Below are 115,343 nucleotides of genomic sequence, written 5' to 3'. Positions count from 1 at the left end.
AGTTTGCAGCAGCCAGCGGATCCTTGTAAAGCAATGCGGTAGCCACTCCAAAAAGTGCCGTCGTCACTTTAAAATCAGGGTACAGTCCTTCTTTATTGAGACGGAAATACTGTAGTGCTTTCTGGTGCCAGGCAAAAGCGCTATCGTACCGGCCTTTAAGCAGGTAGGTATTTCCTGTTTCTATGGCGGTTTCCACCCTCAGTTCCACATTGTCTGCAGCCGTATATTTTTCTATACGCTTCAGGCAGATCAATGCCTCATCGTGCTTTTTCAGCAGGTTGAGGATACGCGCACGTGCCAGCAGGGTGGTTTGCACAGCTGTTGTGGTGAGCGGCATTTTCTTACCCATCTGCAATGCATACTCATTCCAGATGCGGGCACTGTCGCGGTTGCCCGTCTCAATAAAAAACTCGGTATTCAGATTGTATAAGGGTAATGCTGCTGCATCTCCCGGAGCTGTGCTCCTGAGCCCCGCAGCGATGGTATTGCGGAAGGCGCTGTCGTTCCGCATGCGGAAATAAGTCGTGGCCAGGTTCAGATAAAGACCGGGTATCATTGTATTCCGGTCTGCCGCCAGTGCTTCGTCTATGGCCCGCTGCTGAATAAAAACGGCCCTGGAAAAATCGCCGAGCCGTGTGTAATTATTTCCCAGGGGCTTGGCAATAAATTCCTCAAAGTCCATTTCGCCGCTTAATTCCGGATCCCGCTTATGCTGTTCATAAAATTCATAGGCCTGCTCATACCAGTTAACAGAAGCCGGGATCTGGCGCTGTGTCAGCAAATGCCAGCCGGTATTAATGAGCAGGTTGAAACAGGCCAGCTTCTCAGCCGTTGTCCGGGGCGGGCGCCAGAGTGCTTTCTTCAGGAAGCTTTCGCGGCTGACAGCCAGTTCCGGATGGGCATCCAGCTGGTCAAAGATAAAATTGGCGCAGGCCTCCAGATCATCTTTGTGCTGCAGCTGACGGCAGGTCTGCTCCAAAGTGTCGGATACAGGCGCAGCGGCGAAAAATAACAGCAGCAGCAGACTGCCCGACAGACAGCGGAGCAAGGTGCCTCCCCGGGGTCTTCGTATACCTAGAACCGCCATCCTGCGTAAAGAAATCCGTAGCCGGTATTTTTGTTATTATAATAATACCTCAGACCCAGGTGGGGGCCGAGTTTTATCTTTCCCAGTTGTATATCTATAAATGGCTGTACCCGTATATCGGAAAAGCTCTTTATTTTTTCAGCCGCCTGTTTTTTATATTCCTCAACCGTTCCATTGGCAGAAATGCCATAATAGGTCAATTCATTTTCAGTATTACCTCCCATATCGACAGTAACACTGATACCCGCACCTGCTGAAAAATAATTTCCAAAATTATGACGCAGCTGCACCGGGATCAGTTTGAGCTGGGAAACCGAATTGGTAACCAGCGAATCCAGCCGATTATAACGGAGTTCTTTCCTGCCTTCAATAGCAATGACCCCATCCTGGTTAAAGGTATAATTACCGGTACGGGTCTTTATGCCCTGTTTGTAATACAGCTCCAGTTGCAGGAATGGCCGGAACGGCGTAAGCGGTGCAATTGCCAGACCGGTCACCAGGCCGTCACTCACCCTTCCCTCACCCCAGGCTTTTTCAAAACCTGCCATTACAATGGGAGACAGCCCCTTTCTAAACCGCCCCGTGGCGTAATTGGTGATGATCGGTTCATTTTTATCAAAATAGATCGCCGTACGCGCTTTGAACGGAACAGGATCCAGTTTCTTCTTTGTTACAATGGAAAACTCCATAAACCCCTTGGTGCTGTCCTTATCCTCCACACCCTTTTGATTGGTACCGGGAAGGTAGATGCCATGAAAGGTAAACCGTACGCCGGTTTCCTTTTTCTCCAGCTCCCAGCAGCCGCGTTTTTCGCCACCGGGGGAACAGGGACTGCAAAAAGGGGAGAGATCCTTTATTGCCACGGTCTGCGGATCCAGCGCCGCGGGAGTACTGATCTCCAGCGCCACCTTGCGGGCGGGGCCTTTCCCGGTATTCTGGAACCGGACCTTATAGGTAAGCTCTTTGTGCCTGCTTAAAAAGCGATAACTCAGCCGGCCCCCTTTCAGGTTCATCTTATTCGGGTCGTGCGAATTGACCACGGGGATGTTGAGACGGTGCATGACGGGATTCCCTTTTTTGGGAACATATACTCCGGTAACGGTCACCGTTGCATTGGTGTCTCTGATCATCTCGGGGGTTACCTTTAATTCAGCAAGGGTAAAATGAGCAGTGCCCGGCGCCGTAGGGCCGAGTTCCACCACATAACTGTTCTTATACAACAGCATCGTGCTCATCAGTGTGCTGTTCGCTTCTGCATAGTTTTGAATTTTAACCACCGATGAAGGCGGACTGCCGCTTTCTGTGATTTTTAATTGTTTCCCGGGTTCAAGGGCGGTCATAGGGTCCGGCATTACCGGGACGGAGCTGTCGCCACGGTTGAAAAAACGAAAGCCCTTATTCTCAAAACAGGTCTGTTCAAAGATCTTTTCATTTAAGAACAGATACAGTTTGCCCTGGTCTTCCTCTGTACCCGTATTCTTCCAGCCGGCCAGTAATACCATGGTATCATTGGGTTTGGCCATGCAATTGTATTTCAGCTCAAATACCCCGTTGGCCTTAAAAAAATCCTTTTCAGCAACCGAAACGGACGCAACGCTGTTATCCGCTTTTGCCGCAACTTTTATTTTTTTCCGTTCCGGTTTTTTACCGTCGTCATAATTATTCACTGCATATAAATACACATCGTAATCCCGCGCTTCCGCATAGCGGTGTTCCGGCGATGACTCGGTACTGAAATGCCCGTCACCAAAATCCCACAGATGAGTATAAAAAGGCTCCGGAGCACCCGGGATCTGTGTCAGGGCCGGCAACAAAACGGAAAATTTAAATGTGTCTGCAGCTGCGGCTACCCGGATGGAGCTATCTGCCACTGACGGGGAAGGGGGCACTTCCTGGCTGTAAAGCTTACTCCAGGCAAATACTGCAACTATCAAAAATAGTTTTGGCCTTAGTTTATATTGTCCCATATATGCAGATCAACCAATCGCGGGAATTGTTACCCTTATAAAAAACATTCTTCATGGTAAATATATTTAATATTTTTGAGATTCAGGGGCGGGGCGCCAACAGATGCAGCGCTCCTGTACCGGAACATACAACATTCATCTTATTAATTTTAGAAGATTGCACCAGGACCAACGATATATTGAAGCCCTACGGAACAATGATGCCGCACTGTTATCTGAGATCTACCAGAAGTATGCACCCTCCATCGCCGCCTACCTGAAATCAAAGGGTGCAAGCACAGAAGAAAGCGGTGATATTTTTCAGGAGGCGCTGATCGATATTTTTAAACTGGCATCAGATGGCAATTTTGTGCTTACCTGCCCCTTTGAAGCATTCCTCTTACTGGTCTGCAAACGAAAATGGATCAATGCTCTTAAGAAAAAATCACGCGCGGGGGTAACAAAAAGTCTGGATGAGGGATATCACTATCTGAAAGACGATGCAGATGCGGAGGCCACAGCGCATGCCGACCAGCTGGAAAAAGAGCACCTGGTGATGCGCCTGCTGGATCAGCTCAGCGAACGCTGCCGGGAGATCATACGGGCCTCCTATCTCAGCGACTCACAACAACAGCTGGCTGTGCAACTGGGGGTTAGCTATGCATACCTTCGCAAAAAGAAATCCATTTGTATGTCTGAATTAATTGAATTAGTCCAACACAACCGTGCACAATGAATCTGTATGAACAAATAGAGGCCTATATTTCCGGAACGCTTTCTTCAACAGAGCGTGCAGATTTTGAACAGCTGCTGGCCAACGATCCGGAAGTAAAAAAAGCGTATGATAACTGGCAGGAAACGGCAGCCATCGTAGAGAAACACGAAACAGCGGCCAAACAGGTACCGGAACTACGGTCATTACTGGAGCCGCTTACCCGGGAACATTTCTCCGGGAAACCAGCGGCAACGGTCCGGCAGGGCCGCGTCCGCAAACTGGTGCTGGCTGCAGTGGCCGCCGCAGCGGTACTGCTCCTGTTCCTTTTCAATCCTGCAGGTATTGACCGTTACCCGGTTACCCCCATGCCCAATGTAGTGGTAAGAGGTGCTGCCAGCCAGGATAAAGAAGGAGGGCGGCTCTTCAACGAAGCGCAATATGATAAGGCCTTACCCTATTTAAAACGCGATGCCACCGCCAACCCTGATGATGTGATGGCGGCCTTTTATTATGGGGTCTGCCTGTTGAAGACAGGGAAGCCTGCTGATGCATTGCCGGTGTTTGAACAGCTCCTGCAAAACAGCTCTGCCTTTCAGGAGGACAGCTATTTTTTTGCGGCGCTCTGCGCTTATAAAACGAGCAAAAAGGAACTGGCCAAACAATATGCTACAGCGGTTCCGCCGTCCAACCTCTATTATAAAAATGCGCAACGTCTTTTAAAGAAACTGAAATAACCCGCACCGGGAACAGCTGTTTTATTTTTGACGGGCTTTCCAGGACAACCGCTCCGGGTCTCCTGCTTTTTTGAGTTTTACTTTTATTCGTGCCACTTCATCAAAGCGTCCGGATGTATTCCCTGTGTAATAGATCCAGAATGTGTCATCACCGGCAGGAATGATACTTTGTGGTGTCCGGATATTGATAATGGATCCCGTTAGCGGAACCTCCAGGTACGACGATTTCCAGTGTAAACCGTCTGCAGACCAGGCATAGCCGATGCGGTTGCTGTTGCTTAACATAGTAAGATCGTCATACACACACAGGTATATTCCGCTTTTCAGGGAAATGACAATGGGATTTTCCGCATTTTTAAAAACAGGATCACCCGGTATTCTTGTCCATTTTCCTTCAAGGCTGTCCGCCTGCGCGAGACCCACATACCAATACGATGCGGCATCGGAGCTTCCGTAAAATGCCAGCCATTTTTTGCCGGCACGGAACGGATAAAAAGAATCCGTGCCCTGTATGCCTTCCCATTCGTTGCGGACCGTATCTGTTACTCCGATAACCGTTCCCCTCACATCCATAAAAGGGCCTGCCAGTCCTTTCCGTCCGTGCTGTACCGATACCGCCCGGAAAACCCTTCCGTGAATGGTGCCATTGGTTTCATAGCCTACATAAAAAAGATTCCAGCGCCGCTCGTTTTTATTATAAACAGGCATGGGCGACCAGATCGAATACCTCGGATCACTGGGTGCAGCGGCCGATGCCTGAACGGTACCCGAACGCTGCCAGTGCTTACCATCCCTGCTTTTCCAGTATCCGGTTCTTGTTTGCACCCATCCCGTCACTTCTTCGGTCACAAAAAGATGGAAGCGATTCCTGTTCCGCAGCACGGTACCCCCTTCAAACCCGTTCTTATTTCCTGCAGCACCAGGATGCTCCCGGGTGATCAGGGAAGCTTCCGCCGGTCCTTCCACCTGCAGCGTGTAGCTATCGGGTTGTGCAGGGAGTACACCCGTATTGCAGCAGCCCAGGAACAGGATCAATAATTTCCGGAAATAACTCATAGAAGATCGTCTATCCGTTTTTTAAAGAGGAGCGCTCAGATGAGCCGGTACATTAAAAGTGCTGCCGGTAACAGCGCTATTCTTTTCTTCAAATGCTGATCTTTTTACATTTTCCCTGAGCCCGGCTTTATGGATTTCCCCTCCGGGTCAATGGTCCGTTCAATACGCAGTTCCTTATTCTGAGTCGCTTCAATGGCAGGGCGCTGTGGTACATCAATAAAACTATCTTTTATAAGGATCCCTGAAGAACCCTTCAACCGGATACCTCCTGCGCCCGGCACCTGCCGGCTGGATATATTTACGTGTTCCACCACCACATTACTGCATCCGTCAAATACCTGGGCCCTGCCGCATCCGTTCCATAGGTTAACAGAATCGATCCTGATATCCGAACAGTTGGTAAACCCGAGCAATGCCGGGCGTTCGCCCTTTTGAGATTTCAGGTACCCGTTTTTTTCCAGCATCGCAAGCCCTGCCATTACCACCGGTCCGTTCCCTTCAATAACGCCCTTGCCGGAGATACCGATATTTTTTTGTCCGTCGGCACCAATGATGGCTTTTATGGTACCGGAGCTGTTGTAGTCATAAACAGAAGCGGCGCCCACGATCACGGCTCCTTCTTCCAGTTTGATGTGCACGCCGGACTTTAGCTGTACGCCTCCGGTAACATAACGCCCTACGTAGAATACCAGCCGGCCGCCACCATTCTCATGAATAAAATCAATGGCCTTTTGTATGGAACCCGTATTGTTGGTAACGCCATCCGACAGGATCCCAAACAGCGATGCGTTGTAATCTTTAGCGGCTGCGCCGGATGACAACAGTACAAAAAACAGCAATATTTTTATGACGCGCATGTTCAAATGATTTTACAAATCCTCTAAATTATTTTGACCGGGTGGTATTGTGCAGGAACACCTGTTTCTTTTTTCCCGCCCCGGGTTCTGTTACATTGATCTTATCCAGGGCTGCTCCTTTTACATCATCCAATACAATGGCAGGACGGTAATCGCCTTCCCTGGCTCTTAATGTGATATTGCTGAAGCGGATGCCGTCTGCATGACGGACATAAAATCCCCAGGCAGGCAGTTCTTTAAACTGCGAGAACTCCGGATAGGCTGCCGGCATCTCCGGGATGCTTTCGAGCTCGGCCTTGCTTAGTCCGCGCCGGGCATAATGCGGGTTTCCGCCGCCGGGGTAAACGATCTCTATATTCTCCAGTGTTACATCCTGTATCCTGTACTGCGGCAGTCCGACAATACTGGCTGGTGAGATATTCCGGGGCAGGTCTTCTATGGGTCCTTCATAACTATAGCCCGCATCCGGCTTGGTGGCCGGCACTTCGGCATAAACATTGGAGATACGGATGTTTTTCATATAGGGTTGCTTCCCGTTGCTCCACCGGTCGCCGATCCGCAGGTAGATCACGTTGCCGGTGTTGATCGACCGTACACCATCCACCACAATATTCTCCACCAGTCCGCCATCCACCGCGGCAAAGGTGATCGCCGAACGGTAGGTATCAATTATTTTCAGATTTGTTACTTTAAAGTTCCGGAAGCCGCCGCGGGAAACGGTTCCGAACTTGAGACCGTTGGCGCTGGACCTTCCGGTACAGTTATCCACGATCACATTCTGGCAGATCTTCGCTGGATCGTGCGATTTAAAACAGATCACATCATCCGCCGCATCAAAATAGGAATTCCGGATTACCACGCTGTCGCAGTCCACCACATCGATCCCGTCATTGTTCCAGTAGTTCTTACTGTCCACACGGATGCTGTCCACATACAGGTTCTTACACTGATCATAGGTCTGGTTCCAGCTGGCCGGATCTTTGAGCGTGGTCCCTGTGATGCGCACATTATTGCATTCACGGAAATAGATATTCTGCGGTCGGTTGGTCTCATTCGGGCGGTCGTATTTCAGCGGATCGGTCACTAATCCTTTTTGAATATTGGCCACCATATTGTTGGCCGTACGGAAGCCCCTGCCATCGATCATTCCCCCGCCGGTGATCCCGATATTGTCCTGTTTGATAGCAAAGATCAGGGAGGTCCACCCGATGTATTTATTCTTTTCGTAGTCGAACGGATTAACAGAACCCAGTAGGACCGCTCCTTTTTTCAAATGCAGGATGACATTGGATTTAAGAAAGAGCGTACCGGTAAGGTATTGTCCTTCCTCAAATACCAGCCGGCCGCCACCGTTCTCATGGATATAATCGATCGCCCCCTGTATGATGGCGCTGTTCAGGTGCATCCCATCTTTCTTTGCGCCAAAGCTGAGCACATCATAATCCCTGGCCTGTACGATGATCGAAAGGCTTAAAAGCACCGTGGTCAAAAAAACAGTTATTCCTCGCATAGTTAATTTTTTAAAATATCGTAACAGGACCTATCAATCCCATTGAGCGCATCGGCTGTGGCTTGCGCTTGCCATTGGTCCAGTATTGTGCCACCGGGTTATCTGTAAGCGATTTCATATAATTACCCATAGTGGTGGTTACGGCGATCTCAATTGTATTTTCGCCCTGCTGCATAAAGGGCTGTATATGGTACAGGTAGCGTCCAAACCAACGCGTACCCAGTTCTTTTCCATTCACTTTTAATTGCGCGATGCCCTGTACCCTTCCCAGGTCGATATAGGAAGGGCCTTCTTTTGTTTTTGAAAAGGTATTCCTGTAGGTAACAGTTCCTGCGAAGCTTTCGTATTCCGGCAGTTCCTTCAGGTCCTTCAGGGCAGTGAGTGTTGCCGTTTTTACCGAACCGTCGATATGGCGGAATACTGCATTCCAGGGCGTGGTGATCTCCGGATATTGTCCTTCAGATTCCGGCACTTCTGCATATACGGGCGCTTTCTTCCGTTGATTTTTTTCAAAGACAAAGATGCGCATGTCTGCGGGGTAAAGCGTAACTGTGATCTCCCTATCATTCTTCAGCTGGTACAGCTGCCCGGTAACTGCATCCCAGTAATGACCGAACCGCCCTTCATAGATGGCGGCATCCGGCTGCAGTGTGACTTTGAACGGATAATTAGCGCTGGAGTTAAAAACGAGCAGCATGTCCACCGTCTCGTTGGTGTAGCGTACCTGCTGAATAAACGGATTTCCATTCACTACCGTCACATAGGGTCGAATATTATATTTTTGCTGAAGCGCTTTATACCAGTCCGGGTAGCTCTCTTCCGGGTGTTCTGCAAAGATGAACCGGTCTTTGAATTTTTGCAGTTCCTCTATAATATTCCGCACCAGTTTTGTTTGTTCCGCTGCATTGAGCAGACCTACTGATTTATCGGGTGTGTTCTGCACACAGATCACTTTTCCGCCGGATTGCACAAATTGCAGCAGCTTATTGGCCGTTACAGGCTCCAGGCTTTGCACGTGCACCAGGAACAGGGTGTGATATTTTCTCGGACCATATTCCAGAAAGCCCTCTTTAACAACGGCCTTATTAATGATCGCATCCGAAATATAATCGCAGCCATTGCCGTGTTGTTGCATCGCTTCCCAGATCAGTGACAGATTGGCCGGGTAGGTAAGGGACGGAAAGGGCTCGTTGGGTGCCCCGAATTTTCCCCAGGAGTCATACAACGGCGGCAGTATGGCAATATCCGCAAACATATCGGCATGCTGCAACAATGCGGATATACGGGCTTTGTAATCATTGATCAGTTTAAAGAAGGGCCAGTAGGTATTGCGCTCATTCATAAAATTCCCGTAGCGGATCCACCCGGGAAAGGGTGCGTTCTTTGGAGAATAGTTGAACCCGTGGTACACAGAATGGGTAATACCCGTGATCAGGCTCTGGTCGGAGGCCAGCTTCAGGGTTTGCAGGGAGGCATTGAACACCATATCGGTATTGGTAGCTTCTTCACAGGAGACCAGCCGTTTTCCTGCAAGATGCGCACCGGAAGAAACAAATTTATTCACCATGGTATAGGCCCTTCCGATGCGGTAATCCGTTTCCGGCATTTCTTCTCCGATGCCGTACTTGATCCAGGTCTCTCCTTCGGGAATATCCATTCCCATACTGGCTTCCAGGGGATGATAGCCTCTTCCGTAAGCCTGTGCCCTGGACAGCATCCCGTTGCTCTTACTCCATTGCTGGAAGGGTGTTACAAAACGTTCTTTCAGCAGTTCGATCTTTGTCCGGTCAAAGTCGCAGCGCACCCGTTCGATGCTATCCTGGAACTCCGGTGTGAAGCGGGTCCCGTAATTATAATCGTATACATTGCCCATGGCACCGATCTTTGCCAGGATCAGCGGCAGATAAGGCATCAGGTCGTAACCTCTTCGTTTTTCAAACTCAGCCGCCATATCTGTTGTCCAGTTCGACCCTTCCAGTTCCATGCTGTCTACAAACAAGGCCCGCACCCGGTCTTTCAGCGGACCGATCCTTTTCTGGATCGTATCCGTCATGTGATTGAGGTATTTTTCCACCGCCGCCTTGTTGAAATGGTTCAGCACCTGTCCGTTCGCTCCCGGTGCACCGTTGATCACTTCCAGGAAGGCGCTTGTTTTTAAAAGCGCGTAGATCGTATAGTTGCCCCTGGGAACCTTCGCTTTGATAAACCCGGACGGGATCTGACCGGAAAGGTCCACCACTTCGTCCAGTGATTTCATCGGGTCCGGCACCATAAATACTTTTTGTATCTCCAGTTTCCGGTGGGCATAGGGACTTGTTGTTGCCGGGTCTGCTTCTTTTATAAAGTCCAGTAAAGGCGCTTCAAAGTCCATTAAGCCAATGACCTTCTTTACCCCGATGGTCATGATGTCGGCGCGCTCATCTCCTTCCAGGTATTCGGCACCAAACGGCCATCCGGAACCTACGATCAGGTCGCAGGTCAGTCCGAGTTTTTTTGCTTCGGTCAGTGTAAAGTCCAGCACATCCACCCATTCATCACTAAGCCAGGTCAGCGAAGGGATGCCCATATCATCTGTCCGCTGCGGGAATTTTATCGGATTGATCTCCACACCGCCGATACCGGCTTCTTTCAGCAGTTTCAGTTCCCGTACCAGTTCCTCTTTTTCCACTTTATCGCCGTTCCACCACCACCGCACAAAGGGCCGGTAGACCGTCTGCGGCGTCTTAAACAATTCATACAACTGGTCACGCGCCGCTACCCTTACGTGGTCGTTCTCAAATGCCCAGGCGATATTTTCATACATCAGGGCCCCAAATGTCAGGAGGGTTGTGCGCTCCAGAAAACTTCTACGCTTCATGTTCAGTTTTTATTATACCGTTCGTTCAAAAGATTTTTCATCCACAGGTTCAGTCCCCATTGTTCCTGCTGCAGGTCGATATCCCGGCTGGCCGGCACCAGGTAAGGCGGAGGGCCAAACTCCGGTGTAATGGTGCTTTCGGCAAATCCCTGCTGCTTCCGGAAGGCCACCCAACGGTCCCAGATCTTCAGGTGCTCATGTAAGGCCGCAGCATATTCCGGCAATGCGGGATTAAAGACCTGCGGGCCTTCGGTGTGCCCTACCCGCGCATGCACATGCGATGTTTGCTGTACCGCTGCCAGCACCGCCTCCTGCTGGTCTTCAAGATAGCTTTCCGAAACACAGAACCAATGCGATACATCGAGGGTGAGGCGAAGGTCCGGCTGCTGCTTCAGCACCGGGTATACCGTATGTGCACCATACGACCATTTATTGCGGTGGGTTTCCTGGTAGATGGCAGTTCCGGTAGCGGCGCTCACCGCTTCACAAATGGCAAGGCACTCCAGCACCTGTGCTGCTGTAAAATATTCGCGGCCGCATTGTACACTGATAAAAAGCGGTTGTTTGCCGGCCGTGCGGAGTGCCGCCAGTTTCAGCAGGTCATTTTTCAGCGCTGCGGTGTAGGTTTCAAAACCGGAATACACACCCGTCACCTGCATTACGATGGCAAAATCCAGTTCCATTTCCTCCAGCAGGGCAAGTACGTTCCGGGGGTCCCCCGGCTCGCCGAATGGGAACCATTCTATTCCTGCATAACCGGCCTTCTTTACTTCCGTCAGGAAAGAGACCCAGTCTACCTGTTCCGCGCCCCAGCGCGGGCAAAGAAATCGTATGTTCAAAGCCGTTTATTTATGATAGATCAGTGGGTTCTGTTCATTGCTGTTCAAAAGATCGCCGACCGCCAGCGTTTTAAGATAGGCTTCGGGTAAGATATTCGCCTGTCCGTTAAACACGTTGCCTTCCGGCATATAGGCACAGGTCATTGCCCGGCGGTATCCGCTGGTCATATTTGCGCCTGCGCCGTGAATCGTCAGCCCGTTGTGGAACGAGCAGCTGCCGGCCTTCATCTTTGCGGCAACGGAGTTCACTTTTTTAAACTGCGGGTATACTTCAAAAATGCCGTCCATATTTTTGCCGATCCCTTTATTCTCAAAGGTCGTTTCCTTAAAAGATCCCGGTATAAAATACAGACATCCGTTTTCAAGCGTGGCATCATCCAGGGCCACCCAGATCGAAAGCGCCTTACGGTCGGAGAAGGACCAGAAAGGTGTATCGAGGTGCCAGGAGGTAGGATTGGCCCAGGGTTTTTTGAACAGGGCCTGATCGTGCCAGATACGGATGCCATCCGCGCCGGCGAGTTCTGCGGCCATTTTGCCAATGCGTTCATCGGTCATGATCTTTCTGACCTGCTCATTTGTCTGCCAGAGATTCAGCAGCTGATCAAACACCTTGGAAAAGTATTCGGCGTCTTCATTGATGCCATCATCCATTCCGACTTTGATATCCTGACCCGGGATTTTTATCCCGTTCCTTTCCGTAACGGCCACCATAACGGCCTCGCGCCATTCTTCCAGTTCCGCAGGCGATAAAAAGTCATCGATCACCACAAATCCATTTTCCTGGTAATACCTGATCTGTTCCTGCGAGAGTTCATTTTTCATATTCGTTCATTTTATATTGAGGGATTTATTACTTGGTATATCCCGGATTCTGGACCAGGCTCTTGTTCAGATCCATTTCCCGCTGGGGAATGGGATACAGCAACCGGTCCTGGGTAACCGTATAGGACTGCGGTAACAGGTAAGGATATTTTTGTTTTGCCTTTACTCCATAGGCGGTCATCACCGTAATGGCTTCGCCGGTGCGGATCAGGTCCTGCCATCTCTTATTCTCAAAAGCCAGCTCCCTCCTGCGTTCTTTGGCAATGGCGGCACGAAGCAGCACAGGATCCGTGGTCGTAATATTATGACTCGCATCCCCGAATGCGCGGCCCCGTATCTGGTTCAGATAGGGAAGCGCTTCACCGGCCTTCCCGGTTTCATTCAGGCATTCCGCCAGCATCAGCAACACATCTCCGTAACGATAGAGGGGCCAGTTCTGATCTGAATACTGATTGATGTTCGGATAGGGAGGAAAATAAAATTTCTTACAGAACCATCTTACCACCACGCCGGCGGGAGGTGTATATCCCACAGCACTTACCACTTTTGAAGGAACAAAATCCTGAGAGCTGTTTAAAGACCCTTCAATAACGCCAATAGAAGCGTCAAAACGCTTGTCTCCGGCTTCAAACACGTTTTTAAGATCATCGGTAGGTACATCCCATCCGCCAAGACCGTTATTGAAATCAACACCCAGAATTACTTTGGTAGAGGGTGTAATCGGTGTAAAACGATAAATAAAACTGCTTTGCTGTCCTGGTGTTGCACTTTGATATTGCACATCAAAGATCAGTTCTTTGTTGACATTTGCATTTTTGTTAGCAGGGTTAAAAATACCTGAAAAATCAGTCATCAAAGCATACCCCATCTGGGTAACGGTCTTCAGCAAGGTTGCAGCCTCTTCAAAATTTTTCCGTTGCATATATACCGCAGCCAATTCTGTTGCCACCACGCCTTTGTTCACACGGCCGGTTTCCTCCGGTTTGAAGGCCGGTGCAGGCAGTAGTCCCAAAGCATCCTTCAGATCGCTGATCACCTGTGTATAAATCTGATCAGCGGTAGCTCTCGGCAAATAGGCATCCTCAGCTTTTAACACCTCATGCAGGTGCAGCGGAACACCGCCAAAGTTTCTTACCAGGTCAAAATAGTAATGACCCCTCAATGCCTTGGCCTCGCCGATGATCAGTTTCTTTAATGAATCTGCTATCGTGGTATTGGTTTCAATATGATCCAGTACGGCATTCACCCTTCCAATGCCTACATATGCTGCCTGGTAGCGAACAACGGTCACTCCGTTTTCTGCATCATCCATAAAATCTGCCAGGGATTCCCGTTGTGCATTACCACGGTCCTTTTCGTAATAATCATAGTGCGCGTTGTCGGAGCGCTCCTCATCCATCCAGAATGCATTGTTGGCAATATCCCGGAGGGGAATATATGCGCCTACTATAGCCTGCTGGAAATCGGCCGGAGTTTTATAAAAGATCTTTTCATTGAGGTTGCCTTCCGGGTAAAGGGTGAGAAAGTCTTTTTTGCAGGAAGAAAAAATGAAAGCAACAGCGACGCTTACGCCTAGGGTATATCTGTAATTTTTCATTGTAAATCTCTTTAAGGCTTAAAAATTAAAGTTGGCTCCGATCATGAATGTCCTTGGAATAGGGAAAGTGCTCAGATCCTGTCCATATGTGCCTACCGCATCATCCCTTGTGGCATTCGCTTCGGGATTCATTCCTGAATACTTTGTGAAGACAAACGCCTGTTGAACGCTGACATAAAGGCGGGCAGATCTTATATACTTGATCGCATTGGGGCGAAGCGTATAACCCAGTGTTATATTTTTAATGGTAAAGAAATCACCATCTTCCACCCAGGAGGAATTGGCCAGCCGGTACAGTTCGGTAGTGCCCGATCTTGTACGGGGCACCAGCCCATTGCCCGGATTGGATTCCGAGCGCCACCTGTTTTTCATATCAGAAGCAACATTCATAATGCCATCCAGGTTGGTCCAGTCCGCACGGTTGGCATTCAGTACCTGGTTGCCTCCCTGGCCATAGCCCACTATGGCAAAATCAAAATCCTTATACCGAAAGGTATTGGTAATGCCATAGATGTAAGTCGGGCTTGGATTGCCTATTAATGTACGGTCATCTGCCGTGATCACGCCATTTTCATCCACATCCTTCATCCGCGCCGAGCCAACCATAGAAGTGGAATGTTTGGGCTGCTGATCGGCTTCTGCCTGCGTTTTGTATACGCCATCAAAAACATAGCCGTAAAACTCTCCGATGTGGTGGCCGACAATGGATCTGTTATAACCAGAGTATGTAGCCCCCCCTCCCACAAAAGGCGTGTTGGGAGGCAGCTCCACAACCTTGTTGTTATTCAGCGAAAGATTCACATCAGTATTCCATTCCAGCGCACCGGTCAGGTTGCGGGAGCTTATCTGGAACTCATGTCCCCATATCCGGAATTTTCCTACGTTTGCCGTTATATTAGCGTACCCCGATTCGTAAGGAAGAGAAATCGGATAAAGCATTGCTGTGGTCAGCTTATTGTAATAATCATAAGAGAACACAATGCGGTTATCGAAAAAGTTGATATCGGTGCCTATGTCTGTTTGTGTAGATACTTCCCAGGTCAAATCCGGGTTACCAAGTATCGTAATGGAAAAGCCGGGTGTAAGCGTTCCCCCAAAAACATAGTTCGTAGCCGTTACATTAGAAACCTGTTGGTAGTTTGGAATATTAAAATTCCCTGTCCGTCCATAGCTCCCTCTCAGTTTTAAAAAGTTAATGGCACCGGTTTTAGGGAAAAAACCTTCCTCACTCACGATCCAGCCGGCAGACACGGAAGGGAATTGACCGTATTTTTTATTTTCCCCAAACCTGGAAGCACCATCATTCCGGAAGGTTCCGGTTAATAGATACTTACCTCTAAAATCATAGTTCAGGCGCCCGAAAAAAGAGGCCGTGCTCCACGCTTCTGTGTTTGTAGAACCGTTGGTAACAGCAGCCCCGGAGATCCATGGGATCACATCGCCTGCAAAATTAGATCCGTTGATGCTTCTGTAATTGCGTCTCCACTTCTGCCCGCTGTACCCAGCCATCGCATCAAAGCTGTGGTCTTTTATTTTTAAATTATAGGTAAGCGTATTTTCATTAAGCCACGAAGTATAGTTGTATGAGCTGTGAGAAGCCGCAGAACTGGATGGCGATCGGGGCAGCTTGGGTGCACTCAGTCCGATGCCATACATAGTGCCTTGATAAAGATCTCCTTCAAAGGCCGATATATCGGTATTGATGGTTGACTTAAAATGCAGATTCTTTAAAATGGCGATATCTGCATAGGCATTTCCTAATAACCGGAATGTTTTATAATCCGATTGCGCCAGTTCCAGCTGCTGTACCGGGTTATTTAAATTCAGCATTCCAAATGAGCTTACTCCCACATTGTAGGAGCCATCAGCAGCACGAACGGGAATCAGGGGAGAAGCGGCCGTTGCATTCGCCAGGATCTGCCGGTTGCCATCCGTATAGTTCCGGGTGTTGTGATCTGTTTGATAAGAGGGCGACAGGTTCAGTCCGATTTTTACACCATCCCAAGGCCGGTATTCATTGTTACTACGGAACGCATAGCGTTTCATATTCGTATTCAGCAATACCCCGTCCTGGTTAAAATAGGATAATGTAGAAGAAGAGGAGACCTTATCTGTACCGGAAGAAAGGTTTACCGAAATACTTTGCATAGGGGCTGTTCGCAACAATGCGTTATACCAGTTCGTGCCCTCCCCGTATTGATCCGGGTTTGCGTATTCTGCAGGTACACCGTCTGTGTAGCTTTCATATGTGGCCTTATCTTCATAATACTCTTTCATATAGGTGGCAAACTCCCGCGCGTTCATCATATCCGGTCTTCCTTTCTGGGGTACTTTTTGCCAGCCATAATAGGTATCCAACGATATGTTGGTACGTCCGGATTTTGCCTGTTTCGTGGTGATGATGATCACCCCGTTGGCAGCCCTGGAGCCATACAATGCAGCAGCAGCAGCATCTTTTAATACCGTAAAGGTTTCAATATCATCCGGGTTAACCACGTTCATGTCTCCGGAACGGGTATTGCTGCCGGATAGCGGCTGGCCGTCCACCACGATCAACGGCTGATAACCCGAACTTAATGATGCCGCACCCCGGATGCGCATGTCGATACCCTGGCCCGGGCGGCCATTCGCCATATTGATCTGCACCCCCGCCACGCGGCCCTGCAGCCGCTGGCCGAATTCTGCGGCAGGAACGTCTTTTGCCTTTGCGGCATTGAAAGTGGTCACGGCACTGGTGATGTCCTTCGCCAGCCGGGTACCATAGCTTACCACCACCACCTCGTTCATGTTATTGCTGCCTTCTGTAAGCAATACCGATACGGGTTCATTGGAGGCAACGGGTACCTCCAGGGTGCCATAACCCACCCGCGATACGATCAGCGTTACGGGAATACGGGCTTTCAGTGTAAAATTGCCTTTGGCATCGGTTGTGGTCGCCTCTATTTTTCCTTTTACATTCACAGAGGTACCAGTAAGGTCATCGCCGGAGCGGCTCAGGGTCACCGTTCCGCGGATGGAAGACTCGTTGCCCTGTGCCTTTACAAATCCATGAAAGAACAGCAGGAGCAGGAACGGCATGCTGTATGTTAACAGCTGCGTTTTTTTTAGCAGTTTGTGCATCGTCATAATTGGCCTGTTTAATTATTGAATAAAGCAAACCGGACTTTTCTGGCAGAACCAGCCCGGGTACTAAATTTACATTTTCTGACCTTATCAAAAAATAAATCCCCCTTCCGGCAGCAGTAGCTGCTGCTACGGAATACCTTATCCCTGTTCCGTTTTACGGTTTATTGAAACACTGTCTGATCGTTATTTATTGTTCGTAGAGCAACCGTTCCTGTCCGGACCCTGGCTGAAGGTCCTTACATTTTTCTATAATAACTATCCCAAATTTACGTTATCCTACTTCAGATACAGATACACAATTCCGCTTTTAATTTGCACTTTTTGATATTTAATGTAAATTTAATCTGTGAAGAATTTTCATAAATACCTCGCGAAAACTTCCATTGAGGATAACTGGGGACTTTATGTTACCACCGTTGGTTACACCAAGATCCGCGAACACCAGCCTTATCCTGTAAGCAGGGAGCATCCGACCACCCATCGCTTTACCTGGAATAAAGGACGGATCCTGAATGACTATTATATCGTATTTATATCGAAGGGCAGCGGCGTTTTTGAAACGGCCCATCAGCAGGCCAGCACCATCCAGGAAGGCAGCTGCTTCCTGCTGTTTCCCGGCACCTGGCACCGCTACAAACCGTCGGCGAAAATAGGATGGGAAGAGTACTGGATCGGGTTTAACGGCTATTATCCGCAGCGGCTGATGCGATCCGGCTTCTTCAGCAAAAAGAACCCGGTGATCCATGTAGGATTGAATGAAGAACTGCTGATGGCTTTTCACGGACTGATCGATACCATCAGGAATGCCGCACCGGGCTACCACCAGTTGATTGCCGGTATCGTGCTGCAGATCATCTCCCTGGTGTACAACGCATCGGTTTACAAGCAGGAAAATACCAGCGACGCCCTGCAATATATATCCAAAGCAAAATTCCTGTTGCAGGAAGCGCTGGAAAGCGATGTGCACATGACGGAAGTGGCGCAGCAGCTTACTGTAAGTTATTCCAAATTCCGGAAGGATTTTAAAGCGGCCACCGGCATCTCCCCCAATCAATACCACCTGGAACTGCGGCTGGGTAAGGCCTGCGAACTATTACGCGCCACCAGCCTGCCCGTCCGGGAAATCGCCTACCAGACGGGTTTTGAGACGCTCTTTTATTTTTCCAGGATCTTTAAGAAAAAGTTTGATCTTTCCCCCATGCATTACCGGCAGCTCCACCGGAAATAAAATTACTGGTTCTGCTTCCAGTAGCGCCCGAAAACACCGATATAGGTTTCCTTGCGCGCCGGAGCCACTACCCGGTTGTTTTCCCGGATGGGATTACTGATATCCACATAGGTCGCGGTAACCGCGGCGTATAAAAATTTGTCCTGGTACTCTATAACCGGAGGCTGTCCGTTGCCAGCAGTCTGCCGGACCGTTTCCATAAACCGGTCTTTCGAAGGCTTGGTAAAATAGGCAACAAGGATAACGCCGACGATGAATAATAATATGGATCTTCTGAATTTCATATTTTAATTATTTGCAGATGTGACCGATCGCAGGCAGAAAAAAAGGAAGTAAGGAGGATCGCATCCTGTTCTTTCCTGTTAACTGAACAAATATTCCACATCTTCCCTGGTAAGTGATTTTACAAATCCGGTCTCATCCGAGATCAGGTCTTTTGCCAGCGCTTTTTTCTTTTCCTGGAGTTTCAGGATCTTATCCTCAATAGTATCCTTACAGATCATGCGGTAAGCAAAAATACTCTTCGTCTGCCCGATACGGTGCGTACGGTCGATGGCCTGCTGCTCCACGGCAGGGTTCCACCAGGGATCCACGATATATACATAGTCTGCTGCCGTAAGGTTCAGCCCCACGCCACCGGCCTTTAAGGAGATCAGGAATACCCGTACTTCGTCGTTCCTCTGGAAACTCTGGATAGCTTTTTCACGATCGGGTGCCGAAGTGCTTCCGTCAAAATATTCATACTTGATGCCCAGGTCATCCAGCTTTTGCCGGATCAGTCCCAGCATGCCCAGGAACTGGGAGAAGATCAGCGCCTTGTGGTCGCTCATGTTTTCTGTGATCTCCCGCACCAGTTCTTCAATTTTTATCGAATGGTTTTCAAACGTTTCATCTTCGTTCAGTATGGCCGGGGAATCACAGATCTGCCGCAGCTTCATCAATCCCTGCAGGATGGTCATCTGCGAGCGCCCGATCCCCTGCGTTTCAATATTACCAAGGATCTTATCGCGGTAGTCATTCCGGTACGCATCATAGATCGAGCGCTGCTCGCTTTCCATTTCGCACCACAGGATCATCTCCTGCTTTTCCGGAAGATCCTTGGCCACCTGCTCTTTGGTCCTGCGCAGGATAAAGGGATACAATAGTTTTCTCAAATGCTCTTTACGATCAGCCTCTCCCAGCTTGTCGATCGGAATGGCAAATTCCTGGCGGAAGAACTCAATGCTTCCCAGCATCCCCGGATTGAGGAAGTTCATCTGCGCATAGATATCAAATGTATTGTTCTGCAATGGTGTACCACTCATACAAAGCCGGTATTTGGCATTGATGAGATAAGCCGCCTTGGTTACCTTGCTGGCGGGGTTCTTGATAGCCTGACTCTCATCCAGCACGGCATAGTCGAACGGAACGCTTACAAATAATTTAATATCGCTGCGCAAGGTGCCATAAGTGGTAATGGTAACATCCTGCCGCAGGATATCATCGGAATTACGCGTGCGCGACGGGCCGTGATGAATGCGGTAGGTAAGGGACGGCGTAAACTTCTTGATCTCATTTTCCCAGTTATAGATCAGCGTGGTAGGACAGATCACCAGGATACGTGCATCCGGATTTTCCGATTTGTAATGCTCTAAATACGACAGCGCCTGAACGGTTTTACCCAAACCCATGTCATCCGCCAGGATCCCGCCCCAGTTCACATTCCTCAGATAATTGATCCACTGGAACCCAGCCATCTGGTAGGGCCTGAGTATGGGCAGCAAATGTGTCGGCGGCTCAATTTCATGGATCTTTTCAAAATCCCGCAGCCGGTTGTATTTCTCTTCCAGTTCAAATACCAGCTCTTCCTCATTCTTCAGCTCAAAGAGCTCATCCACCACGCTTTTATGGTATTTGGAAAGTTTCAGGTTCTGGTTGGCACCTTCCCCTACCCGGAAAAGCAGGGCATATTTTTTCAGCCATTCTTCGGGTAATACCCCCAGGGTGCCATCGCCCAGCTGTACGTACATCTGCTTATTGGCAAGCGCTCTTTTTACATCGGCAATGGATACCTGCTGATCGCCGAAAACGATATCCACCTTTGCATCAAACCAGTCGGTATTGCTGGAGATAAAGATCTTTGTCTGTGGCTTGGCCGTATTGAAGCGGAAATTCCGCAATGCATCATACCCAAACACAGGAACCTGCATTTCCTTCATCGCATCCACGAATAAAAAGAACCAGTTGTCCTTTAGGATCTCCGAGCCTTTTAAGGCCAGTGTTCCGTTCTCCTCATTCATTACCAGGTTGGAGTGCAGATTCTTGAGGCGGTCTACAAACGCGGCCTCCTTTTCTTTGTTGCGGTGTATGGACAGGATCTTGTCGCCTTCGGGGATCAGGAAGATCTCTTTGCCCAGCAGGTCGGTTTCGTATCCTTTATAGGAGAACTGTGGTTTGAAAATAAGGTGATCGCCCTTTTCGATCAGCAGCAGCTTTGCCTCCGGCACGATGTTCTTCAGCACATGCAGCATGGAGGCATCAAAATCCACCTTGTATTCCCGTGCCAGGGGTAATATGAATTCGTGCAGGGTCTCGGGCCATTCCGACTGTGAAATGATCATCTTCCCGTTGGGCAAAAACCGTTCGATCAGCCCGATACTTTCCGCATTGTTAAAAAGGAACAGCTGATGGTTGTACAAAAACAACAGCGGGCAGGGACTTTCATTCTGCTCTACGCCATGCACCATACCACGCAGGCGGACCAGGCAGTCGCAGCTGAACTGCTCATCGTTCTCTTTGTCCACAAAGAATTCGATGGCAGCGGGCTCAGTGAAAATATCGATCTGTTCAATATTTTCCGTAACAAACGACTTTCCTTTGGGCAGCATAAAGGCCAGCGCCTCTTCGCCTGCATCGGCCAGCAGTTTTCTTAAACGGGGCAGCATGTACTCATTAACGAGCTGCCGGGTTTCATTATTTACGGTAGTGGCCGGCTCTTCCTGCCCCCACATGTCGTTGAACGGCGTGTTGCGGTTCACATATTTGCTGATCTCGACGTCCTGTAATTTCCGTACAGAGTTCAGCACGCTGATATCCTCCTCATTAAAATCGACCGTATCAATAAAATGGGTAATATCCAGCGCTTCCGCTTTTCCGACAAAACCGGAACCATTTTCATTCACTTCCCCCGATACAATGTGCACCTGGAAATAAGGGTAGGCGGCTTTATTAAAATCGAATACGATACCCAGCTTCCTGGCGGTTTGCTCTTCAACCGCAACGGTATCTTCTTTTTCGGTTGCCTGCTGCAGCTGCTTTACGGCGGATGCCGCGGGCCTTTCACCGGGCGTAAGTGTGTGGATCCGTTTGATCTTCGGATCCAGTACCCGCAGGAAAGGTTTGCCGTCCTTAAACACAAATTCAAATTTGCCCTTCAGGTCGTCATTCAGTGAATAGCCGTAGGCTTCCAGCAATTTATTTTTTTCCACGTCCCTGTTGCGGATCGTATCAAAATAAAAAGGGCCATGTTGTTTGATCAGCTGCAGAAATACGATCACTTTGGGCAAACAAAGCGGATGATCGGTATCCTCATAATCACAGCTGGTATCAAAGTTGCGTTCTTCATTTTTTTTAATGGCCACCTTGTATTCTTTTCCGTCCAGCGTTACCACGGCGCGTACCGTTTCATCCTGTGCATGAACGATCTTTGCTTTCTTCTTCTGCAAAAATTTTTCCGCTTCGTTAAATACTTCCGGTGCGCACAGGTGCCGGATGGAACGCACATCAAGGTTGCGGATCTTTACCACCGTATGGCGCTGGTCGTAATACATTTCCTCATCTTCCAGCTGCCCCTTGTCGATCAGCTCCTGCAGCTGGAAAAGCGCTGCCACTTCGTGTTTGCAGACCTCTCCCAGGTTATAGGGGCAGTTGCATTTCAGCGAGAGGTTCTTGGGATCGTTGAACTTTTGGATGTGCACCTTATAAAAGGTACTGTAGGTATCATCCTTTACCCGGAAGAAGATACTTCCCGTAAGCTTGTCATATTCGATCAGCTCTACAAATCCCAGTGCAAATGTTTTTTTACCCCTGCGGATCACTTCATCGGTTCCAAAGGTGTAAACGTGTTTTAATAAATGTGGTAATGCCAAACCGCTGTTATTATGCTTTGTTAATAATCCCTGTTGTCCCTTTATTGTCCTTAGAAAAGAGGAGCCGGCCCTGTTTATTCAACACGGGGCTACAAAAAGGACAATCGGCAAAAATAAAAGAATCTTATCCGCTTTTCCTACTATTTGTACAAGATTTTAGGAAAATTTATTATGCGCCTGTTCAACAAAAAAAACGTATCTTTATAGGTTGCCCTGCCGGATGAGCTTTCCGTCGTCATAAAGCGGCAAAACATCGGCGCTGTTTTCCTGTAAACAGAAGGCAATATCATCAATATAACCGAACCGGTCTACCAGCCGGTGGTAGTGGGTCAGGTTTCTGGAAAACCCCAGCAGGTCGTTCCGGTTTTGCTGATACATATATTCGGCCATCAGTGAACTGTCGCAGTGGATCGAAAAATGATGTTTCACCTGGCTGATCACTGCCCCTGCGAACAGCGTATCCTCCAGGTTGAACTTGTCCTTCCAGCCGGCGCAGGCCAGCACCACGTTCTTATTTTGTGCTGTTACATAGCGGCATACAGAGGAAAGATTGGGAAAGGAGCCCGTAATGATATTGCCGGCGCCCTGCTCCAGCGCCATATATAACAGGCGGGTACCGTTGGTGGTGGTCAGCACCAGTATTTTATCTTCAATAAATTCCCTTTTATATTCCATGGGCGAGTTGCCATGACGGAGCCCGTCGGCCAGTTTCCCGTCCCGTTCACCGGCCGCAATACCACCCAGCTCCTCACTGATCTCAATGGCTTTGGGTACGGAATCCACCGGAACCACATACCGGGCGCCGTTATAGAGGGCAGCGGCAATAGTAGAGGTAGCTCTGAAAACATCAATCACAACAACAACAGCATCACGCAGGTCGTAAAGATGAACCAGCGCAGGCGAAAGCGAAGTATACAGGGTAGGTTGATCACTCATCTGATAAAAGTAAAATAATAAAAAATCCTGGTACGCCGGCTGGTGAACCAGGATTTAACAAGATCAGGCAAAAGGCAGCTTCACCACTTTTGCTTTTAATAATTTATCGCGCACCTTAATGAATACAGGTGTTTCAAAGGCGGCAAAGGCAGATTTCACGTATCCCAGTCCGATGGCCTTTCCCAGCGACGGCGATTGGGTGCCCGAAGTAACGGTACCGATCACCGCTCCGTTTTCATCACAGATCTCGTATCCGTTGCGGGGTATGCCCTTGTCCAGCAGCTCAAATCCCACCAGCTTCTGTGTTACGCCGGCCTCTTTTTGCTGCTTCAGCAGATCGCCTGCCGTAAATTCTTTGGTGAATTTTGTGATCCAGCCCAGACCCGCTTCCAGCGGAGTGGTGATATCATTCAGATCATTCCCGTAAAGGCAATAGCCCATTTCCAGGCGTAAGGTATCGCGCGCGGCCAGGCCGATCGGTTTCAGCCCCTTCGGACCGCCCTGGGCAAAAATAGCATCCCATATCTGATCGGCAGCTCCGTCCTTATCTTCAAAATAGATCTCCACCCCTCCGGCACCGGTATAGCCCGTGGCACTGATCAGCACGTTGTCGACCCCTGCAAATGTTCCTTTCTGAAAGGTGTAATATTTTAAATTGAGAATATCGATATCCGTTAACGGCTGCAATAATGCGGTGGCATTGGGCCCCTGGATGGCCAGCAGGCAGGTCTTTTCTGAAATATTGTGCATTTCCACCCCGTCGGTATTGTGACGGCTCAGCCAGTTCCAGTCCTTTTCTATATTCGCCGCATTTACCACGATCATGTATACCTTTCCGGCCTCAATACAATAAATGATCAGGTCGTCAACAATGCCGCCCTGCTCATTGGTAAAACAGCTGTATTGCGCCTGGTTGTCTTTCAGTTTGGAGGCATCATTGGTGGTTACCCGCTGAATGAGTGCCAATGCCCCGGGGCCTTTTAACATGAATTCGCCCATATGGCTGACGTCAAAAACGCCGGCATTTTTCCGGACGGTCTGGTGCTCTTCATTGATGCCGGAGTAACTGATGGGCATATTATAGCCCGCAAACTCAGCCATTTTGGCTCCGAGCCCGATGTGTTTTTTCGTAAAAGGGGTTTGCTTCATATACAAACTTTTTATTTTTAATTTGGCTGCAAATTTACGGGATAGGAATGGAGAAACAGAGAGAATATACCCGAACATTCGGGATGGTATGACCGCTGCATTTCCGGAAGGCCTCCGCTAAAAAAGGAAGGCATTCTGTTCTGCGCCAAAAATCCTATCTTACCTCAATGAAACGGATCCTCACCTGCTTTTTATCTGCTATGACCCTTACTACTTCTGCACAGGTTAAAAATGATCCCTGGCTCCGGGAGCTGTTGCAAAAAAGTGCGTCGCCTTTATTGCAATCGATACTGGATCAGCCGGATGTATACCAGTACCAGCTGATCTATACCGAAGTAAAAAGAGACAAACAGCAACGGCCCACGTTCACAGATCATTACCTGAACGTGGACCGGAACCGGTATTTCAACCCGGCTTCCACGGTTAAAATGCCGGTGGCTTTTGCCGCGCTGGAAAAACTGCACCGTCTGAAAACCGTTACTGCAACAACCCCTATGCTAACCGACAGCTCCTTCAGCGGGCAAACCGCTGTATTAAGCGATAGCTCCGCAGAAAACGGGCTGCCCTCCATTGCACATTATGTAAAGAAGATCTTTATGGTAAGTGACAATGATGCCTATAACCGGCTGTATGAGTTTGTGGGGCAGAAAACGCTCAATGAAACACTCTGGAAAAAAGGATTCAGCGACATCCGCATTACCCGGCGCTTTGTTCCTATGACCGCTGAGGAGAACCGCCATACGAACCGGATACGGTTTTTGAACAATGGAAAAACAATATATACGCAGCCGGCTGCTTACAGCGATGTGTCATTCCGCTTTCCCGCATCAAAGATACTGGTGGGCAGGGGGCACTGGGATAAGAACGACAGTCTGATCAACACGCCCATGGATTTTACCGAACACAACAACCTGCCTCTGGAAGACGGGCACCGGTTGTTACGCAGCGTTTTGTTCCCGGAGTCTGTAGCGGCCAAACAGCGTTTCAACTTAACAAAGGAGGATTACCGGATGCTGTATACCTATATGTCAGAGCTGCCTTTTGAAAGCCGTTTTCCAAAATATGATACTTCTGAATTTTTTGACAGCTATACCAAATTCTTTTTCTTTCGCGCGGGTAAACAAAAGATCCCGGAGTATATCCGTGTATTCAACAAGGCAGGATGGAGCTATGGTTTTCTTACGGACTACTGCTACGTGGTCGATTTTAAAAACAACATAGAGTTTATGTTAAGCGCCACACTTTATGTGAACAGCGATGGCATCCTGAATGATAATAAATATGAATATGAAGAAACGGGTTATCCTTTTTTCAGAGAGACCGGCAATATTATCTATGAGCATGAACTGCATAAAAAACGGGAGGTAGTGCCCGACCTGAACCGCTGGAAACACACTTATCATTAATCCGAACAATTGTTTGTTTGCTCGCTTTCCGTCACCACTCCGTTGATCAAAAACAACATTTTAACGGTCTGATACAACAAATCAGCAGCGTTATTTGTCAATTGAATGTGACGGATAAGGTTTCAATTTTTTTTGGTGTAATTTTGTACCATGCAGTTTGATAAAATTCATAACAAGGGCCAGGCCAGGCTTTTTAAGAACGATTACCTGGAGATGCTTACAAAAACACATCCCCTGGTGATCTGGGGTATGTATATTCCTGTTATAGTGTACATGTTGTATTATAGTCATGTAACCTACCACTATACTGTAGGTTATGTACTGCTGATTTTTTTTATCGGGATCTTTTTCTGGAGCTTTTTTGAATACATCGCGCACCGCTTTGTGTTTCACTGGGTCGGCGATAATCCTGCGGCAAAAAAGATCGCCTATGTGATGCACGGCAATCACCATCATTATCCCAGGGACCGCCAGCGCCTGTTTATGCCACCGGTGCCCAGTATTATCATCGCCTCGGTTCTACTCGGTATTTTTTACCTGATCCTGGGCAAACTGGCATTGATGTTCTTTCCCGGTTTTATGCTGGGTTACCTGATGTACGGCACCATGCACTATGCGATCCATGCCTGGAACCCGCCGTTTAAATGGATGAAAGGATTGTGGCGGAACCATCACCTGCATCATTATAAAGATGAGCACAAGGGTTTTGGTGTAAGCAGTACGATCTGGGACCATGTATTCGGCACCATGTTCGATCTGAAAAGAGAAAAAGAAGATAAAGAAAAGGTAAAAGAGCTGATGTTTGCCAAAAAGAAATAATTTTCATTTTACTCTGTTTTGTTTAAAAAATCTGCGTCGTTACGGCGCAGATTTTTTTTAATGTCAACATAACAATTATTTATTTTTCGCTTTTTGCAATTATTTCATTCTTTTTTCGTTTTTTAGACATTGAGAAATGTAACCGTTGATGAGTCAGTAACGATTGGGAGCCCTTGTCCTTGCCATCAACCGTTTTTTATGTAAACTTTTTCTAAACCAGAAACGCTATGTACAGATTGCAGCAATTGCGCAGCCATGTCCGCTGCGCGGTGTTTTTTAGGCATGTCCTTCAAAAGCACCCGTTTTTATTTTTCCCGTTTGTTCTTTTTTTTCTGGCAGCCATCCTTCCCGGGGAAAGCAATGCAGGGAACATTGCCATGGTTGCACCGGAAAAAATCATTACCGGAAAGATCACCGATGAAACCGGTTTACCTATTGACGGCGCCTCCGTATTGCTGAAAGGATCCAACACCGGAGTGGTTACGGATGCGCAGGGTGTTTTTAAGATCAAAGTGCCCGATACCGGCGGTATCCTTGTGGTCTCCCATGTCGGCTACCAGGAGCAGGAGGTTACCATCGGCGATCAGACAACCATCAACCTCACGCTGAAAAGCAGTTCCACAGAACAGCTGACGGATGTGGTGGTGGTGGGTTATGGTACACAAAAGAAAGTGACCCTTACCGGGGCCGTGGCCGATGTAAAAGGTACCGAGCTCGCCAAAACACCCACCGTAAACCTCACCAACACGCTGGCCGGCCGGCTTCCGGGCATTACTGCCATTAACACCGGCGGCGAACCGGGATACGATGGGTCCACCATCCGCATCCGCGGTACCAACTCACTGGGTAACTCCAGCGCCCTCATCGTTATTGACGGGGTACCGGACCGGGAAGGCGGAATGGAGCGGCTGAACCCCAATGATATTGAAAGCATCTCCGTATTAAAAGATGCTTCTGCGGCCATCTACGGATCGCGCGCAGCCAACGGGGTAATCCTTGTTACCACCAAACGCGGCAAGAGCGGAAAACCGCTGCTGTCCTATACCTTTAACCAGGGCTGGGCCCAGCCCACCCGCATCCCCAAAATGTCGGATGCCGTGGAATACGGCACCCTGCGGAATGAACTGGCCGTTTATGAAAATGTGCCGGTAGACCAATGGAAGGCGGCCTGGGATGCCCTCAACACCACGGGTACCTATAAACGTACGGATAACGGTGCTACCGTAAGCTCACCCGTAGGCTTTTTCCCGGATGATATGCAGAAATACCGCGACGGGTCCGATCCCTGGGGGCACCCCAATACCGACTGGTTCGGAGCCACGTTTAAAAACTGGTCGCCACAGGTGCGGCATAATATCCAGCTGACCGGCGGATCCGAAAACATACGGTACCTGGGCTCCATCGGTTATCAGAACCAGGATGCGTATTATAAAAACTCCGCCACCGGGTACAAGCAGTACGACCTGCGGCTGAACCTTGATGCCAAACTGAACCAGTATATGAACCTGACCATGGGTATTGCTGCCCGGGAAGAATACCGCTTCTTTCCCACGGAAACAGCCGGGGAGATCTTCCGGATGCTGATGCGCGGCAAGCCCAATGAGCCGGCAGTATGGCCGAACGGATTACCGGGCAGGGATATCGAATACGGGCAAAATCCGGTGGTGATCGCCACCAATCAGACCGGGTACGACCGCGATAAACGGGATTATATACAAACCAACGGAAAACTGGAGATCCTGATCCCCGGTGTGGATGGACTGAAGATCACCGGTACCGCAGCCATTGATAAATACATAAAAAATCAGAAACGGTTTGAAACACCCTGGTACCTGTACTCCTGGGACCGCAGCTCGTATGAGGCCGACGGTGTTACGCCCAAGCTGACAAGAGAGCTGCGCTCTACCTTTACCGATCCCCGCCTGAACCAATGGACCGAAAATACGCTCAACATCAACCTTTCGGGGCTGTTGAATTACGATAAAAAATTCGGTGCGCACACGCTTAACTTTTTAGCAGGGGTGCAGCGCGAAACAGAGGACTATGAAGGGTTCCGCGCCTACCGCCGGTATTATCTTTCCAATGCGCTGGATGTGCTGGATGTGGGCGGCGACCTTGAAAAGAACAACGGCGGCGGCTCTTACCGGCGTGCCCGCCTCAGCTATTTCGGCCGGGTAGGCTATAACTACAGCGAAAAATACTTGTTTGAGTTTTTATGGCGCTATGATGGTTCCTATATCTTCCCGCCCGACAACCGCTTTGGCTTCTTCCCCGGTGTAACCGCAGGATGGCGGGTATCTGAAGAGCCCTTCTTCAAGAACAATGTTTCCTTTGTTAACAACCTCAAGCTCCGCGGGTCCTGGGGCCAGATGGGGGCAGAGCCTTACTTTCAGGATGTACTTGCCGAATATCAGTTCATTCCCGCTTATCCCTTCAGCAACTATGTGCTCAATGATGCCGTGGTGCAAACCCTTTACGAAAGCCGTGTGGCCAACCAGCACTTTACCTGGGAAGTGGGCAATAATATGAACATCGGTCTGGATGCCGCCTTCCTGAACAGCCGGCTTACGCTGGAACTGGATTATTTCCGCAATATGCGGGATAAGGCGCTGATACGGGAACAGGGCCTGGTACCACAGACCAGTGGTATTTCCGGGAAACTGCCTCCGGTGAACCGGGGGAAAATGCTGAACCGCGGTGGTGAATTCAAGATCGGATGGAGGGATGATATCGGCGCAGTGAGTTACTCCCTGGGCATTAACGGCGGATACGCCAAAAACAAAGTGCTTTACTCCAGCGAACCCGCCGGTGTACCGGAATGGCAGCGCACCACCGGTAAACCCTATGGTACCAACGGGTTTACTATTGTGGCCTACCAATACGACGGTGTATTTAAAGACCAGGCGGAGATCGATGCCAATAAAGTGGATTACAGCGCCATGACAAGCGCCCTCCGTCCGGGTGATATGCGGATAAAGGATTACAACGGCGATAATAAGATCACCGCCGATGATATGGTGGCCCTGGATAAAACCCGTGACCCTTATTTCACAGGAGGTTTTAACGGCAGCCTGAGCTACAAGAATCTCGACTTCAGCTTTATGTTCCAGGGCGCCGTTGGCGGATTGTTATTCTTTGGCACAGAATCCGGCGATATTGGCAACTACCTGAAATATTCCTTTGACAACCGCTGGACCATCGATAATCCCAGCAGTGTGGATCCCCGCATCGCCAGCAGGGGCAATACCTATTATACAGGGGGCGCTGCCCGCTTCAATACCTACTTCCTCAGAAGCAGCGATTACCTGCGGCTTAAGAATGTGGAGATCGGTTACAACCTCGGCATGCCGGAAAAAGTACGGAACATCATCAGCAGCGTCCGCATTTTTGCCAACGGGCAGAACCTGGTGACCTGGGATAAGATGAAGATCTGGGATCCGGAATCCACCAGCGGCAATGGACAGTATTATCCCCAAAGCCGTATCCTCAATATAGGGGCCACTGTTAGTTTTTAGTATTCAACTCAAATTCAGCAAATATGAAAACATATATTTTTAGGCCATTTTTGATCATTATGGTCATTTCATTTACAATTATTAGTTGCAGTAAGGATTTTCTCAATATTGACCCCACGGGACAGGTACCTGAAGAGACCGCCTGGCAGGACCCGGCACTGGCACAGGCTTTTGTTACGGGCATTTACAGCGGTGGTACCGGCGTGTACGGACTGGGCGTGGGTGGTTTTGATGAGCAGATGCTGGCATCGCTCACCGACGAAGCCACCTTTACACATACCGGGCGGGACATCAACACAGTAATGGAAGGCAGCTCCAGTCCCAGCAGCACGGGGTGGATCCCCGGCAGTTACAGCTGGAAGAATCTTTACGATAATATCCGTGCTGCCAATATTTCATTGGAGAAACTGGCGGAGCCAAAGATCGATACAGCACTGGCGAACCGGCTGAAGGGAGAGGCGCATTTTCTCCGGGCCTACTTTTACCATCAGCTGCTGCGCTACTATGGCGGCGTACCCCTTATTTCCAAGGCATATGATCTGAACCAGGATTATAGTGTAACACGGAACACCTTTGAAGAGTGTGTGAACTTTATCATTGCCGACTGTGATACCGCAATTTGGCTGATCAATAAAACACAAATGGACAAAGGAAGGGCCAGCGTGCTGGCAGCCCTGGCGTTAAAGTCGCGGATCCTTTTGTATGCCGCCAGCGACCTGGCCTATCTGCCCCTGGCAAAAACAAAAATCCCCGAGCTGGCCAGTCATCCCAAACCGGAGCTGTTCGGCTATGCCGGCGGCGACCGTGACGCGCGCTGGACTGCAGCAAAACTGGCGGCAAAACAGGTGATGGACATGGGCACAGGGTATAAACTCAACCTCAATGCCAAGGTTTCGGCCGCCGAGGGCAAAACCAATTATATGTCCATTGCCATGAGTGGTTACAGCAAGGCGCTGGGTATGGATGCCAATGCCGGTTCAGAGGTGATTTTTGGCCGTTACTATAACCTCAATGTAAATACGGGGGGAGGTGTCAGCATCGCCCAGTACAACGGTCCTAACGGCTATCACAACTGGGCCGGGAACACACCGATCGGGCTGCTGGCAGATGATTATGAAATGGCCGACGGTACCCCCTTCAGCTGGAGCAATCCGGCACAAAAGGCCAGCCCCTATACCGGCCGGGACCCGCGCTTCTATGCCACCATCCTGTATGATGGTGCCGACTGGAAGCCCCGTAACCTGATCTCGGGAAATGTGGACCCCGCCAACCAGATCCAGACCGGGCAATACGACCTTATGGTTAGCGGTGCCAAAACCACTTTTAACGGGCTCGATACCCGCAGCAGCTCCATCGAGGACTGGAACGGAAGCCGCACCGGTTATTATATGCGCAAGTTTATCGACCCCGACCCCAAGATCGTGGATGCCAATACCAAGCAGCTCATTCCCTGGCCCTTCTTCCGGTATACGGAAGCCGTGTTCAATTATATAGAAGCCTGTATTGAGCTGAAAGAAGACGGCGAGGCCCGCGAATGGCTGAACCGGATCCGCTACCGTTCCGGCATGCCGGCCGTTACCGATGCCGGTGATGCCCTTAAAAAGCGCTACCGTAATGAAAAAAGAGTGGAAATGGCCTATGAAGAGCAGCGGTATTTTGATGTGCGGCGCTGGCTGATCCCGCAGGAGACCGTAGGCCGTAAACTCACTTTTATCAATGTGGTGGGCAACTTTAAACCCGGGCAGCAACTGGCAAATACCTACCGGCATGATAATAATATCTACAATTATACCTATACCCCGGTGGTGAATGAGGCACATGAGAACCGGAAATGGCTTAATAAGATGTATTATGCCCCGCTCAGCCGGGATGAAATGAATAAGAATACCTCCCTGGTGCAGAACCCGGGATATTGATCAACCGTTGCATTTCTTCATAAAGCCGCTTCTTTTGAGGCGGCTTTTATATTGCTTTCCCCCGTTCTTTCCAAAATTTAATATTAAATAATCATTAATTTTTGTAACTTGGATAGATTCCGGAGTTATGAAAAACGTGTTCCTCATATGGTGCAGTTTACTGTTTTTTCCCGCGGTTTTACAGGCAGGCAATGCCGATAAAACGGTGCGCTTCCTGTTTTATGGAGACAGTATCCGGTTTGCCTATGATGAAGCACAGTTTGTGGATTTTGATGAGGGCCGGCTGTCCGATTCCAGTATCCGTACCTTTTATACCTCCATCCGGCAAAAGGATTATTCTGCTGTTATTGCCGCCTTAAAAAAATATGAGGCGGAGGAGGGGGCCGACGACTGGCTGTATTACCAGCTGGTACGCGCGGCAGCACAGCAGATCAGTCCGAAGGAACAAAATTACATCCGCTATACCCTGTACAAGTGGTATTTTATGCTGCAATCCGGGTTTGACCCCATGCTGGCGCTGCGTGGCCGGCAGTTACTGTTTTACATACAAAGTGATGAGAATATTTACAATATCCCTTACCGGATGAAGGGGGGCAGGCAATATGTTTGCCTCAATTACCATGACTATGGCAGCAATATCGATTTTGAAAAAAATCCGTTCCAGGAAGTGGCGCTGGCCGTTCCGCAGCAGCAGCGCTCTTTTTCCTATAAGGTAACCAAGCTGCCCCGGTTTGAAACAACGGATTATATAACCCGTGATCTCAGGGTCTCCATCTACAACCAGGATTATGATTATAAAGTGAAGGTGAATCCCCAGATAAAAACGCTTTTTGCCAATTATCCTACGGTCGACTACAGCGCTTATTTTTCCATTCCGCTCAGTAATGCCACGCAGGCCTCCCTGATCCCGTTGCTTAAAAAAGAACTCAAAGGGCTCTCCGTAAAAAACGGAGTGGATTACCTGATGCGGTTTACCCGGTATGCATTTCCCTTTGAGGAAGACACCCGCCAGTTCGGACAGGAAAAGCGGCTGACCCCCGAGCAGACCCTGCTGTATGATGGCAGCGACTGCGAGGACCGGGTACTGTTCTTTTTTTACCTGGTAAAAGAAATTTACAACCGCCCCATGATCGTGCTGGTATATCCGCAGCATGTTACCATTGCTGTTAAGCTGGATAAACCGGTTGGCACTTCCATCCTTTTTAACGGGGAGCAATATTCCGTTTGCGAACCCACGCCACAGAAAGAAGACATTCCCATGGGTGCCCTGCTGCCGCAATTAAAGAATGTGAATTATGAAGTGGCATATGCGTATCATCCGTAGCAAGTGATGGCATTTCTTTAAAGCACTGTATCATTTTTTAAAGTAGCTGTTCGTTTTGCGGGGCACCAGGTGGCCGAACGGACGAGAGCCCCCCAACCACAGATCTTCGGTATTTCCTATCAGTACGGGAAGGTCACACGGGCGCCGGTATGCATAGCCCAGTGCAAAATGGACACTGGCAGCTGGCAGGGCAAGAAGCACTGCAGTGTTCATTTATTTTATCTTAAAAACAAAAGAGAACCGTTGTCGGTTCTCTTTTGAAATCGTGTATCCAGAGAGCAGAGATTGGCTAATTAGATACAATTTAGTGTCACTAATTAAAAACAACCGTCTTTCGTATCCATTCTCCTGGTAGTTCGCCATTTATAATTCTTGTCTCAAGAAAGTATGTGCCGGGGTTGGGCATTGAAAATTCTATTTGTGCACCTGCTTGGTAAGGCCCGTACAGTATATTTCCGCTGGCATCAAGTTCCCGCCATTCATGTCCATAATTATCAGCGCCAGCACCCGACGTCATAATTAACGTTTGACTTACAGATCCGGAGGTTGGCCCATTAATTACTGTTTTAAATGTGTATCCGCTATTTCCCAATGGATATAAATACCTGGCAGCAACCTTGTCATAGGAAGAAAATCTTCCATCTGAAGGATAGGCCCCCCAGCCATAACTGGTGCCCAGTCTTCCCGAATTCATTACAGAACTTGCATCATCTGTTGAGGCGCCAGATGAGGGTGTTCCGGGAATCGGGTTGGCTCCTATAGTTCCTGCACCCTCTACAAACCAGTCAGTATGTCGCAAACCCAGGCAGTGCCCTATTTCATGTATAAGCATGTATACATCTTGATCCTGACTTCTGGGTGAGCCATCAGTATTTGCTGTATAAGGATTGACTTTAATTCTATTTCCTGGTGCACCAGCTTGTGTGGGCCATTCGCCTTGTCCAAAGTTGCCAGAACCAAGGTTTTCCGGAACAACCAGAATATCAACATTCAGCGAAGGGTAGGGTGCATACATGTTATTGTAAACATGTATGAGGTTTATCCTGCAACTGCTGATCGTATTCCAGGCGTCAACAGCCCTTCTAATCGTGTAAAACCATCGGCTATCGTCAGCACTGAATTGAGAAGGTGTTGCATCGTAAAACCCAATTGTGATATTTGTTAAACTTCCCTGCACTGTATTATTCGTAGATACCTGTCTGGGAGAGGTAGCTGCTATTTTCTTCAATCCTGATTTAGATATTAATATATCTCCGTCTACAATAAAATAATCATCATTTTCCTGGACATCTTTTGAACTAAGGCTATTACTCTTTAAAAAATTTTGCAGCACTGCCGAGAGCTCATTCTTATCATCTTTTTTGATTTCCGAAAAATCATTTTTCTTACATCCGATAAATGCAGTAAAAATGATAAGGACAGCAAGTTGTTTTAATTTTTTCATGGTTTTGTGTTTTTAGTTTGGGAGGTAATATTTATATGTAATATACATCAGCCATATTAACATATCATTAACATAAGATTAAACAAGTATTATCTTTTCATAAGGGCCTATTTAAGCAGGTGTCTTTTCTACCACTAATAATTTGTCTCGAACAGCCAATCTTTGCTCAGCCGTTGGTTCCGTTAAATGTACCCAGGTATGTACCCATTTCAAAGCAGATGCTTACTGCCATAGTAAGCTACTTTGTTTCGTCCTTTTTGCGTAGGTCTCCGTTCTGTGCAGAAGCTTAGTAAGTTCTACAGCAATGATTAGCAAATGGTCAGAAACCTGCAGAATTCAGTTACCGCCTCCTTACCCCGCCCTCCGGGGTACCCCTGCGTACCTAAAACCCAAACACGCCAGGCTTTTACCTTAGCTTGCAAAGCATTTTGTTAAACTGTTGAAGCTTTTGCCTAAACGCACCCGCCTGTGCAGGTGGGGGTACCCACCGCTCCTCTCTGGTCAGTTTAGGTTTTGTATACCCTTAACATAGAAAAAAGCTTCGCGCGCGAAGCTTTTAGGTGGGCCGGTTTAGCTTTTTGCTTCAACGGCTTAGGGTTTTGATAAATTAGTTTAGGTATTAGGCACCTCCCCGGTACTTTCAGGTGGGGGTACCTGGGTTTTACCCTGCCCGCTAAACCGCTGCTTTAGCTGCTCATGCAGGGTTTTGGTACCCTGTACCCCCGCTTCGCTGGCAGCGCCAAAAATTTTATAAATAGCCAGCGCGCTGGTATACGCCTCACTGCCCGCCAGCAGCTGTGTATCCGCCAGTTTTTCCGCCAGCTGCTGCACCACCAGCACCAGCTCGTCCAGGGTATGGTAAAGGGCCAGGTCCTTTTTCATATCTTCCACTTTTATAAACGATGGCAGCAGCACTGCATTATTTACCGCCGCCTGTATGGCATCCTCCGTAAATACTTTATTACCTACATTAATCTTCGGCAGCATCATGCGCTCCGCAGTGGTAAGCCCTACCAAAAAGGGCAACGCTTTTTCAATAGCTATAATGTGGTCTTTTACGGCCTTTACTACTTCCGGGGCAAGGGTGGCATTTACCCGGTTTACTGTTGCATTTGACATAAATGGTTATTTTTTTAAAATGATTAATACGTGTTGTTTCAGCTTCGGTGTTACAGTTTTTTACCGGTTGTAAAACATAGCATTAAAAATAAGGCAACCCCATTACAGGTTCTCTGCTAAATAATAGTAGATATTATTACATTCTTTGGCAAAATGCAATCTCCCCGCGCAGTGCCACCGCTGCGGGTGTTTTTTTGTATAAAAGGTGCAACGCAGCGTTGCTCATTGAAGTAAGGTAACAACAATGAAGGTGCAGCCCCCTCTGGCGCACCCGTCAAAGACCTGCGTAGGCTAGAGCTGCCATGCCGCCAAACCGCTGCTTTTATGAGCCGTGCCCATGGCACTCCTGCGCTCCGTAGCATGTTGGTCCCCCGGAATAAATTCCGGGAGTTAAAAGATCAATCAGGCCCTATGGCTTTTACAAAAATCCATTGCTGGGTCGCTGTGCTGACCACTGCAAAGCCTTTCCGATAGTTACGGTGCATGAGATGGAAAAATTGTTCCTCTCCCTGGCAAGCAAATGGCCTGTGTCGTGCAGGTCGCGCCCGGTTCCACATACCAGGGCAGGCCAATAAAAAAACCTGAGCCCACAGATAAATAACTTTCTGGCGCAGGCCTCCCGGCCGGTGCAGAAGCATTACTTGGCTCCTCATTGATTGCAGTAGCGTATAATTATAGCAGTAATAAATAATTCCGGTCCAAATAACGAGCACGCACAGGTCAGAGACCTGTATGAGTTAGAGTTAGATAAATCTTCCATTTTTTTAATCCACCGGCTTATAACATACCGCTTTGGGCAGCAGGGTTAAAAAAGGTAGTATCTTATCCAATTGCTCCAGCGTTTCATAATAATCACGGCCAATATTTAAGCCGTTGTAATAGCCCCGCCTGTTATCGTAGTAATACTTTTCAGTAGGCATGCCCCAAACGGATGTACCCAGGCATTCTGCTAAAAACCATTTTTCCAGCAACCGGGCAGCACGGCCGTTGCCATCTGCAAACGGGTGTATTTTGGCAAACATAAAATGTATATAGGCGGCATAGTAAAGGGTTTGTTTCAGGCTTAAACTTTCTTCCAGGAGTATTTCAATATCCGCAAACAGTTTATCCATTTCGGCAGGCACTTTTTCCGGCTCTATGGCCAAATAAACCAGCCCCTGCCAGCCTCTTATGCCCACCTGCGTTTTACGGTATTTACCTTTTTGCCCTTTGGTTAAGTTGCTAAATGTGCCGGCTAATAGTTCATGGCATTTCAGTACCCCCTTTGGGGTCAGGCGATATCGTTTGGCATATTGGTATGCTTTTAATAAATCTTCAATTTCTTTTACCTCTTTGCTGTTTTTATTATTGGCCTTGCTTACAAAAAAGCTATTCAGGTCCAGCGTGCTGCCCTCTATTTGGGAGGACGCCACCGCCCCGGCCAGCATATAATGTTTAAAATCCTGTACTGTAAAATCGCTTTCTTCCAAATCTTTAAAACATTTGCTAACAGATGCTTTCACCTGTTTTTCAAACAGCTTTATTAAGTTGGGCTGAAGTAGTTGTAATTTCATTTTTAATTCCAATTAGCTACCACTATTCAAATCAAATAGGTGATTGCCGGCCATTCAAAAATAGCGATAATGTCCTAAATGCTTATTTTCCCTTTTCCGTCCCAAGTCCCTCTTGCGCAGGCCTCCCGGCCTGTGCAGAAGCATTACTTGGCGTGAGTTAGAGCTGCCATGCTGCCAAACCGCTGCTTTTATGCACCGTGCCCATGGCACTCCTGTGCTCCATAGCATGTTGGTCCCCCGGAATAAATTCCGGGAGTTAAAAGATCAATCAGGCCCTATGGCCTTTACAAAAATCCATTGCTGGGTCGCTGTACTGACTACTGCAAAGCCGTTCCGATAGTTACGGGGCATGAGACGGAAAAATTGCTCCTCTCCCTGGCAAGCGAATGGCCCGTGTCATGCAGGTCGCGCCCGGTTCCACATAATAGCAGGGCAGTCCAATAAAAAAAACTGAGCCTTTGGATAAATAACTTTCTGGCGCAGGCCTCCCGGCCGGTGCAGCAGCATTGCTTGGCTCCTGATTGATTGCAGCAAGTGTATAATTGTATAGCAGTAATAATTAATTCCGGTTTAATAAACGGCCCAAGTAACGGGCACGCACAGGTCAGAGACCTGCGCGAGTAATAGAATTATTCTTGCTCAGAAATTTTAAACCCTAAAATAGTTTTGTCATCAAGTTTATAGGTTTTGGCAATTTCCAATAACGTGTTAAAGCGAATATTCACTTCCCCCTTTTCTATTTTTGCCAGCTTGCTATTATCTAGGCTTGAAGAGTAAGAGAAGCTTAATAAATTCTTTTCAGATAACACTTCTTCACGATGCTGCTTTAGATATGCCCCAAATGTTTGTAAGGACGTACGCTTTATTTTCTTTGCCATTATATAAAGTTGACGACACAATAAAAAAAATATTTGGTCGAATACGACCAAATTATTATTTTAGCTGTAGAAACATTTTAAAAGCTATTTCACAGGGTCTTACTAGCGAAACGTAGGAAATTTCAATTAGTACAAGACGGTAAGTGAAAGGCTCGTACTTTTACAGTGCGGGCCCTCTTATCTGTACTATAGGTCTCCTACGACCTCGCTAGTTGGTAAGTTGGGCTTCGCACTTTTTTATGCCACCTTGCCAAAGGCTCATTTAAAATAAAAATGAGTAATCTATGCACGCCGTTACTACACCTGTACAAAACACCCACCCCGCCTTTAACGAGGAGCAATGGCTGCCTGTGCTCTTTCTGCTGGCAGATACCCAAACCTGGCTGCAGCAGCTGCAGGAGGGCCTTATGCACCAGCTGCCCGTTAAAAACCGTAAAAAGCTGCTGCGCAAAAGCTGGTACCTGGGCGTAAAGGCGCTGGCCCATATACTGGAGCGCCACTACCACAAGGTGCCCCGCCACCCGCTGGCGGGCAAGTTTACCCTGCCCATACCTGCCCTGGTAGCCGCCATAAAAGACGCGGGGCAGCAGCCACCGCTGCCCCCGCCCGGCGGCGCGCCACCCGGCGCCAATGTGCACCGGGTGCATAATGTGGGCACTACCATTGGGTACGATAGCCGAGGCCAGCCGGTGAGTACGCTCACCGTAATTACGGATGCCGCGGGCATGATCATTACCGCCTACCCCGGTGTTACAGACCAATGAGGTCTGCCCGCCGCGGCATACAGACCTCATTGGTCTTGCCCCCGCGCCACCGCCAGGGCAACCCCGCAAGGGGTTCCACTCCGTTAACCGCGCGTGAAACGCGGGGCAATGATCAGCATACTGGTTGAACCCCGCAGGGGTTCAATTCCAACCCTTCACAAACGACCGGCGGTTACACCGCCGGTTATCAGGGCATAACCCCATCCGGGGTGTTCGCGGCCCGGTACGATATAAGACTGATTGTTCTGGTGACCCTTTCCCGATCGTTATCGGAAGCAATGTAAGGGAGCAGAAGAGTCTTACAGCTGTTGAACACTCCGGTAGTTACAGAGGTGCCCCCGCGCCGCTGCCAGGGCAAACCCCGCAAGGGGTTCCATTCCGTTAACTGCGCGTGAAACGCGGGGGCAATGATCAGCATACTGGTTGAACCCCGCAGGGGTTCAATTCCAACCGTTCGCAAACGACCGGTGGTGTAACCGCCGGCTATCAGGGGTATAACCCCCTCCGGGAGGTTCGCGGCTCTGCACAACGGGAGGAAAATTGCGCATAACCCATCAAAGCAGCAGCAGGGCCCGCATCGTGCCGGTCGCCTTCCCCATCTCACAAACACAAAAAACAAAACCATATGAACTACAACGATCCCTACAAAACCCGCTGCTGGCAGGGCCGGCCCATTCAAAATCCCTATAAGGTATTAGCAGCCTGCTTTAAGTACACCTCCATTGCCGCTTACCACAGCAGCATTAAAAACGTGCTGCTGTGCGTGGAAAAAGAAACCATTTATAAAAAGGAAGACCCCGCCGTTGTATACAATCGTTTTAAAGCCATCCGCTCCATAATGCTGGCTGCCTGTACATTAAAAAATGAAAGCAGCCCCGGGCCGCAGGAAGCGCTGATGCACCATAGCCTGTATTGCAATGATGCCGAAGCTGACGAAGAAGACCTTTGGAACAGCCTGCCACGCGTACTGACACTGGAAGAATATAAGGACCCCTACAGCGCCATTCGCCGATTCTTCCGCTACCAGTCGCCGCAAAAATGGAAGGATACGCTAAGGACCATACTGTACAGCGCCTATTCCTCCTCCATAGACCCCGGCGAGCTGGAAGTATTGGATCTTTACCTGCTGCTGGCAGGCCTGATGGAAGCCGTACACCTGATACATGTAAGGGAAAAAGACAACCTGCAAGAAGGCTAGTTGCCACCAGGACACTAAGAAATACGAAGACTTTTTATTTGTTCCATCAGGTGTCTGTAACAGCCAAAAGTATTGGCTCCACCGATAAAGTTACACAGTTGCTATTGGCCTTTGTGGCAAAACAGCACAGGGGATAAAAACACAACCTAAAACATACCCATGCAAAAAACACCTTACACAGACAGCTATTTAAGCGCACTGGTGCTGAAGTACCAGCAGCATCCTAAAGCCACAGATATACATACTGTATTGTACGACCTTTTTCACCTTTCTCCCCCACAGGAGCAGGGGCTTTATTTAGAGCAGTTTTGCACTGCCGCCCTTACCAATGCTTATGCCTGGAAACAGGGCGCCCCGGCCAATGCTATAGATTACGGCCACCAGCTGGAACTACTGACAGAGGTAGCGTGGCTGCTATATAAAAAAGGGAAGTACAATAAAAAAGAGCAACGCGCTACACGGGAGGCCATCGAACTGCCCATGCCGCTTACCACTGCGGAGTACCTGCAGCCACAGCTATACCTTCAGCAGTTTTTTGCCTACACTCCGCTGCACCAATGGAAGCAATACATCGCTGCTTTTACCGTTAATGCCGTAAGCAATGAATCTGTAACAGATGAGCTGCCCGGTGCTGTGGTACTGGCTTTTGCTTCTTACATGAATAAGCTAATCTATGCAGTTTATCGTATGGCTGTATTAAAAGGGGTGGGGCTGAGATAAAGATCAGTTTTGCCCAATCCAATAAAAAAGGCGCTTCGTTTGAAGCGCCTTTAACTATCGAAAGGTAATAACTATTTGTTCCAAACAGTCCAATCTTTTGTCCAATCATTTGTGCCATCAAATGCACCCAGGTAGGTAACCTTCTCAAAGAAGGTGTTTAAATCCGGCATATCGAATTTAGCTGCCATAGTAAGCGGCTTCGTTCCGCTTTTGGGCTGAAGATTTGGCGTCTTATTATTGAATGGATCAGTGAGGCCTGCATCAGCAGCCGCATCAAGAGAAACGCTTAAATAACTTCCTGTTGTTAATGTTTTTAACGCATCATTTGAAAAAGTAGGTGCATTTAAAACAAGGAACGGGTTTGTAACCGCATGCAGTAAGCTATTGTAGAAACGGCTTTTGGCTGCATCCTGGTAGTAAGTTGCAGTAGGTGCATCCTCGATGATTAATCCGCCTTTCTGTCCGCCGATGACAATAGAGTTAGCTAAAACAAACTGAGAACCTCTTCTCCATCTCATGCCATAACCATATACATCCTTTGTTCCCGTTGCATTGTTAGGGCCAATAGCGGTGAAATTAGAAAGTACCGGGCGTGTGTTAGGCTGCTTCATAAATGGTGGGGCATCTTTACCATTTGTATTATCTACCTCAAAATTGTTTGACAAATCTGAGTCTGGTTTTTGATCGGTAAACTGCGGATCTTTAATAGAAACCGCAAATTGTATTTTACCATGGTATCCATCATCAAGATCAAAATCATCATCTCCATTATTATAAGCGATCAGGTGCTTACAGTTTACAGCTCCACCGAAGAATTCAAAAGCGTCGTCAACTCCTCTTACAACCTGAACGTAATCAATTGTAGTACCAGAACCTACCGTATAAAGTGTAAGACCATTCAGCTCATTTCCAGGAGATACTGCTTTACCGGCATACTCAATGCGAACATATTTTAAAGTACCAGAGTTATCCGCATCATTATCGCCTCCAAATTTACCTCCATTTTTGTCTATTCCTCCTTCCATTACAGCGTGGTTTCCATTACCTGTAGCTTTACCAACAAGCACAAGACCTCCAAGATCACCCGGTTGAGGATTGCTTTCTCCTGAAGTAAATACAATAGGCTCCGTAGGAGTTCCTATCGCGTTTATTTTTCCTCCCATGTATACAACCAATACGCTTAATAAGTCTCTTTTTGCCACAATTTTAGTTCCGGGTTCTATATCAAGGGTGGCACCATTTTCAACATAAACATATCCTCTTAATAAATAAGTATTGTTCTTTGTCCATTTCACATTTCCGGTAAGGGTTCCGGAAACTTCTATGGTTTCGCCTGAGGGTGGTGGATTGGTACCAGGTCCGGGATCGGGATTATTATCGCTTTTACTACAACCAGTGGTGTAAATCGCCGCAGCTAATAATGCTGCGTAAAGCATGTTTTTTTTCATTTTTTTGATTTTAAACTCGTTTAAAAAAGATATTTTATTGTCAGAGATGCGGATGTTCCCAGCTTTGTTGACCGCATAATCTTCGAATCGGCTTCGTCATAACCGATATTGGATGTTGCCGGATCAAACTTGTAATACCAATTAAATGGCTGGGCCAAAATGTCAGATACAGTAGCTTTAACCTCGAGCTTCTTATTAAGAAATTTCCTGCTTATCTGTGCATCTATAACATCCCTGGGTTTTTCATAGATATTTAATGCACCGTCCTGCCCTCTGTATGACAGACGTGGGCCAATCCTGTTATACAACAGATTAAACATAAACTTATCTTCCCTATCTGAATATGTTATACCAGTGTTGATTAAATAAGGCGATTGACCCTGCATCGGGTTATTCGCAGAAAGCATATTTTCAAACTTGATAGACCCTTTCATGTAAGCAGCATTCACATACAGGGAAAGCCTCTCTAAGAAGTCGCTTTGAAAAAAATCCAATTTTTTTCTAATCTCCACCTCGGCACCATATACTTCAGAACTTTTGGCGTTCTGATACGACAGAAAATCATTTCCAAGATTGACACGCTCGATTGGATTGTCAAACTTCTTATAAAACAGACTTGCCGAAATAATCTGACCTGCCCCAGGAAACCATTCGTACCTTAAATCCAGATTAGAGTTTTTACTTCTCCGAAGCTCAGGATTACCAGCAACGAAAAGCGCCAGATCATAATCGTAGACGATATAATTTGTCAATTCCCTGAATTCAGGACGGTTAACTGATTGTGAGCCTGCAAGTCTTAGATTGGATTTTGGATTTAGAGAGTAAGTAAACAATACTGATGGCAGCACATCAAAATTCGATATCGGCTTATCAACACTGGTACTTCTGTTATCCAGAGCATTTAATTCCTGCCGGTAATTTTCAACACGTACCCCCCATGTAAGTTTTACAGAAGGTGCCAGCTTATTATCTAACATAACATAACCGGCATTTAATAAGGCATCGCCTTTATAAGATGCGGAATTATTCAGTATATTACCAACAGTAATTCCGTAATTGTCAATATTATCATTTGTAAAAACGGAAGAGAATGTTCCTGTTTCCGGTTCGGGAATATCAACACCGCCGGCACTCAATGAAGCGTATCCTATTGCATCCACCTCAACATTTCTCTTGCGATAGTAGTTTGCTGTTCCGAATTTAAATATCTGGGGCAGGTTCAGCCATTGAAATTCTTTGATTACATTAGCAGAAGCCCCGTAGATATTCTCATTCAGGAAAGAATATACTCTCCCAGCACGATCTATTGCTGGTGAGTTCTGATTGCCCAGTGGGAGAAAGAAATTATCCGTCTGGCCTGAACGTGTTCTGAAATTTAAAATCCTTTGATCTGGTTCATTTCTGTAAGTATAAGAAAAAGACCCCGTCCAGTCGGCTTTCCAACCATTATTCAAACTATGTGCCCCCTCTAAAACCGAGTTAACTATGCCATTTTGAACAATGTGATTCAGATTACTTTTTATTAAGAATTTATCATCTTCTCCATTAGAAACATCATATCCGTTTCTTAAGCCAAGAGAAGAAGTGAAATCGTTGTTAAACAGGTTTTTAAATGACAGCTTACTCTTACCGTAGGAGTAGGTCAGGTTCAGCAATGCATTGAGATTGCTTTTTTGATCATAATTTGTAGTAGTATATGAGTAACGCAAGCTTTTGTCGGCCAAATATTCATCGCGGGTACGCTCTGAAACCTGTCGCGATGTGCCATATCCTAAAGAAAAAATGTATCCAAGCTTATTATTGTTTGACATCAGTTTAGTATTGCCTCCGGTATATGACAAGGAAAGATTGGGTAAACTGTTATTCGCATTTTTGAATCCGAACGTATTGGGAAACATTTTTGTAACAGCAGTCTTAAAGTCATCGGTCTTATTAATAAACTGCGAAATATTACGGTAGTATGGACCAGGTATCAGACGACTGTCATCTAAAAAACCCAGGAAGTCCAGATTTCCCTTATCCGGATTTTTGTAAAAGGACTTAAATGTTGTCATTGTGTTATACCCGGCAGTGAACGAAAGCTCACTTAACTTCGAGGTAGGATAATCCTTTGTGGTGATTTTTATTGCCCCTCCAGCAAAATCTCCGGGAAGATCAGGTGTAGGTGTCTTATAAATCACCAAATTATCCACCGCAGAAGAAGGAATTATATCAAATGAAAACGCTCGCGTGTCAGCTTCGGTGCTTGGCAACACTGCATTGTTGAGCAATGCAGTATTATATCTTTCATTCAACCCACGAATGATCACAAATTTATTGTCCTGTATCGAAGCACCACTTACCCTTTTCAATACATCGCCGGTATTCCTGTCAGGGGATTTTTTGATAATATCCGCCGAAATACCATCAGAAATAGAAGAACTTAATTTTTGTACATTATATAAGGAAGCAACAGATTCCCTTCTGGCACTTGTTTTTACCACCACTTCCTGTAACTGCTGATTGGATTTTTCCAGCGTGATATTGACAACAGGCACATCGGTATCTGTAACCTGGATATCGCCAACTTCTTTTGTTTGATAACCAACATTTGAAACGGTAAGGCTGTATTTTACATTCCTTTGTACCGAAATATAGAATCCACCATCAACATCAGTGGTCACTCCCTTTTGTTCTCCTGTTATTGTTACTGATGCGCCTACAATTGCAGCGCCCGTTTCTCCATCAGTAATTTTTCCGGACAGCTTTGCCTGTGAAAAAACCAGATGGGAAACAAACATGAGAAAAGTAACGAACAGCAGCCTAATTTGCATATAGAATATTTGCTGCAAAAGTCAAACGGCAGTGTTACCTCACTGTTACCCGTATGTTACCAAATCATCACTCCAAGGTTGCCTTAATGTTAACAGCGCTTGTAGCAGCACAGTTTTTGTTGAAAAATCAGCAGAAATGTTTAAAAACGGGGGATCTTTTAGTCAAAAAACGGAACGAAACCCTATTTCCTATATTAAGGAATTATTAATTCCTGTAATTTTATAATGATACTTCAACGAAGGGGATAATTTTGCCACCAATTTTAAAAACTTATCATGGGACTAAACTCTTTTCTCAAAATTTTCACCCCCAGCAATACCGTTTTTTTTGAATTGTTTGAAAAGATAGCCGCCAACGTGGCTTCTATGGGGAAACTTTTAAAGCAGATGGTCAATGAAACCGATGTAGACAAACGGAACTCCCTTGCCCAGTCCATAATAGATATGGAACATGGCAATGATGAACTCACCCACAATGTTTTTACAGAACTGGGCAGAAACTTTATCACTCCCTTCGACCGGGAAGATATCCACTACCTCGCCACCTCCCTGGATGATATTGCCGATTATATATATGCCACCGCAAAAAAGATCACTACCTACCGTGTAAACCCGAATGAAACAGGGATACAAAAAATGGCGGAGCTGATCGTACAGGCGGCCGAGCAGGTACAGGCGGCTGTTATGGAGCTGCGTGATATGAAAAAAGTACGCAATATTACCGAGGCCCTTGTAAAAATAAACAGCATCGAAAACCAGGCCGATGATGTCTTTGATCTGAGTATCGAATATTTATTTGATACAGAAGCCGACGCAAAAGAGGTAATTAAGAAAAGAGAAGTATACCAGGCAATGGAAGTGGTTACCGATAAATGCGAAGATGTCGGTAATGTGATCGAATCCATTATTATTAAATATGCCTAAAGGCTGTTTACGGGTTTTGGCTACCGGTACCGTTTATTTATGGAAAGCGCCCGTTAGCCTATTATCAAATTAGCACATTTAATTATGTTTACATATCTAGTTGTTATCATCGGCCTGGCACTCATATTTGACTATATCAACGGATTTCATGATGCAGCCAACTCTATTGCTACTGTTGTTTCCACAAAAGTGCTGACCCCCTTTCAGGCGGTTATATGGGCCGCACTGTTCAACTTTGTAGCCTATTTTATCTTTAAGGACCACGGTGTGGCCAATACCATCGCTAAAACGGTAAAAGAAAACTTTATCGATCTTAATGTGATCTTCGCGGGGCTTATTGCTGCTATTATCTGGAACCTTTTTACCTGGTGGAGGGGTATTCCGTCCTCTTCTTCCCACACGCTTATCGGAGGCTTTGCGGGGGCCGGTATCTCCCACGCCATCGGAATGGGAACGGGCAACCCGTTTACCGCTGTAAACTCCAGCGTGATCCTTACCATTGCCGCGTTTATCTTCCTGGCGCCCATTATCGGTATGATCATGGCATTCCTTTTCTCCATCTGGTTCATCAACTCCTTTAAAAAAGGATGGAGGGTCAAGCTCTTTTCATTCTTTGTAATTGCTGCGGTGTTCGTATTCCTCAGCTTTGTGCTGGAAACCGATCCTGCCCAGCTCAAATCCCATTATGAATCGTATTTTCTGAAGCTGATCTTTTACTCCCATAACTTCAAATACATATTATTAGGACTGATCCTGATCATTATGGCCGTTTTTTCCCTGTTTTTGAGCGGCCTCAATGCACACCGTGCCAATATATGGTTTAAACGGCTGCAGCTGGTTTCATCCGCCATCTTCAGCATCGGACATGGTGGTAATGATGCTCAAAAGGTAATGGGCATCATCATGGCGGCACTGGTAGCTTATGACCCCAATTCGTATAACCTGAACCATATGGTCATCTGGGTGCCGCTGGCCTGCTATACTGCCATTGCCCTGGGTACCATGAGCGGGGGCTGGAAAATTGTAAAAACCATGGGTACCAAGATCACCAAAGTGACCCCCTTTGAGGGCGTGGCTGCGGAAACCGCCGGAGCACTTACCCTGTTTGCAACAGAGGCCATGAAGATACCGGTGAGCACTACCCATACCATCACCGGTTCCATTATGGGGGTGGGCGCCACCAAGCGCTTATCGGCCGTACGCTGGGGCGTAACCATCAACCTTGTCTGGGCCTGGATCCTTACCATCCCGGTAAGCGCGGTACTGGCCAGCGTTGTTTATTTTATCATGAAACTGATCGTACCGGGTATACAGTAATCGTCCGGTACCAGCAATATAAATAAAAAAGTGTCCGAGAACCGGATACTTTTTTATTTTAGCCCATTGCTTTTTTTGTAGGGAACTGAAAATTGAGAATCGAGATTTGAGATCACAGGGTCGCAGAACAATAACCTAACGAAAAAATCCGCACCTTTGTAACTCAATAAAAATTATATGAGTAAGATTCTGGTGACTGGTGGTAGCGGCTATATCGGATCGCATACCATTGTTGATTTAATTGAAAACGGGTACGAGGTGATCTCTGTGGATAACAACAGCCGATCCCAGCCTTTTATCCTGGAAAACGTTGAAAAAATTACCGGCAAAAGTGTAAAGAACTATAAGGTGGATCTTTGCAACTTTGATGACACCCATGCTATTTTTGAAGAAAATCCTGATATCACCGGTATCATCCATTTTGCCGCTTATAAGGCCGTGGGAGAATCCGTGGAACAGCCGCTGGTTTATTATGAGAACAACCTCAACTCTCTGATCAATATTTTAAAATGCGCCCGTGACTTTGACACGCCGTATTTTGTCTTTTCTTCTTCCTGTACGGTATACGGCAACCCGGACAGCATACCGGTGGTGGAAACCACGCCTACCAAACCGGCAGAATCGCCTTACGGAGCTACCAAACAAATGGGCGAACAGATCCTCACGGACTTTGCAAAAGTGTTTGATACCAATGTGATCGCCCTGCGGTATTTTAATCCGGTTGGCGCGCACCCTTCCATCCAGATCGGTGAACTGCCGGTTGGCCGCCCGCAGAACCTGGTACCGGCCATCACCCAGACAGCTATCGGCAAGCTATCAAAAATGACCGTATATGGTACGGATTACGATACGCGCGATGGCTCCTGTGTGCGTGATTTCATTCATGTAAGCGACATTGCGCATGCCCACACGCTGGCTATTAAATACCTGGAAGAGGTAAAAAATAAAAGCAATTACGAGATCTTCAACCTGGGAACGGGGAACGGGGTTACCGTGCTGGAAGCCATCCAATCCTTTGAAAAAGTAAGCGGCGTAAAGCTGAACTATGAGATCGGTCCCCGCCGGCCGGGTGATGTGATCGCCATTTATGCCAACAACGACCACGCCGTACAAAGCCTGGGCTGGGAGATTAAATACGGACTGGATGATATGATGCGTACCGCATGGGAATGGGAGCAAAAACTGGCGAAGGAAACCCAACCGCAATGATAAAATGAAGGCACACCAGGCCTGACAAAGGTGGACGGATGCCCCGGCAGGCGTTGGATGATAAGACAGCCTTCATCCGGCTGAAACGCCCGGCTGATCAGCAGTCCCCGTACAGTTTATCAAATACAGAGGCGCAGCGCGCTGCACCTTTATCCGCTTGTTATCGCCGTCACTTGTAATATCAGTGCTGCGCTGCAGCGTTCTAATGGATCCTGAAACAAGTTCAGGATAACCATAAGCGGGTTTGTCATCGCCTCATTGATTTTGTACGGTAAATTGTTTGTCGGGCATGACATTGCTTTTGAAACCGTTTCCTTATCTTAAAAAGAAAAAGCGTCAGTACTGTGCGATGTCATTGCCCCGGATCCGGATTTCCTTTGATTTTTTTATGTTTTCTTCGGTTTTGGTTGCTATATTGATCAGCTTTATGCTTTGCTGCTTTGCTGCCTTTAAATCCTGTACATTAATATTAAGTAAGAGCATTTCATCGATCAGATACCGGTCATAATCGCTGTTTATCAGGTTCCCGTTTACCGTAAAAACTGCGGGCACCCCGTTAAGATCCGTGTACTTTTTGGCCAGTTCTGCCAATGAAATAAGATGAAACGGGGCATCCGGTTTCATTTCTATATAAATGCCACCCTTGTATCTTTTACCGCCTGCCGTTATACTATCCTTTTCTACATGGATGCTTTTAATCATTTGCGGATCAATGGTACCCGGGAAGCCCTCGATATACCTGCCATTTACAAAATAAGCCGGCTGCGATTTGTCTTCGTTTGTTTTAAAAATATTGTAGATGACCGGTACTCCGTTTTTCATTATCCGATGTTGTGCGATCTGTCGATGATCCTGGGCCGCTGCCCATAAAACAGCAGTCAGCAGTACCGCAACCAGGAGTGCATAATTTTTCATGGCCCGTTTTCTTTTAAAGGTAGTTCATTTTTATAGTTGCCCCGATCCCCGGTATCTCCGGCACCTCAATAACACCTTTTTCCTTATAAAGTATGCCGCCCTCAACAGGGTCTTCGCTGAACATCAATGCCGTGTCAAAATCAAAATAAACAATATTCGGACTGCAGAGTGCCAGATGCGCAAAGGCCGTCATGGCCAGTCGCGACTCGAGGAAGGCGCCGATCTGTATTTCCATATTTGCCGCTTCCGCCAGCCGGATCATTTGCAGTGCGTTGTAAATACCTCCGCTTTTCCCCAGTTTTATATTGATCCGGTCGCAGGCACCCAGGGCTATCAGCCGTTTTACATCATGCTGGTCGCAGCAGCTTTCATCGGCCATCATGGTAACCGGACTTGCTTTTTTTATTTTTGGCAGCTCCATAAATTCCCAGCGGGGGACAGGCTCTTCACAATGCTGGATGTTAAAGGGTTCCAGGGCTTTCAGCGTTTCGATGGCCTCATCCACGGCCCAGCCCTGGTTGGCATCCACCCGCAATGGTATGGCATCCCCCACGGCCGCCCGTATCGCGCGGATGCGCTCCACATCAGCAGCACCGCCTTTCCCGATCTTTACTTTAATTACGGGGAATCCCTGTTCTTTTATCTTTAACGCGTCTGCCGCCATTTTTTCCGGTGTCCCCACGCTTACCGTATAGTCTGTGGTGATCTCCTTGTCTTTCTTCCCTCCCAGGAACCGGTACAGTGGCTGCTCCGCGTGCTTTGCCGCAATATCATACAGCGCCATATCAAACGCGCTTTTTATGCTCCGGTTACCGTAGATGATGCGGTCCATATCAGCAATCCGTTCCTCTATAGCCAATGGGTCTCTTCCCAGTAATGCTTTTTCAAAATAGTGTCCTATTACAAGACCCGTGTCAGCCGATTCTCCGTTGATGCTCATAAACGGACTGCACTCTCCCCAGCCGGTGATGCCGGCATTGGTTTCCATACAGACCACCACGCTTTCTGCGTTATACAGCGGTCCCAGGGAAATGATAAAGGGTTCCTTTAAGGGAATGAATAATTTATATAAATGAATTTTTGAAATTGTCAGTTCCTGCATTTCCTAAAAATACAATTGTTAGTGCTTATAAAAAAACAGTTCCCCCGAGATACCCGCTGGTGTTATATTCCAGGTTCTCCAACAATTAGTCCGCCAGGATCTTTGAAGTATAGTTAACAATAAAATCTCTCAGAAAACCGTCAATAAATTCATCGGTATATTTCTTTTCTTTTTTCATCTGTTCTTTCAGCTTTTTGTATTCTTCCGTTTGCCGGAATGCATTAAACTGCCGTTGCCGGAATTTTTCATACTCCTTATGATCAAAGTTCTTTTCTTTCTTCAGATCACCCTGGTTCATCTCCAAAAGGATGTATTTTTCATACGTGGAGCCATAGCCCATGTGAACATAATTCATCAGTTTGCCATGGGGTATCACCAGCAGACCTGTCAGCCACGTTATTTTTATTTTTGACTGGCCGGGAAAAACCTCATTCAAAACACTTTTCCATTTTGTAGCAAATCGTTGCTTATTTGTGGTATCGGATAACTCTATTTCTATATCCTTCAGGAAAAGCTGGTTGTCGACCACCTCAAATGTTGCAACATAGCCCCGCCAAAGAGCCGTTGATATGATCCCGCCTTGGGGCCTTTTATCCGGATGCTTGCTGAAATAGTCTTCCAGCGGGTTGCTGTGCAGCGCATATTCTTTTTCCTTATAGAGGATCTTATCGGGATATTGTGCTGTTGCAAACAGGTTCAGGGAAATGAACAATGCGGGCAGAAAGAGAATTATTGCTTTCATTTTTACAGTTATTGAGCCCTAAACCGGCTTTGGTATTCTTTAGCTTTTAATCAGTCTTGTTTTTTCAAACAGGTTGTACAGCTAATTTAAGATGTTCCGGGCAAATAATAAAGCAGATTTTGAAAGCGCGCCTTTAAAACAATGTGAAAGTTTCAAAAGGACAGGTACTTTCCAAGACAGGGTTCCGGTTGTATGTTTACTCCAAAAGAGATATGGCCCCGGTTGAACCGGGGCCATATTCAGACCAATAAGACTTTAAAACCTTATTCGTCTATTTAACCAGTTTCAGTTCATTGATGATATTAGTGGCACCGCCCAGTTTGTCGATACACCACAATACATAGCGGATATCCACATTTATGGTCCGGTTCAGGTCCTTATCAAAGGCCAGCTTGTGGCTCAGGGCCTCATAGTTGCCGTCAAATGCCAGTCCCAGCAGCTCTCCGTTACCATTGATCACCGGTGAGCCGGAGTTTCCGCCGGTTATATCATTGGAGGTGATAAAGCCGATCACCAGGTCCTTACGTACGGGGTCGGCATACTGGCCAAAATCCTTTTTCTTTAATAATTCGATTTGTTTAGCCGGCAGATCATACTCGTAATCGCCCGGTTTGTATTTTTCCAGGATCCCTTTTGATGTGGTTACATAATCATAGGATACCGCATCCCTGGGTTTATAGGCTTTTACCTGCCCGTAGCTCACGCGCATAGTAAAGGTAGCATCGGGATACATCATTTTTGCCTTTGCGGGATCCATGGCCATTACTCCTTTCAGGTATAACCGGCCATAATCATTGTTTTTTGCCGTAAACTCCTGGTATTTTGGTCCTACACCATTTTGATAACTGCGGATAAACGCACTGGCCTGTGCAAATGCCGGATCGGCCCCCAGCACCGTTGTATCCGGGTTTTCGATAAAGGACTTCCATTTGGCGTCATTGAACACCAGGGAATTGGCAAACACATCTGCCGCATATTTTTTATAGGTGGCCGCTTCCGACAGGCTGCCGTATTTCGATTGAAGCTCGTTGTAAAATGCCTCCGGCTGCTGGCTTTTGTCCACATTCTCATAGAACAACTGTGTAACGGTGGCCAGGATGTTCTGATCGGAGGGGGTGTCCTCCTCTTTCAGGAATTCGTCCCGCTCTTCCGAAATCCCGGCAGCAATTTTTGCCACTTCTTCTTTAGTGGCGCCGGTCACCAATGCATTCCGCAGGGGGGTAAGCGAAGCGGCAAAGCCGATAAGCGGGGAGCCCAGGATGCCTTCGTTCAGGTATACCCTGGCTTTGGCAAAGGGTTTCCAGTCCTCATAGGCCTTTGCCCAGTCTGAAAAGATGTTCTCATATTCCGGTTTGCCTTTTGCCCAGGCATTGAATTTATCTTCGGCGGTCTTCTTCTGGCCATACACATCATATTTCAGCAACTGTTTGGTCTCTCCGTCAAAGAATTTCCAGTAGTTGGCAATACCGGCATAACTGGAGGCGAGCTTTAATTTGATCGCCGGATCTTTTTTCATTTGCTCAAACATATATTTTAACCGTACATCCCTCAATGCCACCAGGGTGGGATTGTTCACCTCTGTTGCCAGTTTGATGCCATAGGAGGATTCATAGCGGTTGGTTCCACCGGGATAACCCCAGATCATGGCAAAATCACCTTCCTTCACACCTTTCAGGGAAACAGGCAGGAACCATTTTGGTTTCAGCGGCACATTGGCAGGGTCATAGGCGGCCGGCTTGTTTTGCTTATTGGCATAAACGCGGAAGATGGAGAAATCGCCGGTATGACGCGGCCACTCCCAGTTATCGGTATCACCCCCGAATTTTCCAACCGCTTCCGGAGGTGCGCCTACCAGGCGGATATCGCTGAAGCGCTCATACACAAAGGCCAGGAACTGATTGCCTTTGAACAAAGGGCTTACACGGGTTTCGATACTATTGGCCGGATCGCTCATCCGCCCGTTGATTGCAGCCAGCACTTCCGCCTGTTTCGCGGCCCGTTCTTTACCACTCAGTGTGCCCAGGGCTGCCGTTACTTCTTTGGTCACATCTTCGATCCTTAATAAAAACTGCACACTGAGGCTGGTTTTGATTTCTTCGCCTTTATTACGGGCATAAAAACCATCCCGCAGGAAGTTATGATCCACCGTACTGGCACCGGCGATCGCTTCGTAGCCACAATGGTGGTTGGTAAAGATCAATCCTTCCGGACTTACGATCTCTCCGGTACATCCGCCACCGAAAATAATAATGGCATCTTTCAGCGAGTTCTTATTAATGCTGTACAGCTGTTCCTTGCTCAGCTTCAGCCCTTTTTTCACCATATCGTTGTACACCTGCTGGCCCAGCAACTGCGGCAGCCACATCCCCTCATCTGCATAGGAACGGAATACTGCGGTCACCAATACCAGCAGCAACAGAAAACGTCTCTTCATTCGATCATTATTTTTTTAGTAAGAAAATAGAAATTGTTGTCTTCAAACAAGCGCCCAAACATACAACAAATGTTCGCAAGTTTTTATGTAGTGCTGCCACACAATGGCTTACAGGCTGCCTGCTTTAGATAGTTATTAAAAAAAAATGAATTTTATTAACAGAAATACCAGAAAACCACGGCGCATTTAAATAAACATGATGCGGGGCCTAATAAAAATTGGTTTTGGTAAAATGTATTCCGGAGGTTTGAACCATTCAGAAATTAAGGTTAGTAAGAATTGCCGAGCGCCACGGATTAACGACTCTTAACTCCTTAATGGTTTAAAAAGTGGTGCTGCCACACAACGGTTTATATCCTGTCTGCATTAGATGGTTATCAAAAAAAATGAATTTTATTAACAGAAATACCAGAAAACCACAGCGCATTTAAATAAACACGATGCGGGGCCTAATAAAAATTGGTTTTGGTAAAATGTATTCCGGGGGGCTGAACCATTCAGGAATTAAGGTTATTAAGACCTGCCGGGCGTCATGACTTAACGACTCTTAACTCTTAATGGTTTAAAAAGCGGTGCTACCACACAATGGTTTATACCCTGTCTGCTTTAGATGGTTATTAAAAAAAATGAATTTTATTAACGGAAATACCAGAAAACCACAGCGCATTTAAATAAACACGATGCGGGGCCTGATAAAAATTGGTTTTGGTAAAATGTATTCCGGAGGTTTAAACCATTCAGAAATTAAGGTTATTAAGAATTGCCGGGCGCCACGGCTTAACGGCTCTTAACTCTTAATGGTTTCAAAAGTGGTGCTGCCACACAATGGCTTACAGGCTGCCTGCTTTAGATAGTTATCAAAAAAAATGAATTTTATTAACAGAAATACCAGAAAACCACAGCGCATTTAAATAAACATGGTGCGGGGTCTAATAAAAATTGGTTTTGGTAAAATGTATTCCGGAGGTTTGAACCATTCAGGAATTAAGGTTATTAAGACCTGCCGGGCGTCATGGCTTAACGACTCTTAACTCCTTAATGGTTTAAAAAATGGTATCGCTCCTTAAAGCGGCTACTGATACACATCGGCATTTACTATCGTTGGCAGCCGCTCGCCTTCTAGTCCGGCGATCACATTCTTTGCCGCCATTATTGCCATAGCATCCCGTGTTTCTTTTGTGGCAGAGCCGATATGCGGCAGCACACAAACATTAGGCATCCGGAGCAGCGGGTTATCCGGTGCCATCGGCTCCGGGTTGGTCACATCCAGTCCGGCCCCCCATATGATCTTGTTCTCAAGGGCCTCCTTTAGTGCTGCTTCATTATGCAGTCCTCCCCTGGCTGTATTGATAAAGATCGACCCGGGTTTCATCTGGCTGAACGCCTCTTTATTGAACAGCTCTTTTGTTTCCGGGGAAAAATTGGCGTGTACCGAAAGCACATCGCTCTGGGCCAGTAATTCTTCCATAGAGACATAACGGGCCTTCAGCTCTGCCTCAGCCGTTTCGTTATGACTGCGGTTGTGATAGATGATATTCATGTCAAAAGCAGCCCGGCATTTTTTAGCCATCTCAAACCCGATCTTTCCCAGTCCGAAAACACCAAGCGTTTTTCCATATAATTCTGTTCCCAGGTCGGCCACCGGTTCAAACTCCTTCCATTTGCCGTCCAGTATTTTATGATAATTATAAAAAGCCTTCCGTGATACCGCCAGCATCAGCAGAAAAGCAGTGTCTGCCGTGGCGCGACTTAACACTCCGGGTGTATTTCCGACAGGAATACCCAAGCGGGTGGCCGCGGCAATATCAACAGTATCATATCCCACAGAAAACAGCGATACCACCTTTAAGTGGCGGCAGGCTTCCAGGAAAGCCGCATCTGCTTTTACAAAACCCGCACTCAGCAGAGCATCATATTGCTTTACCTGGGCGATCAGCTCCTGCTGCGACAGTGTTGTTGCAGCAATGGTATAAGAAATACCGGCCTCTTGTAAAAGGTCCAGACCGGCCTGTGGAATTTGTTTAGTGATGAATACCTTCATAGTCGATAGTGAAAAGTAAAAGATAAAAAAGAGAATGGCAACTAGTGAAAAACGAACTACCAATAAAGAAAAGCGGCTGTGCCATGCTTTTGATTACTGCAGTTTTCCCCGTATTACCATCAACAGCAACGAAACTAACGCTATTCACCGACATTTTATTTCCTTTTACCGGCAAAAATCCCCAAACAAGGTACTATGTATTGCCAAATACTAAATCTGACCAATATCTTTGTGAAACAATTGAGAAAAATGAATATTGATAATACACAGAGTCAGATGCGGAAGGGGATCCTGGAATTCTGCATTCTTTCTGTTATCAAAAGAGGCGAGGCTTACCCAAGCGATATTATTGAGGAGATGCGCGGTGCCGGTTTGCAGATACTGGAGGGAACCTTATATCCACTGCTTACCCGTTTAAAAAATGCTGAGATGCTTACTTACCGCTGGGAAGAAAGCAACAGCGGTCCGCCGCGCAAATACTTTTCCCTTACGCCAAAAGGGGAAGGCTTTTACAAGGAGCTGGAGCAGACCTGGAACGAATTATCAAATGCAGTAAATACCTTAAGTACAAGAACCCTATAACGACAAAACAACGATAATGAAACAGATCATCAACATACAATTAGGCGGCCGCAGTATTGCGATTGAGGATACCGCGGCTCAAAAGGTACAGCAGTACCTGGAAAGCCTGCGTCTTCATTTTTCAAAAGAACCGGGCAAGGAGGAGATCCTCTCAGATATTGAAGCCCGTTTCTCCGAGCTGATGTTTGAAAAGATCCGGAAGGGTGCCCCGCATATTACGGAAGCTGATGTAGATGAAATGATCGCCACAATGGGACGCCCGGAAGATTTTGCAGAAGAGGCCGGCGCACAGGAGCAGGACAGCGCCCAAAGCCGGTTTACAACAGGCAGCCGGAAGCTGTACAGGGATGCCAATAACAAGGTGCTGGGCGGGGTGTGCAGCGGGGTGGCCAACTGGATCAATATTGATCCTTCCATCGTCCGGGTGTTGTTTGCCATCATTGCTTTTGGAAGCTTCGGAACCGGCTTGCTGATCTATATCCTGTTGTGGATCTTCCTGCCCTCCAGGAACCTGGAAGGGTATAAAGGAAAACGGCTGTTCCGCAACCCCGATGATAAAAAGATCGGCGGAGTGGCCAGCGGCATTGCGGCTTATTTCGGAAAAGAGGCCAATACCATCCGGCTCATTTTTATATTGCCCTTCCTGCTGAGCATTATCAATGGTATTTTCAGTCATGATAATTTTGATCCGTTCCGCGGTGTATTCTTCGGGTCGCTGAGTGGTACCTTTCTCACAGCCTATATCATTTTATGGATCGTGCTGCCGGAAGCCATCAGCCCTTATGAAAAAATGGAAATGCATGGCCAGCCGGTGGACCTGAACTCCATTAAGAACAATGTTCAGAATTCGATGGGAGACGTTTCCAGCCGTTTAAAAAGCTGGGGCAAAGAAGTGCAGCAGTCTGCAGAACGCTTCGGCACCACCAGCAAAACTTATGGTCAGAATATGGGGCGGGAATTTGGTGCCGCCGCCGGCAGGGGAGCCCGTGGCCTGGGACATGGCATTGCTGTGGTGATCAAGGCCTTTTTCCTGATCGTTTTCGGCACCATCATCTTTTCCCTCTTTGTAGGGCTTATCGCCCTGCTGTTCAGCGGCTATGTGTTTGCTCCCTTCAATAATTTCCTGTGGACGAGCGACAACCAGCAGTTCCTGGCCTGGGCTACTGTACTGCTGTTTATCGGAGCCCCGATTGTGGGCGCAGTGATCTGGCTGTTCCGGATGATCCTGAATGTGACCACTCCCGGTAATTACCTGAGCTGGCTGTTTGGCGGCCTCTGGGCTTTTGGCTGGATCTTTCTCGTGTTGTTTGTAAGCAGCATTTCAAAGGATTTTAAAAGAAATCAAACCAGCGAAACGCCCGTTGCTATTACCCAGCCTAAAAACGATAAGCTGATCCTTACCGTTTCCCAGCCGGAACTGGAATTCAGCGGGGATTTCACCTGGATGCGCGATACGGACGGCGACCGTATTTCCGGTTTCAGTCTTACAAAAGATACCCTGAAATTGTCCGATATCTCCATCCAGTTTGATAAGAGCTCCGATTCACTTTATCATGTTGCCATCGAACGCCAGAGTTTTGGCAATACCGATGAGGACGCCCTGGCCCGTCTGAACAGGATTCACTATACGGTATACTCCACCGACAGCGTTCTGGACCTTGCAAGCGGTTTTTCTGTAGACAAGACCAGCAAATACCGGCTGCAGCGGGTGCAGGTGATCGTGCAGGTTCCGGTGGGTAAGAAGATACAGCTGGACCCTTCTGTGAATGAAAAGCTGAACACCATCGATATTGAAGTGGAATCGGGAAAAGGAGGCATACGCCGGGTACGGGAAAGAAGGAACTACCGCTTTTATTCGCCCAATACGGAATATACGATGACAACAGACGGTATCCTTAAAAGTGAAAACGGATCGTTGGAAAGTGTACCCGGACGGGCAGACACGGCTTACAGATGGCAGGAACCGGCAGGCAATGCCGATACGGCAGCAGCAACAGGTGCCTATCGTTATCCCTCATCCACCGGCGCTGCAACAGGAAAGGACTCGGACTCTTACCGCTACGAAGGCAGCGGCAATAAGCCGGTAAACCGTTCCAAAGAAGAATTGAACCGCCTGTTGCAGCAGAAAGAAAAAGAAATTGAAGAATTGAAGAAAAAAGTGAATCAATAAAGACAACCCGCCATTCATTTGAATAGCAAGAAGGCCTGGATAGCCTGAAAAGAGCGCTGCATCTCCATACCGGAGCAACAGCGCTCTTTATGTTTTTCCTCTTTCAGCCGGTGATGCGGAATCATGGTCTCCGTTTACTGGTTACTTTTCTTATCGCTGTTTTACAGTATGCTGCCCGGCGTTCCGGGAACTTTTTCGCACCAGCGTTCCATCAAAGTATTGAACCATAAAAAAACAGCAAAGAATAAATACCATTGCCCATTTCTGCTGCGCCAGAAAGCGGAGGACATCCCCGGCTGTGCTATTGTTAAAAACAACTGATGCAATATAAACTACAGCTATTGCCAGAAGTACTGCGGCCGGAAGCAAAAGATTCCATATAAACCGGACCCTGTAGTTTTTTTCCGTTCTTATTTTCCTGATCACATTAAAGGGAAAAGCATAGGAGGGGCCGGTAATGGGCGGCTCCGTTTCATTCAGCGCTTTAAACAGGGATTCATAAACAGGTACGTCCCTGTAGTACTCCGGACCTCCTCCTTCCGGGGGAGGTTCCGGTCTTCCTTTATCCAGCCAATCCTGTAATGTGTTTTCAAAATCGTTCTTTTTCATTCCAAGCATTTTTTAAGTTGCTCCTTTAAAATTTTACGTGCGCGGAAAAGGTAGTTTTTAACAGTACCCTCGGGCATCCCCGTTATTTTCCCGATTTCTTCGTACGACATTTCATGGAGGTGATATAATGTCAGTACTGTTTTATATGCAACCGGCATTTCTCCTATTAACTGATGAACATATCTGTTTATTTCCTTTTGTTCCGATAACCGGGCGGGGGTTTCCGTGGTAAAATACATTCCGTCCTGCATTCCGGCAGCACCTGATGTCGTATGCTTTTTGTGATCGCGTATATAATTCAGTGCCGTATGGTAGGTAATGCTGGCGACCCATGTGGACAATTTAGACTGGAAGGCGAATCTCTCCAGGCCGTTATAGATTTTGATAAAAACCTCCTGGGCAATATCTTCCGTATCATTTCCATGATCCACCAACCGGCTTATAATAGAAAAGACCAACCGTTCATATTGTTTTATCAGCAGTTCAAAGGCCCGCATATCGCCGTTACGTACCGACGAAACCGTTTCTCTTTCATCAAACATATCTGAAGCGCTGTAAGTAATGAACAAAAGTTGGAAGCATAAGATATGCCTTTTTATTCATAGCCATTTATTGTTTAAGGATGGGACACGAAACGTGTCGGAAATGTTGCAAAAAAAATCCTTGTCTTCCCGCAACCTTCTGATCTGTTTTGGTGACTACTGGTTATCTGATCGCATTTAAAGATAATAATATGGAAGGTATTCTCTCGTTCTTTATGATTGTGGCGGTTGTCGCCATTCTTGCCGGAGTGGGTATTGAGTTTATGAATTATTTACTAAAAAGGCGGCTGATCCGGTCGGGACAGCTGGACGAACCTTACCTGCGGCTCCTCACCAGAAAAAATAATCTTTTGTCCTCCCTGAAATGGGGCATCCTGCTGCTGTTTGGTGGTGCCGGGCTTATTGTGATCGGATCGCTTTCTCTCGATTGGGAAAGATCCGCTGTTCCCTGGGGAATAGAAACCGTTTTTATTGCAGCAGGGTTCCTGGTCTATTATCTTATTGCATCCCGCAACAAGACCGACTGATCTTCGTTCATCTCCTGTCTTTTGGTCCGGGACCTCAAACAGAAATGGAAGGGGTAACCGCAGCCAGACCGGAACGCTCCTTATCCCCTGATAAAAGTGATCGCCATCATGGTAGCAACTTCTTAAAAATTTTACCCCGCAATACAAGCCTTGACCTGTTAAAACCTGCCGTTCACCGCTTTCGGTTTCTTACTGCCGCTGCCGGCAAATAGGTTTGTTTAAAATACGTTCGTAATGACAACCAAAAAGTTTTTTACTCTTTTTTGGATGCTGGTTTTATGTCCATTGGTTCCGCGTGTGCTCTTCGCACAGTCGCCGGACACAGTACTGCTTAGAGGCCGCATCTCCGATTCACTACAGCAGCCGGTTGCCTGGGCTACCGTAAGCCTGGTAAAGGACACCCGGTTGCTCGTTGCAGCAGCATCCAACGCCCAGGGATCTTTTTTACTCAAAGCCCCCAAAGTTGCCGGCGCACAGCTGACCATAAGCTGTACAGCATGTCATCCATTTACAAAAGCCATTAACTGGGATACCGTTGCTGGTCAAACACTCGATTTGGGTGAGCTCAAATTACAGCAACAGGGAACAAGTTTGCAGAATATAACTGTAACAGCCGCCAAACCGCTGATCCGGCGCGAAGTGGACAAGCTCATTTACAACATAGAAGCGGATCCCGAAAGCAAATTCCGCAGCACACTGGAGATCATGAAAAAAGTCCCCTTTCTTTCTGTCGATGCCCAGGGAAATCTTCTGTTAAAAGGACAGCCGGGTTTCCGGATCCTTATAAACGGAAAACCCTCAGGTATGATGGATCATAATGCCATCGAGGTTTTAAAAGGATTGCCCGCTTCCACCATCCAAAGCATCGAAGTGTATACCACGCCTCCCTCTAAATATGATGCAGAAGGGCTCGCGGGCGTTATCAATATCATCACCACAAAAAAAGTAGGTGAGGGTTATAAAGGCACTGTTAACCTGAATGAGAGTTTCCCGACAGGAGGACCCGGTGCCGGTTTTTCTTTTACAGCCACACATAAAAAATTCGGGTTGGAGCTTTACGGTGGCGCCAATGCCACCCACAATCCTTCTGTGCAAACAGGCATCAGCCGCAATACCACCGGCAATCAGCCAACATCGCTGAACATTTCGGGCTCCAATAAAAACAATAACAACGGCAGGTATATCGGTTCACAGTTCAGTTACGAGATCGATTCGCTGCAGCTGTTTACCGCTCAACTCAACGCCAGCGGCTTTTATTCTAAAGGCCGTGTTGCAAGATTTTCGGTGTTGCAAAACGCGGGTACATTGTTGCAGCAGTTCCGCCAGCAAAATACTGCCCGGAACAAGAACAACGGCTTTGATGGTTCGCTGAACTATCAGCTGGGTTTTAAAAAAGACAAATCCAAACTGCTTACAGCATCTTACCGCTTCATGCAGTACCAGACAGAAAGCCGGTCTGAGAATGGATTTACCGATCTGATCGACTATGATATCCGCGATTTTAACCAGTTCAATAATACCTCCACACAGGAGCAGACTGGCCAGGCCGATTATATCCAGACCCTGAATAAGATAAAGCTTGAAGCGGGGGTGAAGGCGATTTTCAGACGGAATAAAAGCGATTTTCATACCCTGCAATACGATGGTTCACTGTTTATTGAAGACCCGGATCAGCAAAATGTGTTTGCCAATAACCAAACCGTTCTTTCCGCATATAATACCTATATGCTGGCATTGAAGCAATGGAGCTTTAAAGCAGGTGTGCGGCTGGAGCAAACCATTAACCAGATCGCATTTCAATCTACCCGAACCCAGGTGAACAATAGCTATTTCAACCTGGTGCCCGCAGTGGTCATCAATCACAGCAATGCCGATGGCAGTTATATCAACCTGGGATACAACCAGCGCCTCAAGCGGCCGGGTATCAACCGGCTGAATCCCTTTGTGAACCGCTCTAACCCGGACTTTGAAGAAAGCGGAAATCCGGATCTTAAAGCAACGCGGCTGCACAACTTTGACCTCGGCTATGGTTTCAATCGCAGGCAGTCCGTTAATGTGGGGCTTAGTTATGCTTTTGCGCATAATTTTGACCTGAAATCTTCCCGGTATGACCCCGATACCCGCATTACCTATATTACCTATTCCAACTCCGGTGATATAGCCGCGCTGCTATTCAACCTGAACCTCAACCTTGCTGTTACCAAAGCCCTGAAGACGGTCATCAACGGCAACCTCGCTCATTTCTGGATCGAATCGGATGCCGATGCGCAACCACAAAAGCTGAAACGTTTTATTTATTCCGCATCGCTGAATAATACCTACACTTTTAATAAAGGCTGGACGGCCACTGCCTCCGCGGATCTTGTCGGTAAAAACATCGCTCCGGCCCAGATCCAGGGTACGGTAAATGGTTTTATCGCCACCAGCTTTGGGCTGTCCAAAAATCTCTTGAACAATAAACTGGCCCTCTCCGCTTACATCAACAATCCGTTTACCCGCTTCCGTACCAGTCGCACCATAATAACAGGGTCCAACTTTATGCAGACCGACTTTTCCGATGAATATTTCCGCAAGGCAGGGCTCAGTCTCAACTACAAATTCGGGAAACTAAAACAGGACATCAAACGAAGCAAACGGGGCATCAATAACAATGATGTAGCCAATTAATCCGTATAAAATGAACCCGTTTTTTTTATTGTGCAGCACCCTGTAAGCCGCCGGAATCACAGCGTGACGGTCTGCTTTTCGACCAGGCGTTAGCATCGGATTCGATAACACTTATAACCCGGTTACATCTTTCAGTTTATCCCCGTCCAGCTGCTGCATGTAACTGATCCGGTCGGGATGGCTTTTGCCATTGATATCGATCACCACATAAGCAGGGAACCCGCCTCCGGCATTGAAGGCCGATTTCAGCTTGTTAACTACAATATCGTCCATATAAATATGGGTGCCGGGTATTTCAAGGCTCACCAGCCGGTCCTTCCACAATTTTTCGCTCGATGAGGCGCTGGTGCACAGGTACACATATTCAACCGGCAATTCCCTGTTGGCCGCGTGCAGTTTTTTGCTGTAGGGCATATCAGCGATACAGGGTCCGCACCAGGTAGCCCAGAAGTCAATGATGATCGCCTTATCTTTAAACCGGCTTTTCAGGTTGGCAATAAAATCTTCCGCATTACGGATGCTGTCCAGGCGATACAGGCTTGCCCCAAAGGGTAATGTGGCCAGCGGCCTGCCGATATACGCTTCACGGTCTTCCAGCCGGGAGGCTTTTGCCAGTACCGCATTTATATCTTGCTGTTTCTGTGTTGCTGCTGCCAGTTCTTCCCGGATAAGCGCCTTGCACCAGCCGGTTCTAACAGCATCCAGGATCTGAGGATAGGTGACGGCAAATTCATCTTTGCCCAATTCCAGCAAAAATATTTTTAAAATATCCGCCCTGACGGGGTCATTGTATTTTTCAATACGTGAAATGTAGTTATCAACGTTGATCCGGGTGATCTCGCTTCCAAACAGCTCCCGCATTCTTTTATTCAACGTCTTTACAACAACGGCATTCCTGCCGTCACCGGTATCCTGTTTTTTATAATACATCAACGAGTCCAGCAGCTGCTTTTTGACGGTATTGTAATTGGCCCGGTTCTTATACAACACTTCGATCATATCCGGCTCACCGGCGCTTTCTTTAAAAGCGTAATACCGGCTCAGCGACCGGTAAAAGAGCAGGCCGTCATTACTGGTAAAGTAGGGACGGTGGTGCCGGATCTTTTCAAGATACTTTTCCGGGATCGCTGTTCCCGAATACCCGGTGATGAGCCATTCATAAAATCCGGAAGCGGTTTCATTCCGCACGGCCCAACCGAATCGCGGATGCTTTTCTAAAAAAGAATTGTTCATTGCATCCAGCTTCCGGTATATGGAGTCCGCTGTTGTTTCATAGTGTGCGTTTAAACTGTCCAGGTGTTGCGTATTCCGGTTGGCATTTGCCTTTTTGATGGACAGATCTACTAATAAACTGTGCAGCTGATTACGTTCTTCCTGTTTAAAGATCACTTTTTCATTCATGACCCTGTTCAATTCCCCGTCTGTGCCGGTATAGGTGATGCCGTCAGCGATCATATACGCCTCTTTTCCCTTTAAGCGGGCGGCATCAATGGTAACAGTAAGATCCGTGTTTACATAAATGCCGGCATATAAATAATTTTTTACCGCCAGCCATATCTGCTGGAAGGGCAGGGGGTGTTCCAGCACAATAACCGCTTCCCCGTTACGGTTCAGTCTGGTATTTTGCGGTTTTTGAAAACCCGGATCAAACGTCACCAGCGTGTACGTTACATCCGCCTCCTTTTCCGGCGCGTTCAGGAGTTGTAGGTGCAAAACCGGTGGTTTCCGCTTACTGATATAGGTGGTGGTGGTCCGGTCCTCAAAGGATACCGGTCTGATCTCCTGGGTGATGGCCGGTACGGCAATCAACACATTCAATAACAGTAACAGTTGTTTCATTTATCTATTTTTTTGGTGATCCGTTGGGTGCAACATTCCTGTTCCGGTTGCTTCACCGGCAGCTATTTTTTTATTGTGATCAATACCGCCGCAACATGTTCTTTCTTACTTCTTGAAACGGGTATCCGGCTCTCATCTTCCAGTACCAGGAAACCTCCGTCTTCCTTTACCCAGCTTCGGATGTATGCCTTGTTAACCAGGTGCGACTGGTGACAGCGCACAAAACCATAATCCTTCAGCAGTTCCTCATATTCAAAAATGGGGTGTGATACGGTGATCTTTGTTGCATCATTTAAAAAGAAGAAGGTATAGGCATTGGATGATTCGCAGCGGATGATCTCTTTCGGATGTACAAACCGTGTTTCCTTTACAGTGGGCAGTGCCAGTTTATGTGCAGATCGTTCTTCCCGGTTCCGGATCAGTTGTAAAAGATTTTCCAGTTCGCGGTTCTGCATTTTTTCGGTGATGCGCCGCTCCGCTTTTTGTACAGCAGTTTTCAGTTCGCCGATATTCAGCGGCTTCAATAAATAGTCCACCGCAGAAAATTTAATGGCCTGGATGCCGTACTGATCAAAGGCCGTGATCAGGATGATCTCAAAAGAATGGACAGAAAGCTCCTGTAACATCTGGAACCCGTTCTTGCCCGGCATCTGGATGTCCAGGAAAACAAGGTCCGGTTTCAATCCTCTTATAAGAGCCGCCCCATCATCTGCATTTATCGCTAATCCGGCAACATACACCTGCGGACAATACCGGTGCAGCAGGCCTTCCAGGTTATCAATATTATTTTGTTCGTCGTCGATGATTACGGCCTGTATCATAATAGCCAGTTTTTAAAATATATTATTGCACTGGTTTCTTTTCCGTTTTTATCAAAAGCAAGCCCGATCCGCTGCCGGTGCAGGGTTTCATTCAGCAATGCGATCCGGTCTTTTGTGAGCTTCAGACCAAAACCCTGTGCCGCTTCTGTAGGATCAAATCCCTTTCCGTTATCCGTCACGGTTACAATCAGATCCTCTTCTTCTTTTCTGAATTCAATTTTCAGCAGCCCCCTTTCATGCAGGACCGCAATCCCGTGTTTGACCGCATTCTCTGCCAGGGGTTGCAGCAAAAGCGCCGGAACCTCCACCGCATTGAGATCAATTGCATCATCTGTATTGATTTCATAGGCAAACCCGAAACGCAGTTGTTCCAGGTTCAGGTACTTCCGCAGTATTGCTGTTTCGCGGGCAATACTGATCATTTCGCGGTCGCTTCCCTTTAATGACTCCCGCATAAGGGCACTGAACTCCGACAGGTACTGATGGGCTCCGGCCGGATCATTTTTTGTGATCAGCCCCTGTATCGAATTCAGTGCGTTGAATACGAAGTGGGGATTAAACTGTGACCGGATCGATTTTAACTCTGTAGAGATCTGCTGCTTTTGCAAAGCCGCCGTTCTGAGTTTTTTATGCTGAAGGCGGTTTATGTAAAGGATCATCAGAAACGCCAGCAGGAGCATGGCTGCAATACCGGTGAGTATTTTGAACCAAAGGGTCTGGTACCAGGCCGGAAGGATTATAAACGGGTAACGGGAAACGCTCTGCCGCTGTACGCTGTAGCGTGTTAAAAGATGGTATTGCCCCGGCGCCAGTTCCTTTAACCAGATAAAATTCAGATCAAAGTCATTTGCTTTCCATCCAGTGCTGTCCGTTCCTTTTATGAGGTTATATTCGACGATCTCCTTTGATCTTACCTTATCTGCCAGATAGAAAATAAGGCTGTTCTCATTATTCTGGAACGTATCTTTCCTGATCAGGAGCCGGTCCCTTTTCTCTTCCGCACCATCCTCAACATTGGTGCCCGGATCCATCTGCCATTGAATTTTAAACGCGGTCAAAAACGCATTCATGTTTTGCTGGGTAAAAACACCCACCACTTCGGGTGCACGTTTCAGCCAGTAAGCCCCCAGGGTTACCAATACCTTTGTATCATTCTTTTTTCTTACCTGGAATAATAAAAAGGTGCCCATACTTTCTTTAAACTGACCCAGGTACGCTACCTCTTTTACATGCGGCTCATCCGGGACCATCCAAACAAGGTCCGCCGCACAGAAGGTCGTGCATTGAGACCAGGGCACCAGCTCGGTCGTTTTGTCTTTTAAGATCCGGTATTCAAACTGGTGCGCATTTCCCTTGTTGATACCGCTTATCGTAACAATGACCCCTACCGAATCAAAGACCGGAATGGGATAGGCACCTGAATAACCCATAAAGGTCTCATAATGATCCGTGCTGTCCAGCCTGTTGGCTTTTAATTGCGGGACACGGGTCTGGGCAAACAAACCCTGCAATAAGATAGTTGTAGAATAATACCCGATGATCCGCAGATCCCTTCTCCCATCCTTTCTCGCACCGGCATCCCGGCTCCATGCATTCCGGAACTCGGTCCTTGCCTGCTGCCAGTTAAACGTATCCCTGAAATAAGGATGTCGCCGGTCTGTATCCTGCGCAGCCGCCGTTTTCAGCAACGTCAATAATAGAATAAAAAAATATCCTTTCATACCCTTAAAAATCGCTCTAACAAAACAACAGCATTTTTCATTGTTTTTCGAATCTCGTTTTGAAAACGGCAGCAGCAGATTTGAATAGAGCAGTTTACAGGACCTGGCTGATGGGGAAGGCACAATATGTAATCGATTTCATTTTTATGTATATTTGAGCGGTATAAACAATTTGCCATGCATTCAAGACGAAAATTTATTGCCCACTCCTCCCTGTTAGCGCTGGGCGGATTTGCCCTTCAGTCGTTTAATACACAGAACTTTTCCCGTATCCGCCGCAGCACGGCCGATCAGATCCGTATCGGCGCCATCGGGATCAACGGAATGGGATGGGCCGATACCCTTTCCATGCTTAAGAACCCGGGTGTAACACTTGCCGCGCTTTGTGATGTGGACAAAAACGTGCTGGACAAGCGGATGGCCGAGCTTTCGAAAATGAATATCGACACATCGAAAATAAGGACCTATAACGATTACCGCTCGTTGCTGGACCGCAAGGATATTGATGCCGTGATCATCGGTACCCCGGATCACTGGCATGCCCTGATCATGATCCACGCCGTTCAGGCCGGCAAGGATGTATATGTGGAAAAGCCGGTAGGCAACTCCATTGCCGAATGCCGGGCCATGGTGGCCGCCCAGGAAAAATACAATAAAGTGGTGCAGGCGGGTCAATGGCAGCGCAGTCAGCAGCATTTCCGTGATGCGGTCGATTTTATCCGTTCCGGTCAGCTGGGTAATATCCGCACGGTAAAAGTATGGTGCTACCAGGGCTGGATGAAACCCGGTCCGAAAGTGGCAGACAGCGCACCGCCTCCGGGTGTGGACTATAAACTGTGGCTGGGACCGGCAATAACCCGGCCCTTCAACTCCAGCAGGTTCCACTTTAACTTCCGCTGGTTCTGGGATTATGCCGGCGGACTGATGACCGACTGGGGAGTGCACCTGATGGACTATGCCATCTTTGGCATGAATGCCCAGGTACCCAAAACGGTTTCCGCACTGGGCGGCGACTTTGCCTATCCGGATCTTTACCAGGAAACACCGGACACCCTGGCAGCCCTCTATGAGTTTGACAATTTTAATCTTATCTGGGATCATGCCATGGGCATCGATAACGGGCTGTTTGGCAAAGACCATGGCATTGCCTTTATTGGCAATAATGCCACCCTTGAACTGGATCGCGGCGGCTGGGAAGTGCTGGAAGAAAAACGCAGCGGTCAAAAAGTAAGTGTTGCCCGGAAAAGCCCTTCTGAAAACGGGCTCGACCGGCATACACAGAATTTTATAGAGGTGGTACGTTCCCGGAAAACAGCAGACCTTAACTGCCCCATTCAAACCGGTGCCCATATTGCCACCGTTTGCCAGATGGGAAATATCGCTTTCCGCAGCCAGTCGAAAGTTACCTGGGATAAGGCTGCCAGCCGGTTTACTGATAATAAACTGAACACGGATTATCTTATGGCGGCTTATCACAATGGGTATCAGCTTCCAAAGATTTAACCTTCCTCTTACACATTTTCCCTTTGCCGGGAGGAAGTTGCGCCTGCATAAAAATTTTGGAGGCTTCGGTTCTTTTCTCTTTCTTTGAGAAGACTAAACTACACCCATGTTACCGTTTAAACATCTTACAGCGCTTTGCCTGACCGGTATTTTTATTTTGAACAGCACCAAAGCCGAAGCCCGCTTAAAAATCCCCCTGGGAAACAGGGAAGTGATACAATTGGCTGCTGACCTGCCGGACACAGAAACCTATCTTTTAGAAAACAAACACTACCTTGATCTTGGTGTATTACACGAAGAATTCAACATTGCTTACATCCTTCCGCTTTGGGTTACCAAAGAACCCCGCCTGGTGGGTTTCGACAAACAGGCGGATGTTTATTATGACCTTACCAGCGAACAGCTTGGAACCATTTTAAAAGAGAACAAACTGGAGGAGAAAAAGCTGCTCCGCCTGGGGCTTTATACCCGTTACGGGGGGAAACTGGTGGGCCTGCTGATCATTTTCCTGATCATCTATGGGCTGATCCCTTCAAAACCCAAAAACGTTTCACCTCAGCGTGTCTGATCCTATTCACAAATAAAACAGATAAAACTATGTCAACAATCATCTACGTGGTCATCTTCTTCGTGGTCTTTTATGCGGTGGCCATTTTCTGGTGGAGATCGCAACGCAACAAATCAAAAAATGCGTTCTCCAACCTGGACCTGGGCCAGGAAGCCCGCAATGCGCCTCTATACCAGCAGGAACTGCTGAACGCCGATTATGCCTTCCTTAAAAAACAAATGAACAGCGCACCCATTGATGCTTTTACAACAGCGGCCAGCGAGTACACGGCAACAGACCGGGCGAAAGACCTTGGTAAGGATGCACTGAAAAGCATTGCCACCCTGGGCACTGTCAAATTCACTACAGTAACCACCCCCAAATACCTGGCGTTAAGCGGCAATGAGCTGCACCTGTTTGATACCGATAAGGATGGCAATATCGACAAGCACCTCGTATTCGACAGCAGCCGGCTGCAGCAATCGACCTTTTCAGAGATCCCGCTCACCGGTTCCTCCTGGAAACATATAAAATACGGGGACTACGCGTTAAAATCCTATAAACTTGAGCTGAGCACGGACGGAAAACCTGTGACCCTGATCCTTTACAGCGGACTGGTGAATGTTAGCGCCAACAATGCCGCCTTCCTCTCCATGAATGCCGGTAAACAGGTACAGGAATTTGTGGTAGGCAATTATTTTTTAAACAAACTGGGTGAACGCTATCCAAATCTGAAGACCAGTTCTTATTTACCCACGGCCTGATGCCAAGGGATGACAATAATTAAGGCATGGCCCCGGCCATGCTTTTTTTTTGCCGGATCGACGGATACAGATGGCTTGCCGTTAAAACAGAATAGACAGAAACAGTAATAGGGAGTATCTTAGCAGCATTTAATTCGTGGTTATGGCAATGACATGGGACAACTGTTTTTCTTCAAAACGATTCGGGATCGACAACGCCAGCAGGGATACCCGCAGTGACTTTGAACGGGACTGGGACCGGCTTATCTTCTCCAGTCCGTTCCGGCGGCTGCAAAACAAAACCCAGGTATTCCCGCTGCCCGAGGAAATTTTCGTTCACAACCGGCTCACCCATTCGCTGGAAGTAGCAAGCGTGGGAAGATCGCTGGGCGGACTGGTGGGTGAGAAGATCGCCGGGCTGCCGGAAGTGAAAGCGAATGCCCATGCTGCCACTTTTTATGCCAGCGACCTGAAGTATGTGATTGCGGCGGCCTGCCTGGCCCACGATATGGGAAACCCGGCCTTCGGGCATTCCGGCGAAGAGGCCATTTCCAAATACTTCAAAAAGCGGGATACCACAAAAGAAGAGGATCTAACATTCAAACAGCTTTTCAGCCCGGAAGAATGGAAGGACCTGATCACATTCGAAGGCAATGCAAATGCGCTCCGGATCCTGACCATGAAACAGCAAGGACGCATGAAGGGCGGATTCCGGTTAACTTACAGCACTCTCGGTTCTATCATCAAATACCCCTGTGCAGCGCTTGCATCTTTAAAAAAAGGACCCATACACCGGAAAAAATACGGTTATTTTAAGATTGACGAGGAAGTATTCCTTGAAATAGCCACTGAACTGAATATGATCCGGGAGGATGGTCAGGCCGAAACGATCGTTTACAAGCGCCATCCCTTTGTGTTTCTTGTGGAAGCAGCCGATGATATCTGTTACAGCATTATCGATTTTGAAGATGCCCACCGCCTGGGCATCCTGAGTTATGATGAGGTCCGCGACAGCTTCCTATCCATCATCTCCTCCGACCCGGCGACCAATATGGATTCGGTAAAAAGAGTGGCCGATGACCTGCAGGGTGACGCCAACGAATCCATTGCCTATCTGAGGGCAAAATCCATCGGAACCCTGATCCAAAAGGCCACTGCGGCTTTTTGGAATAACCGGGAAGCCATCCTTGCCGGAACCTTTGAAAAAAGCCTGGCAGATGCCATCCCCGAACTGGAAGCCCCACTGGAAAAGGTGGCCAGCATTTCCCGGCAAAAGATCTACAACGCCCGAAAGGTAGTGGAACTGGAAATTGCCGGGTTCCGTATCATGTCCGGCCTTGTGGAGGACTTTGTTACTGCAGCCTTAACGCCCGGTGACCAGCGGGAAAAAGAACACCAGAAAATACTGGAACTGCTCCCCTCCCAGTACGAGTTTGATGAATCCGGCAGTCCCTACCGGAAAGTAATGCACATCCTGGATTTTATCTCCGGTATGACCGATGTGTATGCCCTGAAACTGTACCGCAAACTGCGGGGTATTGAAATGTGATCCCCCGGAAAAAACAGGCGGATTTTTAAAAATATACCGATCGGTATATTTATTCCTACCTTTACACCCGTCATGACCCTGTCAGTATCAAAATCGGAACGGACCCGCCGGTTCATTATTGAAAGAACAGCTCCTGTTTTTAACACAAAAGGATATGCAGGTACCTCTTTAACGGATCTCACCCATGTTACGGGTTTAACAAAAGGAGGGCTTTACGGCAACTTTGAAAACAAAGATGCCATTGCGGTAGCAGCGTTCGATTATAACTTTGGAAAGGTTACTGCCTACCTGAAAGACAAAATCAATGCAAAGGACAATGCCGTTGAACGGCTGCTCACTTACCCGGAGGTCTACAGGAATTTTTTAAGAATCCCTTTTTTAAAGTCCGGCTGCCCGATACTCAATACCGCGTCAGAAGCAGATGATACACACCCGCAGCTGAAAGAAAAAGCAGCTGCCGCCCTGGCCTTCTGGAAACAGGCGGTGAAAAACCAGGTGAAAAGAGGGATTGGCAGAAAAGAGATCCGGCCGGATGTGCATCCTGTACAGACGGCCGTAGTATTGATGGCGCTTGTTGAAGGGGCCGTGTTACAGGCCAAGACCACCGGCAGAACAGCCGAACTCCATATGGCCATGGATTTTCTTGAAAAATTTATTAAGGGACTGGCCGTCTAAAATTTTTATTATAAAATATACCGGTTGGTATATTTAAAACACTTTTTATGGATGCAAAAATCACAGAAAGCAGGGTCAAGATCCGTTTTAACGACTGCGATCCGTTCAGTCACCTGAACAATTCACGCTATATCGATTACATTATGGATGCAAGGGAAGACCAGGTATGGGAACACTACCGGTTCGATCTTTATAAACTGGCCCGGGAAGAGCAGCGTGGCTGGGTATCGGCTCAAACCCAGGTCTCTTATATGTTTCCGGCCTTTGCCGGAGAAATGGTAACCATACAGACCCGCTTGCTGGCATACACGGAAAAAAGCCTGCTGCTGGAAGGGCTGATGTGGGACAATGATAAAACCCGGCTGAAGGCATTATTATGGACCAAGCTGGTCCACTTCGATCTTAAGACCCAGCAAAGTCTCCGTCATTCAGATACCCTGCTGGATTTTTTCCGGGGCCTGGCATATCCCCTGGACCAGGCAGTTTCTTTTGAAGAGCGGGTACATACTTTCAGACAACAACCCAAACTAAATAACCATGAACCCAAATTACCTTGAAAGTGTCATCCGGCAGTTTGAGTATTATAAATTGCTGGGAGAAAAAACGATCGCGCAACTCCCGGATGACGCACTCTTCCGGCAATTCAATGAAGCAAGCAACAGCATTGCCATCATAGTAAATCATCTGCACGGCAATATGCTGAGCCGCTGGACCGGGTTTCTGACAACGGATGGAGAAAAGGAATGGCGCAACCGCGACAGCGAGTTTGAAGATCACATCTCTTCCAGGGATGAACTGCTGGGCAGGTGGGAAGAAGGATGGGGGATATTGTTACACACTTTACGGTCATTAAAAGAAGAAGACCTTCTTAAAACGGTGTACATCCGTAATCAGGGTCACACGGTGCTGGAAGCCATTAACCGGCAACTGGCGCATTATCCTTATCATATCGGGCAGATCGTATACCTGGGTAAAATGTATGCTGAAAAATGGACATCGCTTTCCATACCGAAAGGACAATCGGCACAATACAATAATAATAAATTCGCGCAGCTGCCGCACCAGGAACACTTTACTTCCGAGTTCCTTGATAACACAGCCGGCAGCAAAAACGAAAAAGAATAAACGGCAGATCTCCGGTACCTTTTCGCCCGTTGCTAAAAAAAACAACATAATGATCCGGAAGCATCCCGGAGGAAGCAATAACCTGTTTGAACATCTTATTACTTGATCATTCTTCTGAAATGACCTGCAGTAAAGGGTTTCATCGACTTAACAATTACACGCATTCCTGTTTTTCTATTGACATCCCTACGTTTCATCCGGAAAAATCCTTCTTTTTCAGAATGATTATCCGGTAATTGATGGTATTGAACGAACAAATAAAGCATCTCATCGAATTCTTTCCTATCCGATGTATAAGAAGCTCTATTTTCGCGATCGATTACATCAAACAGAAAAGTCATTCAGCTGATAACTGTTTATGAAATCCTGTGATTGCCGGAGTAATGCGATCATTCATGCATGTAACCGAAACGGGATCCCATCCCGGCAGTAGCGGATTTTGTCAAGGCCTGTGGTTAAGACTGGACCACACTTCAGGACGCTGAAGAGCCGCTTCTTTTTTCTGCACAGCAGTTTTATGTGTGATTTATACAACCCCCACGGGCTGTACAGGGCACTATGCGTATACCCGCTTAAACCAAATTAGGATCCGATGCGGATCCTGAAAGGCGAACTATGACCCGGATGCTTATCCGGACCCAACACCTGAAACCGGTACCCCCTGGCTATTTGTTCATGGCGTAGCCTCTTTTGAAAACTTATATATGCCATAACAACATCAGGTTGCTGTATTGCAGATTGACCTGCTTTAAAAAGCGTGATCAATGATCAGATAAAGCAACAGCGGTTTTCGGACAGCGTTCCTGAAACCGTACACAAACTATGGATTGGCTTGTGCAGGATTGCCGTTGCCGCACCCGTGCTGCCACCCATCACCCGGTTCAACTATTTCTTTTAATAAAACTGAATTTGAAAATGACACGAAGAACAATTACATCCGCCGTACTGACTGCAATCTTTTGCGTATTGCTTTCCGGTTTTTCCCGCACTGCGCAGGCTCAATGCGTAAACTGCGGCAACTCCTTTTTAAACGTAACAGACCCCAATACCATCGATTATGATAATATGGTCAGCCTGTTTCACAGTACCTTCAGCCGTCAGGCGAACGGGAAAGTGCTGATCTGGGGAGAGCTTACAAAAAGCAACGGGATCAGTAACAACCTGACTCCTGTTGAACTGAACAGTACCAACTATCCCGGCCTTACCGGGCAGATCTTAAAATTTGCCGGGGGCAGCAATAGTAAGAACAACGCTCAATTTGTAGTACTGACCACCGACGGACTTTTTGCCTGGGGAAAGCAGGGTTACCTGCTGAGCACCAACCTTACCTACAGCGCTTCCTTTCAGCAGATCACCAACGGACTTCCTTCGGGTGTAAGTCCTGCTGACGTAAAGATGCTGTTTGGTACCTATGAAACACTGGCGCTGCTTACCTGCAACGGTAACGTATATGTATTGTCGCAGAACGCGAGAATGCGCGGCGTGGGCGCTTCAAGCGGCGGCAGCAGCAGCTCCTGGTACCAGGTAACGCAAGGCACTACCGGGAATCCGGCACTTGGTAACGTAGTCGCTTTACGGGGAGCACCCGGCGCACTGATGGCATTAAAGAGCGACGGTACGGTATGGACCTGGGGCCGCGAAGCCTATGCCGGTGACGGGAACGGATCTACCTCGTCCTATACACGTGCCACACAAATGACCACTCCTTCCGGTGTTACCCCCAAGATGATCGGGGCTACCGGTACTACCAGCAGAACAAGCTATTATATCCTTGGCACCAATGGGTTTGTTTACAGCCTGGGAGCCAACAGCTACCGCCAGCTGGGTGACCGCAGCACCACTGAAAGAACAAGCTGGGTGCGTGTGAAAAGCGGCAGTGGCAGCAACGATTACTTATCGGATGTGGCCTGGATCAGTCCCAATGAGCACGATGCTTATGGCGGAAGCGGCGTGAATGCGCTTACTAACAGTGGCACCATCTGGGCCTGGGGATCCAACGACGGGCGCATGCTGGGTTTTTCTGTGGACGGCGGGAACTATAATCCCACCAGCAATCCCGGCGGTCTGACATCTTCGGATAAAATTGTGGCAGTTGAAACCGGCGGACACACTTCCATGACGGTGAAAAAATGCAGCGGGCGGTTCGGCTATGTAGGTCACCGGGTCAACGGCAGTATGGCAGACGGTTCTACCTCCGATGTATACGAACCGAACTATAACTTTCTGCAGACGGCCTTCCTGGACATTTGCGGTGCCAGCTCCGGCGCGGCCACCTTGTTCCCGGTACAGGGCACTGTACACGTAGGTGATCAGATACAACTCGATTATACCCCTGTAGGTGGAACCTTTACCCTGGTTTCAGGCCCCGCAACCTTAACACCCCAGGGCCTGCTGAGTGTACAGGGAAGGAATGCCGATATTAAAGTAAAATACGAGGTTTCCGGAGAATGCGGAACCACTTCTTCCGAGATCACGATCAATGCAGCCGATATTTCGCTGCCGGTATCCCTTGATAAAATGAGCGCAGTGATCAGGGGGAATCAGCTCCAGGTAAACTTTACCACGCTCACCGAACAGAACAACAGCCACTTTGAAATTGAAGCTTCCCGGGATGGTAAAACATTTGTAAAAGTCGGAGCTGTCGATTCAAAAGCAACAAACGGAAACTCTGCAGTGCCGATCAGCTATGAGTTTGGCATCAGCCAAAGCGCCGCCACCGGTCTGCTGGGCTTATCCATCGCTGCATTTGCTTTGGGCGCCCTGCTGATCAACCGCAGGAATAAATGGGCCTTTATGCTGGTGTTGGTGCTGGGCACCGGAATCGTTGGCAGCTCTTCCTGTACAAAACGCGAAGATGCTACTATCGACACCAACGGGAAACTGTTCATACGTATTAAACAGGTTGACAAGGACGGCACAGCTACTTACAGCAAAGTGATACAGGCCGTTCAGGAATAATAACAATCCCTGCTGCACGGCAAGCAGCGTCAAAAGGGATCCAAGATAGGTTTACATGCAAGTCAGGCCCCCGGTAATTCTTTACATGGGGGCCTTTCTATTTTTGCAGCGCTTCAATGGCCCGCACAATCAGGATTTTAATTATGCAACAATGTTGCATAATTAAAAAATATCCGGTAGCTTTGCTTTTGGGAACCGGTAATAACAACCACTGCTGTGGTACCGGTTCTGTTCAATTATTTAAACTGATTCATATGGAAGAGAACAGATCCTTTGATGTGATCATCATCGGGGGCAGCTATGCCGGGCTTTCCGCAGCGATGGCCCTGGGCCGGTCCTTAAAAAAGGTATTGATACTGGATAGCGGAACCCCCTGCAATGCCACTACACCGCATTCGCATAATTTTCTTACCCAGGATGGCAAACCTCCTGCGGAAATAGCCACCCGCGCACGGCAACAGGTAGAACAATACCCTACCGTGCTTTTCCAGACGGATCCGGCCACGGCGGCGGACTCATCCGGCTCCCGGTTCCGGATCACAACGGCATCGGGCAGGCATTATGAAGGAAGGAAATTGATCTTTGCTGCCGGTATCAGGGACCTGCTGCCGGCGATCAAGGGTGTTGCCGATTGCTGGGGCAGATCTGTGATCCATTGTCCTTACTGTCATGGTTATGAATACCGCGATCATAAAACGGGGATCCTTGCAAACGGTGCGGCAGCGCTGCATTTGGCAGCACTGGTCCGCAATCTTACCGGTGATCTTATATTGCTCACCAACGGTACTCCGGAATTTACAGAAGAAGAACTGCAGCGCCTGCAGCAACATGGCATTCCTGTAAGGCAAACGGAAATTGCTGAGCTGGAGCATGCGGAAGGTCAACTGCAGCAGGTTGTATTTAAAGACGGTTCTAAAATACCGTTGCAGGCATTGTATGCACGGGTCCCATTTGAGCAACAGACCCCGTTGGCTGCAGCATTGGGCTGTGCCTTTACGGAACAGGGATATATTATGGTGGATGCCACTCAAAAGACCACGGTCCCGGGTATTTTTGCCTGCGGCGATACGGCTTCTCCCATGCGTTCCGTAGCTAATGCTGTTGCAGGCGGCAATCTTGCAGGCGCGATGGCGAATAACGATCTTTCGCAGGAAGCCTGGAACATTGTATAACGGCAGCGTGCGGAGGGGCGCATCAACTAATAAAAACAGCTGTCTAAAAGATACGTTGTTCCGACAGATGTTGAATCTGGTCCGGCATAACAACAAATACTTTTGGACAGCTGTTTTCGATACTCCTGTTTCCCGGCCCCGGTTTATTCGTTCACCCACAAGGTCCAGTGCTGGTCAAATTTATACCATTTGCCGTCTGACCCCTGCCATTTCCATTCAGGTACTTCTTCCCATTTTGTTCCGTCTGCAGACCATACCAGTTTGCCCTCATGGATCTTCAGCCATTTGCCCTCTTTATCCATCCATGCCCCGTCTTCAACAGCGGCCCATTTTTTACCATCGGTACTCCACCAGAGTTTTGCCGTCTTATCAATTTTGTACCAATAAGTGGTGCCCTCCTTTACACCCGGCCAGGCCTGGTTCTTTACTTTTTTCCATCCGGCTTTTTTTGAATGGTATGCCGACAGGGTTCCGTCTGCTGCATTAAGGTTATTCATCACCGTGCTGCTTATCATAAAGCATACCGCGATCAGGATTGCTTTTTTCATTTTTATGTTTTTAAAATTGAACGGTTTTATTATTTGATAAATGGCTGCACGATGGCGATCACCTGGTCGTAGGTCAGCGGCTCATCAAAACTTTCCGACGCGGCGTTACTGCTTACAAAGCCTGTAAGATCAATGCCGGCCTGGGTTGTGAGTTCTTCTCCGTTGTAACTTTTCTGCACCGCATCATCATTAATGCCTCCCGGGTTTTTCCCGGTGATCCAGGGTTTGATGGTGGCATCATTGTTACGTGCCCGCCGCATCTGGCGTATGTGCGAGGCATGCCGGGCCTCTACCGAATGGATGTTCAATGCCGCCGTAAGCACGGTATTATTGCTCATCAATACCCCGGCCTGTCCTTTGTAAGCGCGCACCCCGGTATCTTCAAAAGTCTGGGCCACTGCCAGCAATACATCATAGTTGGTGAACACATTTGCAAAATGCCCTCCGGCGGTAAAATCAAATGTGGGTTTGGTTACAGGTGTTGCACCCAATTGCTTGATCACTGCTGTTAAAAATGCCACATGCTGATTCTCATGGTCGCGGATGGTCGTCAATGCGCCGGTGGCGGGGCCCGCAGGTATGATCCCTGAGGCTACGGCCTTGGTGTAGAATTCCGCTTCCAGGTATTCCAGGGTAAGGGCATACTGTAAAACACCTGTAATATCTTTTGGTGCTGACTGGCCGTATGCTTTATTTAAAAGACCGCCCAGTGCCAGCGGTACAGCTGCCAGTGCAAGTTTGCCTCCGATGCCGGCGAAGTTACGGATGGCCTTCCTCCGGGAACCAAGACGGTCATAAATATCCGGGTCGGCTTTTTCTATGCTGTTAAATAGTTGATGCAGGTTCATAACGTTTCGTTTTTAAAATGAATGATCAGGATTGGGGCAAATTACCGCCCCACAGTTTGGATGTCAGAAAGGATTGTGCGATCATTAATACATCTGCCGGACTTTGGGCTTTATCCATGCCATTGGCGTCTATAACAGTACTGTCTGCAAAAGAACCGTTGCTGATAAGATCGCGGATATAAGCCGCATGCCGGGCTTCTACCGAAACAATTTTTCCCGCAAGTGCTAAATAGTTTTTATCAGCGATCAGCGCCCCCGCGCCGTTATATGCTGACACGCCCAGATCCTCAAAGGCTTTTGCAGTGGCCAGCACTGAATCTCTTTTTCCAAAGTCGATCGCAGAAAAATTTACGTTTAATGCGGGGATGGCGGCGGCACCAAGCGCTTTCTTAAAAAACTCCCGGTGCGCCACTTCATGATCGCGGATATCCGTAAGCAACGCGGTTTCTGCCGCAGTGATACCGGAGTAAGGTGATGCTGCAACCTTTGTATAAAAAGCAGCTTCCAGCTGCTCCAGTGCATAGGCGTAATTCAGAATCCCGGTGTCGCCTTTTCCAAGATCGATGCTGCCGGGGGGTACGGTATTATCCATACCATCATCATCCCTGCTGCAGGAAGCAACCGCAGCAAGACCCAGACCGCCGATACCCAGCACGGAAAGAAATTTTTTCCGGCTGACGTTCTTTGTGTAAACCGCTTCTTTCCCCGGAAGCTCCGGTTGTAAATGATCATTTTTCATATCTTCTGTTTTTAGATGTTTTGTGAGGGATGTTACATACAGATAGATACGTATGCTTTTATCAATCGGATTGCCGGCACGTAATTATTTTTTGTGATGCGGTTGTGGGTTCGGTGAATCGGGGCCACAAAAAAAGGAGCCGTATTGCTACAGCCCCTTTTCTGAATGTATGTTACTTGAATATAACATTAACAGATACGTATCCGGAACGGGAACGGTTTTATAAGCCGGCGATCTTATCCGGGGACTTTTCCCATTGCTTGCAGCTGATCCAGGGAAGGAGCAGGACTTCCTCCTGCTTTTTCCAGCGTAATGGCAAATGCCTGGGCGTTTTCAACATTCTTCAGCACACATACCGTTGCACAATCTCCGATCACACCGGCATCCACCGGCGTTCCGTTCACAAGGGCCCAGAGCTGGTACTGCCTGTCCGGGGGGGGCGCCGGAAGTCCCTGCAACGATAACCGGACCTCCTTATTTTTTTTGTTCCATACAACAACCGCTTTTGTAATGTTGGTTTCTTTGATCCCTGTCAGTGCGATCTTCAGGGAGGAAGGATCAGAGAAGAACTGCAGGCTGGAATTCAATGTTTCCGTGCGCGTTTGCAGTGTTTTATTTTTTGCATACAGCTCGGTGCGCTGCAGGGCGAGATCCCGGTTTTCCCGCTCCAGTATTTTCATTTTCTGATAGGCATAGATATTATATCCCACGCTGGCGATCAGCAGTACCGCAGCAGCGGCCACCAGCGATTTTGAAAATACAAGCAGGTGCTTCCTCTTTGGACGGGGAAGTATTTGTTGCGGAAGATTTAAATTTTCAAATATCCGTTGCCGGACGGCCCCTTCAACAGGAACAGCATTTTTCTGTGCAAGCAGTTCCAGCTCCTGTTCAAATTCCAGGATGGCGGCATTCACTTCGGGATGCAGGGCACGCAACTGCTCCAGTTCCGCAGCCTCTTCAGTGTCTGCCGTTCCAAGCACATAGCTTTCAATAATGCCGCTTTTTATGTATTCCTGAATGTCCACCTTTTATTTAATAAATTTTCGTAATTCGATCAATGCTGCCCGCAGCCTTGTTTTCACCGTGCCCACCGGCAAACCGGTCTCGGCGGCTATTGCACTGTGGCTCATGCCTTCAAAATACGCCAGTTCAATTACCTGCCGCTGCTCTTCCCTGAGATTTTTTACTGCTCCCCTTAGCCCGATCGTATCGATATTCCATCCGGTAACCGCCGGCATAACATATTCCTCGTCTGAAAGGGCCCTGTTCTGTAATGTATTTTTCCAGTTCCGGCTGCGCAGCATATCAATCGCCGTATTTCTTGCCACAGCAGCCAGCCAGGTAAACAGGCGCGCACGGGATGCATCATATGTCTGAACCTGGCTCCATATTTTCACAAAACATTCCTGTAACACGTCCAGGGCCTGTTGTTCATCTGCAACAAAGCTACGGATGATCCCATTCAATGAGGCGGCATAATGATCATACAGGTAACCGAATGCTTCGGCATCCCGCTGTTTTAAAAGCATAACCAGCTCATCCTCACGGTATGTGTATTGTTTATTCAAGTATTACAGTCATCAGCAATACAATATACGGAATAAACAGCCGTCTGGATTTCCTGTTCTAAAAAGTTTTTTAAACCGCCTGTCCTGTTTTGTCAGACAGGGCTTCTGTATTAATTTTGCAGTTTCGCCGGAATGCCATCCTAGCTCAGTTGGTAGAGCAGCTGTTTCGTAAATAGCAGGTCGTGGGTTCGAGTCCCATGGTTGGCTCAAAGAAATACCGGTTGTGCGCACAACCGGTATTTCTTTATTTAAAATTTCTTGAAGGGAACAGTTCGCCCTGTACTGCTTTCTGCACCACATCCTTTTTATTTCCCGATGGATCAGTTGCGCCCATATAGGAAGTTACAGACAGCCGGAGGTCTTCCGTTCCCGGGGCGGTCATATCCTGTAACAGCGCATTCATATTGTAACAACGGCGTACCACAACATGGATCACCGATCCTTCCTTTTGTAACTTTCCCGACACCATCAGCAGCTTTGACTGTAAAATTTCGCGCCGGTATTTTTCAAATACTTTATGAAACACTACCAGGTTGGCAATACCCGTTTCGTCCTCGATCGTAATAAAGCAAACCCCTGTTGCTGTCTGCGGCCGCTGACGTACCAGCACCAGTCCGGCGACCCGCACGAAAGCACCATCCGGCCATTGTTCCAGCATGTTGGCAGGCGCTATATTCCGTTTCACCAGCTGTGGCCGTGCAAAACTTACCGGGTGGGCTTTTAGCGACAGGGACGTACTGTTATAATCCTGCAACACGTGTGCTGCCGCACTCAGCTCCGGCAACTGTACTTCGGGCTCCGCAATGCTTTCCGAAGGCTGCCCCTCAAATACGCCGGAGGGTTTATCTGCAAGAGCCGCCACTTCCCAAAGTGCCTGCCGGCGGTCCAGCCCCAGCGACCGGAATGCATCGGCATCCGCGAGGTATTCCAGCGCCGTTTGAGCGATCCCTGCATCCGATAACTGAACAATGCTGCGATAGGGCTGTTTTCTTTTTTCGATCAATACCTGCATTTCCTCCTCCTTCAGCCCCTTCACCTGGCGGAAACCCAGCCGCACGGGGCAATACGGCCCGCTTTTTTCCTCAAGGATATTATCCCAGCAGGAGTGGTTCACGTCAGCAGGAAGCACTTCCACACCGTGCTTCCGGGCATCGATCACGATCTGCGCCGGACGGTAAAATCCCATGGGCTGGCTGTTGAGCAGGGCACAGCAAAAGACATCCGGATAATGATACTTGATCCAGGAAGAAATGTACACCAGCAGAGCAAAACTGGCAGCATGACTTTCGGGAAAGCCATAACTGCCAAAACCCTCCAGCTGTTTGAATACCCGCTCGGCAAATTCCTTTTCATACCCTTTTTTGACCATACCATCTACCAGTTTGGTACGCCACTTTGTAACCTGGCCGGGGGCTTTAAAAGTAGCCATGCTGCGGCGCAGGCCATCCGCTTCCGCGGGTGTAAAGCCGGCTGCCACAATAGCGATCTCCATCGCTTGTTCCTGGAACAGGGGAACACCTTTAGTCCGTTTCAGGATCTCTCTTAATTCATCAGAAGGATATATTTCTTTTTCCTCACCATTGCGCCGGCGCAGATAGGGATGCACCATATCGCCCTGTATAGGTCCGGGGCGTACGATGGCCACTTCGATCACCAGGTCGTAGAATTCCCTGGGGCGCAGCCGCGGCAGCATCGACATCTGCGCCCTGCTTTCGATCTGGAACACGCCGATGGTATCTGCCCGGCTGATCATTTTATACACCGCTTCTTCTTCCGGAGGCACGGTAGCCAATGTCAGTGCGCGCCCGTGATGATTTTTGATCAGGTCAAATCCTTTGCGGAGGCAGGTGAGCATGCCCAGGGCCAGTACATCCACTTTTAAAAAACCCAGGGCTTCAATATCTTCTTTATTCCATTCAATACAGGTACGGTCTTCCATACGTGCGTTGAGGATGGGGCAGAGGTCCGACAATTTGTTTTGTGTGATCACAAAGCCGCCGGTATGCTGGCCCAGCTGCCGGGGAAAACCGATATACTGCCGGGTTAGTTCCAGTGTTTTTAAGAGATGCGGGTCTTGTGCAGTAAAGCCTCCGCTCGTCTTCGCTTTTCCTTCCGCCCAGTCCTGCGTAAATTCATACTCCGATTTTGCCAGGTGGTCCACCGCATCGGCCGACAATCCCATTACCTTGGCCACATCCCTTACCGCACCCTTCCAGTGTACCTGTGTTACGGTAGCTACAATGCCTGCCCGGTCGCGCCCGTATTTTTCATAGATGTACTGCATTACTTCCTCGCGCCGCTCGTGTTCAAAGTCCACATCAATATCCGGCGGTTCATCCCGCGCATCCGACATGAACCGGGCAAAAAGCAGCTTGATCTCCACCGGGTTCACCGAGGTAATACCCAGGCAATAACAAACCACAGAGTTGGCGGCGGAGCCCCGGCCCTGGCAAAGGATCTCCCGGCTGCGTGCAAAACGCACCAGGTCATAAACGGTAAGAAAATAGGAGGCATAGTTCTTACGTTTCATAAATTCCAGTTCTTCTCTAATGGCCCTGTTGATCTCCTCCCGCTTCCTCTGACCGACTACTGTTTTATTAAATTTTTCCTCTGCACCCTTCCATACCAGGTATTCCAGCTCCTGTTGCGGCGTACGTCCTTCCGTAGTAAGCTCCTCAGGATATACATAGTTCAGCATTCCCAGAGAGAACTGGCAGGCATCCGTAATCTCCTGCGTACGGGCAATGGCATCTGGGTACAGGCGAAACAAACGCTGCATTTCCTTTTCATCCTTCAAATGCCGCTCTGCATTCTGGCAAAGCCGGTAGCCTGCGGTATGTATGGTGCATTTCTCCCGGATACAGGTCAGCACATCCTGCAGTTCCCTTCTTCCCGCTTCATGATAATGTACGTCATTGGTGGCTACCAGGGGCACCCGGTACAGATCCGCCAGTTGCGACAGGCGGAACAACAGCTTCGCATCATTACCCTGATAGGCACATACGGCTCCAAGGTATAATGCCTGTCCCAGTTCTTCTTTATATTCTTTTACGGCTTCTTTAAATGCCCCGTCAATATCAAATGCCGTATTTAACGCTGCCGGCGGCACCATAATAAACTTCATGCCTTTTGCATAACGGTACACATCGGCCTTATACAACGCACACTTTCCTTTTTCCGTACGCAGGTTTCCTTCTGTCAGTAAGGCCGATAACCGGCTGTAGGCCTGCTGGTCAGTAGGATAGGCCAGTAAACCGGGACCGTCTATCAGGTCCAGCCGGCAGGCAGGTATGATGCGCAGGGGCGTGCCTTTTGCCGCAGCATAAGCGCGTACGACCCCGGCAAGGGTATTGCGGTCGGTGATGGCAAGTGCCGTATAACCCAGCCGGATGGCCTGTTGTACCAACTCCTCCGGGTGCGACCCGCCCCGCAAGAATGTAAAATTGGTGGTGACCTGTAATTCTGTGTAGCGCATCGGTATCGCTTTATGCAAAGAATCCATGAAGGAACCATTGCGGTTTTTCTTCTCCGTAATGACCGGACCGGAACAGCCAGTAACGGGCGCCCTCCTCATCTTCCACCACATAATAATCGCGTACCCGGGATTGCTCCAGCCACCATTCTTCTTCAATACGTTCCGGACCGTCTGCCTTTTTTATATGATGAACCTTGCCGCGGTAGCGGAACAGCATGGGCGGATAATCCGGCACCGGGGCTGCAACGATCACCGGCTCGGGGCTGGGCAGCAGGTATACCGGCCGCGGCCGGTCGCTGCGCCAGGTGGTTGCCGTCTTTTCAAAAAGTCCGCCCGGAACAACGGAGCGTTCCGGCCAGTAGTGCTCGGCCGGCAGATAGCGTTTTATCGCCTGCCCCCCGATCCTTCCTGCGATCCGGTCCAGCAGACCGGCCAGTTCGGTGCCGGTATCCGCAGTTCCCAGCGTATTCCAAAAAGCCTCCTGCCGGACCGAAAGCGCCTCTACCACCGGCGCTTCCAGTATAAACACTTCAATTCCCATACCCGGTGCCAGGCTGGCGATCTTCGGTTCAAACAATTTAAGGAGATGTGCTGCATTGCGTACCGGCCGGTTGGTACCAATGACAATCTCCTGTGATCCGCCATCCACCTTATAGATCCTAAACAGAGCGGAACGCAATCCGCAGCCGGCTTTCTGGAGGCTGTTGCAGAGCTGCTCCAATAATGTTTCCAATGCAATGTCAATGGCGCTCCGGGTATGCACCGGCTCTGTGCAGGGCAACTGCTGCCGGAACACCGGTGCCGGCTGTACGGGCACCGGCACTTCGGGCAAACGGCCCAGTGCCTGTGCAATGCGTGTCAGCAGTTCCGGTCCGAAGCGCCGGCGCAATACGGTTGCAGGCATGGTGATAAAGCTTCCGATAGTGCCAAAGCCCAGTTTTTGCAACCGGTCCAGTAATGCAGTTTCCAGGCGCAGGGCAGCCGGCGGTAACGGTTCCAGTGCCGGCTCCAGCAATCCGGGCGTCACGATCGGATTTGTTTTTCCAAAGCGGGCCATCGCCCATGCAGCCCCGATGGTATCAGCAATAGCAGCTCGCGCGCGGTATCCGTAAGCGCTCAGTTTTCCGGTAATGGCATCCAGGTACGGTTGTTCGCCTCCCCACAAATGAGGGCAGCCACTGATGTCCAGCAGAATGCCATCCGGCAGATCTATTGCCGCAACCGGGGTGAAGCGCAGGCACCATACCGTTAAATCAGTCAGCAATCTTTCTTCTGCACCCGGTCGGTAATGGAACAGTTTTAATTCCGGGATCAGGGCTTTTGCATCGGCCACCACCATTCCCCGCATAATGCCTTTTTCTATCGCCAGTGGCCCGGCGGCCTTTACCATCAGGCGGCCCCGCTCCCGCATGGCAATAATAAATGGCCGGTCTTTCAGTTCCGGCCGGAGGCGCAGCGCCCTGTCGGCAAGAAGACCGGGGAACCATATGGATAAATACCGGCCCATGCTATCCTGCTTTTTTTATAACAACGGCCTGCTCTACACTTTTTTCGGGTACCACATAAAAACCCCGGTCCGTCCATTGCACCCGCCACGCACCCGGCTGACCATTACGTATTTTGCACAATTCCACCTGCCAGCCTGGGAAACCCACACCAGGTAAGCCTTCCGGGGCCACGCTGGCAAACGGCCTTATCCGCCAGCGGGATACACAGGCAAGATTTTCTGTAGCACGGCTGGTGTGATGATGGATAAAACCGGTTACGCGGCTTTTTTCCACCGCCAGCTGTAAACGGCGTGATGCGGTGAAATCCAGCTCCTGTACTTCTCCGACCACGGCGGCAAGACTTTCACATTTCAGCCCTTCCTCTATGGTCCAGAGCGCACTTTTATCATCCGGCACCTCTGCAAAAATGACCTGGTCCGGTATTATTCCGAAAGCATTGAGTGCCGGGGGGAAGATCTTCCTGTGCCGGCTTACCCAGAGACAGGCGCCTCTTTGCATTAAGGTACCAAGTAATCCTGCCATAAAGCCGGTAGTAGCCGCTGCCTCCTGCAGAGTACTGCTCACAAGTTCATGCACTGCGCTTAACGGAAAGGACCGGTGCGGAAAGGATCGATTGATGATGCCCAGCCCCATATCCTGCTGCTCTGTATCCACAGGAGCCCGCAGTCCCTGCAACTGCAGCAGCTGCTCCTGCAGTTGCTGAAAAAGGATCCTATTAAATGAGGCCTGTACCATATAAACGGGCGGCTGACAGCCACTGCTAAGGTACAATCAATTACTAATATATTTAGTAAAATAACGCTAATTTTTTTATCCGGGGCACAGGAAGAATCCGGGTAACAAAACAGCTCCTTTGCTGATATACCGGCAATATGGTTGTAATGAAAAAAATGACATTTCTGTTTTGCCAGAGCGGGGCAGGGACCTCAACCGGGTGGGTACAGGATCATTTCCTGTCCTTTTCCGGAACTCCGGTGCAGGTCTCCGGGGATCTGTCTGTTCCCGGGCAACAATGGCCATTGATACAGGACGACGCTGCTACGCATAATCCCATATATGAGCCCGGCGGCCCCTCAGAGCAGCACTCTTTGTCTGAATCCGCCGGTACGGCAAAACCGGCAGCACCCAAAAGCGTACTGCTAAAAAACGGCAAAAGCGCCGTTAAGGAGCCGGCAGAAAAACCGCCCCGTAATTAAACGCTATTTTGAAAACCGGGATTATTCAGCGTACTGCCGGAGAAAACCGGCGGATCATTTCTTTTACTTTTGCTGCAAAATGGTTTTCCGGTGCTGCCGCCCCCAGCGGATCATTTCCTGTATGATCTTCCCGAAAGTGCGGCAATAGGTGGTAGGTTCATATTCCACCAGCACAGGCGTGTCCGCATAAACAGTCCGTTTCACCAAGTTGTTCAGTTCCATTTCCTTGAGTTCCTTCGACAGCATCCGGGTGGTGATCCCCGGGATGCTGCGCTCGATCTCCCGGAAACGCCGGTGGCCGTTACAGATCGCATTGATGACCGGGATCCGCCATTTTCCGCCGATAAAATAAAGCGTGTCCTGTAATGCCCTTAATTCTTCTGTCTGGTTACGCATAATTATACAGTGTTACCTGATATACTCTGTGATACTGGTTACAAAAGTATATCATTTTCGAGATAGCTTTGCTGAAAATTAAAAAAAGATGTTACAGAAGAAAACAGCCCTTATAACAGGAGGTAACAGCGGTATCGGCTATGCCGCCGCAAAAGAACTGATAGCCCGCGGTGCAAGCGTAATGATCACGGGCCGGCGGAAAGAAGCCATTGAAAAAGCAGCCGCTGAAACAGGGGCACTTCCGTTTGTTGCGGACCAGGCCAGCCTGCAGGATACGGACCGGTTGTACCAGGCCGTACAGCAGCAATTCGGAAAACTGGATATCCTGTTCATCAATGCGGGAATCACCGGTGAGCGGGCACCGATCGAAACAGCAACAGAAGAAAATTTCGACAACGTGATGAACATCAATTTCAAAGGCGCTTATTTTACGCTGAGTAAATGTATTCCCCTGCTGAACGACGGGGCTTCCGTGGTTATTTTATCCTCTATCGTTGCCACCATGCACCAGCCATTGAGCTCGGTTTACCAGGCCAGTAAGGCTGCGCTGAACTCCATTGCCCGCACTGCCGCCGCAGAGCTGGCATCCCGGAAGATCCGGGTAAATATGATCAGTCCCGGACCCACAAGAACGGAGGTCCTGAGCAAATCCGGCGCAGATCCCCAGGCGGTTCAGGCCCTTTTTAACCAGCTGGCCGACTCCATTCCGCTAAAAAGAACAGGCACCCCGGAAGAGGTGGCGAAGCTGGTGGCTTACCTGTGTGATACGCCCGCAGCATTTATTACCGGCGCTGAATTTGTAATGGACGGCGGACTGACCCTATAAGCCGCCTGCTTCCGGAATAGCAGCCACTACCCGCCGCAGTGCGATCCATCATTTCACCCCCGGGAAGGAATGCTCCCATTGAAAGCCCGCATGCGGATGCGCTCCGTATGCGGGCTCGTATCTTTTCCTGTTTACCGCGGTCCTTTTATCCCCTTGCTTAAGCAGGAACCCCTGCCGCCTGTTTTACCAGTTCCAGCTCACTCTGGATCTTAACATCCTCGCCCAATGCGATACCACCGGTTTCCAATACAGAATTAAAACTGATCCCCCACTGGCTGCGTTCTATTTTGCCCGTTACTGAAAAACCGGCCCGTTCATTGCCCCAGGGATCCTTTGTGGTGCCATTGTGTTCTACTTTCAGCTGTACCGGCCGGGTCACTCCCTTCAGGGTAAGGTCGCCCCGCAGGTCGAACGATTCTTCATCTCTCCGGATAATGCCGGTTGAAACAAACTCCAGTTCCGGGTATTTCTCCACTTCAAAAAAATCGGCGTTCCGGAGGTGCTCATCCCGCTGCTCGTTATTGGTAGATATGGAATCCATCTTAGCGGTAAGCCGGATCTGTGCATTGCTGAAATCCTCACCAGGCGTTTCCACCTCAATATGAAAATCCCGGATAGCACCTGTTACATTACTGATCATTAAATGCCGGATCTTAAAACCAAGTTCACTGTGTGTGAGATCCGACAGCCATTTTGTTTTTGCCATAATCTGTTTTTATTTAGAACACAAAATTACCACCACACACTTTCAAAAGGTAAGCACTTAACAAAAGGTAAGTACTATACACTATGTAAGTGGTCGTTGTATCTTTGCAGTGTAAACAACGGGATCATGGCTAAATTTAATAACTGTAATACACACCTGTCTGCTGAAGCGTGCAATGCTAACCTGATGGCCGTTGGTGATGCACTGTATGCCATTGGCGGAAAATGGAAACTGCGGATCATTGTGGCGTTAAAATCGGGCAGCAGGCGTTTTAATGAGCTGCAGCGGTCTATAGACGGCATCTCTGCAAAGGCACTGGCCACTGAACTGAAAGACCTTGAACTGAATGGTTTCGTACACCGCAATGTGTTTACCGGCACACCGGTAGTGATCAGCTATGAATTAACGGAATACGCCGGAACCCTGGGGGACGTGCTGGATGCCCTTTCCGCCTGGGGAACCATGCACCGGGAAACCATAAAGAAAAGCATGCGGAAAAATAAAAGCGCCGTCCTGTAATTTTCTTAACAGGATTCTTCTTTGTTCTAATCCCTTCTTTCTGAACAACGGTGCTGCTGCTGCCGTTGGGTGTTAAACAGATCTCTCCCCGGAGGTTATCGAATACAATATTAAAATGATTCAGCAGTTGATTGCCCAGCAGGCTGGGGTGCCCTGCCGGCCCTGAAGGATCCGCTGCATTGGTGACCACATCCTTTAAAATAGTGTCGCTGATTTCTGCATCCAGCCGCATTATTTTCTTCCTCTTAATCATTTCCTGTTTTCATCTCCTGCCAGCGAAGGATCTGTGGTTCAAACAATCCGTTCACCGATCTATTCAGACCCTTCCTTAAATACAGATGATCCTGTATATCGCCTGATATAGCGATGCAGGCAGGATCCGGCGGCACCTGCCTGCATCCATTTTTACTGCTGCAATTAAACCATCGGCAGTATCCGTTAAATCAAACACCTTGTTGATCAGTTGCCGGAGCTGATCGCCTGAACGGCGCGCTACTTTTGATTTGTAAACATTCAGCAACTCTTAACACAAAAACAAAATGAAAACAAAAAAAGCAACAATAGCATTAAAACAAATGCTTGGTGCGGCCCTCAGCCTGACAATAGCAGCAGGCATGACCTCCTGTCACAAGACCGACCTTCCCATTGAAATACCTGGCAAGGTCTTTAAAACAGCCCTTTTCAAAAAGAACCTTGAAGAAAAACTGAAAGATGCCCGCGGCTACCAGTTCCTGATCATGCAAAACAAACAGGTGGCAGAAAAAGCAGCGTTCGGTGTCGGCAGCACACCCGGAGCAGGTAACCTGTCTGCAAACGTGGACGCATACGTAAACATCGCCAGCATAACCAAGACGCTTACAGCGATCACTACCATTAAACTCCTTGAAAAGCGTAAACTGGGCATCAACACAAAGATCGGAATGTGGCTGCCCAAATCATGGGCGCAGCACGACGACATCAGGAATCTTACCTTTAAACAACTGCTCACCCATACTTCCGGGATACGAGGCAGCAATACCAGCTGGGATTCATTAAAACAAGTGGTGGGCAGTCCGATAAATGCGCCTCAAACACCTGCATCCTATTCCAATATAAATTTTGCCCTGTTCCGCGCCATGCTGCCCAAAATAAACAACCCGGTAGCGTTCGGGAACTGGGAGCTGGCACTTTCTCCAAAAGACTTCGACTCCTGGATGAGCAAACAATACATCGCTCTCGTACAGGAATATGTTTTTGATAAAGCGGGATTAGGCACCCGCAACTGTAAACCGGTGGAAGGGAAAACCCTCCAGATGCTGAACCAGGCCCCTGCAAGACTGGAAGGCCGCTCTCATGGCGACTGGACCGAACTTTGCGGCGGTGGCGGGTTTGTACTTACCACAACCGATCTCGCCCGTATCATCGTATTCCTGACCCATACGGAGCAGCTCCTCTCCAAACAGCAAAAGCAGATGATGGATACCGAACGCCTCGGATGGAACGGAGTGTTTGCGGTAACAGGCGGCACCGCTTACGGACACGGCGGCGCTTTATACTCGGACCGCAATGGCGTAAAAGGTCCGCAGATCGGCGACCTGGGCCTGGAGACCATCATTGTAAAACTTCCCGCACAGGTGGAACTGGCCCTGACCATCAACTCTGTGGGCGACGGATGGCGCAATATGTACGGCCTGGTAAAAGAAGCTTACAACGCCTCCTGGGTGGAAGAATGATCTGATAGCGGTTTGAGACAATCGTTCCTGTTAAACCTGGTTTGCGTTTGCAAGCCAGGTTTTTTGCTGGCATTTCATTTCCGACTTAATCCGGACACATGGTTCTTAACCGATGTTCCTGAATAAATAAATCAGCAGTAAAATACTGCACAGGAATATTAATACTGTACTTGCCTTCAGCAACCAGTCGGAGTGACTGAAATCTCCGGCCTCAAGCTGTTTCCTGATCTTTTGATACCGGTAATAGGCAAAAAGAATGGTCAGGCCTCCGAGGGCGACCAATATGATACCGATAAGCTGGGAAAACCCCGTGCGGGGCGGCACGGCGGCCGGCGCTTCCAGGGCCAGGGCCAGCTGCCGGATAAAAAGAGAGAATTTCACCACAACAAATCCAAAGCCCATGATACCGATACTGGTCCGTACCCAGGCCAGGAATGTCCGTTCATTGGCCAGGTGATCATTCACGCCTGCTTTTCCTTTTGTGGCTGTATTTGAATCCATTTTTATCCCTTTTATACGGCCGGCAGCGGCCAATACCTGCTTCTTCAAATATAACAAACATTTCAGGGTCTTCCCGGGAAGAAGGCTTTTCTTCCCGGTTTCTTATTTTCCTTTAAAGCGGATCGTCCGCGAAGTCATCCTGCCATAGCCGCTCAGCACCAGCTTATCCGCATACAATTCTATCAGTCCATATGAGTTCTGATCAGCAGTTTCAATCATGCCCTCGGCAACGATGCACGGTATGTTGTTGATCTCACAAAAGGTGCCGGCGTGGTGATGACCCGCAATAAGTGCTTTTACACAGGAGAATTTTGAAACCAGTGTGATCACTTCTTTGTCGTTCAATGCTGTCAGCCCATCGGCACAACCAAAGGGATGATGCGAGAAGATTAGTACCTGCTCTCCCTTTTTCCCGGCCTGCTGCAGCTGTTGCTGCAACCATTTTAACTGTTTGCTGCTGATGCCCCCGTTGTATTCTTCCGCGTTGTGTCCATTCGCGGCTTTTATCTTTCTGATCATCGCATCCAGCTCCTTTTCCTTCCAGGTACCCGTTACATTGGAATAAGCCGCCACTTCATTCGTGTTTAACATTATGAACCGCCAGTTCCCTTTTTTAAACGCATAATATTCAGCGGGCATATCCAGTTTCCGGTATAACACGTTGTTATTACGGATGCCCTTGTAATCATGATTGCCGGGTGTGGTATAAATCTTCGTTTCCGACTTTTTCAGTACTTCCAGTACGGGGTCCAGGTCTTCCGGATTGCGGTCGGTGATGTCACCAAGGTTCAGTGAAAACTGCACCTGCTGCCGGTTCAGATCCCGGATACAATCGTCCAGCTTCTTCAGGGAATTACGATAAAAACGGGTTCCTCTTGTGTCGGCATTGGCATACTGGATATCGGCGATAAGCCCAAAACGTATCACAGGAATGGTCTGTTGTGCAGGCGCAGCCATTGAAATGACGATCAGCAGGAAAAAAAATACAACCCGGTTTACCTTTTTCATTTTATCTGTTTTATATGACAAGCGGATACCATGGCCCAGGCCAATTCAAAAAGCGGCTGTTATACTCATGACTGACGGGCCTTTTGAAGCTGCTTTCAGAATTTCCCTGCTCATACGGCAATCCTGCTGCCTGCTAAATTATAAGAATAATCGGCGTTTCCTGATGCAAACGGTTGCACATTCCATCAGCCCGTAATACGGATTCCGGGTCATTTCTCCTCCGGGTAGAGCTGCTTTCGCTGCCGGCGGATGATTTCCGATTCTTTTATCTTTTTGTTCGCTTCGAAATAGGCAATGATAAAATCCAGCTTCTGGCAGGAGGGTAAGAATGCATGACCGGTTCTTTCAGTTAATTTTTTATACGCGTCAATAATGGCTTCAGGCCGGTCGGAAACCTCTTTAAAGTCGACCTCATAACCATCAAAGATGAATTTCAGTCCTTCATAAAGCGCCGGCAGCAGGATCGTGCCGTGATCTTCCTGCTCAAACCACTTATACTGATAGATCAGCGAAGCGCTCTTATGTTTTGACAGTACCTGGTGAAACCGCTCCGCCGTATCATCACCCGAATCAAGGCTACCGGATTTTGCCTTATTGTTGGCCCGCGCCATATATACCATTTTTACAGCATCTTCCTTCAAAGGCACCAGACGGGTGGCTTCCCGGGCTATATAACCCTCGTCCCACCAGATACTCGGGTCGATCAATATATAGGCATTGAAGAGACTGGTATGGTGTAACAGGATATTGGAAGCAGCAAGGCCTCCAAAGGAATGACCACTCAGGATATTAAATCCATCCGTCCGGTAGTGTTCATTGATATAGGCGAACAGTTCCTCTTTTATAAACTGCGTAAAGCGATCGTTGCCGCCACTGTTCTCAAAGAGTTGCCGGGTATTGTCATCCGGCGATTTGATAGAAGAGCGGGTAGGGGTCAGGTCTTTGGTACGGTCTTTATTTTTAATACCAACCAGTATCACCTCAGGCATATGGGCATACACGCCCTTGCTTAAAAACTGGGTGACGGCCTTATAAAGCCCGGTGCTGGTTTCACCGTCAAAAAAATAAAGTACCGGGTACCGTTCATGAAGGTACCTGGGATGCTGATAATTCGGGGGTAATGATATATAAACTTCCCGGTCCTCATTCAATATTCCGGAATGCAGTTTTGTTGCAGCAAAACTATTGTTCAGGTCCTGTGCCTGCGCCACTATGCTAAACCAGAGCAGCAGTAACAATATTCCTTTTTTTCTCATTGTTGTTTTTTCAGGCGGTTACGGCAGCGGCCATTTTTCTGACCGGCTTCTTTTTCTTGTTCCGGCGTCCCCACCAGATCAGAAATCCTGTTATGGGCAGGGAGGTGGCAATGATCCCTGCCAGGAACGTGGACAGTTTGCCCAGCTGTCCCCACCATTGACCCATATGCAGCTGCCACACGATGTTCTCTGTTTTTCTATGCCGGAGGGAGCCGGCAGGGATGTCAATTTTTTGTCCGCTATACCGGTCATAAACGGCGATATCCGCGTCGGAGATGCTTTTCAGTCCTACGTTACCCGAGGTAAAAATAAATGCCCCCAGTTTTTTCTGGTCGTAGTTCCAGATACTTACTGACTCCTTATCCGGGTGATCTGTTTCCAGCACTTTATATGCGAACGGAACCATATCCAGCGATACTTTTGTGCTGTCCTGCCGGGGCACGACCTCTGTGAGGTCGCGGAGGTTTCCTCCGGAAAGCCGGATGGTGGTGTTCATCAGGCTTTCAAAAAAAATGATCAGTCCGCTCCCACTCAACACCAGGCAAATGATCAGCGAATAAAATCCGTAAACATTGTGCAGGTCGTAATTCAGCCGTTTAAACCGCGCTTTCCAGCGGATGGTAAAGCTGGCCTGTCTTGTAGCCCTGTTCCATCGTTTGGGCCACCAGAGTATCAGTCCGGTCAGGCAACTTATGGTAAATATGATCGTAGCAATGGCTACTACCCAATGCCCCGCCTCCCCCGCCAGGAAGGATGCGTGAAGATGGGCGGTTACGAAAAAAAAGTAGATGGAGGTATCTTTCTTCAGTACTTTTCCCGAATAGGGATCCATATAGATCATGACCAGCGACGGGCCTTTCGGATTGAATGCCCGGATACGGATGCTTCTGGCGGGGTCCTTAAAAAAGACATACTCGGAAACCATATAGCCCGGGTACTGTTTTTTAAGATTCTCATTGATCTGTTCCGAAGAGATCCTCGGGTCGCCCGAAGGGGTCACATACTTTGCATCACCCGCAGTAAGGTCCATGATCTCATCACCATACACAATAACCGTTCCTGTAAGGCATACAAACACCAGGATAATTCCCGATACGATACTCGGCCAAAGATGTATCCAGGCTACCATTCGCCTGAACAGCGATTTCTTTTTTGTTTTTCTGCTTTTGTTCATGCTGTATGGATTAAGCGGCATAATCGCAACCTGCGGTTTTGCTTATGCTGTGGAATACCGATTCTATTTTAGAAACGATACGTAACATTAAAGGAGAGCATCCTGGGTTGCCCGGGGAACAGCCAGGAATTATAAGTAAAGTATTTTTTATTGGCGATGTTATCAATTTTAGCCCCTATCCTGAATTTAAGCGCATTGTAGAACAGGCTGGCTCCGTAAACAAAGAACCCGTCTAATACTATTGTGTTATCATCATTCGTAAAAGACCGGCTTTGCCCATTTCCGCCGGCACCCAATCCAACGCCTTTCAATCTTCCGGAAGTAAACTGATAGGTTCCCCATATATTTCCTGCATGGTATGGAGAACCTTCTACCGTATTTCCCTCAACGCGTTCTCTACGTTTAGGATCGCTGAACTTCGTATAACGGATATCATTGTAACCATAGCCCATTGCAATATTGAGGCCAGCCACGGGATTCGCCAGAATATCTACATCTACACCACGGCTTCGCTGTGTGTTGTCCTGCACATAGTAATCTGCTACTGCCCGGACCTTATTTTTAACTTTGATGTCATATACACTTATGGTACCGGTAAGCCGATGTTGCAATACATCGAATTTCAGACCTCCTTCCAGCTGGTTGGCATATTCCGGCTTCAGCAGGTTGCCCAGGGAATCGGTCTGGTTAACATTATTATAGCCGTTATTGTAATTGGCATATACGGAAAGGGCATTCCGGATGATCTGATAAGAGATGCCGAGCTTGGGTGAATAAGAGGTCTGCATATAATCAGCACTTTTTGAAACAAACCTGTTAACGCGAAGACTCGCCATTATCAACAGCCGGTCTGTGATGTTCAGTGCATCAGAAATATATGCGCCGTAATTATTGGCAATATCCCTTTTATTGGCTATGGAATAAGGGGCTCTTACAGCAAGACTGTCCACTTTAGATTTTTTAATCATCATTTGTGCGGCTGTAGCTGTAGTTAGAATGGTATCATATGTTAATGACGCCCTTGCGGAACCTACATTTGTTTTAAAATAATCCAACCCGATCAGCAATTTATTGTTCAGGCTGCCGATCTTAAAGTCGCCGATAAAGTTCTGCTGGAGTTGTTGTGTGTACAGCTGGCTGTAAGGCATCTCAAGGATGCTTCTGTAAATTCTTGTAGTGTCTTCAGTTGTTTTTTTGTCTGCTCGCAGCGATATATAGTGTGTTTCATTATTACTTCTGGCAATGGAGAAATTAGTTTGGGAAAGCCATTTGTCCGACAATTTATATTCGGCCTGACCGCTAACAGCGAGTGTTTGCTGTTTGCTGTTAAAGTCCGGGTTGAAGTAAGGATTTTTGGGGTCCAGGCCGAGATCCTTGACATTGCCTTCATAGGAACTGGTGCCCGTGGCGCCCGGAGGCGCATTGAACCCGAATAACACAATAGGTCGGGCACTATGATAATAATAGCCGTCAAAATGCAGCGTAAGCCGGTCTGTAGCTTTGATCAGCAGTGATGGAGCGATGCCGATATTGTTCTGCAAAAGTTCCTGGAAGGTGTTCCGGTTGTCGTAAACAGCGTTTAACCTCAGCAGGGCCGTTTTGTCTTCGTTCAATGGTGTGTTATAGTCCACTGTTCCCCGCGCCATTTCATAGCTACCTGTGGTAAAGGAGACTTCTCCCCGCTTTACTTCCAGCGGCTTCCGGGTGATCATGTTGTACACACCGCCATAGGAAGCGCCCTGGTTGCCGCCGAACAGTGTGGAGGAGGGGCCCTTTATAGCTTCGATCCGTTCGATGTTGAACAGGTCTGTCAATGCAACATACCCGGTGGATACACCGTTCCGGTACATAACGGAGCCATTCGCAAAACCGCGTGACTTGAAAGTGAGCGTAGACCCGCCGCTTCCACCGGCAACGGACATATTGCTTACACCCGGAATATTAAGCAGGGCCTGCTCTGTAGTAGTCACCAACTGCGTTTGAAGCAGCTCTTTAGGAACCACAGCATAGTTTTGCGGGTTCTCAATATAGGTAAGCGGCATCCTTGCTACCTGGGTACTGTTTTTGTTGACATGGCGGTAAGAGGAAGACACCACCACCCGGTCCAACACACTGGCATTCTCCTCCAGCAGGATGTCGGCTGCTGCTGCCTTACCGGCATTCAGCTCCACCGATACAGGTGATGCCGTTACTCCAAGCGACTTAACGGAAACCGTATACTGGCCGTAGGGTATATTTCTGAATTCAAAATGACCATTGTCATCCGACATGGTTTGCCGTTCTGAAGGCATCAGCACCACAATAACATTTTCCTGCGGCTGATTATCAGCACTCAATATCCGGCCTTCTATCACACCCGTCTGTTTTGCCTGGGCAACTACACGATTTGCCAATGCTGAAACCAGCACGGCACAAAATAATACAACAGATAATTTTATGACTTTTTGTTTAAACATAGCACCTTTCTTTTGGTAAACCCTTACCGTCTGGTAAGGCGGTGCAAAACTAAAAGTATGTTTCTCTTTATCTGTTACGAAATCGGGAAATACTGGAAAGAAAATAATTGCTGCACAGACCGGCCAGTAAATAACAGCGCAATCAGCCACTGCAGCGGGTTTCACTGTTTAAACATCAGATGTTGTTACAATGCATACATTGCTATCCTGAACAGTTTTTTATATTTTCTGATGAAACGAAAAATAATAATAGTATCCAATTCTTTTTTTAAAGACAATCATTCCTTGCAACTGTATGACTCAAAAACAGGGCCGGGTCATGGAAGAAATGCACCCTTCCATATTTCTAATAATTCACGGTCCAGGTCGCCGCTCCGGATGGTACATCCTTAACAAACCAGAAATCGCCATCGGATGCAGCACTGATCTTTTTCCCGTTTTGGAACACCTGGTCCGAGTCTGACCGTTTAGGCAAATAAATCACACCCCGGGTATTGGCAGGCAGGAGGGTTTCCATATGGAAGGATGCTGTAATATTGTCAAAAGAAACGTGTACCCTTCCGCGCAGCGTAGGCAGCTGCAACTGAGCCCGGCGAAGCGGTCCCGGCTGTGGTTTTATTTGTATAAGACCAAAGGCCGGAGACAGGGGCGTAATGCCCATCAGCCGGCTTACAATAATATTAGCCGGGGCACTGCCCCAGGCATGATTCCAGTCCTGGTTATTTTTATATTCCGTATCCCATGCTTCGGTTGTCATTGTAGCACCCGTACGCAACATATTGTACCAGCTGCGTTTGCCGGTTGCTGTCAGCAACTCCAGTCCATAAGCGGCTTCCCCGGCATCATACAGTGCGCTCAGCAAAAACTGGGCGCCATATACACTGCAGGCCATTCCTTTTTTGCGGATATAGGAACGTACCGCAGCCTTATGCTGTTCCGGCACAAGGCCAAAAGCCAGCGCCATCATATTGGCATGCAGCGAGCTGTGTCCGGTGTTCTCCCCGTCCTTTACAATTCCCGAATCCGGATCAATAAAGCTGCGCCCGAATGATTGTTTTACGCCGGCTGCACGCGCTTCATAAAAACGGGCATCCGTTTGTTCGCCCAAAGCCAGCGCCAGCTTTTTCATACAGACCAATGCCTCATAATGAAAGGCATTCACCACCGAATTATAATCCGTGAATACAAAACTGTCCGATTCTCCCGGGGCCGAGGGCGGCAACCCAAACCCACCTTTTTGCGGCCAGTCCACAATATCCTTCAGCACCACGTTGCCATCAAAGCTGCTCAGGTGTATCGACCTTGCGAAAGCACTGTCCTGTTTACCGGTACGGGTGCTGATCAGTCCGTCCGGCCGGGCCAATGCCAGTAATAATTTGGGCTTCAGTTCCTGGTAGAGCATTTTAACGGTGCGGATGTCTCCCGAATACAGATAATCATTCCAGGCGATCAGCAGGTTCTGCAGGGACCATTCCGTAGGCCAGGTGGCATTATAGACCAGATAGGTCAGCGAGCGCCGGGCCATATTGAATTCCGCGTCCACTGCATAATGCGAGAGCTGGTTAATAAGCGCATCCGCCTCGTACGGGATCCGCTCGCGGTCTCCATCCACATATAACCCGGTAAAGCTGGTGGCCTTGATCGTGTACCTGCACAACTCCCAGATCCGGTTGATCAGGGTATCGGAACTTTCAAATACAGCCGCATCATCATCAAACGGATAATTCACCGCCTGTCGCTGCAGTGATTTTATAGTTACCGAAGGCGCTGTTCGTTCCACTTCCACATAACGGAAGGGATATACCTCACCGATATATCCCGGCATAGGTATGGCCTTGCTGCCCGTATTGCGCGCATCGGCGGGAAAAACCGGATCATAGCGGTGCAATCCTTTTTTTAATGGCAGGGTCAGCAAGCGGTACCGGATCGTTCCTTTCGGCTTTCTTTCAACGGCGCCGCTTCCGTCAACAGCTTCTCCCACATGGATCCGCAGTGTATCCTGGTCTCCGGCTGCATCCACCATCAGACCAAGCTGCCCGAATGCCGCCTTTCCAAAATCATAAAATAAATTCCCTTTATCCAGCGTCCTGCTTTCCTGCGGTTGCTGCACCGTTTTTACAAGCGGCACACGGGGTACCTCAAAGGGCTTTAATAGGCTGTCGGTAAGAAAAGCAGCCGGCGCGGAAAACGCTGTGGGCATACCCTTTTCGTCCCACAACCGTACCATCCAGTAATACACCGTATTGGGGTGCAGCTCTTTTCCTGCGTAAGCAACTCCCAGTTGACGGGAGGTGCTTACCTTGCCCGAGTTCCAGATATTGCCCGTGCCCGACCGGAGCTGCTGAACCGAAGATGCCACCAGCACCTGGTAGGCCGTTTGACGGGCCCCCGATTTTCTGCTGTTCATGATCCAGGAAAATGAAGGCTTTTTACTGGCAATACGCGCTGTCTGAAAAACGGCCGGCTCCAGTCTTGCCTGTTCCAGGTTGCGATCTGTAACAAAACCATTCTGCCCTACTTTGTCTGCATGGCAAACCAGGTCTACCCGCAATTCCGACGGAGCCGCATTTTTCTGTGCCCTTGTACTCGTTGCCAGAAACAGTCCGGCCAGTAACCATAAATTGTAACGTACCATATATTGATTATATACGCCTGGCCCGCTCCTGATCCCGGAACAGCAAGTACAACCCAGGCAGATCTACCCGGAAAGATATTAATTGTCCCGTTAAAAATGAAGCACCTGTCCTTTTGCTTTCAGCCGGGTGGCCAGCTGTGTTGTATCCACTTTTTGTACGGTGACCCGGTTCTCAACAGCTACGGCTGCGGCAATGCCGGCACTTTCTCCCATTACCATCCAGGCCGGCTCTACCCGCAAAGAACTGAAGGCCACATGTGAAGACGAGGCGCAAACCGGAACCAGCAGATTGGTACATTCCTCCGCTTTCGGCAGCATACAGCGATAGGGGATCTGGTAGGCGATCCCCCGCGCCCCGACCCGCGTCTCTGCCGGGAAAATGGTTCCTTCATTTATGAACCCGCCGCCGGGAGTTGCAATACGCTGACAATCGTGCGAGTCGATGGGGAAGGAGCCCACGCCGATCGGATCCGGCTTTTCTTTATTTTCCAGGATGTCTTTTTGTGTCAGGAAATACGCACCCTCCATCCGCCGGGCTTCGCGTACATACAGCACCGGTGGAAAATGATCGTACAGGGCAAACTCATCTTTGGCGTATCCCATTTTTTTCATCCGCATTCTTACTGCCTCCGGAACTGCCGGGTCCGTCATCAGAAAATACAGGAGACCCTGTGTATAAGTAACATGCTGCTTCCATATTTCCTTTCTGCGCTGCGGACCGGCATCCGGATAATCCCAGTTCTCCCCCACAAGACCACTGGACAATTGCCGGCCGATGCCATTGTTCCCGTCCAGTTTGTTGCCCGGAATGGGATAGAGATCAAGCGGGATGCCGCTTTCAGGGGCGATCCTGTAATACCGGCGGAACAGTTCATACCGGTCGGCATCATATCCCTCCGGCGCAGTAAAGGGAACGCTGTTGGCAGGATCTTCCGACAAACAGAGACGGAAACTGTAGGTCATGATGCGATGATCGCCGGCACCTGCTGCGGGCAGGGTGGTGCCGCTGATCAGGGGCAGCGGTTTTTGCTGCGCATTCAATGCCATCGCTGCCACGGCCTGCTTTGGATACGCCGCCCCCGCAAGTGATTCTCCAAACTCTTCCCGGCTTTCACGCCCCACCCGGTAGCTTACTTTTGCGGCAGCCATCAGATCGCCTTCATAGCTGGCGTCGATAAAGACTGTTCCTTTATACGATTTTCCGGATGTTGTTTTAAGCTGTTCAATGGCTTTCCGTCTGGTGGTTACGGTTGTCAGTGTTTCATTAAGGAACACCTGCACGCCGGCCTCTTTTAAAAGGCCGTTAAAAACAAGTTCCGCCACATGAGGCTCATAGGTCCAGTGCCTGGTATCTTTTTCCTGCACACGGTAGTTCAGCACAATGCCGCGGTCTGCATATACTTTTTCCACCCGCTGATGAAATTCTTCAAAAAGGCCGCCAAGCATGGAACGGAACATCTGGTTGGAATCGCTGAATGCCAGTCCTCCGCTCATCATTCCGCCGGCAATCGCCAATGGTTCGATCAGGGCAACAGACCGCCCTTCGCGAGCCGCCGCAACGGCCGCTGTAATACCCGCGGGCGTGGCCCCGTAAACAACAATGTCAAAGGCCGCCTGCCACCCGGTCAGCTCCAGGAAAAATGCGGTGGCGCCTGCTCCGGGCACAGCACACAAACCAGGAACAACGGTGGCTGCCACAGCGGCGGTACGGATAAAATGACGACGGCTTTTTTTATTTTGATCTTTCATGTTTCAGTTTTATACGTTGAAAATTTGTTTATCGTTCAACCGGTGCTGATGCGCATGCATCGCCCGATCGGTTTCAGACCGGCTTCGGATCCGGTATCCTCCGGCAACGGTACTGCCCGGTAATGCAGACTGCAGATATGGATTCGTTAATCGCTTTAATATCCGGTGTTCTGATCTTTAACAGGATCGAGCGCGGTATTGTAGTTCATCTCTGACAAAGGGATCGGCCAGAGATAATTTTTTTCTGCGATCGTAATATTTTTTACCGCCTTAATGATTTCGGCTGCCTTGCCGGTCCGTTTCAGTTCCAGCCAGCGCTTTCCTTCAAACTGGAATTCATATCCCCGCTCTTTCATGATCAGCGCCAGAAAACCCGTCTTGTCGTAATCCGTTATTTTAAAATCGACCGGGGAGGCCGCTTTGGGGTCATATCCGTAGGCCCTGCGGTGTACCTGGTTCAGGGCGTCAACAGCAGCAGCTGTAGGCCCGTTGCTGGCTTCATTAGCGGCTTCTGCGTAGAGCAGCAACAATTCCGAATACCGGTATACCGGCAGGTCGGTACCCGCACCGTCCTTGCTTACAGCGTCTTTGTCCTGGTACTTGGAGCTGACCAGGGTGTTAGCCCCCAGACCGAAAGTAATATTATCCCATAACCCCTTGCGGTTATCAGCAGCATCCCAGCCCGCATATACGGGGTTGGTTTTATCACTATAGATCGCATAAGCGCCGCCGGCCGGAAACAGGCCGGAGCTGGGATGATTTGTGATCCAGAGCATGTTATTGCCCTGCCCGGCAAGCCGCATGTATTTCAGCGATAGTATATCTTCTGCAGAGGTGATCACCTCCGGTCCGAATAATTTGGTGATGTATTCGGCAGCGCTGGTTACGGGTACCAGTGCGTACTTACCGGACTGGATCACTTCATCTGATTTTTGTGCTGCTTCCGCATATTTTTTCTGTTGCAGGTATACATCCGCCAGGAGTGTTTTCGCAGTCCATCTGGAGGGATGCCCTGCAGCTGCCGGCATATCCGGCAGGTTGGTCTCCGCGTCGGCCAGATCACTCAGGATAAGATCATATACTTCGGCCTCGGTACTCCTGGGCACTGGCGGAACATCCAGGTTCTTTTCCGTCCGCAGTACCACACCGCCCCAGTTCCTTACCAGCTGGAAGTAGATAAACGCTCTTAAAAATTTTGCTTCGCCAATATACCGGCCCTTGTCGGAATCACTAAGTATCGTACCGTTGGGAACATTACCGATCACCAGGTTGGCATTCCGGATACCGAGATAAAAACTTACCCAGAAGCTTCCGACCCGTGTAGTATTTGCATCATTAAAGCCCTGGAACTCGTTCATCTGTGCCCAGCTTCCCCGGCCGTAACTGTAATCGGACTGACACTCGAGTGTTGCAAAATAATTGGGAAACGCATCGATCCGGAGTGGGCGATAAATAGCCGCTATGGCAGCCTCTACTTCGGCCTGGGTATTGTAGAAATTTTCGACCGCCGGTGTTTTGGCATGCTCTTCGAGCAATTTACTGCAGGACGACAATGCGAATAAGACAATAAAAAAAATGAACAGGTGATTGTATTTAAAATTACGATTCATTGCAAGACGTTTTTAATGTTTAAAATCCGGCACGTATGCCAAAAGTGATGGAACGGGCTACGGGATAGGTATGGAAATCATACCCAATGGATCCCTGGGAATTCACTTCCGGATCCCACCAGGAATATTTGGTAAACGTAAGCAGGTTTTGTCCGCTTACATAGGCCTGCAGCCGTTGCAGCCAGCTAAGGTGCCATTGCTGCACAGGCAGACTATAACCCAATTCAATATTTTTAAGCCGCATATACGATCCGTCTTCCACGAACCGGTCCGAAACCCTCACCCCGGTGTTGTAGCTGATCCTGGGATATTTTGCATTGGGGTTATCAGGCGTCCAGTGATTATAATATACTTCTTTGGGCATGTTCACCCCATATCCATAATCCATGGTATTGCCAATAGCGCTGGTATTAAAAATATCGTTCCCTTTTGATCCCTGCAGAAAAAGAGTTAATGAAAGGTTTTTATAGGAGAAGGCGGAATTCAGACCATAAGTAAAATCGGGATTGGGGTCACCGATATAGGTTTTATCGTCAGCAGTAATGGCTCCGTCTCCGTTCAGATCTTTAAATCTGATCTGCCCCTGGTCGGTATACCCTTCTTCCACATATCCCCAGAACTGGCCCACCGGGCGACCTTCCCTCAGAATATTACTATAGTCATTCACGATCAGCAGGCCAATGTTATGGCCCAGGATATCTTCCCCGCCGTAGAGTTTAACTACTTTGTTCCGGTTGAAGGAAATATTGGGCGCCAGGTTCCATTTGAATGCACCTGTAAGCACCTGCGCATCGATACCCAGTTCAAATCCGTTGTTCCTTATTTTCCCTACATTTTGTATGGTACTGGTAAATCCCATCGATGACGGCAGCTTCACGGAATTGAGCAGGTCCCGGGTATTTTTTATGTAATAATCTGCCGTAATGATCAGCCGGTTCTCAAACAGGCCGATATCAAAGCCGATATCTTTTTGCTCCGTGGTCTCCCATTTGAGATCGCCGGGCAGCGTGACATCCGGAGCATAGGTAGTGGCCAGTCCGTCGCCAAAAACCGTCTTGCCCGAATACAGCAGGCTCAGCGTAGCATACGGGCTGATCGCCTGGCTTCCAGTATAACCCCAGCTGGCCCGCAGTTTCAGATCAGAAATAAACCCGACCGTTTTCATAAAGGGCTCCTGTGATATCCGCCAGGCGAGGGCCGCGGAAGGAAAACTCCCCCATTTATTGCCCGTGCTGTAACGGGACGACCCGTCTCTGCGGAAGCTTACTGTTGCCAGGTATTTGCTGCCATAGTTGTAATTAACCCGTGCCAACGCAGATAGTAATACGGATTTTGCATAATTCGATTGCGGGACACCGGGCGCGCCGGCAGAACCCAGGTCATTGGTCCCGGAAATATCACTGAGAAAACCCGTACCCCTGGCACTTAACGATGTGGTTAAAAAATCCTGGTAGGTAAGACCCGCCAACGCGGTGATATGATGGTCATTGATCCTTTTATCATACGTGATCGTATTTTCATTCAGTAGGCTGGTAAACTGGCTGGTGCTCACATCGGCCACACCCAGGGAGTTGACAAAATTGGTGCTGGTATACGTATCCGTGCGGTCGTCGCGGTTTTCTATACCGCCCAGTACTTTTATGGTCAGGTCTTTTACCGGGTGATAATTAATGGCCGCATTGGCAAGCACTACATTGGCCTTTGTGATCTTTGACTGTTCATTAATGAAATTAAGTGGGTTCACCATATCCGGTGCAACAAAAGGGTAGGCGCCCGCCAACACCGTGTAAGTGCCCTCCTCTTTGTAAGGAGTGAGGGTGGGTGGTGCCGAAATTGAAGAGGCGATCATAGAGGCCCCCCGGACCCCGGCCTCACTATCCTTGCGACCGGTCTTTAACCGGGAGAAGGTTCCGGAAAAAGTAACATTGAATTTTTCACTGATCGTATGCTGAAGGTTGGTATGAAGCGAATACCGTTTATAATCGCTGCCTTTAATAATGCCATCCTGAGAAAAAACACTTCCGGAAAGCGAGAACTGCGTCTTATCATTCCCTCCGCTTACCGTAAGACTGTTCTGCGTCATCGGTGCTTTTGTAAATACCAGTCCCTGCCAGTCGTACCCCTCGCCAAAACCGTCTATTTGTTCCTGTGTAAAATAAGGATCCAGTTTATCATTAGCTGCCTGTTCGTTGTAAAACAGCGCGTATTCCTTCGCATTCATCAGGTCGAGTTTCTTGCGCAGCGATTGAATGCTGTAGCTGCTTTCAAAATCGATCCTCGTCCGGCCGGCCTTTCCCCGTTTGGTGGTAATGAGTACTACGCCGTTGGCGCCGCGGGAACCATAAATAGCCGTAGCAGAAGCATCCTTAAGGATATCGATGCTTTCTATATCTGTATTGTTGATAACAGTAGGATTGTTTCCGGAAACCGGGAACCCGTCTACCACATACAGGGGTTCATTGCTTCCCTGAATAGAGTTGGCGCCCCGGATACGGACACTAACGCCTCCTCCCGGAGATCCGTTGTTCTGCAACACCTGTACACCGGAAGCACGCCCGGACAGTGCCTGTAATACGTTGGCTGCAGGGATCGCATTGATTTCCTCGGAGCGCACCCGGGCCGAAGCCCCTGTAAGATCCCTTTTTGTAGCGGTCCCGTACCCGATCACAACGATCTCATCGAGCTCATTTTTCTGCGGCCTCAATGTCATATTGATCTCCCCGCCTTTGTTTACCTGAGCGTCAACCGTTATATAACCCACATAAGAAAATGTCAGCAGGTCGTTCTTATCCGCCACCTGCACCCTGTATGCACCCCGGGCATCCGTGACCACCGAGCTGCCCGAACTGCGCACGGTAACCGTTACCCCCTGGAGCGGCTGACCGCTTTCGTCGGTAACCTTCCCCGAAATAACTATTGGGGCTGCGGCAACAGGAATAACACCTGCGTCCTGCAAGGGCCGGGGCCGGATCACAATGGTCCTGTCTTCGATTGTGTAAGTCAGCCCCATCTCTCCGGTAATTTTATTCAGTACTTCCCGCAGGGGTGCATTCCTGAAATTCAGGTTTAGCTTCTGGTCTGTTTTAAATCTTGTTGTTGAAATAAGCACTCCGTAACCCGTTTGTGTCCTTATTTCACTGATTACCCGGCTCAGGCTGATATTCCTGTTGGAAATGGTAAGGTGCTGGCCATGTGATGCAGCACTTACCTCCATAAATGTGATGATTAATAAGACAGTTGTCAGCTTCATGATCCGTAGCATTTTTTTAATGCAGCTTGGCGGCACGCAAAGTTGTTGTGTATTTTTTTTATACATTTGATGGTCTGTTAATGGCGCTCCGTACCTGTATTTTTAGCGGAATGCGGTACGGGCGCTTGTTTTGAAATAATGGTTTCAGCAAACAGATTTTAAAAGGGCTTCGATGGCTGTCGGAGTCCTTTTACTTTGATATTCTCCCCTCATCAGGGAAATGGCATTCATCGTTCCTTTTCATTTTTAGTTGGTTTAAAATCATTCTGTATGGCGCAAATAGCCGGTCTTCTTTATCGCAAACCGGCATCTGTTATTTCTTTTTAACAGTAACGGTATTCCCTTCCACCTGAAAAGTAACTACTCCTGTACGCTCCAGGGCATTCAACACCGTGGAGATATTTTCAAAGCGGCTTACACTTCCGTAAAAGGTCTCCTGCCTCAATGACGGCGCATCAAACTGCACCCGGACCTTATACCACCTTGCTATCTTCATCATTACGGCTTCCAGATCCTCATTATCAAAGCTGAAAAAGCCGTTCTTCCAGGCGATAACATCCGCTGTTTGTACGGTCCTCACTTTAATACGCCCGGCAACCAGCTCGGCCTGCTCGCCCGGCTTAATGATCTTTTCCATTCCGTTACCCGCCACCTTTACACGCCCCTCCAGCAGGGTTGTTTTTACGTTCCCTTCCTCTCTGTAAGCATTAATATTAAAATGGGTGCCCAGTACTTCCGCCTGTTGTCCCCCGGTTTCCACGATAAAAGGATGGGCGGCGTCCTTGGCTACTTCAAAATAAGCCTCTCCCTCCAGCCGCACCTTCCGCACCCCTTTCTCAAAAAGCCCTGTCTTGTAGGTTAAACCGGAAGCCGCGTTCATCCATATTTTTGAGCGATCGGGTAAGACAATGCAATAGGTCTCACCTGCCGTCGTGCTCAGGGTATTGATGTGTTCTGTATCCGCGGTATTGGATCCCATTTCATAGACCAGCTGTCCGTCGTCTGTTTTAAGGATCCGGATCCCGTTCTCCTCAGCAATTTCTCCGTTGGCCACTGCTCCCAGCCGGATCGTTTTACCGTTTGACAATGTAAGCGTGGCGCCCACTTTACCCGGTGCAACGTCTGTAACCCGAACGGCAGGATGGCTTTTATCCGGAACGCCCGTGTCCGATGTTTTGAACAGGTAAACGCTTACCCATACAATGGCAAACACAGCAGCGATACCGGCAGCAAAACGCGGCCACTGATATACCCATCGCTTCCGAAACTTCCGGCTATCCTCCTTTTCAAAAATACGGTTCAGCACATTCCTTCGCTGGCTGTCAGTAAGAGGATGGTCATCCGTTTGATGCTCAAATGCCTGGCCCAGCAATGCTTTCAGCTCCCATGCATACAGCGGGTCATCTATAAAGCCCCATAATTCAGCCACTTCAATTTCGGTTAACCCGCTTCCGGACAGGTAGCGGTTCAACAACTCCCGGAGCCTGGATCTGCTTTTATTCATCTTCGTTTATTGAACGTATAATGATCAATCCCGCCTTATAATATAATTGACACCTTTTACATCAGGCCGGGGTAATCAAAATGATTTTTTTTTTTAAGGCGTCAGTTTATCTCCCGCAACAGCAAAAAAATAAGCGCAGGATATCCTATTGAATTCCTTTTCAGGTGCTCGCGGATCCGGGCAAGGGCGTATTTCATATGTACATGGACCGTTTTTGGAGAAATTTGCATTTTTTCCGCGGCTTCCTCATATTTGAGTCCCTGCTGGTGACAAAGCTGATAGGCCAGCCGCTGCTGCGGAGGGAGTGTGTCTACCACTTCCGCAACCACTTTTACTATTTCCTGATAGTCGATCTGTTTTAACGTGGTATCCTCCGGAATTTCCGCAAGGCCCAGATCCTGCTCCGGCTGAATCTGCCGGGACAATGTGCGCAGTACATTCAATGAGTGATTCCGGACCAGCCGGTTCAGATAAGCGCCAAAGACCTCAATTCCGGCCAGGGTCTTCCGGGACTGCCATAACTTTAAAAATACCTCCTGTACAATATCAAGGGCCAGCTCGTCCGAGCGGGTCAGCCGCTTTCCAAAACCGAATACGAATCCCTGGTAGTGATTAAACAATGTTGTAAACGCTTGTTTATCTCCCTCCGCAATTTTTACCAGCAACTCCTTTTCACCAGAGAGTGATGTTAGACCCATTTTGACGTAATTAATTGATCCGTTTCGGCGATATCGGAGGCAATAATACTTATATTTTTATAAACTTCAAATCACCGGCAGCCGGTGCTGCAGCAAGGGTTTTTGACCGCCGGGAGAAATTTCCGGAGCAGGCGGAGAAATAAGCATTGACAGTGCAAAACAGCTGCTGGCCGAATACTATGATGCCGAAGGGAATTATGTTCCTTATCGTTTCCTTAGCACCGCTCCTTCCTGCAAAATCAAATGCAGTTTTTATCAGAAGAAATTGTAATGCCTACACTGTTTTTTCTGTAACAAAAAGCGGGCAGAAATGCCCGCTTTTCTTCTTATGTTCCATTACCAGATGTGAACCCGGAGCGGCTCCGGCCGATACATTCCTTGTCCGGGCTGTACCTTGAACGTTTTATAAAAAGGTGTAAAATCGGACAACGGGTTGTTGACCCTGTATTTTTCAGGCGCATGTTTATCCGTGCTCAGCCGCAGGCGGGCAGTTCCGGGCGTATTCTTTATCCGCCAGATCCGCGCATAGGACAGGAAGAAACGCTCATCGGGAGTTAGTCCGTCTATCCGCTGATCACCTTTGCCCTGCTCTGTTTTTTTAAACGCCTCATAGGCGATCGCGAGACCACCGATATCCGCAATGTTTTCTCCCAATGTCAGCACCCCGTTCACAGGCAGGCTGTCCAATATTTTGGAATGATTGTACTGGTCGATTACCATTTGTGCTTTCTGCACAAACCGGGCCGCATCCCCCGAAGACCACCAGTTGCGCAGGTTTCCCTCCGCATCGTACTGCCGTCCTTCGTCGTCAAATCCATGTGTCATTTCATGACCAATGGCCGTACCGATCGCTCCGTAATTTACCGCATCATCCGCGTTCATAAAAAAGAAAGGCGGCTGCAGGATGCCTGCCGGAAAAACAATCTCATTGTGCTGGGCATTATAGTAAGCATCAATGGTAGGGGGCGTCATGTGCCATTCGGTCCTGTCCGTGGGTTTGCCTATTTTAGCGCAGTTCTTTCTGAATTCAAAGGCCCTGCAGGCCGCTATATTTGCCAGATAGGCATGCCGGTCAATTTTCAGGAATCCGTAATCGGTCCACACATCGGGATACCCGATCTTTTTTATAAAGGCATTCAGCTTGGCAATTGCCTTTTGCCGGGTGCTGTCGCTCATCCAGTCCAGCGTCTGAAGCCGTTCCTGATACGTTTTCTGCAGATTGTTTACCAGAGCGGTCATGCGCATTTTTGCCTCAGGAGGAAAATAATTGCTGACATACAATCGGCCCAACGCCTCTCCAAAATTTACATCAATCGCATTCAATACGGTCTTCCACCGTTCCTTCAGGGATTCCTGGCCTGTGAGTTCCTTCCCATAAAAAAGGAAATGTGCCTGAACAAAGGCAGCACTCAGGAAATCTGCATTACAATGGATCTCGTAAAACCGCAACAGTATTTTCCAATGCTGTAACGGCGCTGTTGCTACCATTGCGTTAAGGGCCCGGTAAAATTCAGGCTGACCAAGTACCAAGGAATCCTGCCGGATACCTAACGCATTCAATAAAAGGTTCCACTGCAGGGCAGGGTATTGCTGATCCAGCGTTGTAACGGCATATTTATAATAATTGGAATCCGGTATCCGCAATTCGGCGGGATACCGGGACGCGTTGGCCAGCCTGGTTTCCATCGCCAGCACAATACCCGCGTTTTGCTTTGCCGTGGCCGGGTCGTCTCCTGTGAGTGAAAACAACGCTGCAATATAATCCGCATAGTGCCGGCGGATCTGCTTTGTGGCCGCATCAGTTTTTACGTAATAGTCCTTGCTCGGCAAACCCAAAACAGCCTGATCAAAATGTGCGGTAATAACAGCACTGTTCTTTTCGTCCGGATCCGCTCTGAAACGGATCACTGCAGATTGTCCCATCTTTAAAGCGGTAGCAATTTCCCCGATCAGTGCCTTCTTATTGCTGACAGAAGCGATCCGCAGCAGGTGCCGGCGGATCGGCTCAAATCCCAGCTTTTCGAGCCGCAGGGTATCCATTCCACTCCGGTACAGGTCATTCACCTTTTGTTCAATACCTTCCTCCTGTAGCTGATCAGCGGGTTTCTCTATAACCGCACGAAGCCGGTCCAGCGTCAGATCTCTCAATTCATAAAAAGAGCCCCACTTGGTTTCGGTAGCCGGAATCGGTGTATGGGTTAACCAGTGGCCATTGGCATATCGAAAAAAATCCTCGCCGGGAGGAATAGTGGTATCCCGCGCCGCAAAATCGATAAACAGTTCTTTTTCTTTTATTTTGGTCTGCCCAGGAAGCACCTGCGGCAGGAGCAGTAACAGGACAAAAAACCGCTTCTTGTTTTTCATTGTTTTATTGCCGTTGATTCCAGTGGTACAAGATCCCAATTAATTTGTTTTGCCAAAATTAGCAAAATAAGATTTGCCCCAGCCATAACTCATCTTATTACCCTACGTCAGCAGGGCCGGAATAAACAACCCGCAGAAAATAGCTTTGATCCGGATTTTCCGCGTAGCTTTATTCATTTCAAAAGGAACTCAATCATGAGAAAGGGATCAGCAAAAAAAATACTGCTGCAAATCATAAACTTCGCTTTGATTTCATTTTTTATCACTGCTGGTTGCAAAGAACCGGATAGCAGGGAGAGCGCCCATACCAATAGCCCGGGGATGAATAATTCCCGTAATTTACTTTCAGTCCAAGGCATGCGGGAAGACCTGTCTGTTCTCTGGAGCAGTATTCAGGAAATACATCCTGCCTTTGGTTTGTACACCCCGAAGGACCGTATGCTTCAACTATATAAGCGCACGGCAGCGTTGCTTGACAAACCAATGTCGGAGAATGATTTTATCGCCACCATTTACCCGTTTATAAGTGCGCTTAAATGCGGACACACGCAGCTAAAACATTCCCAAAACTACACGCCGTCCCCGGCAGACAGAACACCTCATTTGCCTTTTAAGGTCCTCGTCAGAGAGGGCAGGGTGTGGGTAACGACCCATCAGACCAGGGAGCTGATTACAGGCGATGAGTTATTGACCATGAATCGTGTGCCGGTATCTGAAATTATACAACATGGCAGCGATCTGTATGCTGCCGACGGCAATAATATGACCTTTAAAGAACTGTTTTTAAGTGAATACGATGGCTTTGAAGACGCCTGTAATAAGTATTACCACTGGATCCCGCCCTATGCTATCACCGTTCGGACAACCGGTGGTAAAATAAAAACACGATCAGTAGATACCTTGTCTTCGGCAACTCCTCCGGCGGAACCTGTAAATGAAATAAAAAATTATGCCGGATGGACCGCTTCCTCAAATACGGATTACCTGCCGTTACGTTTTTTTAAAAACAAGGCTATTGCCTGTTTTGAGGTACACAGTTATCAATATACGGATACTACTATTTTCAAAAAAGCATTTGAAGAAATACACGCCAGGGGGATCAAAAACCTCATAATTGATCTGAGACACAATACAGGAGGCGATATCAGGATAGCGGCAAATCTTATGACATATCTGGCAGACACACCGTTTCAAACGGTAGGTGCTATCTGGACCCGTGTGCCGGATCCGGCCAGAAACCGGTTTGCCCGCTATTTTGATTTAACACGGACCGAAAGCTTTTACCAGAGCTTTCAACCAACCGGGGTTATAGAAGGGGGGCATTACAAATACGATTTTAGACCTGCATTTGGTCGGTTGCTGGGTGAAACATCCTTAAACAAAACCAATCACTATAATGGCAACCTGTTTGTATTGATTGATGGAGCCACATTCTCCTCCGGCGCACATTCGGCTGCTATTATAAAAAAGTATTGTAAAAAGGTCCTCTTTATCGGTCGCGAAACGGCCGGTGGTTCTGAAGGTTGCAGCGGAGGCACATTGCAACACCTGACCCTGCCCAACACTGGTATTATTGTTGAGTTTCCATGGCTGCGTTTAAAATCTGTACTGAACGATCCGGTATATGGTCATGGCATAATACCGGACTATACGGTTGCATATACACCGCAGGATGTTACTACCAAAAAAGATGTCGATCTGGAAAAAGCATTATACCTTATCCAATGATCCGGTTTCATAAATATCAACTACCCGTCATCGATCACATTATACACAGAGTAATGACATCAAGCTCCGGCCTTTTGCGGGGATCCGGCTGGTGAGCAGGTTCCTGCAAATTAAAAAGATCTATTTTCCCAGTGATGCGGCAATATCATTCAACAGCTCTTTCGCGGCATTCAGATCATTGTTCCAGCCATCATGACGCTTGTTGTTATTCAGTTTTTCAATAGCTGCATTCAGGGCATTCAGCCGGGTATTATCCTGGTTTTGTTCCAGCAGCTTCTTTACGATCCGCACTTTCTCATAATCCTGGATACCTTCCAGCAGCCGCTCGTAACGGATGGAGCTGCGGGCCTGCGGGTATACGATATAGGTATCCCCCGCCGGCCATGTTCTGAAACGTGAATCTACCAGCGGCTGCTCCACCCAGGAATTGAACGCCCAGCGCAGCACACCGTTATAGCCGGCTGCCATCGCGTACCAGCCCATATATGCAGACTCTGCCGGATCTGAAAAGGTGAACTGATTGGGGAAATTATTACCGCAATACACGTAGAACGTTGTATTCAACCCCCTGGCAGTGCGGTCTTTCAGATCTTTTGTATCAATAGGGTGCTGAACGGCCGTGCTCACATCGCGGCTGTTCGGATAACGTTGATAGGTTTTCTGGTTATCGGCATAGGAAACGCTCAGCGCAGGCGATGCTTTTTCGATCAGTGCAAAAGCCAGTCCCATTTCTTCCTTGTTTCGCTCATCAAGCGCAATGTTCGTGATCTCCAGCCAGCCCTTTTCACGAAGATGGCGCACAAAATCTTTTAGAAAAGGTTCCCACATTTCGGTGAATGCGGGCGTTCCGGGTTTGGCTACCACATCTACAAATTTGCCGGTGGCCGCATCCTTATAATGGATCTCATTGTTCCAGGGTACGATGGAGTAACAGTTGATCATCTTTTTGATGCCAAGGCCCATCATGAAAGAAACCCATTTATCGAATATTCCGTAATCGTACGACCAGCGGCCATTCTTTTCCTTTGTCCAGATGATCATGTCCTCGTAAGGGTCCTGCGTTTGCACGTGCCAGGGATCCTTATTGAGCGTTGCGGTGATCACTTTCTGACCCAGATCAGCCAGCATACGCATTTGCGGCTCCATAACCCGGAAGTGTGCGTCGCTCCAGACAGCTACCTTGTTGACACGGGCGATGGCCGAGGGGTGCTGCCACTGATCGAGATGAAATGTCCAGGCCCCCGCTTCCGGAAGCAGGAGATCAATTACGTCGAGGGTCAGGTTCAATTCCTGTCTTTTACCGGCCGGCGAGGTCACCTCCACTTTTGCCGTATACCTGCCTTTTTCGGCGGTACGGGGTATCTCGATCGTGATCCATACAGGACGTACTTTTTTCTTTTCAAGGTTGAAGGAGGAAAGGTCATCGAGCAGG

The 115,343-nt window shown here is 48.3% G+C and carries 87 protein-coding genes and 1 tRNA gene (2 of these 88 only partly in view); 34 read left to right on the top strand and 54 right to left on the bottom strand.

Annotated features, from left to right (window positions below):
• Together K7B07_RS11480 and K7B07_RS11475 are read right to left on the bottom strand one after the other, a co-directional pair.
• Positions 1–1,087 carry the 5' portion of a CHAT domain-containing protein gene (locus K7B07_RS11480; RefSeq protein WP_223709737.1) on the bottom strand. It extends 1,538 nt beyond the left edge of the window, so the window shows 1,087 of its 2,625 coding nt (coding positions 1–1,087); the start codon lies at positions 1,085–1,087; its stop codon lies beyond the left edge, outside the window.
• Positions 1,075–3,054 (bottom strand): PKD domain-containing protein, encoded by a 1,980-nt coding sequence (locus tag K7B07_RS11475; protein WP_476739337.1) that lies wholly within the window; start codon positions 3,052–3,054, stop codon positions 1,075–1,077. Before K7B07_RS11475 ends, K7B07_RS11480 begins: the two co-directional genes overlap by 13 nt.
• A gap of 157 nt (positions 3,055–3,211) precedes the next feature.
• Between K7B07_RS11475 and K7B07_RS11470 the strand changes: the two genes are divergently transcribed.
• Positions 3,212–3,769, top strand: coding sequence for an RNA polymerase sigma factor (locus K7B07_RS11470; protein WP_223709735.1), 558 nt, complete (start codon positions 3,212–3,214; stop codon positions 3,767–3,769).
• Positions 3,766–4,482: a tetratricopeptide repeat protein gene (locus tag K7B07_RS11465; protein WP_223709734.1), complete on the top strand. Its 717-nt coding sequence runs from the start codon at positions 3,766–3,768 to the stop codon at positions 4,480–4,482. The genes K7B07_RS11470 and K7B07_RS11465 overlap by 4 nt, the downstream gene beginning before the upstream one ends.
• Positions 4,483–4,503: 21 nt before the next feature.
• Here the strand turns inward: K7B07_RS11465 and K7B07_RS11460 are convergent, their stop codons facing one another.
• The 8 genes from K7B07_RS11460 to K7B07_RS11425 form a co-directional block, all read right to left on the bottom strand.
• Positions 4,504–5,538 (bottom strand): glycoside hydrolase family protein, encoded by a 1,035-nt coding sequence (locus K7B07_RS11460; RefSeq protein WP_223709733.1) that lies wholly within the window; start codon positions 5,536–5,538, stop codon positions 4,504–4,506.
• 104 nt (positions 5,539–5,642) lie between these two features.
• Complete coding sequence (locus K7B07_RS11455) at positions 5,643–6,395, bottom strand: glycosyl hydrolase family 28 protein (protein ID WP_223709730.1); 753 nt, start codon at positions 6,393–6,395, stop codon at positions 5,643–5,645.
• Between the two features lie 28 nt (positions 6,396–6,423).
• On the bottom strand, positions 6,424–7,905 hold the full coding sequence (locus tag K7B07_RS11450; protein ID WP_223709729.1) for a glycoside hydrolase family 28 protein: 1,482 nt from the start codon (positions 7,903–7,905) through the stop codon (positions 6,424–6,426).
• Positions 7,906–7,915: 10 nt separating this feature from the next.
• Complete coding sequence (locus tag K7B07_RS11445; RefSeq protein WP_223709727.1) at positions 7,916–10,762, bottom strand: glycosyl hydrolase; 2,847 nt, start codon at positions 10,760–10,762, stop codon at positions 7,916–7,918.
• A gap of 2 nt (positions 10,763–10,764) precedes the next feature.
• Positions 10,765–11,601, bottom strand: coding sequence for a sugar phosphate isomerase/epimerase (locus K7B07_RS11440; RefSeq protein WP_223709725.1), 837 nt, complete (start codon positions 11,599–11,601; stop codon positions 10,765–10,767).
• Between the two features lie 6 nt (positions 11,602–11,607).
• Positions 11,608–12,423 (bottom strand): phytanoyl-CoA dioxygenase family protein, encoded by an 816-nt coding sequence (locus tag K7B07_RS11435; protein WP_223709724.1) that lies wholly within the window; start codon positions 12,421–12,423, stop codon positions 11,608–11,610.
• Between the two features lie 28 nt (positions 12,424–12,451).
• Complete coding sequence (locus tag K7B07_RS11430) at positions 12,452–14,020, bottom strand: RagB/SusD family nutrient uptake outer membrane protein (protein ID WP_223709723.1); 1,569 nt, start codon at positions 14,018–14,020, stop codon at positions 12,452–12,454.
• A gap of 18 nt (positions 14,021–14,038) precedes the next feature.
• Positions 14,039–17,146 carry a SusC/RagA family TonB-linked outer membrane protein gene (locus tag K7B07_RS11425; protein ID WP_223709722.1) on the bottom strand — a complete coding sequence of 1,036 codons (3,108 nt, stop codon included), beginning with the start codon at positions 17,144–17,146 and terminating at the stop codon, positions 14,039–14,041.
• A 346-nt stretch (positions 17,147–17,492) separates the two neighbouring features.
• Between K7B07_RS11425 and K7B07_RS27795 the strand changes: the two genes are divergently transcribed.
• Positions 17,493–18,374: an AraC family transcriptional regulator gene (locus tag K7B07_RS27795; protein WP_223709721.1), complete on the top strand. Its 882-nt coding sequence runs from the start codon at positions 17,493–17,495 to the stop codon at positions 18,372–18,374.
• 2 nt (positions 18,375–18,376) lie between these two features.
• Here K7B07_RS27795 and K7B07_RS11415 read toward each other — a convergent pair whose 3' ends face one another.
• The 4 genes from K7B07_RS11415 to gcvT all read right to left on the bottom strand — a co-directional run bounded on the left by K7B07_RS11415 (position 18,377) and on the right by gcvT (position 24,586).
• A complete protein-coding gene (locus K7B07_RS11415; protein ID WP_223709720.1) occupies positions 18,377–18,658 on the bottom strand; it encodes a hypothetical protein in 282 nt (93 codons plus the stop codon).
• A 78-nt stretch (positions 18,659–18,736) separates the two neighbouring features.
• Complete coding sequence (locus K7B07_RS11410; protein ID WP_223709719.1) at positions 18,737–22,501, bottom strand: DEAD/DEAH box helicase; 3,765 nt, start codon at positions 22,499–22,501, stop codon at positions 18,737–18,739.
• 201 nt (positions 22,502–22,702) lie between these two features.
• Positions 22,703–23,437 carry a 2-phosphosulfolactate phosphatase gene (locus tag K7B07_RS11405; RefSeq protein WP_223709717.1) on the bottom strand — a complete coding sequence of 245 codons (735 nt, stop codon included), beginning with the start codon at positions 23,435–23,437 and terminating at the stop codon, positions 22,703–22,705.
• A gap of 63 nt (positions 23,438–23,500) precedes the next feature.
• On the bottom strand, positions 23,501–24,586 hold the full coding sequence (gene gcvT, locus K7B07_RS11400; protein ID WP_223709715.1) for a glycine cleavage system aminomethyltransferase GcvT: 1,086 nt from the start codon (positions 24,584–24,586) through the stop codon (positions 23,501–23,503).
• 167 nt (positions 24,587–24,753) lie between these two features.
• Between gcvT and K7B07_RS11395 the strand changes: the two genes are divergently transcribed.
• The 5 genes from K7B07_RS11395 (at position 24,754) to K7B07_RS11375 (ending at position 33,566) form a co-directional block, all read left to right on the top strand.
• The gene (locus tag K7B07_RS11395; RefSeq protein WP_223709714.1) at positions 24,754–25,992 is read left to right on the top strand and encodes a serine hydrolase; all 1,239 of its coding nucleotides are present in this window, start codon (positions 24,754–24,756) and stop codon (positions 25,990–25,992) included.
• 150 nt (positions 25,993–26,142) lie between these two features.
• Positions 26,143–26,811, top strand: a complete 669-nt coding sequence (locus K7B07_RS11390) for a sterol desaturase family protein (protein ID WP_223709712.1) — start codon at positions 26,143–26,145, stop codon at positions 26,809–26,811.
• A 227-nt stretch (positions 26,812–27,038) separates the two neighbouring features.
• Positions 27,039–30,326, top strand: coding sequence for a SusC/RagA family TonB-linked outer membrane protein (locus K7B07_RS11385; protein WP_223709710.1), 3,288 nt, complete (start codon positions 27,039–27,041; stop codon positions 30,324–30,326).
• 23 nt (positions 30,327–30,349) lie between these two features.
• Positions 30,350–32,242 carry a RagB/SusD family nutrient uptake outer membrane protein gene (locus K7B07_RS11380; RefSeq protein ID WP_223709709.1) on the top strand — a complete coding sequence of 631 codons (1,893 nt, stop codon included), beginning with the start codon at positions 30,350–30,352 and terminating at the stop codon, positions 32,240–32,242.
• A 127-nt stretch (positions 32,243–32,369) separates the two neighbouring features.
• Positions 32,370–33,566, top strand: a complete 1,197-nt coding sequence (locus K7B07_RS11375) for a hypothetical protein (protein ID WP_223709708.1) — start codon at positions 32,370–32,372, stop codon at positions 33,564–33,566.
• Between the two features lie 313 nt (positions 33,567–33,879).
• On the opposite strand, the gene K7B07_RS11370 is transcribed toward K7B07_RS11375, so the two are convergent.
• The 4 genes from K7B07_RS11370 to K7B07_RS11355 all read right to left on the bottom strand — a co-directional run bounded on the left by K7B07_RS11370 (position 33,880) and on the right by K7B07_RS11355 (position 38,560).
• On the bottom strand, positions 33,880–35,010 hold the full coding sequence (locus tag K7B07_RS11370) for a M57 family metalloprotease (RefSeq protein WP_223709707.1): 1,131 nt from the start codon (positions 35,008–35,010) through the stop codon (positions 33,880–33,882).
• A gap of 612 nt (positions 35,011–35,622) precedes the next feature.
• Positions 35,623–36,129 carry a hypothetical protein gene (locus K7B07_RS11365; RefSeq protein ID WP_223709706.1) on the bottom strand — a complete coding sequence of 169 codons (507 nt, stop codon included), beginning with the start codon at positions 36,127–36,129 and terminating at the stop codon, positions 35,623–35,625.
• Between the two features lie 764 nt (positions 36,130–36,893).
• A complete protein-coding gene (locus K7B07_RS11360; RefSeq protein ID WP_223709705.1) occupies positions 36,894–37,682 on the bottom strand; it encodes a Fic family protein in 789 nt (262 codons plus the stop codon).
• A gap of 629 nt (positions 37,683–38,311) precedes the next feature.
• Positions 38,312–38,560 (bottom strand): hypothetical protein, encoded by a 249-nt coding sequence (locus K7B07_RS11355; RefSeq protein WP_223709704.1) that lies wholly within the window; start codon positions 38,558–38,560, stop codon positions 38,312–38,314.
• 284 nt (positions 38,561–38,844) lie between these two features.
• Between K7B07_RS11355 and K7B07_RS11350 the strand changes: the two genes are divergently transcribed.
• The 3 genes from K7B07_RS11350 to K7B07_RS11340 all read left to right on the top strand — a co-directional run bounded on the left by K7B07_RS11350 (position 38,845) and on the right by K7B07_RS11340 (position 41,242).
• Positions 38,845–39,324, top strand: coding sequence for a hypothetical protein (locus K7B07_RS11350; RefSeq protein WP_223709703.1), 480 nt, complete (start codon positions 38,845–38,847; stop codon positions 39,322–39,324).
• 625 nt (positions 39,325–39,949) lie between these two features.
• On the top strand, positions 39,950–40,522 hold the full coding sequence (locus tag K7B07_RS11345) for a hypothetical protein (RefSeq protein WP_223709701.1): 573 nt from the start codon (positions 39,950–39,952) through the stop codon (positions 40,520–40,522).
• Positions 40,523–40,681: 159 nt separating this feature from the next.
• A complete protein-coding gene (locus K7B07_RS11340) occupies positions 40,682–41,242 on the top strand; it encodes a hypothetical protein (protein ID WP_223709700.1) in 561 nt (186 codons plus the stop codon).
• Between the two features lie 71 nt (positions 41,243–41,313).
• On the opposite strand, the gene K7B07_RS11335 is transcribed toward K7B07_RS11340, so the two are convergent.
• Positions 41,314–42,690, bottom strand: a complete 1,377-nt coding sequence (locus K7B07_RS11335; RefSeq protein ID WP_223709698.1) for a hypothetical protein — start codon at positions 42,688–42,690, stop codon at positions 41,314–41,316.
• Between the two features lie 20 nt (positions 42,691–42,710).
• Entirely contained in the window at positions 42,711–45,503 is a 2,793-nt protein-coding gene (locus tag K7B07_RS11330) for a TonB-dependent receptor (RefSeq protein WP_223709697.1), read from the bottom strand.
• A 276-nt stretch (positions 45,504–45,779) separates the two neighbouring features.
• On the opposite strand from K7B07_RS11330, the gene K7B07_RS11325 reads away from it, so the two are divergent.
• From K7B07_RS11325 to galE, 3 genes are all read left to right on the top strand, one after another.
• Positions 45,780–46,427: a DUF47 domain-containing protein gene (locus K7B07_RS11325; protein ID WP_223709695.1), complete on the top strand. Its 648-nt coding sequence runs from the start codon at positions 45,780–45,782 to the stop codon at positions 46,425–46,427.
• Between the two features lie 84 nt (positions 46,428–46,511).
• Positions 46,512–47,744, top strand: a complete 1,233-nt coding sequence (locus K7B07_RS11320) for an inorganic phosphate transporter (protein ID WP_223709693.1) — start codon at positions 46,512–46,514, stop codon at positions 47,742–47,744.
• 177 nt (positions 47,745–47,921) lie between these two features.
• On the top strand, positions 47,922–48,953 hold the full coding sequence (gene galE, locus K7B07_RS11315; protein WP_223709691.1) for a UDP-glucose 4-epimerase GalE: 1,032 nt from the start codon (positions 47,922–47,924) through the stop codon (positions 48,951–48,953).
• Between the two features lie 336 nt (positions 48,954–49,289).
• On the opposite strand, the gene K7B07_RS11310 is transcribed toward galE, so the two are convergent.
• The 5 genes from K7B07_RS11310 to K7B07_RS11290 all read right to left on the bottom strand — a co-directional run bounded on the left by K7B07_RS11310 (position 49,290) and on the right by K7B07_RS11290 (position 56,187).
• Positions 49,290–49,868: a hypothetical protein gene (locus K7B07_RS11310; RefSeq protein ID WP_223709690.1), complete on the bottom strand. Its 579-nt coding sequence runs from the start codon at positions 49,866–49,868 to the stop codon at positions 49,290–49,292.
• A 13-nt stretch (positions 49,869–49,881) separates the two neighbouring features.
• On the bottom strand, positions 49,882–50,970 hold the full coding sequence (locus tag K7B07_RS11305) for a mandelate racemase/muconate lactonizing enzyme family protein (protein ID WP_223709688.1): 1,089 nt from the start codon (positions 50,968–50,970) through the stop codon (positions 49,882–49,884).
• 85 nt (positions 50,971–51,055) lie between these two features.
• Positions 51,056–51,712: a hypothetical protein gene (locus K7B07_RS11300; RefSeq protein WP_223709687.1), complete on the bottom strand. Its 657-nt coding sequence runs from the start codon at positions 51,710–51,712 to the stop codon at positions 51,056–51,058.
• 271 nt (positions 51,713–51,983) lie between these two features.
• The gene (locus tag K7B07_RS11295) at positions 51,984–54,146 is read right to left on the bottom strand and encodes a S46 family peptidase (RefSeq protein WP_223709685.1); all 2,163 of its coding nucleotides are present in this window, start codon (positions 54,144–54,146) and stop codon (positions 51,984–51,986) included.
• Positions 54,147–55,218: 1,072 nt separating this feature from the next.
• Positions 55,219–56,187 carry a 2-hydroxyacid dehydrogenase gene (locus tag K7B07_RS11290; RefSeq protein WP_223709683.1) on the bottom strand — a complete coding sequence of 323 codons (969 nt, stop codon included), beginning with the start codon at positions 56,185–56,187 and terminating at the stop codon, positions 55,219–55,221.
• A gap of 44 nt (positions 56,188–56,231) precedes the next feature.
• Here K7B07_RS11290 and K7B07_RS11285 point away from each other — a divergent pair, with 44 nt between their 5' ends.
• Genes K7B07_RS11285 through K7B07_RS11275 form a run of 3 tightly spaced genes read left to right on the top strand, consistent with a single transcriptional unit; the run spans position 56,232 to position 58,939 of the window.
• On the top strand, positions 56,232–56,447 hold the full coding sequence (locus K7B07_RS11285; RefSeq protein WP_223709681.1) for a hypothetical protein: 216 nt from the start codon (positions 56,232–56,234) through the stop codon (positions 56,445–56,447).
• Entirely contained in the window at positions 56,437–56,769 is a 333-nt protein-coding gene (locus K7B07_RS11280) for a PadR family transcriptional regulator (RefSeq protein WP_223709679.1), read from the top strand. The genes K7B07_RS11285 and K7B07_RS11280 overlap by 11 nt, the downstream gene beginning before the upstream one ends.
• Before the next feature lie 16 nt (positions 56,770–56,785).
• Positions 56,786–58,939 carry a PspC domain-containing protein gene (locus K7B07_RS11275; RefSeq protein ID WP_223709678.1) on the top strand — a complete coding sequence of 718 codons (2,154 nt, stop codon included), beginning with the start codon at positions 56,786–56,788 and terminating at the stop codon, positions 58,937–58,939.
• 150 nt (positions 58,940–59,089) lie between these two features.
• Here the strand turns inward: K7B07_RS11275 and K7B07_RS11270 are convergent, their stop codons facing one another.
• Complete coding sequence (locus tag K7B07_RS11270; protein ID WP_223709676.1) at positions 59,090–59,548, bottom strand: hypothetical protein; 459 nt, start codon at positions 59,546–59,548, stop codon at positions 59,090–59,092.
• On the bottom strand, positions 59,545–60,090 hold the full coding sequence (locus tag K7B07_RS11265) for an RNA polymerase sigma factor (protein WP_223709674.1): 546 nt from the start codon (positions 60,088–60,090) through the stop codon (positions 59,545–59,547). Before K7B07_RS11265 ends, K7B07_RS11270 begins: the two co-directional genes overlap by 4 nt.
• Before the next feature lie 191 nt (positions 60,091–60,281).
• On the opposite strand from K7B07_RS11265, the gene K7B07_RS11260 reads away from it, so the two are divergent.
• Together K7B07_RS11260 and K7B07_RS11255 are read left to right on the top strand one after the other, a co-directional pair.
• A complete protein-coding gene (locus K7B07_RS11260; protein WP_223709673.1) occupies positions 60,282–60,617 on the top strand; it encodes a hypothetical protein in 336 nt (111 codons plus the stop codon).
• A 234-nt stretch (positions 60,618–60,851) separates the two neighbouring features.
• The gene (locus tag K7B07_RS11255; RefSeq protein WP_223709671.1) at positions 60,852–63,284 is read left to right on the top strand and encodes an outer membrane beta-barrel protein; all 2,433 of its coding nucleotides are present in this window, start codon (positions 60,852–60,854) and stop codon (positions 63,282–63,284) included.
• A 111-nt stretch (positions 63,285–63,395) separates the two neighbouring features.
• On the opposite strand, the gene K7B07_RS11250 is transcribed toward K7B07_RS11255, so the two are convergent.
• The 3 genes from K7B07_RS11250 to K7B07_RS11240 all read right to left on the bottom strand — a co-directional run bounded on the left by K7B07_RS11250 (position 63,396) and on the right by K7B07_RS11240 (position 67,665).
• Entirely contained in the window at positions 63,396–65,123 is a 1,728-nt protein-coding gene (locus K7B07_RS11250; RefSeq protein ID WP_223709669.1) for a TlpA family protein disulfide reductase, read from the bottom strand.
• A gap of 62 nt (positions 65,124–65,185) precedes the next feature.
• Positions 65,186–65,944 (bottom strand): LytR/AlgR family response regulator transcription factor, encoded by a 759-nt coding sequence (locus K7B07_RS11245; protein WP_223709667.1) that lies wholly within the window; start codon positions 65,942–65,944, stop codon positions 65,186–65,188.
• Positions 65,941–67,665 (bottom strand): sensor histidine kinase, encoded by a 1,725-nt coding sequence (locus tag K7B07_RS11240; RefSeq protein ID WP_223709665.1) that lies wholly within the window; start codon positions 67,663–67,665, stop codon positions 65,941–65,943. The genes K7B07_RS11245 and K7B07_RS11240 overlap by 4 nt, the downstream gene beginning before the upstream one ends.
• 177 nt (positions 67,666–67,842) lie before the next feature.
• Between K7B07_RS11240 and K7B07_RS11235 the strand changes: the two genes are divergently transcribed.
• From K7B07_RS11235 to K7B07_RS11205, 7 genes are all read left to right on the top strand, one after another.
• Entirely contained in the window at positions 67,843–69,168 is a 1,326-nt protein-coding gene (locus tag K7B07_RS11235; RefSeq protein WP_223709664.1) for a Gfo/Idh/MocA family protein, read from the top strand.
• Between the two features lie 106 nt (positions 69,169–69,274).
• Positions 69,275–69,736: a hypothetical protein gene (locus K7B07_RS11230; protein ID WP_223709662.1), complete on the top strand. Its 462-nt coding sequence runs from the start codon at positions 69,275–69,277 to the stop codon at positions 69,734–69,736.
• A gap of 29 nt (positions 69,737–69,765) precedes the next feature.
• The gene (locus K7B07_RS11225; protein WP_223709661.1) at positions 69,766–70,479 is read left to right on the top strand and encodes a hypothetical protein; all 714 of its coding nucleotides are present in this window, start codon (positions 69,766–69,768) and stop codon (positions 70,477–70,479) included.
• A 142-nt stretch (positions 70,480–70,621) separates the two neighbouring features.
• The gene (locus K7B07_RS11220) at positions 70,622–72,007 is read left to right on the top strand and encodes a deoxyguanosinetriphosphate triphosphohydrolase (RefSeq protein WP_223709660.1); all 1,386 of its coding nucleotides are present in this window, start codon (positions 70,622–70,624) and stop codon (positions 72,005–72,007) included.
• 72 nt (positions 72,008–72,079) lie between these two features.
• Entirely contained in the window at positions 72,080–72,682 is a 603-nt protein-coding gene (locus K7B07_RS11215) for a TetR/AcrR family transcriptional regulator (RefSeq protein WP_223709659.1), read from the top strand.
• A 47-nt stretch (positions 72,683–72,729) separates the two neighbouring features.
• A complete protein-coding gene (locus K7B07_RS11210; protein ID WP_223709658.1) occupies positions 72,730–73,239 on the top strand; it encodes an acyl-CoA thioesterase in 510 nt (169 codons plus the stop codon).
• Complete coding sequence (locus K7B07_RS11205) at positions 73,220–73,807, top strand: DUF1572 family protein (protein ID WP_223709657.1); 588 nt, start codon at positions 73,220–73,222, stop codon at positions 73,805–73,807. Before K7B07_RS11210 ends, K7B07_RS11205 begins: the two co-directional genes overlap by 20 nt.
• Positions 73,808–73,905: 98 nt before the next feature.
• Here the strand turns inward: K7B07_RS11205 and K7B07_RS11200 are convergent, their stop codons facing one another.
• Positions 73,906–74,148, bottom strand: a complete 243-nt coding sequence (locus tag K7B07_RS11200) for a hypothetical protein (RefSeq protein WP_223709656.1) — start codon at positions 74,146–74,148, stop codon at positions 73,906–73,908.
• 574 nt (positions 74,149–74,722) lie between these two features.
• Here K7B07_RS11200 and K7B07_RS11195 point away from each other — a divergent pair.
• Both K7B07_RS11195 and K7B07_RS11190 read left to right on the top strand, forming a co-directional pair.
• Positions 74,723–76,765 (top strand): RCC1 domain-containing protein, encoded by a 2,043-nt coding sequence (locus K7B07_RS11195; protein WP_223709655.1) that lies wholly within the window; start codon positions 74,723–74,725, stop codon positions 76,763–76,765.
• A 254-nt stretch (positions 76,766–77,019) separates the two neighbouring features.
• Positions 77,020–77,937 (top strand): NAD(P)/FAD-dependent oxidoreductase, encoded by a 918-nt coding sequence (locus K7B07_RS11190; RefSeq protein ID WP_223709654.1) that lies wholly within the window; start codon positions 77,020–77,022, stop codon positions 77,935–77,937.
• 143 nt (positions 77,938–78,080) lie between these two features.
• Here the strand turns inward: K7B07_RS11190 and K7B07_RS11185 are convergent, their stop codons facing one another.
• From K7B07_RS11185 to K7B07_RS11165, 5 genes are all read right to left on the bottom strand, one after another.
• Positions 78,081–78,485 carry a hypothetical protein gene (locus K7B07_RS11185; protein WP_223709652.1) on the bottom strand — a complete coding sequence of 135 codons (405 nt, stop codon included), beginning with the start codon at positions 78,483–78,485 and terminating at the stop codon, positions 78,081–78,083.
• A gap of 29 nt (positions 78,486–78,514) precedes the next feature.
• Entirely contained in the window at positions 78,515–79,333 is an 819-nt protein-coding gene (locus tag K7B07_RS11180; RefSeq protein ID WP_223709650.1) for a ferritin-like domain-containing protein, read from the bottom strand.
• 25 nt (positions 79,334–79,358) lie between these two features.
• A complete protein-coding gene (locus tag K7B07_RS11175) occupies positions 79,359–80,072 on the bottom strand; it encodes a ferritin-like domain-containing protein (RefSeq protein WP_223709649.1) in 714 nt (237 codons plus the stop codon).
• Between the two features lie 236 nt (positions 80,073–80,308).
• Positions 80,309–81,097 carry an anti-sigma factor gene (locus K7B07_RS11170; protein WP_223709647.1) on the bottom strand — a complete coding sequence of 263 codons (789 nt, stop codon included), beginning with the start codon at positions 81,095–81,097 and terminating at the stop codon, positions 80,309–80,311.
• A gap of 3 nt (positions 81,098–81,100) precedes the next feature.
• Positions 81,101–81,640 carry an RNA polymerase sigma factor gene (locus K7B07_RS11165; protein ID WP_223709645.1) on the bottom strand — a complete coding sequence of 180 codons (540 nt, stop codon included), beginning with the start codon at positions 81,638–81,640 and terminating at the stop codon, positions 81,101–81,103.
• A gap of 134 nt (positions 81,641–81,774) precedes the next feature.
• On the opposite strand from K7B07_RS11165, the gene K7B07_RS11160 reads away from it, so the two are divergent.
• Positions 81,775–81,847: transfer RNA gene (locus K7B07_RS11160), tRNA-Thr, on the top strand.
• A gap of 37 nt (positions 81,848–81,884) precedes the next feature.
• Here the strand turns inward: K7B07_RS11160 and K7B07_RS11155 are convergent.
• From K7B07_RS11155 to K7B07_RS11145, 3 genes are read right to left on the bottom strand one after another with little or no spacing between them, the layout of a single operon-like run.
• A complete protein-coding gene (locus K7B07_RS11155) occupies positions 81,885–85,115 on the bottom strand; it encodes an error-prone DNA polymerase (RefSeq protein ID WP_223709643.1) in 3,231 nt (1,076 codons plus the stop codon).
• Positions 85,116–85,125: 10 nt separating this feature from the next.
• Positions 85,126–86,622 carry a Y-family DNA polymerase gene (locus tag K7B07_RS11150; RefSeq protein ID WP_223709642.1) on the bottom strand — a complete coding sequence of 499 codons (1,497 nt, stop codon included), beginning with the start codon at positions 86,620–86,622 and terminating at the stop codon, positions 85,126–85,128.
• Between the two features lies 1 nt (position 86,623).
• Positions 86,624–87,394 (bottom strand): ImuA family protein, encoded by a 771-nt coding sequence (locus K7B07_RS11145; protein ID WP_223709640.1) that lies wholly within the window; start codon positions 87,392–87,394, stop codon positions 86,624–86,626.
• Between the two features lie 119 nt (positions 87,395–87,513).
• On the opposite strand from K7B07_RS11145, the gene K7B07_RS11140 reads away from it, so the two are divergent.
• Complete coding sequence (locus K7B07_RS11140) at positions 87,514–87,819, top strand: hypothetical protein (RefSeq protein WP_223709639.1); 306 nt, start codon at positions 87,514–87,516, stop codon at positions 87,817–87,819.
• 63 nt (positions 87,820–87,882) lie between these two features.
• Here K7B07_RS11140 and K7B07_RS11135 read toward each other — a convergent pair whose 3' ends face one another.
• Positions 87,883–88,215, bottom strand: a complete 333-nt coding sequence (locus K7B07_RS11135; protein WP_223709638.1) for a winged helix-turn-helix transcriptional regulator — start codon at positions 88,213–88,215, stop codon at positions 87,883–87,885.
• A gap of 88 nt (positions 88,216–88,303) precedes the next feature.
• Between K7B07_RS11135 and K7B07_RS11130 the strand changes: the two genes are divergently transcribed.
• Positions 88,304–89,041, top strand: a complete 738-nt coding sequence (locus K7B07_RS11130; protein WP_223709637.1) for an SDR family oxidoreductase — start codon at positions 88,304–88,306, stop codon at positions 89,039–89,041.
• Between the two features lie 157 nt (positions 89,042–89,198).
• Here K7B07_RS11130 and K7B07_RS11125 read toward each other — a convergent pair whose 3' ends face one another.
• A complete protein-coding gene (locus K7B07_RS11125; protein ID WP_223709636.1) occupies positions 89,199–89,747 on the bottom strand; it encodes a YceI family protein in 549 nt (182 codons plus the stop codon).
• Positions 89,748–89,873: 126 nt separating this feature from the next.
• Between K7B07_RS11125 and K7B07_RS11120 the strand changes: the two genes are divergently transcribed.
• Positions 89,874–90,266, top strand: coding sequence for a winged helix-turn-helix transcriptional regulator (locus K7B07_RS11120; protein WP_223709635.1), 393 nt, complete (start codon positions 89,874–89,876; stop codon positions 90,264–90,266).
• Between the two features lie 539 nt (positions 90,267–90,805).
• The gene (locus K7B07_RS11115) at positions 90,806–91,978 is read left to right on the top strand and encodes a serine hydrolase domain-containing protein (RefSeq protein ID WP_223709634.1); all 1,173 of its coding nucleotides are present in this window, start codon (positions 90,806–90,808) and stop codon (positions 91,976–91,978) included.
• Between the two features lie 105 nt (positions 91,979–92,083).
• On the opposite strand, the gene K7B07_RS11110 is transcribed toward K7B07_RS11115, so the two are convergent.
• The 12 genes from K7B07_RS11110 to K7B07_RS11055 form a co-directional block, all read right to left on the bottom strand.
• Entirely contained in the window at positions 92,084–92,479 is a 396-nt protein-coding gene (locus tag K7B07_RS11110) for a YidH family protein (protein ID WP_223709633.1), read from the bottom strand.
• A gap of 102 nt (positions 92,480–92,581) precedes the next feature.
• On the bottom strand, positions 92,582–93,487 hold the full coding sequence (locus tag K7B07_RS11105; protein ID WP_223709631.1) for a metallophosphoesterase: 906 nt from the start codon (positions 93,485–93,487) through the stop codon (positions 92,582–92,584).
• A gap of 209 nt (positions 93,488–93,696) precedes the next feature.
• On the bottom strand, positions 93,697–94,743 hold the full coding sequence (locus K7B07_RS11100) for an alpha/beta hydrolase (RefSeq protein ID WP_223709630.1): 1,047 nt from the start codon (positions 94,741–94,743) through the stop codon (positions 93,697–93,699).
• Positions 94,744–94,753: 10 nt separating this feature from the next.
• Entirely contained in the window at positions 94,754–95,917 is a 1,164-nt protein-coding gene (locus tag K7B07_RS11095; protein WP_223709628.1) for a PepSY-associated TM helix domain-containing protein, read from the bottom strand.
• 68 nt (positions 95,918–95,985) lie between these two features.
• Entirely contained in the window at positions 95,986–98,373 is a 2,388-nt protein-coding gene (locus K7B07_RS11090; protein ID WP_223709626.1) for a TonB-dependent receptor, read from the bottom strand.
• Between the two features lie 346 nt (positions 98,374–98,719).
• Entirely contained in the window at positions 98,720–101,008 is a 2,289-nt protein-coding gene (locus tag K7B07_RS11085) for an alpha-L-rhamnosidase-related protein (RefSeq protein ID WP_223709624.1), read from the bottom strand.
• 90 nt (positions 101,009–101,098) lie between these two features.
• On the bottom strand, positions 101,099–102,757 hold the full coding sequence (locus K7B07_RS11080; RefSeq protein ID WP_223709623.1) for an FAD-dependent oxidoreductase: 1,659 nt from the start codon (positions 102,755–102,757) through the stop codon (positions 101,099–101,101).
• A gap of 155 nt (positions 102,758–102,912) precedes the next feature.
• Positions 102,913–104,367 carry a RagB/SusD family nutrient uptake outer membrane protein gene (locus K7B07_RS11075; RefSeq protein ID WP_223709621.1) on the bottom strand — a complete coding sequence of 485 codons (1,455 nt, stop codon included), beginning with the start codon at positions 104,365–104,367 and terminating at the stop codon, positions 102,913–102,915.
• 19 nt (positions 104,368–104,386) lie between these two features.
• Positions 104,387–107,617, bottom strand: a complete 3,231-nt coding sequence (locus K7B07_RS11070) for a TonB-dependent receptor (protein WP_223709619.1) — start codon at positions 107,615–107,617, stop codon at positions 104,387–104,389.
• A gap of 313 nt (positions 107,618–107,930) precedes the next feature.
• Entirely contained in the window at positions 107,931–109,121 is a 1,191-nt protein-coding gene (locus K7B07_RS11065) for a FecR family protein (RefSeq protein ID WP_223709615.1), read from the bottom strand.
• Positions 109,122–109,222: 101 nt separating this feature from the next.
• A complete protein-coding gene (locus tag K7B07_RS11060) occupies positions 109,223–109,819 on the bottom strand; it encodes an RNA polymerase sigma factor (RefSeq protein WP_223709613.1) in 597 nt (198 codons plus the stop codon).
• A gap of 336 nt (positions 109,820–110,155) precedes the next feature.
• Positions 110,156–112,183 carry a M13 family metallopeptidase gene (locus K7B07_RS11055; RefSeq protein ID WP_223709612.1) on the bottom strand — a complete coding sequence of 676 codons (2,028 nt, stop codon included), beginning with the start codon at positions 112,181–112,183 and terminating at the stop codon, positions 110,156–110,158.
• 195 nt (positions 112,184–112,378) lie between these two features.
• On the opposite strand from K7B07_RS11055, the gene K7B07_RS11050 reads away from it, so the two are divergent.
• The gene (locus K7B07_RS11050; protein WP_223709610.1) at positions 112,379–113,911 is read left to right on the top strand and encodes a S41 family peptidase; all 1,533 of its coding nucleotides are present in this window, start codon (positions 112,379–112,381) and stop codon (positions 113,909–113,911) included.
• Between the two features lie 120 nt (positions 113,912–114,031).
• On the opposite strand, the gene K7B07_RS11045 is transcribed toward K7B07_RS11050, so the two are convergent.
• On the bottom strand, positions 114,032–115,343 hold the 3' portion of the coding sequence (locus K7B07_RS11045; RefSeq protein ID WP_223709609.1) for a DUF4091 domain-containing protein. Its footprint extends 455 nt past the window's final position; the window shows 1,312 of its 1,767 coding nt (coding positions 456–1,767); its start codon lies off the right edge, out of view — the gene reads right to left on this strand; the stop codon is at positions 114,032–114,034.

The organism is Niabella beijingensis, assembly GCF_020034665.1.
GTDB classification, from domain to species: domain Bacteria; phylum Bacteroidota; class Bacteroidia; order Chitinophagales; family Chitinophagaceae; genus Niabella; species Niabella beijingensis.
This window is presented reverse-complemented; position numbering and strand designations above follow the sequence as displayed.

Excerpts from the sequence above, each read along its gene's own strand:
- K7B07_RS11465 (WP_223709734.1), top strand. The coding sequence starts at position 3,766 with ATGAATCTGTATGAACAAATAGAGGCCTATATTTCCGGAACGCTTTCT.
- K7B07_RS11265 (WP_223709674.1), bottom strand. The coding sequence starts at position 60,090 with ATGTTTGATGAAAGAGAAACGGTTTCGTCGGTACGTAACGGCGATATG.
- K7B07_RS11070 (WP_223709619.1), bottom strand. The coding sequence starts at position 107,617 with ATGAAGCTGACAACTGTCTTATTAATCATCACATTTATGGAGGTAAGT.
- K7B07_RS11190 (WP_223709654.1), top strand. The coding sequence starts at position 77,020 with ATGGAAGAGAACAGATCCTTTGATGTGATCATCATCGGGGGCAGCTAT.
- K7B07_RS11380 (WP_223709709.1), top strand. The coding sequence starts at position 30,350 with ATGAAAACATATATTTTTAGGCCATTTTTGATCATTATGGTCATTTCA.
- K7B07_RS11185 (WP_223709652.1), bottom strand. The coding sequence starts at position 78,485 with ATGAAAAAAGCAATCCTGATCGCGGTATGCTTTATGATAAGCAGCACG.
- K7B07_RS11375 (WP_223709708.1), top strand. The coding sequence starts at position 32,370 with ATGAAAAACGTGTTCCTCATATGGTGCAGTTTACTGTTTTTTCCCGCG.
- K7B07_RS11300 (WP_223709687.1), bottom strand. The coding sequence starts at position 51,712 with ATGAAAGCAATAATTCTCTTTCTGCCCGCATTGTTCATTTCCCTGAAC.
- K7B07_RS11450 (WP_223709729.1), bottom strand. The coding sequence starts at position 7,905 with ATGCGAGGAATAACTGTTTTTTTGACCACGGTGCTTTTAAGCCTTTCG.
- K7B07_RS11105 (WP_223709631.1), bottom strand. The coding sequence starts at position 93,487 with ATGAAAAAGGTAAACCGGGTTGTATTTTTTTTCCTGCTGATCGTCATT.
- K7B07_RS11085 (WP_223709624.1), bottom strand. The coding sequence starts at position 101,008 with ATGGTACGTTACAATTTATGGTTACTGGCCGGACTGTTTCTGGCAACG.
- K7B07_RS11430 (WP_223709723.1), bottom strand. The coding sequence starts at position 14,020 with ATGAAAAATTACAGATATACCCTAGGCGTAAGCGTCGCTGTTGCTTTC.
- K7B07_RS11245 (WP_223709667.1), bottom strand. The coding sequence starts at position 65,944 with ATGATACAGGCCGTAATCATCGACGACGAACAAAATAATATTGATAAC.
- K7B07_RS11290 (WP_223709683.1), bottom strand. The coding sequence starts at position 56,187 with ATGAAGGTATTCATCACTAAACAAATTCCACAGGCCGGTCTGGACCTT.
- K7B07_RS11365 (WP_223709706.1), bottom strand. The coding sequence starts at position 36,129 with ATGTCAAATGCAACAGTAAACCGGGTAAATGCCACCCTTGCCCCGGAA.
- K7B07_RS11150 (WP_223709642.1), bottom strand. The coding sequence starts at position 86,622 with ATGGGCCGGTATTTATCCATATGGTTCCCCGGTCTTCTTGCCGACAGG.
- K7B07_RS11140 (WP_223709639.1), top strand. The coding sequence starts at position 87,514 with ATGACATTTCTGTTTTGCCAGAGCGGGGCAGGGACCTCAACCGGGTGG.
- K7B07_RS11370 (WP_223709707.1), bottom strand. The coding sequence starts at position 35,010 with ATGAAAAAATTAAAACAACTTGCTGTCCTTATCATTTTTACTGCATTT.
- K7B07_RS11115 (WP_223709634.1), top strand. The coding sequence starts at position 90,806 with ATGAAAACAAAAAAAGCAACAATAGCATTAAAACAAATGCTTGGTGCG.
- K7B07_RS11215 (WP_223709659.1), top strand. The coding sequence starts at position 72,080 with ATGACCCTGTCAGTATCAAAATCGGAACGGACCCGCCGGTTCATTATT.
- K7B07_RS11110 (WP_223709633.1), bottom strand. The coding sequence starts at position 92,479 with ATGGATTCAAATACAGCCACAAAAGGAAAAGCAGGCGTGAATGATCAC.
- K7B07_RS11055 (WP_223709612.1), bottom strand. The coding sequence starts at position 112,183 with ATGAAAAACAAGAAGCGGTTTTTTGTCCTGTTACTGCTCCTGCCGCAG.
- K7B07_RS11095 (WP_223709628.1), bottom strand. The coding sequence starts at position 95,917 with ATGAACAAAAGCAGAAAAACAAAAAAGAAATCGCTGTTCAGGCGAATG.
- K7B07_RS11240 (WP_223709665.1), bottom strand. The coding sequence starts at position 67,665 with ATGAAAGGATATTTTTTTATTCTATTATTGACGTTGCTGAAAACGGCG.
- K7B07_RS11345 (WP_223709701.1), top strand. The coding sequence starts at position 39,950 with ATGAACTACAACGATCCCTACAAAACCCGCTGCTGGCAGGGCCGGCCC.
- K7B07_RS11205 (WP_223709657.1), top strand. The coding sequence starts at position 73,220 with ATGAACCCAAATTACCTTGAAAGTGTCATCCGGCAGTTTGAGTATTAT.
- K7B07_RS11270 (WP_223709676.1), bottom strand. The coding sequence starts at position 59,548 with ATGAAAAAGAACGATTTTGAAAACACATTACAGGATTGGCTGGATAAA.
- K7B07_RS11320 (WP_223709693.1), top strand. The coding sequence starts at position 46,512 with ATGTTTACATATCTAGTTGTTATCATCGGCCTGGCACTCATATTTGAC.
- K7B07_RS11330 (WP_223709697.1), bottom strand. The coding sequence starts at position 45,503 with ATGCAAATTAGGCTGCTGTTCGTTACTTTTCTCATGTTTGTTTCCCAT.
- K7B07_RS11405 (WP_223709717.1), bottom strand. The coding sequence starts at position 23,437 with ATGAGTGATCAACCTACCCTGTATACTTCGCTTTCGCCTGCGCTGGTT.
- K7B07_RS11155 (WP_223709643.1), bottom strand. The coding sequence starts at position 85,115 with ATGCGCTACACAGAATTACAGGTCACCACCAATTTTACATTCTTGCGG.
- K7B07_RS11180 (WP_223709650.1), bottom strand. The coding sequence starts at position 79,333 with ATGAACCTGCATCAACTATTTAACAGCATAGAAAAAGCCGACCCGGAT.
- K7B07_RS11210 (WP_223709658.1), top strand. The coding sequence starts at position 72,730 with ATGGATGCAAAAATCACAGAAAGCAGGGTCAAGATCCGTTTTAACGAC.
- K7B07_RS11050 (WP_223709610.1), top strand. The coding sequence starts at position 112,379 with ATGAGAAAGGGATCAGCAAAAAAAATACTGCTGCAAATCATAAACTTC.
- K7B07_RS11195 (WP_223709655.1), top strand. The coding sequence starts at position 74,723 with ATGACACGAAGAACAATTACATCCGCCGTACTGACTGCAATCTTTTGC.
- K7B07_RS11395 (WP_223709714.1), top strand. The coding sequence starts at position 24,754 with ATGAAACGGATCCTCACCTGCTTTTTATCTGCTATGACCCTTACTACT.
- K7B07_RS11135 (WP_223709638.1), bottom strand. The coding sequence starts at position 88,215 with ATGCGTAACCAGACAGAAGAATTAAGGGCATTACAGGACACGCTTTAT.
- K7B07_RS11225 (WP_223709661.1), top strand. The coding sequence starts at position 69,766 with ATGTCAACAATCATCTACGTGGTCATCTTCTTCGTGGTCTTTTATGCG.
- K7B07_RS11310 (WP_223709690.1), bottom strand. The coding sequence starts at position 49,868 with ATGAAAAATTATGCACTCCTGGTTGCGGTACTGCTGACTGCTGTTTTA.
- K7B07_RS11350 (WP_223709703.1), top strand. The coding sequence starts at position 38,845 with ATGCACGCCGTTACTACACCTGTACAAAACACCCACCCCGCCTTTAAC.
- K7B07_RS11200 (WP_223709656.1), bottom strand. The coding sequence starts at position 74,148 with ATGACTTTTCTGTTTGATGTAATCGATCGCGAAAATAGAGCTTCTTAT.
- K7B07_RS11075 (WP_223709621.1), bottom strand. The coding sequence starts at position 104,367 with ATGAATCGTAATTTTAAATACAATCACCTGTTCATTTTTTTTATTGTC.
- K7B07_RS11065 (WP_223709615.1), bottom strand. The coding sequence starts at position 109,121 with ATGAATAAAAGCAGATCCAGGCTCCGGGAGTTGTTGAACCGCTACCTG.
- K7B07_RS11340 (WP_223709700.1), top strand. The coding sequence starts at position 40,682 with ATGCAAAAAACACCTTACACAGACAGCTATTTAAGCGCACTGGTGCTG.
- K7B07_RS11125 (WP_223709636.1), bottom strand. The coding sequence starts at position 89,747 with ATGGCAAAAACAAAATGGCTGTCGGATCTCACACACAGTGAACTTGGT.
- K7B07_RS11255 (WP_223709671.1), top strand. The coding sequence starts at position 60,852 with ATGACAACCAAAAAGTTTTTTACTCTTTTTTGGATGCTGGTTTTATGT.
- K7B07_RS11325 (WP_223709695.1), top strand. The coding sequence starts at position 45,780 with ATGGGACTAAACTCTTTTCTCAAAATTTTCACCCCCAGCAATACCGTT.
- K7B07_RS11425 (WP_223709722.1), bottom strand. The coding sequence starts at position 17,146 with ATGACGATGCACAAACTGCTAAAAAAAACGCAGCTGTTAACATACAGC.
- K7B07_RS11100 (WP_223709630.1), bottom strand. The coding sequence starts at position 94,743 with ATGAGAAAAAAAGGAATATTGTTACTGCTGCTCTGGTTTAGCATAGTG.
- K7B07_RS11445 (WP_223709727.1), bottom strand. The coding sequence starts at position 10,762 with ATGAAGCGTAGAAGTTTTCTGGAGCGCACAACCCTCCTGACATTTGGG.
- K7B07_RS11250 (WP_223709669.1), bottom strand. The coding sequence starts at position 65,123 with ATGAAACAACTGTTACTGTTATTGAATGTGTTGATTGCCGTACCGGCC.
- K7B07_RS11275 (WP_223709678.1), top strand. The coding sequence starts at position 56,786 with ATGAAACAGATCATCAACATACAATTAGGCGGCCGCAGTATTGCGATT.
- K7B07_RS11355 (WP_223709704.1), bottom strand. The coding sequence starts at position 38,560 with ATGGCAAAGAAAATAAAGCGTACGTCCTTACAAACATTTGGGGCATAT.
- K7B07_RS11130 (WP_223709637.1), top strand. The coding sequence starts at position 88,304 with ATGTTACAGAAGAAAACAGCCCTTATAACAGGAGGTAACAGCGGTATC.
- galE (WP_223709691.1), top strand. The coding sequence starts at position 47,922 with ATGAGTAAGATTCTGGTGACTGGTGGTAGCGGCTATATCGGATCGCAT.
- K7B07_RS11235 (WP_223709664.1), top strand. The coding sequence starts at position 67,843 with ATGCATTCAAGACGAAAATTTATTGCCCACTCCTCCCTGTTAGCGCTG.
- K7B07_RS11475 (WP_476739337.1), bottom strand. The coding sequence starts at position 3,054 with ATGGGACAATATAAACTAAGGCCAAAACTATTTTTGATAGTTGCAGTA.
- K7B07_RS11175 (WP_223709649.1), bottom strand. The coding sequence starts at position 80,072 with ATGAAAAATGATCATTTACAACCGGAGCTTCCGGGGAAAGAAGCGGTT.
- K7B07_RS11305 (WP_223709688.1), bottom strand. The coding sequence starts at position 50,970 with ATGCAGGAACTGACAATTTCAAAAATTCATTTATATAAATTATTCATT.
- K7B07_RS11120 (WP_223709635.1), top strand. The coding sequence starts at position 89,874 with ATGGCTAAATTTAATAACTGTAATACACACCTGTCTGCTGAAGCGTGC.
- K7B07_RS11335 (WP_223709698.1), bottom strand. The coding sequence starts at position 42,690 with ATGAAAAAAAACATGCTTTACGCAGCATTATTAGCTGCGGCGATTTAC.
- K7B07_RS11280 (WP_223709679.1), top strand. The coding sequence starts at position 56,437 with ATGAATATTGATAATACACAGAGTCAGATGCGGAAGGGGATCCTGGAA.
- K7B07_RS11390 (WP_223709712.1), top strand. The coding sequence starts at position 26,143 with ATGCAGTTTGATAAAATTCATAACAAGGGCCAGGCCAGGCTTTTTAAG.
- K7B07_RS11080 (WP_223709623.1), bottom strand. The coding sequence starts at position 102,757 with ATGAAAGATCAAAATAAAAAAAGCCGTCGTCATTTTATCCGTACCGCC.
- K7B07_RS11090 (WP_223709626.1), bottom strand. The coding sequence starts at position 98,373 with ATGTTTAAACAAAAAGTCATAAAATTATCTGTTGTATTATTTTGTGCC.
- K7B07_RS11435 (WP_223709724.1), bottom strand. The coding sequence starts at position 12,423 with ATGAAAAATGAACTCTCGCAGGAACAGATCAGGTATTACCAGGAAAAT.
- K7B07_RS11295 (WP_223709685.1), bottom strand. The coding sequence starts at position 54,146 with ATGAAGAGACGTTTTCTGTTGCTGCTGGTATTGGTGACCGCAGTATTC.
- K7B07_RS11455 (WP_223709730.1), bottom strand. The coding sequence starts at position 6,395 with ATGCGCGTCATAAAAATATTGCTGTTTTTTGTACTGTTGTCATCCGGC.
- K7B07_RS11060 (WP_223709613.1), bottom strand. The coding sequence starts at position 109,819 with ATGGGTCTAACATCACTCTCTGGTGAAAAGGAGTTGCTGGTAAAAATT.
- K7B07_RS11415 (WP_223709720.1), bottom strand. The coding sequence starts at position 18,658 with ATGAAATTCAGAAGATCCATATTATTATTCATCGTCGGCGTTATCCTT.
- K7B07_RS11260 (WP_223709673.1), top strand. The coding sequence starts at position 60,282 with ATGGAAGGTATTCTCTCGTTCTTTATGATTGTGGCGGTTGTCGCCATT.
- K7B07_RS11230 (WP_223709662.1), top strand. The coding sequence starts at position 69,275 with ATGTTACCGTTTAAACATCTTACAGCGCTTTGCCTGACCGGTATTTTT.
- K7B07_RS11360 (WP_223709705.1), bottom strand. The coding sequence starts at position 37,682 with ATGAAATTACAACTACTTCAGCCCAACTTAATAAAGCTGTTTGAAAAA.
- K7B07_RS11460 (WP_223709733.1), bottom strand. The coding sequence starts at position 5,538 with ATGAGTTATTTCCGGAAATTATTGATCCTGTTCCTGGGCTGCTGCAAT.
- gcvT (WP_223709715.1), bottom strand. The coding sequence starts at position 24,586 with ATGAAGCAAACCCCTTTTACGAAAAAACACATCGGGCTCGGAGCCAAA.
- K7B07_RS11385 (WP_223709710.1), top strand. The coding sequence starts at position 27,039 with ATGTACAGATTGCAGCAATTGCGCAGCCATGTCCGCTGCGCGGTGTTT.
- K7B07_RS11220 (WP_223709660.1), top strand. The coding sequence starts at position 70,622 with ATGGCAATGACATGGGACAACTGTTTTTCTTCAAAACGATTCGGGATC.